Source organism: Lacticaseibacillus parakribbianus, assembly GCF_025490915.1.
In the GTDB taxonomy this organism is placed as follows: Bacteria; Bacillota; Bacilli; order Lactobacillales; family Lactobacillaceae; genus Lacticaseibacillus; species Lacticaseibacillus parakribbianus.
Genome location: NZ_JANQBA010000001.1, coordinates 1 through 114536 on the forward strand (window position 1 = coordinate 1; position 114536 = coordinate 114536).

Annotated in this window: 108 protein-coding genes, 2 CRISPR repeat arrays and 2 riboswitches (1 of these 112 running past the window's edge); of the genes, 82 read left to right on the forward strand and 26 right to left on the reverse strand. The window is 61.9% G+C overall.

Annotation, left to right across the window (positions count from 1 at the left end; translation table 11 throughout):
- Positions 1-765 (reverse strand): transposase (locus NUH19_RS00005; protein ID WP_262314507.1); only part of this gene is annotated, 765 nt, incomplete at its 3' end.
- A 268-nt stretch (positions 766-1033) separates the two neighbouring features.
- Here NUH19_RS00005 and NUH19_RS00010 point away from each other — a divergent pair.
- The gene (locus tag NUH19_RS00010) at positions 1034-1543 is read left to right on the forward strand and encodes a hypothetical protein (protein WP_262314508.1); all 510 of its coding nucleotides are present in this window, start codon (positions 1034-1036) and stop codon (positions 1541-1543) included.
- Between the two features lie 47 nt (positions 1544-1590).
- Here the strand turns inward: NUH19_RS00010 and NUH19_RS00015 are convergent, their stop codons facing one another.
- The 6 genes from NUH19_RS00015 to NUH19_RS00040 all read right to left on the reverse strand — a co-directional run bounded on the left by NUH19_RS00015 (position 1591) and on the right by NUH19_RS00040 (position 4022).
- Complete coding sequence (locus tag NUH19_RS00015; protein WP_262314509.1) at positions 1591-1860, reverse strand: type II toxin-antitoxin system HicB family antitoxin; 270 nt, start codon at positions 1858-1860, stop codon at positions 1591-1593.
- Positions 1861-2452: 592 nt separating this feature from the next.
- Positions 2453-2599: a hypothetical protein gene (locus tag NUH19_RS00020; protein ID WP_262314510.1), complete on the reverse strand. Its 147-nt coding sequence runs from the start codon at positions 2597-2599 to the stop codon at positions 2453-2455.
- Positions 2592-2912, reverse strand: coding sequence for a hypothetical protein (locus NUH19_RS00025; protein WP_262314511.1), 321 nt, complete (start codon positions 2910-2912; stop codon positions 2592-2594). The genes NUH19_RS00020 and NUH19_RS00025 overlap by 8 nt, the downstream gene beginning before the upstream one ends.
- 2 nt (positions 2913-2914) lie before the next feature.
- Positions 2915-3253 (reverse strand): hypothetical protein, encoded by a 339-nt coding sequence (locus NUH19_RS00030; protein WP_262314512.1) that lies wholly within the window; start codon positions 3251-3253, stop codon positions 2915-2917.
- A gap of 1 nt (position 3254) precedes the next feature.
- A complete protein-coding gene (locus NUH19_RS00035) occupies positions 3255-3638 on the reverse strand; it encodes a hypothetical protein (RefSeq protein WP_262314513.1) in 384 nt (127 codons plus the stop codon).
- 93 nt (positions 3639-3731) lie between these two features.
- Positions 3732-4022: a helix-turn-helix domain-containing protein gene (locus tag NUH19_RS00040; RefSeq protein WP_262314514.1), complete on the reverse strand. Its 291-nt coding sequence runs from the start codon at positions 4020-4022 to the stop codon at positions 3732-3734.
- A gap of 156 nt (positions 4023-4178) precedes the next feature.
- On the opposite strand from NUH19_RS00040, the gene NUH19_RS00045 reads away from it, so the two are divergent.
- From NUH19_RS00045 to NUH19_RS00055, 3 genes are read left to right on the forward strand one after another with little or no spacing between them, the layout of a single operon-like run.
- Positions 4179-4772, forward strand: a complete 594-nt coding sequence (locus tag NUH19_RS00045; protein ID WP_262314515.1) for a helix-turn-helix domain-containing protein — start codon at positions 4179-4181, stop codon at positions 4770-4772.
- Between the two features lie 60 nt (positions 4773-4832).
- Complete coding sequence (locus tag NUH19_RS00050) at positions 4833-5387, forward strand: Arm DNA-binding domain-containing protein (protein WP_262314516.1); 555 nt, start codon at positions 4833-4835, stop codon at positions 5385-5387.
- Positions 5388-5419: 32 nt separating this feature from the next.
- Complete coding sequence (locus NUH19_RS00055) at positions 5420-6046, forward strand: tyrosine-type recombinase/integrase (protein WP_262314517.1); 627 nt, start codon at positions 5420-5422, stop codon at positions 6044-6046.
- 145 nt (positions 6047-6191) lie between these two features.
- On the opposite strand, the gene rnjA is transcribed toward NUH19_RS00055, so the two are convergent.
- Both rnjA and NUH19_RS00065 read right to left on the reverse strand, forming a co-directional pair.
- Complete coding sequence (gene rnjA / locus NUH19_RS00060) at positions 6192-7874, reverse strand: ribonuclease J1 (RefSeq protein WP_262314518.1); 1683 nt, start codon at positions 7872-7874, stop codon at positions 6192-6194.
- 5 nt (positions 7875-7879) lie between these two features.
- Positions 7880-8092, reverse strand: coding sequence for an RNA polymerase epsilon subunit (locus NUH19_RS00065; protein ID WP_262314519.1), 213 nt, complete (start codon positions 8090-8092; stop codon positions 7880-7882).
- A gap of 197 nt (positions 8093-8289) precedes the next feature.
- On the opposite strand from NUH19_RS00065, the gene NUH19_RS00070 reads away from it, so the two are divergent.
- A complete protein-coding gene (locus NUH19_RS00070) occupies positions 8290-8733 on the forward strand; it encodes a hypothetical protein (RefSeq protein WP_262314520.1) in 444 nt (147 codons plus the stop codon).
- Between the two features lie 47 nt (positions 8734-8780).
- On the opposite strand, the gene def is transcribed toward NUH19_RS00070, so the two are convergent.
- Positions 8781-9335: a peptide deformylase gene (def, locus tag NUH19_RS00075; protein ID WP_262314891.1), complete on the reverse strand. Its 555-nt coding sequence runs from the start codon at positions 9333-9335 to the stop codon at positions 8781-8783.
- 128 nt (positions 9336-9463) lie between these two features.
- Positions 9464-9625, forward strand: a riboswitch (M-box (ykoK) riboswitch).
- Between the two features lie 203 nt (positions 9626-9828).
- On the opposite strand from def, the gene NUH19_RS00080 reads away from it, so the two are divergent.
- The 23 genes from NUH19_RS00080 to uvrC all read left to right on the forward strand — a co-directional run bounded on the left by NUH19_RS00080 (position 9829) and on the right by uvrC (position 36165).
- Entirely contained in the window at positions 9829-10635 is an 807-nt protein-coding gene (locus tag NUH19_RS00080) for a hypothetical protein (protein WP_262314521.1), read from the forward strand.
- A 126-nt stretch (positions 10636-10761) separates the two neighbouring features.
- Positions 10762-11634, forward strand: coding sequence for a Rossmann-fold NAD(P)-binding domain-containing protein (locus NUH19_RS00085; RefSeq protein ID WP_262314522.1), 873 nt, complete (start codon positions 10762-10764; stop codon positions 11632-11634).
- A 33-nt stretch (positions 11635-11667) separates the two neighbouring features.
- Positions 11668-11949 (forward strand): UPF0223 family protein, encoded by a 282-nt coding sequence (locus NUH19_RS00090; protein WP_262314523.1) that lies wholly within the window; start codon positions 11668-11670, stop codon positions 11947-11949.
- The gene (locus NUH19_RS00095) at positions 11949-12722 is read left to right on the forward strand and encodes an inositol monophosphatase family protein (protein ID WP_262314524.1); all 774 of its coding nucleotides are present in this window, start codon (positions 11949-11951) and stop codon (positions 12720-12722) included. Before NUH19_RS00090 ends, NUH19_RS00095 begins: the two co-directional genes overlap by 1 nt.
- Before the next feature lie 136 nt (positions 12723-12858).
- The gene (gene typA / locus NUH19_RS00100) at positions 12859-14703 is read left to right on the forward strand and encodes a translational GTPase TypA (RefSeq protein WP_262314525.1); all 1845 of its coding nucleotides are present in this window, start codon (positions 12859-12861) and stop codon (positions 14701-14703) included.
- 625 nt (positions 14704-15328) lie between these two features.
- Positions 15329-16522: an FtsW/RodA/SpoVE family cell cycle protein gene (locus tag NUH19_RS00105; protein ID WP_262314526.1), complete on the forward strand. Its 1194-nt coding sequence runs from the start codon at positions 15329-15331 to the stop codon at positions 16520-16522.
- Positions 16515-19949, forward strand: coding sequence for a pyruvate carboxylase (locus NUH19_RS00110; protein ID WP_262314527.1), 3435 nt, complete (start codon positions 16515-16517; stop codon positions 19947-19949). The genes NUH19_RS00105 and NUH19_RS00110 overlap by 8 nt, the downstream gene beginning before the upstream one ends.
- Positions 19950-19979: 30 nt before the next feature.
- Complete coding sequence (locus NUH19_RS00115) at positions 19980-20288, forward strand: YlbG family protein (RefSeq protein ID WP_338085503.1); 309 nt, start codon at positions 19980-19982, stop codon at positions 20286-20288.
- Positions 20275-20829, forward strand: a complete 555-nt coding sequence (gene rsmD, locus NUH19_RS00120; RefSeq protein ID WP_262314528.1) for a 16S rRNA (guanine(966)-N(2))-methyltransferase RsmD — start codon at positions 20275-20277, stop codon at positions 20827-20829. The genes NUH19_RS00115 and rsmD overlap by 14 nt, the downstream gene beginning before the upstream one ends.
- A 6-nt stretch (positions 20830-20835) precedes the next feature.
- Positions 20836-21333 carry a pantetheine-phosphate adenylyltransferase gene (gene coaD, locus NUH19_RS00125; protein WP_262314529.1) on the forward strand — a complete coding sequence of 166 codons (498 nt, stop codon included), beginning with the start codon at positions 20836-20838 and terminating at the stop codon, positions 21331-21333.
- Complete coding sequence (locus NUH19_RS00130) at positions 21326-22369, forward strand: SepM family pheromone-processing serine protease (RefSeq protein ID WP_262314530.1); 1044 nt, start codon at positions 21326-21328, stop codon at positions 22367-22369. The genes coaD and NUH19_RS00130 overlap by 8 nt, the downstream gene beginning before the upstream one ends.
- 104 nt (positions 22370-22473) lie before the next feature.
- Complete coding sequence (locus NUH19_RS00135) at positions 22474-23118, forward strand: helix-hairpin-helix domain-containing protein (protein WP_262314531.1); 645 nt, start codon at positions 22474-22476, stop codon at positions 23116-23118.
- Positions 23115-25280: a ComEC/Rec2 family competence protein gene (locus tag NUH19_RS00140; protein WP_262314532.1), complete on the forward strand. Its 2166-nt coding sequence runs from the start codon at positions 23115-23117 to the stop codon at positions 25278-25280. The genes NUH19_RS00135 and NUH19_RS00140 overlap by 4 nt, the downstream gene beginning before the upstream one ends.
- On the forward strand, positions 25267-26295 hold the full coding sequence (holA, locus tag NUH19_RS00145) for a DNA polymerase III subunit delta (protein WP_262314533.1): 1029 nt from the start codon (positions 25267-25269) through the stop codon (positions 26293-26295). The genes NUH19_RS00140 and holA overlap by 14 nt, the downstream gene beginning before the upstream one ends.
- Before the next feature lie 10 nt (positions 26296-26305).
- A complete protein-coding gene (locus tag NUH19_RS00150; protein ID WP_262314534.1) occupies positions 26306-27196 on the forward strand; it encodes a histidine phosphatase family protein in 891 nt (296 codons plus the stop codon).
- Between the two features lie 77 nt (positions 27197-27273).
- Complete coding sequence (gene rpsT / locus NUH19_RS00155) at positions 27274-27528, forward strand: 30S ribosomal protein S20 (protein WP_262314535.1); 255 nt, start codon at positions 27274-27276, stop codon at positions 27526-27528.
- A 148-nt stretch (positions 27529-27676) separates the two neighbouring features.
- Positions 27677-27946, forward strand: a complete 270-nt coding sequence (gene rpsO, locus NUH19_RS00160; RefSeq protein ID WP_262314536.1) for a 30S ribosomal protein S15 — start codon at positions 27677-27679, stop codon at positions 27944-27946.
- Positions 27947-28096: 150 nt separating this feature from the next.
- Positions 28097-28906 (forward strand): endonuclease/exonuclease/phosphatase family protein, encoded by an 810-nt coding sequence (locus NUH19_RS00165; protein WP_262314537.1) that lies wholly within the window; start codon positions 28097-28099, stop codon positions 28904-28906.
- Entirely contained in the window at positions 28896-29579 is a 684-nt protein-coding gene (locus NUH19_RS00170) for an SGNH/GDSL hydrolase family protein (protein ID WP_262314538.1), read from the forward strand. The genes NUH19_RS00165 and NUH19_RS00170 overlap by 11 nt, the downstream gene beginning before the upstream one ends.
- Before the next feature lie 174 nt (positions 29580-29753).
- Positions 29754-31433 (forward strand): ribonuclease J, encoded by a 1680-nt coding sequence (locus NUH19_RS00175; protein ID WP_262314539.1) that lies wholly within the window; start codon positions 29754-29756, stop codon positions 31431-31433.
- Positions 31434-31484: 51 nt separating this feature from the next.
- Positions 31485-32402, forward strand: coding sequence for a hypothetical protein (locus NUH19_RS00180; protein ID WP_262314540.1), 918 nt, complete (start codon positions 31485-31487; stop codon positions 32400-32402).
- 201 nt (positions 32403-32603) lie between these two features.
- On the forward strand, positions 32604-33794 hold the full coding sequence (tuf, locus tag NUH19_RS00185) for an elongation factor Tu (RefSeq protein WP_262314541.1): 1191 nt from the start codon (positions 32604-32606) through the stop codon (positions 33792-33794).
- Positions 33795-34377: 583 nt separating this feature from the next.
- A complete protein-coding gene (gene uvrC, locus NUH19_RS00190) occupies positions 34378-36165 on the forward strand; it encodes an excinuclease ABC subunit UvrC (RefSeq protein ID WP_262314542.1) in 1788 nt (595 codons plus the stop codon).
- Positions 36166-36226: 61 nt separating this feature from the next.
- Here uvrC and NUH19_RS00195 read toward each other — a convergent pair whose 3' ends face one another.
- From NUH19_RS00195 to NUH19_RS00220, 6 genes are all read right to left on the reverse strand, one after another.
- On the reverse strand, positions 36227-36745 hold the full coding sequence (locus NUH19_RS00195; RefSeq protein ID WP_262314543.1) for a GNAT family N-acetyltransferase: 519 nt from the start codon (positions 36743-36745) through the stop codon (positions 36227-36229).
- Between the two features lie 175 nt (positions 36746-36920).
- Complete coding sequence (locus NUH19_RS00200) at positions 36921-38861, reverse strand: PTS fructose transporter subunit IIABC (RefSeq protein WP_262314544.1); 1941 nt, start codon at positions 38859-38861, stop codon at positions 36921-36923.
- Positions 38862-38863: 2 nt separating this feature from the next.
- Positions 38864-39781, reverse strand: coding sequence for a 1-phosphofructokinase (gene pfkB, locus NUH19_RS00205; RefSeq protein WP_262314545.1), 918 nt, complete (start codon positions 39779-39781; stop codon positions 38864-38866).
- Positions 39778-40527: a DeoR/GlpR family DNA-binding transcription regulator gene (locus NUH19_RS00210; protein WP_262314546.1), complete on the reverse strand. Its 750-nt coding sequence runs from the start codon at positions 40525-40527 to the stop codon at positions 39778-39780. The genes pfkB and NUH19_RS00210 overlap by 4 nt, the downstream gene beginning before the upstream one ends.
- Before the next feature lie 175 nt (positions 40528-40702).
- The gene (locus NUH19_RS00215) at positions 40703-42631 is read right to left on the reverse strand and encodes an acyltransferase family protein (RefSeq protein ID WP_262314547.1); all 1929 of its coding nucleotides are present in this window, start codon (positions 42629-42631) and stop codon (positions 40703-40705) included.
- Positions 42594-42986 (reverse strand): MORN repeat-containing protein, encoded by a 393-nt coding sequence (locus NUH19_RS00220; protein WP_262314548.1) that lies wholly within the window; start codon positions 42984-42986, stop codon positions 42594-42596. Before NUH19_RS00220 ends, NUH19_RS00215 begins: the two co-directional genes overlap by 38 nt.
- 243 nt (positions 42987-43229) lie before the next feature.
- Here NUH19_RS00220 and obgE point away from each other — a divergent pair, with 243 nt between their 5' ends.
- The 10 genes from obgE to NUH19_RS00270 all read left to right on the forward strand — a co-directional run bounded on the left by obgE (position 43230) and on the right by NUH19_RS00270 (position 55275).
- Positions 43230-44519, forward strand: coding sequence for a GTPase ObgE (obgE, locus tag NUH19_RS00225; protein WP_262314549.1), 1290 nt, complete (start codon positions 43230-43232; stop codon positions 44517-44519).
- A gap of 27 nt (positions 44520-44546) precedes the next feature.
- Complete coding sequence (locus NUH19_RS00230) at positions 44547-46544, forward strand: acyltransferase family protein (protein WP_262314550.1); 1998 nt, start codon at positions 44547-44549, stop codon at positions 46542-46544.
- A gap of 118 nt (positions 46545-46662) precedes the next feature.
- Positions 46663-47598 (forward strand): ribonuclease Z, encoded by a 936-nt coding sequence (gene rnz, locus NUH19_RS00235; RefSeq protein ID WP_262314551.1) that lies wholly within the window; start codon positions 46663-46665, stop codon positions 47596-47598.
- 1 nt (position 47599) lies between these two features.
- Positions 47600-48388 carry an SDR family NAD(P)-dependent oxidoreductase gene (locus NUH19_RS00240; protein WP_262314552.1) on the forward strand — a complete coding sequence of 263 codons (789 nt, stop codon included), beginning with the start codon at positions 47600-47602 and terminating at the stop codon, positions 48386-48388.
- A gap of 9 nt (positions 48389-48397) precedes the next feature.
- Positions 48398-48775, forward strand: a complete 378-nt coding sequence (locus NUH19_RS00245) for a LapA family protein (RefSeq protein ID WP_262314553.1) — start codon at positions 48398-48400, stop codon at positions 48773-48775.
- A 340-nt stretch (positions 48776-49115) separates the two neighbouring features.
- Positions 49116-51713, forward strand: coding sequence for an ATP-dependent chaperone ClpB (gene clpB / locus NUH19_RS00250; protein ID WP_262314554.1), 2598 nt, complete (start codon positions 49116-49118; stop codon positions 51711-51713).
- 218 nt (positions 51714-51931) lie between these two features.
- A complete protein-coding gene (rpmF, locus tag NUH19_RS00255) occupies positions 51932-52120 on the forward strand; it encodes a 50S ribosomal protein L32 (protein WP_225047309.1) in 189 nt (62 codons plus the stop codon).
- Positions 52121-52235: 115 nt separating this feature from the next.
- Positions 52236-52787, forward strand: coding sequence for a DUF1836 domain-containing protein (locus NUH19_RS00260; protein WP_262314555.1), 552 nt, complete (start codon positions 52236-52238; stop codon positions 52785-52787).
- 1 nt (position 52788) lies between these two features.
- Entirely contained in the window at positions 52789-54336 is a 1548-nt protein-coding gene (locus NUH19_RS00265) for a bifunctional metallophosphatase/5'-nucleotidase (protein ID WP_262314556.1), read from the forward strand.
- An 84-nt stretch (positions 54337-54420) separates the two neighbouring features.
- Positions 54421-55275: a hypothetical protein gene (locus NUH19_RS00270; protein WP_262314557.1), complete on the forward strand. Its 855-nt coding sequence runs from the start codon at positions 54421-54423 to the stop codon at positions 55273-55275.
- Between the two features lie 79 nt (positions 55276-55354).
- Here the strand turns inward: NUH19_RS00270 and NUH19_RS00275 are convergent, their stop codons facing one another.
- A complete protein-coding gene (locus NUH19_RS00275) occupies positions 55355-55552 on the reverse strand; it encodes a YjzD family protein (protein WP_262314558.1) in 198 nt (65 codons plus the stop codon).
- Positions 55553-55671: 119 nt separating this feature from the next.
- Here NUH19_RS00275 and NUH19_RS00280 point away from each other — a divergent pair, with 119 nt between their 5' ends.
- From NUH19_RS00280 to NUH19_RS00345, 14 genes are all read left to right on the forward strand, one after another.
- Positions 55672-58965: a DNA polymerase III subunit alpha gene (locus tag NUH19_RS00280; protein WP_262314559.1), complete on the forward strand. Its 3294-nt coding sequence runs from the start codon at positions 55672-55674 to the stop codon at positions 58963-58965.
- Positions 58966-59078: 113 nt separating this feature from the next.
- A complete protein-coding gene (gene pfkA, locus NUH19_RS00285; protein ID WP_262314892.1) occupies positions 59079-60038 on the forward strand; it encodes a 6-phosphofructokinase in 960 nt (319 codons plus the stop codon).
- Positions 60039-60097: 59 nt separating this feature from the next.
- The gene (gene pyk, locus NUH19_RS00290; RefSeq protein ID WP_262314560.1) at positions 60098-61864 is read left to right on the forward strand and encodes a pyruvate kinase; all 1767 of its coding nucleotides are present in this window, start codon (positions 60098-60100) and stop codon (positions 61862-61864) included.
- Between the two features lie 122 nt (positions 61865-61986).
- On the forward strand, positions 61987-62148 hold the full coding sequence (locus NUH19_RS00295) for a hypothetical protein (protein WP_262314561.1): 162 nt from the start codon (positions 61987-61989) through the stop codon (positions 62146-62148).
- Positions 62149-62352: 204 nt separating this feature from the next.
- Positions 62353-63339 carry a GGDEF domain-containing protein gene (locus NUH19_RS13095; protein ID WP_262314562.1) on the forward strand — a complete coding sequence of 329 codons (987 nt, stop codon included), beginning with the start codon at positions 62353-62355 and terminating at the stop codon, positions 63337-63339.
- A gap of 10 nt (positions 63340-63349) precedes the next feature.
- On the forward strand, positions 63350-64093 hold the full coding sequence (locus NUH19_RS00305; protein WP_262314563.1) for an EAL domain-containing protein: 744 nt from the start codon (positions 63350-63352) through the stop codon (positions 64091-64093).
- Positions 64094-64218: 125 nt separating this feature from the next.
- Positions 64219-64680: a DUF441 domain-containing protein gene (locus tag NUH19_RS00310; protein WP_262314564.1), complete on the forward strand. Its 462-nt coding sequence runs from the start codon at positions 64219-64221 to the stop codon at positions 64678-64680.
- 45 nt (positions 64681-64725) lie between these two features.
- Positions 64726-65577, forward strand: a complete 852-nt coding sequence (locus NUH19_RS00315) for a CvfB family protein (protein WP_262314565.1) — start codon at positions 64726-64728, stop codon at positions 65575-65577.
- Positions 65578-65586: 9 nt separating this feature from the next.
- Positions 65587-66471, forward strand: coding sequence for a site-specific tyrosine recombinase XerD (xerD, locus tag NUH19_RS00320; protein WP_262314566.1), 885 nt, complete (start codon positions 65587-65589; stop codon positions 66469-66471).
- A gap of 114 nt (positions 66472-66585) precedes the next feature.
- Positions 66586-66978 carry an N-acetyltransferase gene (locus NUH19_RS00325; protein WP_262314567.1) on the forward strand — a complete coding sequence of 131 codons (393 nt, stop codon included), beginning with the start codon at positions 66586-66588 and terminating at the stop codon, positions 66976-66978.
- Entirely contained in the window at positions 66953-67678 is a 726-nt protein-coding gene (locus tag NUH19_RS00330) for a segregation and condensation protein A (protein WP_262314568.1), read from the forward strand. The genes NUH19_RS00325 and NUH19_RS00330 overlap by 26 nt, the downstream gene beginning before the upstream one ends.
- The gene (scpB, locus tag NUH19_RS00335; RefSeq protein WP_338085505.1) at positions 67678-68259 is read left to right on the forward strand and encodes an SMC-Scp complex subunit ScpB; all 582 of its coding nucleotides are present in this window, start codon (positions 67678-67680) and stop codon (positions 68257-68259) included. Before NUH19_RS00330 ends, scpB begins: the two co-directional genes overlap by 1 nt.
- Entirely contained in the window at positions 68252-69082 is an 831-nt protein-coding gene (locus NUH19_RS00340; protein WP_262314569.1) for a pseudouridine synthase, read from the forward strand. The genes scpB and NUH19_RS00340 overlap by 8 nt, the downstream gene beginning before the upstream one ends.
- 50 nt (positions 69083-69132) lie before the next feature.
- A riboswitch (FMN riboswitch) is annotated at positions 69133-69253 on the forward strand.
- A gap of 94 nt (positions 69254-69347) precedes the next feature.
- Positions 69348-69938, forward strand: a complete 591-nt coding sequence (locus tag NUH19_RS00345) for an ECF transporter S component (RefSeq protein ID WP_262314570.1) — start codon at positions 69348-69350, stop codon at positions 69936-69938.
- A 64-nt stretch (positions 69939-70002) separates the two neighbouring features.
- On the opposite strand, the gene NUH19_RS00350 is transcribed toward NUH19_RS00345, so the two are convergent.
- Positions 70003-70239 carry a ferredoxin gene (locus NUH19_RS00350; protein WP_262314571.1) on the reverse strand — a complete coding sequence of 79 codons (237 nt, stop codon included), beginning with the start codon at positions 70237-70239 and terminating at the stop codon, positions 70003-70005.
- 30 nt (positions 70240-70269) lie between these two features.
- On the opposite strand from NUH19_RS00350, the gene NUH19_RS00355 reads away from it, so the two are divergent.
- From NUH19_RS00355 to NUH19_RS00390, 8 genes are all read left to right on the forward strand, one after another.
- A complete protein-coding gene (locus tag NUH19_RS00355) occupies positions 70270-71253 on the forward strand; it encodes a YpbB family protein (RefSeq protein WP_262314572.1) in 984 nt (327 codons plus the stop codon).
- Positions 71246-72661 (forward strand): RecQ family ATP-dependent DNA helicase, encoded by a 1416-nt coding sequence (locus tag NUH19_RS00360; RefSeq protein ID WP_262314573.1) that lies wholly within the window; start codon positions 71246-71248, stop codon positions 72659-72661. Before NUH19_RS00355 ends, NUH19_RS00360 begins: the two co-directional genes overlap by 8 nt.
- Positions 72662-72713: 52 nt before the next feature.
- Positions 72714-73328: a LysM peptidoglycan-binding domain-containing protein gene (locus NUH19_RS00365; protein WP_262314574.1), complete on the forward strand. Its 615-nt coding sequence runs from the start codon at positions 72714-72716 to the stop codon at positions 73326-73328.
- Between the two features lie 62 nt (positions 73329-73390).
- Positions 73391-74065 carry a (d)CMP kinase gene (gene cmk, locus NUH19_RS00370; RefSeq protein WP_262314575.1) on the forward strand — a complete coding sequence of 225 codons (675 nt, stop codon included), beginning with the start codon at positions 73391-73393 and terminating at the stop codon, positions 74063-74065.
- Positions 74066-74135: 70 nt separating this feature from the next.
- Positions 74136-75413 (forward strand): 30S ribosomal protein S1, encoded by a 1278-nt coding sequence (rpsA, locus tag NUH19_RS00375; protein WP_262314576.1) that lies wholly within the window; start codon positions 74136-74138, stop codon positions 75411-75413.
- A gap of 154 nt (positions 75414-75567) precedes the next feature.
- The gene (gene der, locus NUH19_RS00380) at positions 75568-76878 is read left to right on the forward strand and encodes a ribosome biogenesis GTPase Der (protein ID WP_262314577.1); all 1311 of its coding nucleotides are present in this window, start codon (positions 75568-75570) and stop codon (positions 76876-76878) included.
- A gap of 224 nt (positions 76879-77102) precedes the next feature.
- The gene (locus NUH19_RS00385; RefSeq protein ID WP_225047286.1) at positions 77103-77378 is read left to right on the forward strand and encodes an HU family DNA-binding protein; all 276 of its coding nucleotides are present in this window, start codon (positions 77103-77105) and stop codon (positions 77376-77378) included.
- 87 nt (positions 77379-77465) lie between these two features.
- On the forward strand, positions 77466-78731 hold the full coding sequence (locus tag NUH19_RS00390; RefSeq protein WP_262314578.1) for a tetratricopeptide repeat protein: 1266 nt from the start codon (positions 77466-77468) through the stop codon (positions 78729-78731).
- Positions 78732-78863: 132 nt separating this feature from the next.
- Here the strand turns inward: NUH19_RS00390 and NUH19_RS00395 are convergent, their stop codons facing one another.
- Complete coding sequence (locus tag NUH19_RS00395) at positions 78864-80042, reverse strand: CCA tRNA nucleotidyltransferase (protein WP_262314579.1); 1179 nt, start codon at positions 80040-80042, stop codon at positions 78864-78866.
- Positions 80043-80125: 83 nt separating this feature from the next.
- On the opposite strand from NUH19_RS00395, the gene NUH19_RS00400 reads away from it, so the two are divergent.
- The 4 genes from NUH19_RS00400 (at position 80126) to NUH19_RS00415 (ending at position 84453) form a co-directional block, all read left to right on the forward strand.
- Positions 80126-81004, forward strand: a complete 879-nt coding sequence (locus NUH19_RS00400; RefSeq protein ID WP_262314580.1) for a YitT family protein — start codon at positions 80126-80128, stop codon at positions 81002-81004.
- A 91-nt stretch (positions 81005-81095) separates the two neighbouring features.
- Positions 81096-82988 carry an ABC-F family ATP-binding cassette domain-containing protein gene (locus tag NUH19_RS00405; RefSeq protein ID WP_262314581.1) on the forward strand — a complete coding sequence of 631 codons (1893 nt, stop codon included), beginning with the start codon at positions 81096-81098 and terminating at the stop codon, positions 82986-82988.
- 5 nt (positions 82989-82993) lie between these two features.
- The gene (locus tag NUH19_RS00410; RefSeq protein ID WP_262314582.1) at positions 82994-83944 is read left to right on the forward strand and encodes a thymidylate synthase; all 951 of its coding nucleotides are present in this window, start codon (positions 82994-82996) and stop codon (positions 83942-83944) included.
- Between the two features lie 14 nt (positions 83945-83958).
- On the forward strand, positions 83959-84453 hold the full coding sequence (locus NUH19_RS00415) for a dihydrofolate reductase (protein ID WP_262314583.1): 495 nt from the start codon (positions 83959-83961) through the stop codon (positions 84451-84453).
- Positions 84454-84532: 79 nt separating this feature from the next.
- Here the strand turns inward: NUH19_RS00415 and trhA are convergent, their stop codons facing one another.
- The gene (trhA, locus tag NUH19_RS00420; protein WP_262314584.1) at positions 84533-85174 is read right to left on the reverse strand and encodes a PAQR family membrane homeostasis protein TrhA; all 642 of its coding nucleotides are present in this window, start codon (positions 85172-85174) and stop codon (positions 84533-84535) included.
- 160 nt (positions 85175-85334) lie between these two features.
- Between trhA and NUH19_RS00425 the strand changes: the two genes are divergently transcribed.
- From NUH19_RS00425 to NUH19_RS00450, 6 genes are all read left to right on the forward strand, one after another.
- Entirely contained in the window at positions 85335-86177 is an 843-nt protein-coding gene (locus NUH19_RS00425; RefSeq protein ID WP_262314585.1) for a DegV family protein, read from the forward strand.
- 103 nt (positions 86178-86280) lie between these two features.
- The gene (locus NUH19_RS00430) at positions 86281-87123 is read left to right on the forward strand and encodes an SGNH/GDSL hydrolase family protein (RefSeq protein WP_262314586.1); all 843 of its coding nucleotides are present in this window, start codon (positions 86281-86283) and stop codon (positions 87121-87123) included.
- Positions 87123-87785, forward strand: coding sequence for a YpmS family protein (locus NUH19_RS00435; RefSeq protein WP_262314587.1), 663 nt, complete (start codon positions 87123-87125; stop codon positions 87783-87785). The genes NUH19_RS00430 and NUH19_RS00435 overlap by 1 nt, the downstream gene beginning before the upstream one ends.
- A gap of 419 nt (positions 87786-88204) precedes the next feature.
- A complete protein-coding gene (msrA, locus tag NUH19_RS00440; RefSeq protein ID WP_262314588.1) occupies positions 88205-88723 on the forward strand; it encodes a peptide-methionine (S)-S-oxide reductase MsrA in 519 nt (172 codons plus the stop codon).
- A gap of 8 nt (positions 88724-88731) precedes the next feature.
- Positions 88732-88977, forward strand: a complete 246-nt coding sequence (locus NUH19_RS00445; RefSeq protein ID WP_262314589.1) for a YozE family protein — start codon at positions 88732-88734, stop codon at positions 88975-88977.
- Positions 88964-90385, forward strand: coding sequence for a S41 family peptidase (locus tag NUH19_RS00450; protein ID WP_262314590.1), 1422 nt, complete (start codon positions 88964-88966; stop codon positions 90383-90385). Before NUH19_RS00445 ends, NUH19_RS00450 begins: the two co-directional genes overlap by 14 nt.
- 191 nt (positions 90386-90576) lie before the next feature.
- Here NUH19_RS00450 and NUH19_RS00455 read toward each other — a convergent pair whose 3' ends face one another.
- Complete coding sequence (locus NUH19_RS00455) at positions 90577-92223, reverse strand: hypothetical protein (RefSeq protein ID WP_262314591.1); 1647 nt, start codon at positions 92221-92223, stop codon at positions 90577-90579.
- 732 nt (positions 92224-92955) lie between these two features.
- On the opposite strand from NUH19_RS00455, the gene NUH19_RS00460 reads away from it, so the two are divergent.
- From NUH19_RS00460 to NUH19_RS00515, 12 genes are all read left to right on the forward strand, one after another.
- A complete protein-coding gene (locus NUH19_RS00460; protein WP_262314592.1) occupies positions 92956-93318 on the forward strand; it encodes a PadR family transcriptional regulator in 363 nt (120 codons plus the stop codon).
- Positions 93296-94081 carry a DUF1129 domain-containing protein gene (locus tag NUH19_RS00465; protein WP_262314593.1) on the forward strand — a complete coding sequence of 262 codons (786 nt, stop codon included), beginning with the start codon at positions 93296-93298 and terminating at the stop codon, positions 94079-94081. The genes NUH19_RS00460 and NUH19_RS00465 overlap by 23 nt, the downstream gene beginning before the upstream one ends.
- An 80-nt stretch (positions 94082-94161) precedes the next feature.
- Positions 94162-97338: a DEAD/DEAH box helicase gene (locus tag NUH19_RS00470; RefSeq protein WP_262314594.1), complete on the forward strand. Its 3177-nt coding sequence runs from the start codon at positions 94162-94164 to the stop codon at positions 97336-97338.
- A gap of 173 nt (positions 97339-97511) precedes the next feature.
- Positions 97512-98206: a CRISPR direct-repeat array (repeat unit 24 nt; unit sequence TCCCCGCGTATGCGGGGGTGATCC).
- 169 nt (positions 98207-98375) lie between these two features.
- Positions 98376-101135 carry a CRISPR-associated helicase Cas3' gene (cas3, locus tag NUH19_RS00475; protein WP_262314595.1) on the forward strand — a complete coding sequence of 920 codons (2760 nt, stop codon included), beginning with the start codon at positions 98376-98378 and terminating at the stop codon, positions 101133-101135.
- Positions 101136-101139: 4 nt separating this feature from the next.
- Positions 101140-102843 carry a type I-E CRISPR-associated protein Cse1/CasA gene (locus NUH19_RS00480; protein ID WP_262314596.1) on the forward strand — a complete coding sequence of 568 codons (1704 nt, stop codon included), beginning with the start codon at positions 101140-101142 and terminating at the stop codon, positions 102841-102843.
- On the forward strand, positions 102836-103447 hold the full coding sequence (gene casB / locus NUH19_RS00485; RefSeq protein WP_262314597.1) for a type I-E CRISPR-associated protein Cse2/CasB: 612 nt from the start codon (positions 102836-102838) through the stop codon (positions 103445-103447). The genes NUH19_RS00480 and casB overlap by 8 nt, the downstream gene beginning before the upstream one ends.
- 2 nt (positions 103448-103449) lie before the next feature.
- Positions 103450-104526: a type I-E CRISPR-associated protein Cas7/Cse4/CasC gene (gene cas7e, locus NUH19_RS00490; RefSeq protein ID WP_262314598.1), complete on the forward strand. Its 1077-nt coding sequence runs from the start codon at positions 103450-103452 to the stop codon at positions 104524-104526.
- A complete protein-coding gene (gene cas5e / locus NUH19_RS00495) occupies positions 104507-105214 on the forward strand; it encodes a type I-E CRISPR-associated protein Cas5/CasD (RefSeq protein ID WP_262314599.1) in 708 nt (235 codons plus the stop codon). Before cas7e ends, cas5e begins: the two co-directional genes overlap by 20 nt.
- A 1-nt stretch (position 105215) precedes the next feature.
- Positions 105216-105875 carry a type I-E CRISPR-associated protein Cas6/Cse3/CasE gene (gene cas6e, locus NUH19_RS00500; RefSeq protein WP_262314600.1) on the forward strand — a complete coding sequence of 220 codons (660 nt, stop codon included), beginning with the start codon at positions 105216-105218 and terminating at the stop codon, positions 105873-105875.
- Positions 105872-106834 carry a type I-E CRISPR-associated endonuclease Cas1e gene (cas1e, locus tag NUH19_RS00505; protein WP_262314601.1) on the forward strand — a complete coding sequence of 321 codons (963 nt, stop codon included), beginning with the start codon at positions 105872-105874 and terminating at the stop codon, positions 106832-106834. Before cas6e ends, cas1e begins: the two co-directional genes overlap by 4 nt.
- Positions 106831-107727 carry a type I-E CRISPR-associated endoribonuclease Cas2e gene (cas2e, locus tag NUH19_RS00510; RefSeq protein ID WP_262314602.1) on the forward strand — a complete coding sequence of 299 codons (897 nt, stop codon included), beginning with the start codon at positions 106831-106833 and terminating at the stop codon, positions 107725-107727. Before cas1e ends, cas2e begins: the two co-directional genes overlap by 4 nt.
- 485 nt (positions 107728-108212) lie before the next feature.
- Positions 108213-108545: direct repeats of the CRISPR family, unit length 28 nt; unit sequence GTGGTCCCCGCGCATGCGGGGGTGATCC.
- Between the two features lie 569 nt (positions 108546-109114).
- A complete protein-coding gene (locus tag NUH19_RS00515) occupies positions 109115-111448 on the forward strand; it encodes a KxYKxGKxW signal peptide domain-containing protein (protein ID WP_262314603.1) in 2334 nt (777 codons plus the stop codon).
- 269 nt (positions 111449-111717) lie between these two features.
- On the opposite strand, the gene NUH19_RS00520 is transcribed toward NUH19_RS00515, so the two are convergent.
- The 5 genes from NUH19_RS00520 to NUH19_RS00540 form a co-directional block, all read right to left on the reverse strand.
- A complete protein-coding gene (locus NUH19_RS00520; RefSeq protein ID WP_262314604.1) occupies positions 111718-112437 on the reverse strand; it encodes a class I SAM-dependent methyltransferase in 720 nt (239 codons plus the stop codon).
- A gap of 246 nt (positions 112438-112683) precedes the next feature.
- The gene (locus tag NUH19_RS00525; protein WP_262314605.1) at positions 112684-113097 is read right to left on the reverse strand and encodes a pyridoxamine 5'-phosphate oxidase family protein; all 414 of its coding nucleotides are present in this window, start codon (positions 113095-113097) and stop codon (positions 112684-112686) included.
- A 129-nt stretch (positions 113098-113226) separates the two neighbouring features.
- Positions 113227-113364, reverse strand: coding sequence for a hypothetical protein (locus tag NUH19_RS00530; RefSeq protein WP_262314606.1), 138 nt, complete (start codon positions 113362-113364; stop codon positions 113227-113229).
- A gap of 194 nt (positions 113365-113558) precedes the next feature.
- Positions 113559-114233: a hypothetical protein gene (locus tag NUH19_RS00535; RefSeq protein ID WP_262314607.1), complete on the reverse strand. Its 675-nt coding sequence runs from the start codon at positions 114231-114233 to the stop codon at positions 113559-113561.
- Positions 114234-114262: 29 nt separating this feature from the next.
- Positions 114263-114536, reverse strand: partial view of a nuclease-related domain-containing protein gene (locus tag NUH19_RS00540; protein ID WP_262314608.1) — the 3' end only. The gene runs 401 nt beyond the window's last position; 274 of the gene's 675 nt are visible here — the last part of the coding sequence; its start codon lies off the right edge, out of view; the stop codon is at positions 114263-114265.

The window sequence follows — 114536 nt, forward strand, 5'->3', positions numbered from 1 at the left end:
CATATTAAGTGCCGTTGAGACCATCTGAACGATGTGGAATCGATCCACAACGACTTTCGCGTTAGGAAAAAGTCGCGGAACTAGGTTGATGTATCCAGCGTTTAAGTCCAGCGAAACAGTCTTGACCTGCTTACGTACTTTGAGGGGAAACTGTTCGAAGTATCTGGTTAGCTGGTATGAAGTGCGGGAAGGCAAGATGGCCCCAATTTCACCTTGATCACTGTCTGCCCAGATGAAACTCATTTGGTTGGTTGCCTTGAATTCGTCAAAGGCTAAGTGATCTGGTAGCCAAGTTGTTTGTTTAAAGTTGTGAAGGGCGATTTCGTCATCTAAAACGCGCTGGACGGTCTTGTCTGCCACGTGGTAACGGCGTGCGATATCACTTAAGGAATGATTGGTCAGCGCCTCATAGAGAATCATCTGCCGAACTGGCGTGGTAATCACACAGTTGGGCTGAACGTAGTTCGTTTGGCTCTGAAAAACAGATGCACAAAGCTGGCAGCGGAATCGCTGGCAGCTAAGTTTCAGGTACGTTGGTCGGTAGCTAAACCCTGGAACCACGAGGCACACTTGATTGAAACCATACCGCACCATCTGCCCACAAAAGCCGCATTGTGGGCAGCGCGCTGGTTGAGTGATTAACCTAGCATAATAGAGCAAGGCATCCGCGTCATGAACCTTTTCAATTTGGGCATCTTTGTAAAAGATGATGTTTGGGTCTGTAATTTCAAGGGCAAGTCGGATAGACTGACTAGTAAGGGACATCACACAAACTCCATTTCTGAATTCTTTGGTCGGGACGATGAACAGGAAACCTTGTGGTGTCCTGTTTTTGTGCTGGAAACTAAATGGTATAGAAAAAGGAGTTGGCAGGCAAGTAGCCTATCAACTCCAAATATCGTAGCGCCAAATAAGTACACTGGCCTGTGGTGTGGTCAATGATTGGACCGTCGTTCACATGAGAGGCGGTTTTTTTGTCTATTCTCCAAAAATTTATGCTATTATAAGCTATGAAACAAAGGAGGAGTTAGAGATGGAAGAAGATATACGCGCACGAGAGGGCCGAAATGCTGGTAAACAGCTGCACCATCATGAGTCAGTTGAACAAGTACAAACAACTGTAGACAATGATTCGAAACCGGTAGAGCCAGTGCCAGAACCACCATCGTCTGACTCAGCAGAGCAACAATCCACAGCATCAGATCCGAAGGCACAACGGACTCGTCCTACCTCTACTAATGCTAAATTTTCGTTTGATACGGCGGAATACATCATCAGTGCAAACTCTATCCCCGACGGCTTTGTGTTTCTGAAGCCTGCCTATTATGCCTACTCAGCAACCATGACTTTCGGTTCAATCTTCGGAAACGCTGGCAATGGGTATGCCAAGGCGTATAGTGCTGTACTGTCAAGCATCCAGGATGAAATAGACAAGGGTGAGTACGATGCCCTGTTCAACATGCGGGTTATCACCAAAGACACCTCTGATTCTACTGAGTACGACTGTGTCATCTATGGAGACGCTTGCATAGTGGCGGAGTAGGGCAAAATAACAGACCTCAACTTAGGCTGAGGTCTGTTTTTGTCTGCTCACTTTGCTGACACTGTGACGGACACCATCTGCACTATTAGCCCTGGGTTGGCGGCCTTTGTCTCTTCAAAGCTAGAAGGTGTTGGGTACTCTGCATAGTCTGGTAGAACAACCGCCAAAGCGTTGGGGGCTGCTCTAACAGCGTCTTCTAGCGATGCGCCCTGAGTAACTGTATCGGGAACATCTGGGAAGGTTACCGTGTAGAATCCGTCGTTGTCGATGTTGTCGAAAACAGCCGGGTACGTAAGTGTCACTTTCTCATCGGTCATTGTTTAACACCTCATTCTGTATAGGCACACTATACGTCATATAGTCCTCAGCTACAACGCCCAGGGGCTGTGAGGTTCCTGTCAGTTACCCCCTGCCAAGAAGGCAAGCTGTAAGACGGCTTTTCGCCGTCGTTCCATTACAGCCCCGGCTCACGTGCATGTCACCACGTCGCGCTTACCAGACATCCATTCTCAGCCCCAGTTCTGCCCAGGACACCATCGATGCGAGCTTGAGGTTGATTCGTCTGTTAGACGTGCGGTCTAGCTCATGTGAACACCGCGATTACATCGATTGGCCGGACGTACCCCCGTGCATCTCTGCACGCAGAACGATCCACCCCTACCGTTTACCATTTTAAGTCTGGAAGGCCGTAGACGCCCATGAATGACGATGGGGGAGCTGACTGGACTTCACCACCGGCTGGATTCTATTGCGACGGCTCTAGCTGACCACCTGACTTTGATTCGACCTCGCGCAGGGCATGAGCGAGAACAGAGCTCACGTGGTACAATGAACCTGTATCGGGCAGATACAAAGGTTCTAACCTATTGGCGTAGGTTGTGAGCTTCAACTATTCAATTAGTTGGGCCGTTAAACGTTGGCGCGCTTGGCGGCTTTTTTCGTGTCTTGCATGATGTGTTCCCAGGCGGCTCCAATAACGAAGGCGATGCTCAGGGCGGCAATGGTGAGGACGTGCGAGGTGATCCAAAGGTAGAGAGCCAGGATGAGGTTAAGCATTGTTGACCGCCTCCAAGTCCAAGCAGAGGGCGCCTCTCAACGTGCAGTAGAGTTCGTTCATGCACCGACTCAGGGCTGTAGCAATCTCATGGGGTGTCATGCCGGATGAGATGACCACCCAGGCGAATAACTGGGCGGTGTGATAGTCGATTTCGCAGAATGATGCGAATTCATGGTAGTGTTCAGCCACCCAGGGAGCGGCGAACCCGACTGGGATAACGGTGTCGCCATTGTCACGCTCCTCGACCATCGCAAGTTCACCAAGTGTGATGTCATAGGCCGATTCGGCCAGGATCTCGAGAGTTATCTTCATAGCTAGTCCTCCAAGTCAGGCACAAACTCAGAGAGCATCGTGAGCGTGGTGACGGCGTTTCTCATGGACAGAAGCAGGGAGCGGTCAACGACGCACACATCGTCGCGGCATTCAGCCTGTTCATCGTCGTCCCACTTCAGGGGACTGTCGTCCTGGTAGTCCCAGGTGAAGCCAATAGCCGCCTTGAGGTCAGTGATTGCCTGACCCAGGATTTCGGCCACCGGTTGGCCGGCTGAGGTCCGCAGGTTAGGTGGAATGACGATGGTGGCGAATTCCAGGTTATAGATCACGTCGGACAAGGCGTCGTAGTTGACGACGTTGATGGTTGGTTGAGTTGACATGTTAGAAGCCCTCCTGTGATGATGTGATTTTGGCAGCCTTGGTTGGACGTTCGAGTTTGTAGTCCGTTTCGATGGGGTGGTAGTCCCAGACTTGCTCACGATTGCCCTTGTAGCCCTTTTCGTACTTGGCGACGCGAGCCATGAATTGAACTTGATCGCCCTCATGGAGGTCCAGATTGGACCAAGTCTTGCCGCAGGTGAACCAAAGGTGGTCGGTGACCATATTGCCGTTCTGCTCAACGTTGCTAAATAAAACCGTGGTTTCATCACCCACCCATCCAGACCGCTTTCCAAAGCGCTCGAAGGTGGTCGTGAATTGAAAACGTGCATTAGTGCCTAACTTTCTGAGGGCTTCCCGCCCGTATTTGCTGCGTTTTTTTGACATGGTAAAATTCTCCTTTTATAAGTTGTAATTTCTGGTCTTAGGTCGCCCGCCGGGACGATTTCAGTGCGATGTTACTTCAATTTTATGCAGATTTCAGATGGTATTTGATTTCAGTGTGGCGTCCAATTCTGAACGCTTAATCCGCCTAGTCGTGCCCACGAACGTGACACGGATGTCGCCTTGACGGACGTACTTCATTAGAGTGTTGCGGCAAACGTTGAGGTATTTGGCCGCTTCACCAAGGGTGAAGAATTCGGGTTCCGGTTGCTGTGGATCGATGTTGAACGCCAGCTTGGCGACACGCTCATCCACGAGGCGAGTGACTAGGTCTTCGAGACCGGGGAACTGAATGCTGATGCTTGGTTGTTGTGAAATTGCTTGCATTGCAATTTTTCCTTTCCTTTGCACGATATTTTGAATCTATGATGATTTCAATGTGCATCTGACAAGAACATGATACGTCGTGCGAGACGATGTGTCAACCACATTTGATAATTTTAATGTGCATGTGTATAATGGAATCGGAAAGAGGTGATTATAGTGCTCGCAAATCGTCTAGGAATTTTGTTGACTGAACGTAATCTAACCATTAAGCAGGTGACCGAAGACACTGGACTGTCTCGTAACACCGTATCGAACTTGGTCAATAAGCCAATGGGAAACATCTCCGTCGATACAACTGACCTGTTATGCAACTACTTACGCGTGACGCCAAAGGAGTTTTTCGAATACTCGCCATATCGAATAGAGGCTGAGACGTCTTCTGAAGTTTTTAGTAATGCTGTTGATGGAAAAGCTCCGTACGAAATCGCGGTGACCTTTGAAGGGGAACGGCGAATCTACTATTTTGATTTTTCATTCGAGAAGAATGAGACAGATTTGGACTCACGACTTCAAAGCGACTATCATGCTGAGCTGACATCAATTAACGACTTCGGTTCAAAAGTGTACGAAATTCTTAGTGTGAGACTTCAAACATTGTTGAACGATCGGCTAACTGAAATATTAGCTGCGCTTTCGTTCCAACGAGCTCAGAATGAGACTGAGTCGGACGAAATTCGGGTGAAACTCGCGTTGATTATTTCAGATCGAAAGCAAATAGATCTTGGCTCACAGATACTTGTGCTTAAGTAGCTCTATCGCCATATTTCCGATTTTGGGTCGCCCGCCGGGACATCAAAAAAGGAGAAAATTATGGCATCAATAACAAAGTACGACACGCAAAAGGGAACCCGTTGGAAAATCCAGGTTTATGCTGGCGTTAACCATCTGACTGGGAAGAAACTCTACCGCACCCGCCAGGGTTTCAGGTCGCAATATGAAGCCCGATTGGCGGCAACTAAACTGGAATTCACCATTCAGAACGGTGACCAGCTGACCAAAAATAAGTCGAGAACAATCGAGCAAGTTATCAATGAGTACCTTGAGGCGTGGGCGCCAACAGTTCGACCAAGCACTGCAAGGGCAGCCGCTGGCCGAGTAAAAATTAACGTCGTCGACGTCATTGGCGATTGGCAGATTGAGAAGGCCGATCTTCAACGATACTTGAATAGCACGACAGACACGTTACCCAGCTCCTTCAAAGGAAATTGGGGTTTTGTCCGTCGTGTGTTTAGGTTCACTCTTGACAACGCTTACATTCGTGTGGACCCAACAATCGGCGTCAAACTCCCACGACAGGAAAAGGCGCCGATTGAAGATGATTCTCAATATTGGACGCGTGAACAGATCGACCACTTTCCAGTCTAATCGACGTGCGCAAGCATCCAGACGAAATGCTTATGTTTAAGATTCTGTTTTTGGCAGGGCTCCGGGTAGGGGAACTGACCACATTGAAGTTCTCAGACGTCGAGGTGGTCAGCGACAAGCAACTGAATGTGTCAGTTCGACGCACTCAGTCGATGGTTGACATCAACCTGCCCAAGTCGCAGGCAGGTTTTCGAATGATTCCGATTGTGGACGCGGTGGCAGTTGCCCCATTTAACATTTGGAAGACAAAGCTACTCAACAAACTGCACAACAAGCGAATCATCGTTGACCTGGACAAACAGTGGTTGTTCCCAAATCCTCGCGGCAACGACAAACCGTGTGACGTCAAGAAACCAGCTTGCCGTCTTGCATCACTCATCAAGGCAAACAATCTTACGCCACGAATCTCTGCTCACAAGGCGCGACACAGCTTCATCTCGAATCTATTGATCGCTGGCGTGGACATCTCGACGGTTCAACGGCTCGCCGGTCACTCGAAACCAACCATGACTCTCGCTGTCTACGCGCACATCTCAAACGAGCAACGTGAGGCCGCCGCTGTGAAGCTGGCAGACTACCTTGGGGCCGTCGAGACAGTAGACAGTGGGAATGACAGTGGGACCAATTCTGAATCAACGGACTGCCCCAACAAACGTTGATTTACCGGCCTTTCACAGGGGTGGCGACTGTCTTCACTCATTTTTGGATAAGACAACCAAATCCCTGCGGCCCCGTGCGATTTCGCGCGGGTGAATACTGCATAAAAACCAAAAACCGAGGCGCGAGTCGCGTCTCGGTTCACAATCACAGCGTGATCAGCATCGGTAAAATAACAGGGTGGCGTTCCGTCTTGTCGAACAGGAACTCCTGCAGGTTGGCGATGATCGCGTCCTTGAGCATGCCCTCGGTGACCTTCTCGTTTTGCTTGAAGGTGGTCTTGATGGTGCGGTAGACGCGGCGCTGGGCGGAGTTGATCAGCTCGCCGGACTCGCGCATGTAGATGAAACCGCGCGACAGGAGGTCCGGGCCGGCCAGCACGGCCTGCTTTTGCATGTTGATGGTGGCGACCACCACGACCAGGCCTTCCTCGGACAACAGGCGCCGGTCGCGAATCACCGCGTTGCCGATGTCACCGATGCCGGAGCCGTCGATGTAGACGTCGGCGGCCGGGAAGTGCCCGGCCCGGCGAGCGGAATCCTTGCCCAGGGCCAGCACATCGCCGTTGTCCATGATGAAGCAGTGGTCTTCGGGGATGTGGCACTCCTGCGCCAGCTCGGTGTGAATCTTCAGCATCCGGTACTCACCGTGAATCGGCATGAAGAACTTCGGCTTCATCAGGCGCAGCATCAGCTTTTGCTCCTCCTGACCGCCGTGGCCGGAGGTGTGGATGTTGTTGACCTTACCGTGGATGACGGTCGCACCGGCCTCTTCCAGCTCGTTGATCACGTGGTTCACGCTGACCGTGTTGCCCGGAATCGGGTTGGACGAGAAGATCACGGTGTCGCCGGGCTGAATCGAGATCTGGCGGTGGGTGCCGTTGGCGATGCGCGACAGCGCCGCCATCGGTTCGCCTTGCGAGCCGGTGCAAAGAATCATGACCTCACCGGCCGGAATCTTGTTGAGCTCGTGGCTGTCGATCAGCACGTCGTCTGGAATGTCTAGGTAACCGAGCTCGCGGCCGTTGACCATCGCGGTTTCCATCGAGCGGCCGAACACCGCGATCTTGCGCCCGTGGTCCATCGCCGCCTGGGCGGCCTGGGCGATGCGCGAGATGTTGGAGGCGAAGGTGGCAAAAATGATGCGGCCTTCGATGCCGTCGAACAGGTGGCGAATCGAGTGGCCGACGAAGCGCTCGGACTTGGTGAAGTTCGGGATCTCCGCGTTGGTCGAGTCGGACATCAGCAGCAAGACGCCTTCCTCGCCCAGCCGGGCCATTTTCTGCAGGTTCGGCGCCGGCTGGTCGCCAACCGGGGTCAGGTCGAACTTGTAGTCCCCGGTTTCGACGATCACCCCTTGAGGCGTGTGAACGGCGACGCCCAGGGTGTCCGGAATACTGTGGGTGGTGCGGAAGAAGTCGACGGTGATTTTGCGGAACTTAAGCACCGCGTCTTCCTTGAGTTCGTGCAGCTCGGTGGTCCGCAGTAGCCCGTGCTCCTCCAGCTTCCCGCGAATCAAGGCCGCGGCCAGCGGTGGGGCGTAAACCGGGACGTTCGGCACCTGCTTGAGGAAGTAGGGAATGCCGCCGATGTGGTCTTCGTGCCCGTGGGTGATGACCAGCGCCTGAATCTTATCTTGGTTCTGCACTAGGTAGGAGTAATCGGAGATCACGTAATCAATTCCGAGCAGGTCGTCTTCCGGGAACTTGATCCCGGCGTCGATGACGATGATTTCGTCTTGGAATTGAACCCCGTACATGTTCTTGCCGATTTCACCTAGGCCGCCGATTGCAAAAACGGCGGTTTCGTTGTTTTTGACGTTAAGTTTCATTGAGGCTAAAACTCCGTCAGCTCAAAGCCGGGTTCTTGCTGCTCAAAGGCCAAGAACTTGCCGGAAAGCTCCTGCACGAATTCGATGTTGTAAGGCGTGTGGGCCTCCACCAACGCACGTGCGGCCGCGGCCGAATCCGCTTCGAGGTAAAGCGTTTCGGTGGTTTCCCGCTTGGGGTTGCGGACCATATCCTTTTGGTACAATACTTTGTAAATCATGGTAGACTCCTTTCGTGTACGCCAAAAAACTCCGCAAAGCATGCGGCGTCTCTTGCGATTTACCGGTCAAATGTTGAAGGGGCTTCAACAGTTACGACTATCTTATCATAATTGCGGCACCGACGCCACGCCCGAAACGCCGCCAGCTAGTGTCGGCGGCGGCCACTGCGGTATACTAAAGAAAAGGGGGGCTTAACATGTGGTGGTTGATTGCGGCGGTGGGTGTCGTGCTCCTTTTGGCCTTGTTAATCTGGTACCGCGCCGCTCGCAAGCGCCGGGCCTTGCGGTTGTTCTTGACGCGCAGCCAGCAGGCCTGCGACGCGGCGGTGACGGCGGCGCTGGCCGCGCTGGGCTGGCCGCACGAGCCCCTGGTGGCCAGCACCCCGGTGGCCGACGTGTGGGGCCACGGCATCGCGGCCTTCGAGTACGTCATGATCGCCGCTGATTCGACCCCGACCCGCCAGGCGCTGTCACAGGCGCTGGCACAGGCGGGGACGACGGCGGGGTTGCAGGCCGCGACCCGCGGACCGGCGCTTGTGGTGACCGATTTTTGGCTGCGGGACGGGCTGTTGCACGTCGATGTTGCCTACCTGGTCAACCAGGCGACGGCCGAGTACGTCGAAGACGTACTGCGGGTGTGATGGCACGAAAAAAGGCGAGCCGGTGCGGCTCGCCTTTTTGGTGTCGGTTAATCGATCAGGATGCCCTCGGGTTTCATGTGGAAGGGCTGTTTCTTATCGATGTGATCGTAGAACAAGATGCCGTTGAGGTGGTCGATTTCGTGCTGGCACACGATGGCCGGGTAGTTCTTGAGCCGCACCTTCTTGGTCTCACCGGCGAGGTTTTGGTAGCGAATGGTGATGCGATCGTGCCGTACCACGTAGCCTGGGACGTCCTTGTCCACGCTCAAGCAACCTTCGCCTTCCGACAGCGCCGCTTCCTGGACGCTGTGGCTGATGATCACGGGGTTGATCAGCACTTCCTTAAATAAGATCTCGTCGTCAGGCCCCGGCACCAGCACCGCAGCCATCGCCTTGCCCACCCCGACTTGAGGGGCGGCCAGACCGACGCCCGGGCGCAGCTTGTACTTTTCGTTTTCCTTCTCGTCTTGGCTGATGACCAGGTAGTCCATCATGTCTTTGGCGAGTTTTTTGTCCTCATCCGATAGCGGGAAGGCCACCGGCTGCGCGTGCTCGCGCAGCACCGGGGCCCCGTCGCGGGTGATGTCTTTCATGAGATACACGATCAAGACCTCCAATTCGTTATTCTTCATTACCTTACCACACCGCGCCGCAACAAAAAAGAGATTCTGCAAGGCCGGGCCTTGACACCGTGCCGCCAGTTGCGTATGATTAGTAAGTAGTTAAATCCGGTGCTTTCCGTTAGGTGAGGCTCCTATACGAACAATGCTGCTGCTCAGAAACATCCAGAGATGCCAATGAGTCAACTGCGCTTGTCTACAAAGGCTTGCGCTAACGTAGCTGAACTTTGTTCTAGGCGTATAGTGCTAAAACTAAACGATTGGGATGCAAATCGCGCGCATACCCAATTGGTGTGCGCTTTTTTGCGCGCAACGGACGGTGAATGAAAGGTGGTGGGTACATGAAACAAACAGCGATCGATGGTGGTAATCCCGACAATGCAGATCCCGGAAGGTTTGACATTGTGCCGCCACATCAATTAAATAATAGATAAACGCGGCATCCAAACCTCCGATCGAAGAGAGGAGATTGACGATGTTGATGCAAGTACAAAGCGGCTTGACCCGGCTTGAGGTCAAGCAAAAGCAAGTGTTGCAGCACGGCGGCCGCATTCAGGCGCCGGCATTCGCACTTCGCCCGCTCGTGTTGCTCGGGCTGGGGCTGGGTCTGCTTTTGGCGGCCTTGGCCCACGGGCTGATCGGGTTGGCGCTGGCCGGTCTGATCGCCGGTTTGGCCGGCCTCGGCCACCTGGGCCTCACCCGTTGGCTGGCCGCGCTCGACGCGCCGCGGCAGGTGCTGGTGGTCCGCGACGGGCTGGTTCGGCCTATCGCCGCCAGCGACTTGGTGGTCGGCGACGTGGTGCAGGTTCAGGCTGGCACCCGGCTGACCGTCGATGTCAGCGGGGCAATCAGCGCCCAGCCAGCATTGTGGCTGCGCCTACTGTTGACGATCACCGCCCAGCCGGTGGCCTTCGGGGTTGCCCCGGCCGGCAGCCGTGCGGTGGCCAGCGCGCAGGCTCGGGTGCTGGCGGTCGGCGCTGACCGCCTGGTGGCCCGGCTGGTTCAAGGCGACGCGGCTGCCGGTCAGCTCGCAACGCTTAGCGGCTGGCTGCTGGCTGCTGCCTTGGCCTTCGGCTGTGCGATTCGCGCGGCGCTTGGCGGCTTAGCGGTTCTGCCGCAGGCGCTGATGGCGCGGCAGGCGGCGCTGTTGACCCGCCGGCCGCAACCCGCCCGGCTCGCGGCGTTCGGTCGCGAAATCACCCTGGTTGGTACCACGCGCCACGACGCCCAAGAGGCGGCGTTCCGCTACAACCAGGACCCGGTCTCGTGGCGCTTCGCCTAATTCAATGACCCTTTGGCGTCGGCTCACACCGGCGCTTTTTTTGTGGCTGCGGCTGGCCATTTGCGCCAAAAAGCGGTATCCTTCGGTTATCACAGGCGGCTCTGGCTGGGCCGGTAGGGGGCAAACATGCAAAAAGTGGTGGTGTGCGGGCAAAGCACCGCGACGATTCGAGTGTGCGAGCGGCTGATTCAAAGCCCACTGGCGCTGACGCTTTCGCTTGAGGCGACCGATGCGGCCGCGCTGGAGTGGCCAAGGCTTGTGGCGCTTGCCGCCATCGGCCCCAACGCCTTTGGCAAGGCAACCAGCAAGAGCCTGGCCGCGGCGGACGTGCTGATTTTCACCGATTACCAAGCCGCTGCCAAGGGCGAGCTACGGCTTGAAAACATCGCGCGGATGCGGCGCGTCTTGAACACCGCCATGGCGGCGGGGTTCGGCGGGGTGGTGCTGGTCGCCACCGGCGAGGCGGCGGTCGGCACCTATTTTGCCCAGCGCATTTCCGGGCTGCCGAAGACGGACGTCTTTGGCATCGGCACCTTGGCGTTGACCGCCTGCTTCGAGCGCTTCTTGGCCACGCGCTTCACCGTGCCGCGCGAGTCCGTCACCGCCTATGCGGTGGGGACGCAGCAGGACTACGCGCTGCTGTGGAGCCGCGCGTTCATCGGCACCACGCCGGTGCTCAGTCTGATGAAGGACCTTGATGCCGGTGCCATCATGCGCGAGGCCATGGGGGTGTGCGACGCCTTTGCCGCAGTGGCCGACGCCTCGGTGTGGGCGGCCGCCGTGGAGCGGCTTTTGGCCGCCTTGACCGGCCAGGCGCTATTGGCCCCGGTGACCACGCTGATCGAGCGGCCGGAGGGGCCGGTGGCGCTGGCGCAGCCGATGCTGGTCGATGCGCGCGGCGTAACGCTATTGGCCCCAGTCACCGGCGACAACGCCGAGCAAGAGGCGCTGGTCGCCATCGAGGCGGCGGTGCGGGCGAAGCTGGCCACCATCGAGTGAGCTGATTAGTGAGCTGATTAAAGGAGAACAATCTTGAAACCTAACTACCAATACCCGCTTGACCTTGACTGGACCACAGACGAAATGGTCCGGGTCACCACCTTCTACTCACTTGTGGAAGACGCCTACGAAAAGGGCGCCGACCGCGCCAACCTGCTGGCCGCTTACTCTGGCTTCAAGCAGGTGGTGCCGGATAAGGGCACCGAGCGCCAGCTGGGGCGAGAGTTCGAGGCCAACTCCGGCTACTCGATTTACCTGGTGATGAGGGCGGCCCGCGACACGGCGGCCAAGCGCGTCAAGCTGAGGGTCGACTGATGGACGTCGCCGCGCTTCACCAGCAGGTGGTCGGCTGGCTCGACCAAAGCCGCAAGCGAATTCTCGCCGCGATGGCGGCCCCGCTCACCGTGGCGACCAAGTCCAACCGCAACGACCTGGTGACCAACGTCGACCGCGCCAACCAGGCGTTTTTGGTGGCACAATTGCAGGCCGCCTACCCGCAGGCGGCCATCGTCGGCGAGGAGAGCCACCTGGCGCGGCCGCAGACGCTGGCCGGGCTGGTGTTCTTCCTGGATCCCATCGATGGCACCATGAATTTCGTCAAGCAACGGGCCAACTTCGCGGTGATGCTCGGGGCCTACGTCGACGGCGTGGCGGTGTACGGCGCCATTCTCGATGTGATGGCAGACCGGCTGATCACCGGCGGCCCGGCCTGGCCGGTTGCGGTTAACGGGGTGCCACAGCCGGCACCGCGCGACCTGCCGCTTGCGGCCGGCCTGCTCGGCGTCAACTCGCGCATGGCGATTCACAACCAGTCGCACCTGGGCGAGCTGGCGTTGGCCAGCGCCGGGGCGCGGATGATCGGCAGCGCCGGCATGACCTTTGCGGCCATCACCATGGGCCAGCAGGTCGGCTACGTCTCGTACTTGCAACCTTGGGACGTCGCGGCCGGCGCCGCGATCGGCGCGGGGTTCGGCCTGCGGGTCACCCGGCCTGACGGGGCGGCGCTTGACCTGTTGCAGCCCGGCCTGGTGGTCGCGGCGATGCCGCAGGCCCACGCCGCGATTGTGGCCGCAATGGCGCGGCCGTAGCGGTCGCCAAAAAGTTTTCAGAAAACCGTCACAGGCGCTTTGACCTGTGCTATAATGTTTTATCGAAGACTGTGTCGACTCGACACGTTTTTTTATGCCGTAATCAAACAGGCACGCTGAAAGGAAGTTAATACACGTGAAGACACGCGACGACATTCGGAACATTGCGATCATTGCCCACGTCGACCATGGTAAGACCACGCTGGTCAACGAGATGCTGAAGCAATCCGACACCCTGCCAGAGCACATGACCATCGGGGACCGCGCTTTGGATTCGAACGCTATTGAAAAGGAACGCGGGATCACCATCCTGTCCAAAAACACCGCCGTCAAGTACGGCGACACCACGATCAACATCGTGGACACCCCAGGGCACGCGGACTTCGGGGGCGAAGTGGAACGGATCATGAAGATGGTCGATGGGGTGTTACTCATCGTCGACGCCTTTGAAGGCACCATGCCTCAGACGCGCTTCGTCTTGAAGAAGGCCTTGGAGCAGCACCTGACGCCGATCGTGGTGATCAACAAGATCGACCGCCCAGGCGCCCGGCCGGAAGAGGTTGTGGATGAAGTGCTGGAACTGTTCATCGACCTTGGGGCCGACGAGAGCCAGCTTGAGTTCCCGATTGTCTACGCCAGTGCCCTGAACGGGACGTCCAGCTACTCCGACGACCCGGCCGACCAGGAGCACACGATGCAGCCGCTGTTCGACACCATCGTGAAGACCATTCCGGCGCCAGTCGACAACACCGACGAGCCGCTGCAGTTCCAGGTTTCCATGCTGGATTACAACGACTACGTGGGCCGCATCGGGATCGGCCGCGTGTTCCGCGGCACGATTTCCGTCGGCGACAACGTGTCCGTGCTCAAGCTTGACGGCACCAAGAAGAACTTCCGGGTCACCAAGCTGTTCGGGTTCTTCGGGCTCAAGCGCGTCGAGGTCCAAACCGCCAAGGCCGGCGACCTGATCGCCGTGTCCGGGATGGACGACATCTACGTCGGTGAAACCGTCGCCGATGCCGCGACCCCTGAGGCCCTGCCGGTGCTGCGGATCGATCCGCCGACACTGCAGATGATGTTCCTGCAAAACGACAGCCCGTTCGCCGGCCGCGAAGGGGACAAGGTCACCGCTCGCAAGCTGGAAGACTACCTGCGCTCCAAGCTGCAAACCGACGTGTCGCTGCGCGTCGACGACACCGATCAGGCCGGCGCCTGGATGGTGTCCGGTCGTGGCGAGCTGCACCTGTCGATTCTGGTCGAGGAAATGCGCCGCGCCGGCTTCGAGCTTCAGCTCGGCCGGCCGGAAGTGATTTACCGCGACATCGACGGCGTCACCTGCGAGCCGTTCGAAGAGGTGCAGATCGACACGCCTGAGCAGTACACCGGGACCATCATCGACGCCATGTCCAAGCGCAAGGGCGAGATGCAAAACATGGAGAACGAAGGCAACGGCCAGACCCGCATGACCTTCCTCGCGCCGTCTCGTGGCCTGATCGGCTACTCGACCGAGTTCCTGTCCAGCACCGGTGGTTACGGCATCATGAACCACACCTTCGAAAAGTACCTGCCGGTCGTTAAGAACTGGGAGCCAGGCCGTACCACCGGCGCCTTGGTCTCGATCAACGCAGGGCAGGCGACCACCTACTCGCTGCAAAGCATCGAAGACCGTGGCCAGCTCTTCATCGATGCCGGCGTCGAGGTTTACGAAGGCATGATCGTCGGTGAAAACAGCCGCGACAACGACATCGCCGTCAACGCCACCAAGGGGAAGAACCTGACCAACACCCGTGCCGCTGGTAAGGACCACGCCGCGGCCATCAAGACCCCAAAGAACCTCAGCCTCGAGGAATCCATCGAGTTCCTGAACGAAGACGAGCTGTGCGAAGTCACCCCGACCTCCGTTCGCCTGCGCAAGAAGATTCTGAACACCGGCGAGCGCCAAAAGGCCGACAAGCGCCGCAAGATGTCCAAGGACCTGTAATCGCGTTTACCAGAAGTCTCCCGCGGGAGGCTTTTTTTGTGGCCGCTCGCCGCGGCGCGGGGCAGCGGCACTGTGAGCTTTAAAGTTGACGGCGGCAAGGCCTGGGCTTACGATAAACTCAGATGATTATCTTAGGACGGGGCGGCGGCTTTGATCACAGCCGCAGCACGACCACCGTCTATGGGGAACGGTCCGGGACATAAGCATTCCCAGTACCCCACTCATGCCATGCCGAACCAGGCAACAACGCCGACGTTTTCGCGCAACGGTCTCCTCCGTTTGAGACCGACCACCAGGGTGTGGACCACCACCCCCCGATTGCTTAGTGTTCCGCCTACTCGCGCTGCGAGGTAGCTGCGGCGGGGCATTGACCGGGGGCCTGTTTCAAGGGGGTCGCGACTTGACCAGCCGCGGCCTCGCGACCACCTGAGGCTTGCAACCAACCAGCACAAGGCCCAGGCCACCGGACGTTCAGCCGCCCGGTGGCTTCGGCGCGGCCGCCGTAGCGTTTTGGCTACGGCGGCTTTTTGGTGGTCGAGTCAAGGCCACCGCGGCAAGCCCGGCCGCACGGCGGCGCAATCTGTGGTAGAATTATGGTACATTTTGCCGCGAAAGGGCGAGTGCTGTGCTTAAGAAGCTTCATTACCTGGATTACTACATCTTAGTGCCATACCTGCTCTTGTGTGCGACCGGGCTGGTGATGGTGTATTCCGCCAGCGCCTATTACATCCAGACCCACTACGGTCAGGCGCAAAACGCGGTGATGATCAAGCAGCTGGTGTTTGTGCTCATCGGCCTGGTGTTGGTCGGGCTGTTTTATTACCTCAAGCTGAGTGTGCTGCGCTGGCCTTCGTTTCAGTGGTTGGCCAACGTCGCGCTGTTCGGCAGCCTGGTGTACCTGATTGTGCATGGTCTGCTGCACCCGGCTTCGGCCATCAACGGGGCCAGTGCCTGGATTCCGGTGGGCGGCTTCCACATTCAGCCGACCGAGTTTGCCAAGCTGATCATGATCATCTACCTGGCCCACATGTTCACCATGCGCCAAGACCAGATGCGCCGTATCGACTTTCAGGTGCGGGAGCTGCGCAAACCCTTGCTGTTCGTTTTCGTCTTGATCGTCTTAGTGCTGGTCGAGCCGGACACCGGCGGTGCGATGATCCTGGCGGTGATCGCCGCGGTCATGCTGTTTGCCAGCGGCATCTCGCTGCGCTACGGGGTCGGGATCAGCGGCCTGGCGGGGGCATTGGCCGCCGGCGCCTACTTCGCGGCCAGTCGCATCACCTTTCCTGCTAAGCTGTTGCGCGAGCACTACCAGCTGCGGCGCGTGGTTGCGGCCTTACACCCGTTCCAAATGGCGAAGACCGATGGCAATCAGGTGGTCAACTCGCTTTTGGCAATCGACCACGGCGGCCTGTTCGGGGTGGGGCTGGGCATGAGCAGCCAAAAACTCGGCTTCTTGCCCGAGCCGTACACGGACTTCATCCTCGCCGTGGTCGCCGAGGAGCTCGGGCTGATCGGCGCCGCCTTGGTGCTGCTCGGGATTTTCTTTTTGATCATGCGCTTTTACCTGGTCGGCATCCGCAGCAAGACCAACTTCCACGCGCTGATCGCGTACGGGATCGCGACCATGATGCTGATTCAGACCGTTTTCAACGTCGGGGCGGTGACCGGTCTGTTGCCGGTGACCGGCGTCACGCTGCCCTTCATCTCTTACGGGGGCTCGTCGATGCTGGTGTTGTCCGCCTCGGTCGGTATCATGTTGAACATCAGTGCCAGTGAGCACAAAGCCAAAGAGAAAGCAGGGGCCTTGCATGCATAAAGTATTGGTTGCCAACCGCGGCGAAATCGCCGTTCGCATTTTCCGCGCCGCCGAGGAGCTCGGGCTCGCCACAGTCGGCATTTTTGCCAAGGAAGACGAGCTGGCGATTCATCGCTTCAAGGCCCAAGAGAGCTACCAGGTCGGCGCGGGCAAGGCGCCGATCGCCGCTTACCTCGACGCCGATGACATCATTCGCATCGCCAAGCAAAGCGGGGCGGATGCGATTCACCCGGGCTACGGCCTGCTGTCCGAAAACGCGGCGTTCGCGCGGAAGGTGATTGCCGCCGGGCTGACCTTCGTCGGGCCGCGGCCGGAGCTGCTCGACACGTTCGGTGACAAGGTCGCGGCCAAAAAGGCGGCCCAGGCCGCGGGGCTTGCCACGATTCCCGGCACCCCGGAGCCGACCGAGGACTACCAGGAGATTCTGGCCTTCACCCGCCAGCACGGCTTCCCGGTGATGCTCAAGGCGGCCAGCGGCGGCGGCGGCAAGGGCATGCGCATCGTGCGTTCGGAGGCCGAGCTCGCGGCCGTGTACCAAAACGCGGTCAACGAGGCGGTCGCAAGCTTCGGTGACGACCGCATGTACGTGGAGAAATACATCCAAAGCGCCAAGCACATCGAGGTCCAAGTGCTGGGGGACTGGCACGACCACCTGTTGCACCTGTTCGAGCGCGATTGCTCGGTGCAGCGGCGCAACCAAAAGGTGATCGAAATTGCCCCGGCGGTCGGCCTGGCCCCGGCGCTGCGCCAGCGCATCTGTGACGCCGCCGTCGCCTTGATGACCAGTGTCCACTACGAGAACGCCGGCACCGTCGAGTTTTTGGTCGAAGGCGATCAGTTCTACTTCATCGAGGTCAACCCGCGCATCCAGGTGGAGCACACCATCACCGAGCTGATCACGGATGTCGACTTGGTCCAAAGCCAGCTGCGAGTGGCGGCCGGCGCCGACCTTTTTGCGGATCTGAAGCTGCCCGAGCAAGCCGACCTGTCGGCTCGCGGGGCGGCGATTCAGTGCCGCATCACCACCGAGGACCCTGCCAACCACTTCATGCCGGACACCGGTACCATCAAGACCTACCGCAGCCCAGGGGGCTACGGGGTGCGGCTGGACGTCGGCAACGCTTACGCCGGGGCCGTGGTCAGCCCGTACTACGACTCGCTGTTGGTCAAGACCTCGGTGCATTCGGCAACCTTCGCCGGCGCCGTGGCCAAGATGCAACGCGCCTTGCGCGAGTTTCGCATCAGCGGCGTCAAGACCAACCTGCCGTTTTTGGTCAATGTGCTGGCCGCCCCGGTGTTCCAGCAGGGCTTGGCCGAAACCACCTTCATCGACAACACGCCGGCGCTGTTCAAGCTCAAGCCTCAGGCAGCCAAAACCGACCAGCTGATCGCCTATGTCGGCGAGATCACGGTCAACGGCTTCCCCGGGCTTGAGCGCCACGCCCAAAAGTACTACCCGGACTGGCAGTACCGCCTCCAGTTTCCAAAGGCCGCCCCTCAGACCAACCTGGTGCGGCTGCTGGCCGCAGGCGGGCCGCAGGCGGTCACGACCTGGCTGCGCGATCAACCGCGGGTGCTGTTGACCGACACGACCTTCCGCGACGCGCATCAAAGCCTGTTTGCCACGCGGATGCGAACCCGCGACATGCTGCGGGTGGCGCCGGACATGCAAAACGCGCTGCCCGACCTGTTTTCAGTCGAGGCGTGGGGCGGGGCGACCTTCGATGTCGCCTACCGCTTCTTGAACGAGGACCCGTGGCGGCGGCTGCAGGCGCTGCGCCAGGCGTTACCCAACACGCTGTTGCAGATGCTGTTTCGCGGCAGTAACGCGGTGGGCTACAAGAACTACCCGGACAACGTGATTCGGCGCTTCATCGCAGTCGCGGCCAAAAACGGCATCGACGTGTTCCGCATCTTTGATTCGCTGAACTGGGTGCCGCAGCTCACGCACTCGATCGACGCCGTCAAGGCTACCGGCAAGTTGGCGGAGGCCACCATGTGCTACACCGGGGACATCTTGAGCAGCGCCCACCCCAAGTACGACCTGGCCTATTACGTCAACTTGGCCCAGGAGCTGGTCGCGGCCGGGGCCGACATGCTGGCGATCAAGGACATGGCGGGGTTGCTCAAGCCCCAGGCGGCCTACGCCTTGGTGGCGGCGCTCAAAGACGCCGTCGACGTGCCGCTGCACCTGCACACCCACGACACCACCGGCAACGGCGTGGCCACCTACGTGCAGGCCGTTGCCGCCGGCGTCGACGTGGTCGACGTCGCGCAGTCGGCGATGTCTGGCACCACCAGCCAACCGTCACTGCAAAGCCTGTACTACGCGCTGGCCGGCACCCCGCGCCAGCCGGCGGTGGACATCGCGCGCGCCGAGCATTTGAACCAGTACTTCCAGGCGATTCGGCCTTACTACGCCGATTTTGCCAGCAACGTGACCGGGCCCTTGACCGACATCTACGCCGTGCAGATGCCGGGCGGTCAGTACTCCAACCTGCAGCAGCAGGCCAAGAGCATGGGGTTGTTGGACTTTGAGGCGGTCAAGCGCATGTACCAGCAGGTCAACGACCTGTTCGGCGACATCATCAAGGTGACCCCGTCGTCCAAGGTGGTCGGCGACATGGCCCTCTACCTGCTGCAAAACGAGCTGACGCCAGCGGATGTGCTCAAGCGCGGTGAGACCCTCGATTTTCCGGAATCGGTGGTGGCCTTTTTCAAGGGCGACCTCGGCCAACCGGTCGGCGGCTTTCCCCAGGCGCTTCAGGCCAAAATCCTCAAGGGTCAAGCCCCGCTGACGGTGCGGCCGGGCAGCCTGGCGTCACCCGTCGACTTCGCCGCGGTGCGTGAGGACCTTAAGCTTGGCGGTCTGGCGCATCCAACCGAAGAGCAGGTGCTGTCGGCGATTTTGTACCCCGACGTCTTCAAGCAGTACCTGAAGAATCAGGCGGTGTACGGGCCGGTGACCATGCTGGACAGCCCGACCTACTTTCAGGGCATGCGCATCGGCGAGCGCATCCGCGTCGCCGTGGCGCCTGGCATCATGTACATCATGCAGCTGGACGCGATTGGCGAGCCCGACGCCGCCGGTCTGCGAACCCTGTACTTTACGGTCAACGGGCAAAAGCGCGAGGTGCAGGTCAAGGATGCCAGCGCCAAGCAAAGCACCGGTGGCCACCAGCTGGCCGAGCCGACGGACGCCAACCAGATTCCGGCCCCGATGGGTGGCCGCATCCTCAGCGTCGCGGTGGCGGTGGGTCAGCAGGTTGAGGCCGGCGACGCCATGTTTGTCACCGAGGCGATGAAGATGGAAACCACGGTGCATGCGCCGTTCGCCGGCACCGTCACCCACCTGTACGTGGCGGCCGGCGACCTGGTTCAAAGCCAGGAGTTGTTGGCGACTTTGAAGCCAACCAGCCAGGGGTAGCCCGGCACGATTAACGAAAGGAGCTCAGTCATGCTTGATGTGACGGCGCGGCAGGGCCTGGTGGTTTGGGTTTACTCACTCAAGCAGATCAAGGCACTGCGGCACTACGGCACGGTTTTGTACGTTTCCAAGCGCATGAAATACGTGTATTTGTACCTCGATGAAGACAAGATGGCAGACACCATCGCCAAGGTGGAGAAGCTGCGCTTTGTCAAAAGCGCGGTGCCATCGCCTCAGGCCGCGCTGCGAACCGAATACGCCGGCGATTCCAGCTTCGCGGCGGGGGAAGACGACGAAGACGACGACGCACCGAAGGGGGAAGCCCATGCGCATCATTAGTGGCGAGTTTCGCGGTCGGCGGCTGAACGCCGTCCCCGGCGACAAGACCCGGCCGACCGCCGACAAGGTCAAGGAATCCATGTTCAACATGCTGGGCCAGCAGTTCTTTGGCGGTTCTGCCTTGGACCTATACGCTGGCACCGGGGCCTTGGGCATCGAGGCGGTGTCTCGCGGCATGGCGCATGCGACGCTGGTTGACAAGCAGTTCGCGGCGATCAAAACGATTCGCGAAAACGTCGCGCTGACCCACGCGCCGGAGCGGTTCACCGTCCTCAAGGCCCCGGTCGACCGCGCGTTGGCGCAGTTCGGCGCGGCCGAGGCGCGGTTTGACCTGATCTTGGCCGACCCGCCGTATGCCCAACAAGAGGTGCTGGCCCAGCTGGCCACCATCCAGGAGCTGGGCCTGCTCGCCCCAGGCGGCCGGGTGCTGCTTGAAACCGGGCTTGATGTGACGTACCCGGCGACCATCCCGGGCTACGCGCAGCTGCGCCTGCAAAAGTACGGCGTGGCACAGGTTTTGATTCTAAAGCGAAGCGAGTGAGGCAAAATGGCAAGAATCGCATTGTTCCCGGGCAGCTTTGATCCGTTCACCAACGGCCACCTCGACACGGTGCAACGGGCGAGCCGCCTGTTCGACCGCGTGGTGATTGCGGCAATGACCAACACTAGCAAGCGGCCGCTGTTTTCGGCGGCCGAGAAGCTCGCGCTGATTGAGGCCGCGACCGCGGCGCTGCCCAACGTCCAGGTGGTGGCCCAACCGGCGATGCTGACCGTCGCCTATGCGCAGTCGATCGGCGCCACCGCCTTGATCCGCGGGGTTCGCAACACGGCCGATTACAACTACGAAAGCGGCATCGCCGACATGAACGCCAACCTGGCGCCGGACATCGAAACGGTGCTGCTGTTCGGCGACAAACGCTACCGCTTCATTTCGTCCAGCCTGATCAAGGAGGTCGCGGCCTTTGGCGGCGACGTCTCCGCGCTGGTGCCGGCGAATGTCGACGCGGCCTTGAAGGCGAAGTTTGGAAGTGAGCCACATGCGTAAGCGAACCAGGCGGTTTTGGGCGTTCGGCCTCGCCGCGTTGGCGGTCTTGGCCTTCCTGTTCGTGCCGACCGGCCAGTACGTCGAGGTGCCGGGCTCGGCCGAGTCGCTCAAGCCCTACGTCAACGTACAGGGCATCAAGGACCAAGAGGCCGGTAGCTACATGCTGACCACCGTTGGCATCATCGGCCCGGCCACGCCGGCGGTGTTAGTCTGGAGCAAGTTCCAGCCGTATTCGGAGATTCTGTCCAAAACCGAGCTGATGGGGGCCGACTCAAGCGCCGAATACGAGCTGCTGCAGCGCTACGACATCCAAAGCGCGGCCAACAACGCGATTCAGGCGGCCTTCAAGCAGGCCAAGCGCAAGGTGGTGGTCAACCACCTCGGCATCTACGTGATGTCTTTGCTCAAGGACTCGCCGTTTCGCAACCAGCTGAAGCTGGGCGACACCATCACCGCCCTGGACGGCAAGCACTACCAGACGGCCGCCGATTACGTCGCCGCAATCAAAAAGCGCAAGGTCGGCGCCAAGCTGACGCTGACCTACCTGCGCGACGGCCGCTCGCACCAGGCGACGGCCAAGCTGATGCAGCTGCCCAACACCAAGCAGGCCGGCATCGGTATCACGCTGACTGAGCACACCACGGTCAGCTCGACGCCCAAGGTGACCATCGACGCCGGCGCGATCGGCGGTCCCAGCGCCGGGCTGATGTTCGCCCTTGAAACCTACACGCTGATCACGCACCAAAAGCTGCGTCAGGGTCAAAACGTGGCCGGCACCGGTACCATCGAAGCCGATGGTACGGTCGGGCAGATCGGCGGCATCGACAAGAAGGTCGTGATCGCCAACAAGGAAGGGGCCAAGGTCTTTTTCGCCCCGGATCAACCGGCGACCAAGGCGATTCTCAAGGCCGACCCGACCTACCAAAACAACTACGCGGTCGCCAAGAAGGCGGCCAAGGCGATCGGCAGCCACATGGTGGTGGTGCCGGTGAAGCACCTGCAAGACGCGGTCGATTACCTGACCAGCCGCGACTAAATCGTGATCAGTCCCAAAGCTTCCCCCCAGCGGTGGAAGCTTTTTTTGCTGGCGCGGGTCAGCGGCCGCCTTGCGCGTAATCTCTTGAACAGGAGGTGAGCGCGATGATGCAAGTCAAGCAATGGGCCAAGGATTACTGGTACCTGCCGCTGTTGGTGCTGGCCGGCGCGGCGTTTTGGTGGTGGCAAAACCGCCAGCCGCAACCGGCCCCGGAAGCGGCGCCGGCGGTCAGCGCAAGCGTGGCGAGCAGCAGTCAGCCGGCCACCGCGGCCGCAAGCGCCAGCAGCCAGCCTGGCCCCGGGTTCGTCTACCTCAAAGGTGCGGTGGTTCACCCCGGCCTGTACCCAATCACTGGCACCACGCGCTGGGACGCGGTGGTCAAGGCGGCCGGCGGGTTGACGGCCAAGGCCGACGTGACACAGGTCAACCTGGCCAAGATTGCGGTGGATGAGGAGAGCCTCTACATTCCGACGGTGGGTGAGACGCCGCCGGTTGCCGTGGAACAAGGCCCCACTCCAGGCGCCACCACGGCGGCTTCCAGCAGCGGCCAGGGCCTGGTCAACCTGAACACCGCGACGGCAGCCGAGCTTGAGACGCTCAGCGGCATCGGCCCCAAGAAGGCGGCCGACATCATCGCCTACCGCGAAAGTAGCGGCGGCTTCAAGACCATCGAAGACATCAAGAACGTCAGCGGCATCGGTGACAAGACCTTCGAGGCGCTGGCGCCGTCGATCACCGTCGGCCCATGAACCGGCAGGGGGTGTTTTGGCTGGCGGCCTTTCTCGGTGGCCTGCTCGTGTTCCTGCAGCCCTGGTGGCTGGGGCTTTTGCTGATCGGCTGGGCGGGGCTTAAGGCCTGGCGCTTTGCGAACGGTGCCTTGGTGGTGTTGGCGGGGCTAGGGCTTGTGCTTGGCGCCTGGCAGCGGCAGCAGACGCTGGCCCCACCGGTGCCGGCGGGGGCGGTGCGGGTGCTGCCGACCGGCTGGACGCTTCAGGGGGGTACCGCGCGGTATGTGGGAACGGCGCAAAACGGGGTGCCGATGAGCGGCCTGGTCACGGTGACGCCGGTGCAGGCAGCGGCGCTTGAGGCGCTGACCACGCCGGCGCTTGTGACTTGGACCAAGGCGCCGGTGCGGCTGAGCGGGGCCCGTAATCAATACGAGTTCGACTACGCGCAATTCGCCTGGCGCCAGTCGGCCTTGGCCTACCAAAGCGAGACGCAGCCGCTTGTGTGGCGGCCACTGCCGGTTGACACGGTGGTGGATTGGTTGGCCGGGCTGCAGGCGAAGTTCGTGCAGCGGCTCAACCGGCTGCCAGACCGGGTCGCGGCCTACGCCAAGGGGCTGCTTTTGGGCCAGCTCGACGCGGATTTCGCCGCCCAGCGGCAGACCTTCTCGGATCTGGGGATTTTCCACCTTTTTTCGGTGTCCGGGCTGCACCTGTTCGTCCTGATCGGGGCCTTGTATGCGCTGAGCGACCGCCTGCGCCTCCCCAAGGAAGGCGTCGACTGGGCCCTGATCGGCCTGCTGCCGAGCCTGTTGATCCTGATTCCACCTGGCGCCGGCATCACCCGGGCGGTCGGGCTGCGGGTGGTGGCGCTGCTCAACGCCAGGTTGCACTGGCGGCTGACGCAGCTGGATTGCTTCAGCCTGGTGCTGATGCTGAACCTGCTGTGGCGGCCCTGGGTGCTTCACACCTTCGGCGGTCAGCTGACCTACCTGCTGTGCGGGGTGCTGCTTTTGACCGCCGGTGGGCGGCTGGCGACCGCCTGGCACATGGCGCTGGCCGCAACGCCGGTGGTGATCGCGCAGACCTTTCGCCTGCACCTGTTGACGGTCGGGTTCAACTGGCTACTGATGCCCGTGTTTGAGCTGGGGCTGATGCCGGCCCTGGTGCTGGTGGCCATCTGGCCGCAGCCGCAGCTGACCGCCCTGTTGGAGCGGGTGATTGAGGCCGGCGAGGCGGCCCTGATGCAGGTCGGCACGCTGCCGGGTCAGGTAATTTTTGGCGCCGTGCCGGCCGGGCTGACCGTGCTCGGCGTGGCGGCGGTCTTGGTCGGGCTGGGGCGGAGGCGGTGGGGGCCCCTGGTGGTGTGGGTGGTCATGGCCTGGCTGGTCGCCAACGTTCATCCGGCCTGGCGGGTGACCGTGTTTGACGTCGGCCAGGGCGACGCGATTTTGATCGAGGCGCCGTTCAAGGGCGGCACCGTCCTGATCGACACCGGGGGCCGCGGCTTTGGTACCAGCAGCAACCCGCCGGCCCAACGCGCCATCGTCAACTACCTGCACGCTCGCGGGGTGGCGCGGCTCGACGCCTTAATCCTGACCCACCCGGACGCCGATCACGTCGGGGATGCGCCGCTACTGGCCAGCCTGATTCCGGTGACCACGCTTTACACCACCCCGGCGGCGCTGGCCGACGCCACGATTCAGGCGGTGGCCGGTGAGGTGAGCCAGACCAAGCAGGTGCTGGCGGGGGCAACGCTTGCGGTGGGGGCGATTCACCTGCGGGTGGTGTCGCCGCAGACCTCCAGCCTGACGGACAAAAACGCCGACTCGCTGGTGATCTATGGTAGGATAGATAACGAGAATTGGCTGTTGACCGGCGACGCCGACGAAACCGTCGAACGCACCGTGCTGATGCCCCAAAAACTGGCCGTCGATTTTTTGAAGGCCGGCCACCACGGCTCCAAGACCTCGACCAGCGCCGAGTTTCTGGCCCAGATTCAGCCACAGGCGGCCCTAATCTCCGCCGGGGTCGCGAACCGTTACGGCCACCCGGCGCCCGAAACCCTGGCCCGGCTGACGGCCGCTCACGTCCCCTGGCTCAGCACCGCGGAGTCGGGCATGATCTGGCGCGAGAACCACCGCTTCTACACATTTTTGGAAGGACCAAGCCATGCAAGTCGATGAACTGATTCAACAACTCAAAACCGGGCCGCGACCGCCACTGGTGCTGGTGCTCGGCACCGAGCAGGCGTTACGCGACCGCACGCTGCAGGCACTGCGGCAGCTGGTGCCACCGGATCAGCAGACCATGAACTACGCGGCCTACGACATGCGCCAGACCCCGGTGGCCGTGGCGCTGGACGACGCGACGTCGCAGCCGTTTTTCGGCGACTTTCGCGAGGTGGTGATCACCGACCCGTACTTTTTGACCGGTGAGTCGGCCAAGGGCGGTCCGGTCCACGACCTCGACGGCCTGACCGCTTACTGCCAAAAGCCGGTTGCGTCCACCACCATGGTGCTGGTGGCGCCTTACCCGAAGCTGGATGAGCGCAAGCGCCTGGTCAAGGCAATCAAGAAGCAGGCGCTGGTGGTCGACGCGGCGCCTTTGAACCAGCGCGAGGCGCAGGCCGCGATCCAACGCGCCTTGCGCAGCCAACACATCACCATCACCCCGGAGGCCTCCCAGGCGCTGGTGCAGCGAGCCGGCGGGGACTACTCGGCGATGGTACGGGAGCTCCCTAAGCTGGCGGTGTTTGCGGCCGGGGGCAAGCCACTGGACGCGGCGGCCATCGACGCGCTGGTACCCAAGCAGCTGACGGATCGCGTCTTTGACCTGGTGTCTGCGGTGGTGGCGCGTAACGCGACGCAGGCGATTGCGCTGTACCGCGACCTGCTGCTGCAAAAAGAGGAACCGATTCGCCTCAACAGCCTGCTGGTCGGGCAGTTTCGGCTGCTGGTGCAAGTCGCCATTCTGGCGCAAAAAGGCTACAGCCAAGGCAGCCTGGCCAGCACCCTGAAGGTTCACCCGTACCGCGTCAAGCTGGCGCTGCAGGCGGTGCAACACACCGGCCTCGCCGCGCTGCAACGCGCCTACAGCGGCCTGGTCGACACGGAGGCGGCGATGAAAACCGGCCGCATGGACAAGGCCTTGGCCTTCGAGCTGTTCGTGCTGCGCTACTGCGGCCAGGCACGGCGTTAGGGGGCGGGTGATGGCCCGAATTGACTTCATTCGCCACGGCCAGCCCGCTGTGCATGAGCATGACGACGCCAGGCGGCCGCTGACACCGCTTGGGGTGGCGCAGGCCGAACACCTGGCCACGGTGCTTGCGGCGACGCCTTACACGGCCGTCTACGCCAGCCCGTTGCGACGCGCGGTGCAGACCGTTACCCCCTTGGCGGCGCAGCTTGGCTTACCGGTGAGCCAGGACTCGCGGCTGAGCGAGCGACGGATGCCGGGTTGGCTGGCGGACTTTCAAGGCTACGCCCAGCGGCAATGGGCCGACTTTGACTTTGCCGCTCCCGGTGGGGAAACGCTGCGGGAGACCCAGGCGCGGTACCGCGCCTTTGCGGCGGCGCTTGCGCCTTCGGCCGTGGTCGCGGCCGGGGCCCACGGCACGGCGATGGCGACGCTACTTGAGGCGGCTTGGCCCGGCCACGGCGCCGCGTTTTGGGCGGCGCTGCCCGACGCTGCGATGCTGCGGGTGGTGACCCAGGGCCAGCGACTGGTGGCCGCGGTGTTGCCCCAGGCGCTTGGCCCGTTGGGGCGGCGCGTCAGCGTGTCGGTGGACCGGCCGCTGGGTAGCACCCATCCGCGCTGGCCGGCCCTGCGCTACCCGGTGAATTACGGCTACGTCGCCGGCACCCTGGGCGGCGATGGCCAGCCGCAAGACGCCTATGTGCTGGGGCCAAAGCGGCCGCTTGAGCGCTACTGCGGCCGGGTGCAAGCCGTGATCTGCCGGCACGATGATCGCGAGGCGAAGTGGGTGGTGGCGGCCCGGCCGCTGACGCCGGCCGCGGTGATCGCGGCCGTGGCCTTTCAGGAGCGGTACTTCGACACGACCGTCATCTGCTATCAAGGGTCTGACCTTGACAACTTTTAGTTGCAATGGCGGGGGGGCTTCGCTATAATATCTTCTGTGTTGTGTAAACAACCGATCAATCCCCGGAGGTGACATCTATGCCACAAATCAAATCTGCGATCAAGCGCGTCAAGACGCAGGCCGCAAACCGCGAACGTAACGCGGCTCAGGTCAGCGCATTGCGCACGACGGTCAAGAAGTTCAAGGTTGCTGCTGCGGCAGGTGCTGACAACAAGCAGGACCTGTACAAGGAAGCAGCTCGTGCGATCGATATGGCCACTAGCAAGGGCCTGATCCACAAGAACAAGGCCGGCCGTGATAAGAGCCGCCTGTCTGCACTTTTGACCAAGTAATCACCCGGGGTCGTGATTTTTGTTGCGACCTCGGATGACCAGGCTTTGCGCCTGGGACGTGGTCAAGTTTTGAACCCGCTACTTCGCTGACGGTTCACCGTCGTCTGCCGCAGTTTCGGGCAATTTAAGGAAAGGTGGAAATAAGCTCATGGCTGTTTCTCAAACTGAAAAGAACGAAATCATCGCAAAGTTTGCGCGTCACGAAGGCGACACTGGCTCACCTGAGGTCCAAATCGCCGTTTTGACCGCCGACATCAAGAACCTGAACGCTCACTTGGGCGTTCACAAGAAGGACCACCACTCATACGTTGGTCTGATGAAGAAGATCGGTCAGCGTCGTAACTTGCTTCGCTACCTGCGTAACAAGGACATCACGCGTTACCGCGACCTGATCAAGGCTCTTGGCCTGCGTCGTTAAAAACCAGCAACCGCCGCTGCAATTCTTGCAGCGGCGGTTTTTTGCGTGTATGGGAAATTGACCGGGCCAACCGGGTGGTCAAGTCTGCGGTGAAAGCGTATCCTAGACGGTGACCGCAACGCGGTGAGTAAGGTGAAACGAGGGACAGACATGAGATTCATGACGTACAACATTCGTTACGACAACCCAGAGGACGAAGGCGGCCAGTGGCGCTGGGCCCAGCGCCGACCGCACATCATTGCAAACATCAAGGCCCAGGCGCCGGCCGTCTTGGCGGTGCAGGAGGTGCTGGCCGAGCCGCTGGCGGCCCTGAAGCAGGCGCTGGCCGCCTACCGCTTCGTCGGCGTCGCCCGCGACGACGGGATTGCCGCCGGCGAGTTCAACGGGCTGTTTTACTTGCCCGAGAAGTTCGCGCTGATCGCCCAGGGCCACCAGTGGCTGGGGGCGACGCCGGATCGGCCGACCAAGTTCCCAGGGGCCGGCAGCATCCGGCTGTTTCAGTGGGCCCGGCTGCGGGAACGCGCGACTAACCGGGTGTTCACCGCGGTGGTGACGCACCTGGACGATCAGTCGCAGCCGGCGCGTGAGGCCGGCATGGCGCAGCTTCTGGCCTACTTCAAGCCGCAGCTGGCGGCCGGGGAGGCGCTGCTTGTGGCCGGTGACTTCAACGCCGAGCCCGTGGATCTGGCGTACCAAAAGGCCGTGGCGGTGCTTGAGGACGCGCAGCTGGTGGCCAAGCACCGGGACATGCCGTACCCCGGCACCTTCCAGGACAACGGGCAGTTCCGGGCGCGACCGGATCTGGTGACCAAGCGCATCGACTACTGGTTCGTCACCCAGGCGGTGCGTGTCGACCGCTACGCCATCGACGCGACGGCGACGGCCGATGGCCATTACGCCTCGGATCACTTCCCGGTGGTGATCGACGTCACCCTCAAGGAGGCGCCCCATGTTGCTTGAAGGCGCAACACTGTACGGGTTTGGTGACTCGCTGATTCGCGGTCACGAGCTGGATTACGGGCTGCTCGACGACCTGGCGGCCAAGCACCACATGCACTACACCAAGTTTGCCGAAAACGGCGCGACCGTGGTGCCGACGCGGCCGACGGATCACACCTGGCCCAGCGACAACGACGTGGCCGACGTCGCCCGGCAGCTGCGAGCGGCGCCGGCGTTGGCCCCGGACCTGATCGTATTTGACGGGTTGACCAACGACGGGGCCAGCTACGTGCCAACGCTTCGGCAGGTGGGGACGCTGGCGGCCGGCTTTGACCCCGCCGCCTTCGATGCCAACACTTACCTAGGCGCCTTTCAGTTGGTGCTTTGGACCCTGCGCGACAAGTACCCGGACACGCCGGCCTTTTTCGTCGCCCCGCACCGGATGCCGACGGTCGATGCCCAGGTCCAAGAGCAGCTGCACCAGGCGGCCCGGGCGGCCTGTGCCAAGTGGGCGATTCCGGTGGTCGATGTCTACCGCGAGGGGCAGATCAACACGTGCCTGAAGGCGCAGGCCAAGCGCTACTCGTACAATAGCGCCAAGACCCCGCACGACGGCGACGGCACCCACCTGAATCAGGCGGGGTACCAGCGCTTTTACACGCCGCTTCTGGAATGGAAGCTGGCTCAGGCTTGATTGGCAGTTGAACGCCAGCCACCGCGGCCGGTGCGAGCCCCAGGTTGGGGGTTGCACCGGCCGTTGGCAACCGCAGCCTGGGTGCAAGACCGGGCGGGGTGTGGTACACTGGTAAAAGGATTTATTCGTGCCAAGACTTGGCGAAAAACCTAAATATCAACCAGAGGTGAACCCATGAGTAAAATCAAGGTGGTCGCCCTCGGTGGTGTACGTGAGAACGGCAAGAACATGTACGCAATCGAAGTGGACGACCGAATTTTTGTATGTGATTTCGGGCTGAAGTATCCCGACAACGAGCTGCTGGGCATCGACATTGTGATTCCCGATCTGACCTACTTGGAGGAGAACGCGGATCGCATCGAGGGGATTTTCCTGTCGCACGGCCACGCCGACGCGGTGGGGGCCCTGCCGTACTTCCTCGTCGACCACCCGGTGCCGGTTTTTGGCTCCGAGCTGACCATCGCCTTGGCCAAGCTCAACATGACCACGCCGGCCGCCAAGAAGTTCAAGGACTTCCACGAGGTGACGGCCAAGTCCGTCGTCCAGTTCGGCAAAATCAAGGTGTCGTTCTTCCCGACGACCCACAGCATTCCCGGCGCCTTGGGCATCGTGATCGAAACGCCGAGCGGGGCGATTGTCTACACCGGCGACTTCAAGTTCGACCAAAGCGCGGCACCGCAGTACGCATCCGATTTGTCGCGCCTGGCCAAGATTGGCGATCGCAAGGTGCTGGCGCTTTTGTCCGACTCCGCCAACGCGGAATCGCCGTACCAAAACGCCAGTGAACACGAGATTTACAACTACATTCAAGAGGCCTTCAAGTACCACACCGGCCGCATCGTGGTGGCCAGCGTGGCTTCCAACATCGAGCGCATCCAGCAGGTGCTGAACGCCGCGGCCGCTACTAACCGGCGCGTGGTTTTGACCGGCCGCGAGGTGGAGCGCGTGGTCAAAACGGCGATTCGCCTGAACGACATCGCGCTGCCGAACCCGGACATTCTGGCGACCACCAAGGAACTACGGACTCTGGATGACAGCCAGGTGGTGATTCTCGAAACCGGCCGCATGGGCGAACCGCTGAAGTCGCTGCAGCGCATGGCCACCAACAAGCACCGCCTGGTTCACATTCACGAAGGCGACTTGGTGTTCATCACCACCTCGATTTCCCACGCGATGGAAACCATGGCGGCCAAGACCCGCGACATGATCTACCGCGCAGGCGGCGAGGTCAAGGCGGTGTCCGACGACCTGCACGCCTCGGGCCACGCCAACAAGGCGGATCTGCAGCTGATGCTGAACCTGCTGCGGCCGCGCTTCGTGATTCCGGTGCAAGGCGAGTACCGCCTGCTGGCCGCTCACGCCGAAATCGCGCAGGAAACCGGGATTCCTAGCGAGAACATCCTGATTCCCAACATCGGCGACATTTTGAGCTACGAGAAGGGCAAGATGCACAACGCCGGGCACGTCGACGCCGGCAACACCATGATCGATGGCATCGGGGTCGGTGACATCGGCAACATCGTCTTGCGCGACCGCAAGATGTTGGCCGAGGACGGCATTTTCATCGCGGTGGTCACCATCGACCGCAAGAAAAAGCGCATCGTGGCCAAGCCGAAGATTCAAAGCCGCGGCTTCGTCTACATGAAGACCGCCAAGGACCTGATGACCGAATCCGCCGACCTGGTGGCCGGCACGGTCCAAAAGAGCCTGGACAACAAGGAATTCGACTGGAGCACCCTCAAGCAAAGCGTCAGAGACGATCTGAGTCGCTTCCTGTTCGAGCAGACCAAGCGGCGGCCGGTGATTCTGCCGGTGATCATGGAAGTCAATCAAAACAGCGCCAAGCGGCAATAATCGCCCACAACGACACCGCAGGGTGCCGTTTTTTGGGTCTCACTGGAGGACATGATGGGAAAAGTAGTCACAATGCCAAATAACAGCGATCGCCACCTCACCCTGGGCCTGACCGCACTGAAGAAGCAAAACTTCGCAAGCGCCGTGCCACACCTGGAAAAGGCGTTCAAGAAAACCCCGGTGTTCGAGGTGGCCAAGCCCCTGACCCAGGCGCTTTTGGGCCTGGGGGATGCCAAGGGGGCGGTGCCTTACGCCAGCCAGTTCATGGAGGATTTTCTGGCCACGGCTACGGACACGGACCTGTTGTACGACATTTTGCTGGCCCTGCCGGATTACCGCTTCGCCTGGGCGGTGTTGCACCACGTCGCAGCCGGCCAAGACGCCCTCAAACTGCGCATCGAGGCCGCCGAGCAGGCCGACTTGGCGCAAAACGGCCCGGTCATCGACACGCTGGCCAAGAAGCTGCGCCACCTCGGCGGGTTCGCCCCGCACGAGCAGGAGCTGGCCATCGCCGACCTCGGCCGGCTGCCGCGTTCGGTGATGATTGAGGCCGCCCAGCCTAACTTGACCGACCCCGATGTTCACCCGGCGATTCGCATCAGCCTGCTCGACGCGCTGACGGCGGTGGGGGATGAGACGCCGGTGACCGTCACCGGCTATCAGACCCAAGGTACGGTGGTGCCAAGCCGGCTGCCCGGCGTGCTGAACGACCAGACGCTGCTGCAGGTGCTCAATCACATTCAACTTGAGATCGGGCTGAACGATCCGGAGCTGATGCGGGCGACCGTGGAGGTGCTGCGGTTTGAGCTGGGGTACTTGTACCCGTTCGTCGACCGGGCGATTCCCGATCCCAAGCACTTTGCCCAAAGCTACCTGAACAAGTCGGGGGCGGCGGTGACCGAGGCGGAGCATGCGTTATTCAACTGGCTGCAGGCACAGACCGCAGAACTCGTGAATATGGCGAAATGACGGGATTTTGGTGTAAAGGGAAAAAAGTTGACGTTCCAGGTTTACAAAGCCCGGGATTCTCGATATAATCATTTTCGGAATTCATTTCCAGCCAAAATATTCCTTTGGTATTTCGGCTTAAATGTAGTACACTAGAACGTAAAGGATTGCAGGGTTTAGACTTTGCGTCTTTACGAAAATATACAGGAGGTTCGTTTTTTCATGGCTGAAAAAGAACACTATGAACGCACTAAGCCCCACGTAAACATTGGTACGATCGGGCACGTTGACCACGGTAAGACCACTCTGACCGCGGCTATCACCAAGGTACTTTCCGAAAAGGGCCTTGCCAAGGCGCAAGACTACGCATCCATCGATGCTGCCCCTGAAGAAAAGGAACGTGGTATCACCATCAACACCGCCCACGTTGAATACGAGACCGAAAAGCGCCACTACGCTCACATCGATGCGCCAGGGCACGCGGACTACGTTAAGAACATGATCACCGGTGCGGCTCAGATGGATGGTGCGATCTTGGTTGTTGCGGCCACTGATGGCCCAATGCCACAGACCCGCGAACACATCCTCTTGGCTCGCCAGGTTGGTGTTGACTACCTGATCGTCTTCCTCAACAAGACCGACCTGGTTGACGACGAAGAACTGACCGACCTCGTGGAGATGGAAGTTCGTGAACTGCTGTCCGAATACGATTTCCCTGGTGACGACATTCCTGTTATCCGCGGTTCTGCCCTCAAGGCCCTTGAAGGCGACCCAGAACAGGAAAAGGTTATCATGGAACTCATGGACACGGTTGATGAATACATCCCAACCCCAGTTCGTGACACCGACAAGCCTTTCTTGATGCCTGTTGAAGACGTCTTCACCATCACCGGTCGTGGGACCGTTGCTTCCGGTCGTATCGATCGTGGGACGGTTAAGATCGGCGACGAAGTTTCCATCGTTGGTCTGAAGGAAGAAGTTATCAAGTCCACCGTTACCGGCCTTGAAATGTTCCGCAAGACCCTTGACCTGGGCGAAGCCGGCGATAACGTCGGTGTCCTGCTTCGTGGCGTTGGCCGCGACCAGGTTGAGCGTGGGCAAGTCCTGGCTAAGCCGGGTTCGATCCAGACCCACTCCAAGTTCAAGGGCGAAGTTTATGTCCTGAGCAAGGAAGAAGGCGGCCGTCACACGCCGTTCTTCTCCAACTACCGTCCTCAGTTCTACTTCCACACGACGGACGTTACCGGCGTTATCGAATTGCCAGAAGGCGTAGAAATGGTTATGCCTGGCGATAACGTGACCTTCGAAGTCGACATGATCAGCCCTGTCGCGATCGAAAAGGGTACCAAGTTCACCGTTCGTGAAGGTGGCCGTACCGTCGGCGCCGGCGTTGTTTCCGAAATCCTCGACTAATAACGCAGTGCCACAAGAACACTCCCACACGGGGGTGTTTTTTTGCGTGAGCGTCAAAGTTGACGGCTCACGTGGTAGGGCTTACACTAGGCTCAGATGATTGTCAACGGGCAGAGAAAGCGCCGCGGCCGCAGCGCTTGCAACTCTTCTGCTTAGGGGGAAGGTCCGGGACATAAGCATTCCCAGTACCCCCACCCATGCCATGCCGAACCAGGCAACAACGTCGACGTTTTCGCGCAACGGTCCCCTCCGATTGGGACCGACCACCAGGGTGTGGACCACCACCCACCGGCCGCAATTATGGCCCGCCTACTCGCAACGCGAGGTAGCTGCGGCGGGCCACTGACCAGTGGCTTGCACCGGGCTGCTTCGAGCAGTCGCGGCGGCCGTCAACCGGCCACCGCGCCGGCGCAATCTAGCAAAACAAGGCCGCAGCCACCGCGCAATTGCTTCGCGGTGGCTTCGGCGCGGCCGTCGCGGGCGATGCGGCGGCTTTTTGATTAGGCCCGGCGGCGTCGCTTGCGTTTGGTCAGCACCCTTTGTACAATAGTAAGCGAACGTTTGTTTCGAGAGGAGGGGCATTGTGGCCTCAGAACACATTGAACACAAGCTGGCACTGTTGCCCGACCTGCCCGGCTGCTACCAGATGAAGGACGTGATGGGCAAGATCATCTACGTCGGCAAGGCCAAGAACCTGAAGAACCGGGTGCGGTCTTACTTCAAGTCCAGCCACGACGGCAAAACCGCCCGGCTGGTGGCGGAAATTGCCGATTTTGATTACATCGTCACGAGTTCCGACAAGGAGGCCTTCCTCCTTGAAATCACGCTGATTCAAAAGTGGCAGCCCTACTACAACATCAAGCTGAAGAAGGGCACCGGCTACCCGTACATCAAGATCACCAACGAGCGCGACCCCAAGCTCGAGATCACCGGCGACATCAAGAAGGACGGGGCCTACTACTTCGGCCCTTACCCCAATGTCTACGCCGCCCAAGAGACCATGCACTTCCTGGAGAAGGTGTACCCGCTGCGCCGCTGCAACGGCTTTCAGGGCCGGCCGTGCCTGTACTACCACATGGGCCAGTGCCTCGGGGCCTGCTGGCGAACGGTCCCCGAGGCGGAATACGCCGCGCAGATCACCAAGATCAAGAGCTTCTTGGATGGCAACACTGGCAAGGTCACGCAGCACCTGACCCAGGCGATGAACAAGGCCGCCGCCGGGCTGGAGTTCGAACGGGCCGCCGAGCTGCGCGACCAGCTGCACTATATCGACGTGACGGTCGAGAAGCAAAAAATCATCTCGACGGACAAGACCCAGCGCGACATCTTCAATTTCTACATGGACAAGGGTTGGATTTCGATTCAAATCTTCTTCATCCGCCAGGCCCGGCTGATGAAGCGCGAGTCGCGGCTGTTTCCCATCGTCAACTCCGCCGAAGAGGAGTTTGAGTCCTTCATCCTGCAGTTTTACGACCGCAAGAACAACGTGCGGCCCAAGGAGGTGCTGGTGCCGGCCGGTGTGAACAACGCGGTGCTGGAGTCGGTGATCGAGGTGCCGGTGCGAACCCCGCAGCGCGGCGAAAAACGGTCTTTGATGGCGCTGGCCCACAAGAACGCACGCATCAAGCTGGACGAGAAGTTCCGGCTGATGGAGCTGGACAACCGCACGACCGTCGGCGCCCAGCGCGAGATTTTTGAGGCGCTGGGGCTGCCGTTCGGCCACGTGATGGAGGCCTTCGATCACAGCCACATCCAAGGCGCGGAGCCGGTGTCGGCGATGGTGCAGTTCGTCAACGGCCAGGCGGAAAAAACCAACTACCGCAAGTACAAGCTGGCCCAAGACCAAGGCGACCACTCCGCCAACGAGGATCAAAACACCCGCGAGGTGATTCGCCGCCGCTACACCCGCTTGCTGAAGGAACACGCGCCGCTGCCGGATCTGATCCTGATGGACGGCGGGGCGATCGAGATGAACGCGGCCAAGGACGTGCTGGAAAACGAGCTGAACCTGGATATTCCGGTCGCCGGCATGGTCAAAAACAACAAGCACAAGACGGCGGCGCTGCTGTTTGGCGACCGCGACGAGCCGCTGGACCTCGATCCGCAGTCGCAGGGCTTCTACCTGCTCGAGCGCATTCAAGAGGAGGTTCACCGCTTCGCCATCACCTTCCACCGCCAGCTGCGCAACAAGAACTCACTGGCCAGCCGTCTGGAGACGATCAAGGGCGTGGGGCCGCGAACCCGCACCAAGTTGTTGCGCGAGTTCAAGACGGTCAACCACATCAAGGACGCATCGGTCGAAGACATTCAGGCGCTGGGCATCGCCAAGCCGGTGGCCCAGGCGATCAAGGTGTCGCTGCAGGCGCAGTGACCATTTGCACTCAAAAAGCACCGTCTGGCCCAAGGTCGGACGGTGCTTTTTGGGCTGTGCATCAGTTTTCGGGCTGGGCCGGAGCCTCCGTTCGCGGCAGCACCAAGCGCTTGGCCATCAGCACCTCGTCGTGCAGCGGGATGTCGTTGCTGCCGAGGCTTGGAATCTCGGGCTTGCGCTGCCGGGCGATGTCGACGGACCCGCGCAGGATCTTGTTGAGGCGGTAGCCCTGGCGCTGGAAGAACCCCAGAGCCTGCAGGTTGTCGTTCATGACGGAGACGTCCATCACGGTCAGCCCCAGCATCTTGGCGCGGTTTTCGGCCATGTGGAGCAGGTGCTTGCCGACGCCGCGGCCGTTTCTGACGCTGTTGAGGCTGACAATCGCCATCGCGTTGCCGTGAACGGCGTAGGTGATCAGCCCGACGACGGTTTCGCCTTCCAGGGCGATCAGGCCGTTCAGGTCGTCGAAGTGGTAATCGCCGGCCGAGACGATCAGGGTGTCTGACAGCCAGTGTTCAATGAAGTACTTGCGGCCGGCCTCGGTGTGGTCGGCCAGCTTTTCGTAACGAATCGGATCCAAGAGGCGATGCTCCCTTCAGTGAGTTTCCATACCAGTATACCCGCTTTGCGGGGAATGTGAACAGTAAAATGGCTCGCGGTCGCGCCGGGGCGGTCGGCCGCTCGCGGTGACCCGGCCGGCAAGGGCAGCGGTGCCACCAAAAAATCCCGGCGAGCCGCCGGGATTGTCAGTTGGTTCAGTCTTCCTTGGCAACCGGACGCCAGAGGCCGAGGATCACCCCGGCGATGACGGCGCCGACCACCAGGCTGATGATGAAGCCAAGCTTCTGGTCGGTCAGGGCCAGGGCAACGATGCCGCCGTGCGGGGCCGGGACGTTGACCTTGAACAGCTGAGTCAGGCCGCCGGCGATCGCCGAGCCGATGACGGAGCTGCCGATGACGTGCAGGGGATCGGTGGCGGCGAATGGAATCGCGCCTTCCGTGATGAAGGTCAGACCCAGCACGTAGTTAGACAGGCCGGAGTTGCGCTCGGTCTTGGTGAACTTTTGCGGGAAGAAGGTCGAGGCCAACGCGATGGCCAAAGGCGGAATCATGCCGCCGATCATGACCGCGGCCATCCAGCGGCCGTCGGTGAAGTTGCTGGCCTGGTAAATGCCGATGGCGAAGGTGTAGGCCGCCTTGTTGAAGGGGCCGCCCATGTCGATGCTCATCATGGCCGCCAGAATCACGCCGACCAAGACGGCGTTGCCGGTGCCCATGTTCTCCAGGAAGCTGATCAAGGCGCCGTTGATCGCGGCGAAGATTGGGTTGACGACGAAGAACATGATCAACCCCATCAGCGCCAGGCCGATCACCGGGTAAACCAGGATGGTCTTGAGCCCGTCCAGCGAGTGCGGCATGCCGGCAAACAGGCGCTTGAGCCCGACGATCAGCCAGCCGGCGATGAAGCCGGCGGCCAACCCGCCGATGAAGCCGGCCGGGTTTTGGGCGTGAACCACCGACGCGCTGGCGATGGTGGCCATGTAGCCGGCGACGAAGCCGGGCATCAGGGCCGGGCGGTCACCGATGGACACCGCGATGTAGGCGGCCAGGACCGGCACCAGGAAGCTGAAGGCGTAATTGCCCAGGTTGTTGGTGAAGGTGAAGGCCATCGACTTGGCGCCGAACACGTTCTCGAAAATGAACGACAGCGCCATGATGATCCCACCGCCGACCACGAAGGGCAGCATGTTGGACACGCCGTTCATCAGGTCTTGGTAGATCCGGCTCCAGAGGCTCTTTTGGTCCGCTTCTTCGGCGGCCGGGGCGGAGCTGGCCGCGGCGTGGTAAATCGGCGCGTCGGCCGCCACGGCCTTTGAAATCAGCTCCTCTGGCTTCTTGATGCCGTCGATCACCGGGCGGTTCAAAAGCGGCTTACCGTCAAAGCGCGGCATGTCGACCTTCTTGTCGGCGGCGATGATGACGCCCGCGGCCTGGGCGATGTCTTGGGCGGTCAGCTTGTGCTTGACGCCTTCCGAGCCGTTGGTTTCGACCTTGATGTCGACGCCCATCTTCTCGGCCTGCTCCTTCAGGGCCGCCTCGGCCATGTAGGTGTGGGCGATGCCGGTGGGGCAGGCGGTGACGGCGACGACGAACGGCCGGGCCGCCGGGGTGGCCGCGGCGTTGCGAGCGGCTTCCTTGGCGGCTGCCGCGGCTTCGTCCGCTTGGTCCTTGGCCTCCTTGGCCGCCTGGGCATCCCCGAACAGCCGCAAGACGTCATCCGGCGTCTTCGCCCCCTTCAAGGCGGTGACGAGCTGCGGGTCGATCAACAGCGAGGACAGGGCGGCTAGGGCCGCCAGGTGCGTGTTGTTGGCGCCTTGTGGGGCGGCGATCATGAAGAACAGGTTGACCGGCTGACCGTCCAAGGAGGCGAAGTCGACACCGGCCGCGCTTTTGGCGAACAGCACGGTGGCCCGGGTCACGGCGCTGTCTTTGGCGTGGGGCATCGCGATGCCTTCGCCGATGCCGGTGGTGGATTCCGCCTCGCGCTTGAGAATATCGCCGCGGTACAAGTCGGCGTCGGTGATGATGCCTTCCTTGGCGTACTTGGCGACCATTTCATCGATCGCCGCTTCCTTGGTCGTGGCCTTGAGGTCCATGATCATGACGTTTTTGAGCAGTAGGTCCTTGATGTCCATGCTTAGACTTCCTCCATTTCAATCGTGTGGTAAACCTGATCGATGGTCGCCCGGTCGGCCAGGTCCTTGGAAAAGGCGGTGGCGCTGCCGCAGGCGAGGCCCCACTTGAAGGCCTCAAGGGCGTCGCCGCCGGAGGCCAGCGTCCCGGTGAAACCGGCCAGCATCGAGTCGCCGGCGCCGACCGAGTTGACCACGGGGGCCTTGGCGACGTTGCCGTGGTAGGCCTTCGTCGGGGTGATCATCAGCGCCCCCTTGCCGGCCATGGACACCAGCACGTGCTGGGCCCCGAGGTCTAGCAGTCGGCGGCCGGCGGTGACGATGTCTTGCAGGCTGGTGTACTCGGCGTCGCCGAACAGCGCGGCCAGCTCGTGGTGGTTGGGCTTGACCACCAGCGGGTGATCCGCCAGCGTGTCCAAAAGCGCCTGGCCGGTGGTGTCGATGACGAACTCGGCTTTGGCGGCCTGAATCATGGGAATCAGGTCGCGGTAGAAGGTCTCGGGCAGGCCATTGGGGAGGCTGCCGGCCATCACTACCACGTCGCCTGGCTTCAGGTTGGCCTGCAGGTTGGCGCGAAAGGCCGCGACTTCAGCGGGGGCAATCGTCGGCCCGGGGGCGTTGAGCTCGGTTTCCTGCTGGGCCTTGAGCTTCACGTTGATGCGGGTGTCCGCCGCGATTGTGGTGAAGGCGCAGGCCAGCTCGCGGTGCTTGAGCTGGGCCTGAATGAACTGACCGGTGAAGCCGCCGACAAAACCCAGCGCCGTGGTCGGCTGGTTCAGTTCCTTGAGGATGCGGCTGACGTTGATGCCTTTGCCGCCGGGCAGCTTGGTAGCCGAGCTCAGCCGGTTCACCAGGCCGAGGTCAAGCGCATCGAGCGTGACGACATAGTCGATAGAGGGATTCAAAGTGATCGTGTAGATCAAAGGGGGACCTCCTTAATGTTGGGGTAATCTGCGTAATAAGGGGCAAGGGCCGATAGCCGCGTGGTCAGGATGCGATTGTCGCTCAGCTTCGCGAACTTGGCGAAGCTGACCTGACCGAACTTGGCGGGGTCGGCCAAGATGATGGTGCTTTTGGCCTGGGCGATGGCGGTTTGCTTGACCTGCGCCTCCTCGGCGTCCGGGGTGGTGAGCCCGTACTTGGGGTGAACGCCGTTGGTGCCGAGAAAGGCGAGGTCGAAGTGCATGTCGGCCAATGCGGCCACGGTACCGGCGCCGACGGTGGCCTTGGTGGCCGCCTTGATGCGGCCGCCGGGCATCAGGGCCGAGACCCCGAAGTCGGCCAGCTGACTGGCGTTGTCGACGCCCGAGGTGACCACGGTCACCTCCAGTGGCGGCAGCAAGGGAATCAGCTGCGCCGTGGTGGTGCCGGCGTCCAGGAAAATGGTGCTGTGCGGCGCAATCAGCGCGACCGCGGCCTGGGCGATCAGGCGCTTTTCAATCAGCGCCTGGCCGGCCTTCTCCTGGACAGTGGCCTCCGTCACGTTTTCGGCCAGCCGCTCGGCGCCACCGTGAATCCGGCGCAAGGCGCCGGCGGCCTCGAGCTCCGCTAGGTCGCGGCGAATGGTTGATTCGGAGGCCTGGAGCGCGGTCATCAGTTCCTTGGATTTGACCACCGCCTGCTGCGTCAGGCAGTCTTTGATGAAGCGTTGCCGCTCTTCTGTAAGCATTTCCATCACCTCGCAAAGCTCATTATACGCCACAACCCGTCACGTGCAAGCAAAATCGTTCAAAAACGTTCAAAAAGATTGCGTGGCTGGTCACAACCCGTCATCGCTGCGTCAGTCGACCGACCGCGGCGCGACCACGCAAAAAGGCAGCCCCGGGGGCTACCTTGACCGTGCGTTAGGGTTTGGCCGGCTGCTTGGCCGCCTGAATCAGGGTGGTGTTCACCAGCTGGGCGTAAAGGATGTCGCCTTGGCGCCGCCCGGCGAAGTGAACGCCATCGGTGCCGGCGAACAACTCTGGGTGCTTTCCGGCGACCTGCTCCCAGTCGGCGACCGTGATCCAATCGTACTTGGCCGGTAGCTTGCGCTCGAGCTCGCCGACCTTGGTGGAATTCCAGGTCGGCCCGGCCTCACGGTTGTACGGTGTCATGAAGATCAGCTTGTGCCCCGGGGCGAGGTCCTTGATCACCTTGGCAATCTGGGTGGCGTAATCGTCCAGCGCGTTGGTGCCGATGCAGATCACGACGAACTCGCGCAGCGCGTTGGCCTTTTGCTGCGCCATCATCACCGCGTAGGCCAGGTTCATCGTGCGATCGCCGGCCGCATCGATGCTGGAACCTGCGACATGGGACCCGAGGTACTCGCGGGTCCCCAGCGTCACCGAGTCACCGATGATCGAGACGCCTGCCGGGATGTTGTTTTTGGCGGCCTGACTGTGGTGGTTGTAGGCGCGGTAGTCGGTGACGGTCGGCTTGACCGGCGCCGCCGGGGCCGCCTTGGGCTTGGGGGCGTTGACGGCCAGAATCTGGGCCTTGGCGTCGGCCAGCTGATCGCGGTCCTGGTACAGACTCCCCACCCACAGGCTTTGCTCAAGCTGGGAGCGAGCCGGCGCCAACCGCACGGTGGTCACGGCCACCACGGCCAGCGCCAGGGCCAACGCCCCGATCGGCAGGCCCAAGTAGCGACCGGATAGTCGCAGGGCGCCGAGCCTGGCCGGGCGGCCGGCGAGCACCGGCTCGATGACGTAATAGGACAGGCTGGAAAACACCAGCCCCAAGACGACGGTCAAAAGCGCTGCCTGCCAGGTCGGCAACAGGCGGGAGAAGACCACGAAGAGCGGCCAGTGGTAGAGGTACATGCTGTACGAGGTGTCAGCCAAAAACGTGACCAGCCAAGGCTCGCGGTGGCCGGCGAGTGCCTCGTGCAAGAGCCTGGCCCCGACGATCATCAAGACCGCCAGCCCGGCGGCCAAGAGCATGCCGTACTGGTAGGTGCCAAGCGCGTCAAAGCGCAGCCAAAGCCCAAGCACAAGCAGGCCCGAGGCGCCGACCAGCATCATGAAGGCGGCCGGCACGGCGTGAATGCGCCGCCCCCAGGCCTCGAACCAGTAGGGGCGGTTGGCGATGCCGGTCAGGGTGGCGAGCAAGGCCCCGACGAAGAACGGGAAGGCGTGGGTCAGGCTTGAGAAGTAGACCGGCGAGTACTCGCTCAGCCCCTGGGCCCGCAGGTTCATCAACACCGCACTGGCGCCGCCGAAGGCCAGGGCAAACAGCGCCAGGCCCATGCGCAGCGACACGGTCATCGCGCTGGGGCGGCCGCCGACGCGGCGAATGAAGCGGGTGAGCAAGAAGACGAAGGCGCCCCACACCAGGTAAAAATGCATCTCGACGGCCAAAGACCAGGTGTGGATGAACAGGTGGGGAATGAACTTGGTCTCGTAGCTGCCGCCGGTTGCGATTTCAAAGTAATTGGTGACAAAACCCAGGGCGGCGGCCACCTGCCGGCCCAGGCCCGTGATGACGTCCGGGCTGACCAAGGCGGTGAAGGGAATCACCACCAGCACCGCCAGCACTAGGGGCGGCACAATTCGGTAGAAGCGGCGCCGGTAAAAGCCCAGCAGGTCGAAAGTCTGGCTGCTGGCGAATTCGTCGATCATCAGGCTGGTGATCAGAAAACCCGAGAAGGTGAAGAACACGTCGACGCCAATGAAGCCGCCGGCCAGGGCGTGGGGGAAGAAGTGGTAGGTGAGCACCAGCAGCAGCCCGGTGATGCGAACCAGGCTGAACCAGTTAATCCGAAGGTGCTTGTGTGCGTGTGAATTGACCATTCTTGAACGTCCCCCGATAGGTGTGTTGTGCGGTTGTCAGACTGCCGGTGCCGGTCACCTGTCCGGCCTTGAAGTGGCCGACGTAGCGCCAGCCGGCGTGTGAGGTGAAGCGGCCGCGACCGTTGAAGCGCCCCGCCTTGAAGCGGCCGACGTAGCGGTCGCCGTTTTGAAAACGCAGGGTGCCTTGGCCCGAGAACTGGCCCTTGAAGGCGCGACCGTCGTAGGTGATTCGCCCGGCATCGAGGCGGTAATGGGCGGTCGTTGCGGTTTGCGGCGCAAGCGCCAGCCAAGCAAAGGCGCAGATGGTTAGCATGGTGATGATTTCCAAAAAGTAGCGCAGGTGGTGATTGCTCATGGTGTCTCCTTCGGTGGCTCAAACAAAGCGTCATGCTAAATCATAAGCTAATCCCGCGGCGAGCAAAAGGGCAAAATGGCGTTGCATCGGATTAAAACGCTTTCTCGACCGAACGCCGAGACCAGAGCCAATTCCACGGCACGGCCGGGCAAAAATTGTTATAATGAGAGCGGCGTTTGCATTGCGGTTTTCAGCGCGAATCAATATAATAGGTAGATTACGTTACGAAGGCAGGAGGACATTATGTTTGTCGATCAAGTCACAGTAGAGGTGCAAGCCGGCAAGGGCGGCGACGGAATGGTCGCGTTCCGGCATGAAAAATTCGTTCCGTTCGGCGGCCCGGCCGGTGGCGACGGCGGCAAGGGGGGCTCCATCATTTTTTACGTCGACCCGGGGCTTCGGACCCTGATGGACTTCCGCTACCAGCGCCACTTCAAGGCCAAGGCCGGCGGCAACGGGCAGGGCAAGCAGATGTACGGCCGCGGGGCCGAAGACGTGCGGCTGGCGGTGCCGGCCGGGACCACCGTGTTCGACGCCGACACCCACGAGCAGGTCGGCGACCTGACCGAACCCGGCGCCACCCTGGTGGTGGCCCGCGGCGGCCGCGGCGGTCGCGGCAACATGCACTTCGTCTCACCGAAAAACACCGCGCCCGAAATCGCTGAGAACGGCGAGCCGGGCCAGCACCGCTTCGTCACGCTGGAGCTCAAGGTGCTGGCCGACGTCGGTCTGGTCGGCTTCCCGTCGGTCGGCAAGTCGACGCTGTTGTCAGTGGTCACCAAGGCCAAGCCCAAAATTGCGGCCTATCAGTTCACCACCCTGGTGCCCAACCTCGGCATGGTGCAGCTGCCGGACGGCTCGGACTTTGTCATGGCGGATCTACCCGGGCTGATTGAGGGCGCCAGCACCGGCGTAGGGTTAGGGTTCCAGTTCCTGCGCCACGTCGAACGCACCCGCGTGATTTTGCACCTGGTGGAAATGGATCCGGATAACGGCCGCGAGCCGCTGACCGACTACCACCAGATCAGACGCGAGCTTGAAACCTACGACGACACCATTTTGAGCCGGCCGCAGCTGGTGGTCGCCACCAAGATGGACGTGCCCGGCGCCGCGGAACGCTTCGCCGCATTCAAGGCGGCGCTGATTGAAGAAGGGGTGCAGCCGGCGCAGATCTACGCGATTTCAAGCATCACCCACGACGGTGTGGCCGCCTTGATGCAAGACACCGCGGCGGCCTTGGCCACCGCCCCGGTCTTCACCCCGAAGTCCCGGGCCCTGGCCAACGCGACTTACCAGTTCGCCCCGAAGTCAACCGAGCTTGAGGTCACCCGCGACGCGGATGGCACCTTCATCCTCAGCGGCGAGAAGGTCGAGCGGCTGTTCAAGATGGCCAACCTGGACCACGACGACGGCGCGATTCGCTTCGCCCGTCAGCTGCGCAGCATCGGCGTCGACGACGCGCTGCGGGAGGCCGGCGCCCAAACCGGCGACCTGGTGGCCATCGACGACTTCACCTTCGAGTTCGTCGAATAGTTGGCACAAGGAGTGGGAGGCGACCACATGGCGAAGGCAAAACATCGCTACATTGGGGGATTCGACGGGATGCGGACGATCGGCGTGATCGGCGTCATCTTGTATCACCTGCGGCCCGAGCTGTTTCGCGGTGGGTACCTGGGGGTGCTCATCTTTCTGGCAATTTCTGGTTACCTGATCACCGACGGCTTCATTCGCCACAACGACGCCGGTGAGGGGCTGGCGCTGCCGAGCTTTTGGGCCCGTCGCGCCAAGCGGCTGTACCCGGCGCTGGTCGCGGTGCTGTTCGGCACCGGGGCGTGGATGGTGCTGTTTTCCCGGGATCTGCTGCTGAATTTTCACAAAATCGTGCTGGCCAACCTGACCTTCACCTACAACTGGTGGCAGATTTTCAACGGCCAGTCGTACTTCGCGCGGTTCGCCAACAATGAGTCGCCGTTCACGCACCTGTGGACCTTGTCGATCGAGGGCCAGTTCTACCTGCTGTGGCCGCTGGCGTTCCTACTTTTGATCAAGTTGGTCAAAAAGCCCGAGCGGCGCTTCCAGATCACGCTGGGCATCGCGGCCTTGAGTGGGGTGTGGATGGCCATTCTGGCGCTGCTGCACCCGACCGGCGATCCCAGCCGGCTGTACTACGGCTCCGACACCCGGCTGTTCGGCCTGATGCTCGGTGCGGCCTTGGCCTTCGTCTGGCCCTCGACCCGCCTGGCGCGGCACCTCAACCGCCGCGCCGCGCTGGCGCTTGATCTGATCGGGACCGCGGCGGCGGCCGTGATGGTTTGGGGGATGCTCAGCCTGGACGCGGATGGCCGCACGCTTTACCTCGGCGGGATGTTCGGCTTCACCCTGGCGACGGTGCTGCTGATCGCGGTGGTCGCCTCGCCGGCCACCTTGTGGGGGCGGCTGTTGAGCAACCCGGTGTTTCACTGGGTCGGCTCGCGCAGCTACGGCATCTACTTGTACCAGTTCCCCGTGATGATTTTTTGGGAAAACGGCTTTAAGAACATCGCCGACCACCCGGTGCTGTACCCGGTGCTTGAGGTGCTGTTGATTCTGGCCATTTCGGAGCTCTCGTACCGCTTCATCGAGCAGTCACTGGCGCATCTGGACTACCGCCACCTGTGGGGCAGCCTCAAGGCGCTGGTCAACCCCAAGCTGGCGCTGCGCCGCACCCGCATCGTCTGCGGCGTTGCCGCGCTGATTCTGGCGCTTGGGACCGTCGGGATGATCATGGCGCCTGGGGTCAAGGACACGGCCAACGATTCGGCGGTGGCCAAGAAGCTGCGGGCCAACGAGACCGACAAGGCCCAGCAGCAAAAGGAGCTGGCCGCAGCCCGCAAACGCGTTGCTGCCGCGAAAAAAGCGGCCAGCGAAAAAAAGGCCTCGAGCAGCAGCAAGGCCTCCAGCAGCAGTCAGGCCACGAGCAGCAAAGCCTCAAGCAGTAGCAAGGCCTCAAGCAGCCAGGCGCCGGCCAAGCCCGGGGTCAACGGCGACTTCGTCAAGTACGGTATCAGCCAAGATGCGTTGACCAAGGCGCAGGGCGTCACGCTGACGGCGGTTGGCGACTCGGTGATGCTTGACGCCAAGCCGACGCTGCAAAAGCTGATGCCCAAGTCCTTCATCGACGCCAGCGTGTCCCGCCAGCTGTACAAGAGCGTGGACATCGTCAAGCGCTACGCCCAAACCGGGGCGTTGGCCAGCACGGTGGTGATCGGCCTTGGCACCAACGGCCCGTTCACCACCGCCCAGATGGGGGAGATGATGGCGGCAATCGGCAGCCAGCGCCAGGTGTTTTGGATCAACGTTCACGTGCCGACCAGGCCGTGGCAAAACACGGTCAACGCGACCCTGCAGGCCGCGACCAAGCGCTACGCGAACCTGACCGTCATCGACTGGCAAAGCTACTGCAAGGACCACCGCAGCTGGTTTTACAACGACCTCGTTCACCCGAACCCCGAAGGCGCCAAGTACTACGTCGCCTTTGTGACCAAGGAAATCATGGCGCATCTGAAAACCAGCAACTAAGCTTGGAAGCGAGGCGCGACAGCGCCTCGCTTCTTTGCGCAGGGCCGCGCAATCCCCCGGTTGTTTGTGGTAAACTAATGAGTAGTTCGCACCGCGGTGCATAGATAGGAAGAAGTCAATGGAACTATTATTCTTAGGAACCGGGGCGGGTTCGCCCTCCAAGACCCGCAACGTGTCGAGCCTGGCCTTGAAGCTTTTGGACGAGCGCAACGAGGTCTGGCTGTTCGACTGCGGGGAGGGAACCCAGCACCAGATTCTGAAAACCAACATCCGGCCGCGCAAGGTGACCAAGATTTTCATCACCCACCTGCACGGCGACCACATTTTCGGCCTGCCAGGCTTTTTGGCCAGCCGTGCCAACCAAGGCGGCGAGGAACCGCTGACCATCTACGGCCCCGCCGGCATCGAGCGGTTCGTTCGAACCAGCCTGCAGGTCACCCAGACCAGACTGCCGTACAAGCTGAACTTCGTGCTGCTGGAAACGCCGGGGCCAATTCTTGAGGACGCGACCTTCCGGGTCAGCTTCGCCGCCCTCAGCCACCGGGTGGCGAGCTTCGGCTTTCGGGTCGAGGAGCTGCCGCATCCCGGCGAGCTGCTGATCGACAAGGTGCGAGCGGCCGGCATTCCCAACGGGCCGCTGTACGGCAAGCTCAAGGCGGGGCAGACCGTCACGCTACCGGACGGCCGCAGCTTTTCCGGTACCGACTTCATCGGCGCCGCCCAGCCTGGCCGCACCGTCGCGATTTTCGGCGACACGCGCATGACCCAGGCGACGGTGGCGCTGGCCAAGGGCGCCACCGTGATGGTTCACGAGGCGACCTTTGGCCCGGATGAGAGCCAGCTGGCGCGGCAGTACTACCACACCACCAACCTGCAGGCCGCCAAAATGGCCAAGGAGGCCGGTGTCGGGCGGCTGCTTTTGAACCACATCTCCGCCAGGTACGTCGGCCAGGCCGCCCTGCAGCTTCAAAAATCCGCTCAGCGCGTCTTTCCGCAGACCCACGTCGTTCGCGACCTGGAGACCATCGACATCCCCTTTGAAAAGGAGTCTTGACATGTTCAGCTTGTTGAATCAGATCGTCGTCGTCACCGGCGGCTCCAGCGGCCTGGGTCGCGCCATCGGGCTCGCCGCCGCTAAGCGCGGCGCCACCGTGGTGTTCCTCGCCCGGCGCCGCGACCGACTGGTGGCGGCCCAGGCCCAGGCCACTGCGCTGTCCGGCCAGCCGGCCTACGCCTACGTCTGCGACGTGGCCGACCCGGTTAGCATCGAGGCCGTGGTCAACCGTATCGCCCGGGAGGTGGGGCCGGTTGACGTGCTGGTGAACGCCGCAGGGTTCGGTCACTTCGAGGACGCCTTGGCGACGGACATGGGGCTGGTCGAGCACATGATGCGCGTCAACGTGCTTGGCACGATGTACATGACGCAGCTGATCGGGCGGGGGATGATCGAACGCCACCGCGGCCACATCGTCAACATCGCCAGCATGGCCGGCAAAATGGCGACGCCAAAGTCCGCGGTGTACTCCGCCACGAAGTTCGCGGTGGTTGGCTACTCCAACGGGCTGCGCCTGGAGTTGCGGCCGTTCGGCGTTCGGGTGACCACCGTCTGCCCGGGGCCGATCGACACCGCGTTTTTCGACGTCGCCCAGGCCAACGCCTACCTGGCGAAGGTCAACTGGATCGTGCTGGATCCCGACCGGCTGGCCGCGCGAATCGTGCGGGCCTTCAACCACCCGGTTCGCGAGATCAACGCGCCGGCGGTGATGAGCCTGGCCGCCGACTTCTACACGCTTGCCCCGCACGTCGGCGATTGGCTGGCCGGCGGCTTATTCAACCGAAAGTAGGCGAATCGAATGAAAAATCAACAGCGCTTAATCGTCGGGCTGGTGATCGCCTTGATCGTGATCATCTTCGCCCTGCTGAATGGCCAGCCGGTGGCCGTCAACTTCTTCGGCGCCGCCTTCAAGTGGCCGCTGATCGTCGTGATCGTCGTGTCGCTGCTGCTCGGCGCCTTGGTCACGCTTCTGGTGTCGACCGCCAGCCTCGCCAAGACCAAAAAAGAAATGGCCGCCCTGACCAAGACCAATCAGGCGCTGGAGGCCGACGTGAAGACCCAGGTGGCCGCAGCCACCAAGGCCAAGGACGCGGAGATCGAAGACCTGCGACGCCAGCTGGCCGCAAGTCATGCCGCGCCGGACAACGCCAACCGACCGGCCCCAGGCACCAAGTAAGCAAGTCTAGCTTGCCGTGAGAAAGCCCCGCATCGCGGGGCTTTTTTGGTCCCGCGACCGCGGTGGTGGCGCCAAGGCGGCGAGGCCAAGCGCTGACGGATGGCGCCGGAAGCGTTTGGCGAAGCCGTCCGCTTGGCGCCGGTGTCGCGTCGTCAAGCCGGCCGCCGGCTCCGCCCTGCGACCGATTTTTGCGCCCAGGCTCGTTTTGACCTTTACTGACCAATGCCTTCTTGGTAAGATGTCCCTGTAGCGGCGACGCCCTTCAACCGCGTATCATGAAGGGGTAGCCCAGACGATCGGCGGCCACTGGCCGCGGTTGCGATGCCAAAGGAGGATGAACATGAATCCAGATAACTTAACCCAGGCCGTCAGTGAGGCGCTGGCCTCGGCCCAGCAAATTGCCGCGGTGCGGCACCACCAGGAAATCGACGTGGCCCACCTGATGAAGGCGCTGGTGCAGCCCAACGCCTTTGCCAGCACCTTGTTCAAGGACGCCGGGGTCAACCTCGACGGGTTGAACGCGGCGATCGACAAGGCCCTGGACGACCTGCCGGTGGTGGAAGGGGCGACCAGCTACGGCCAATCGCTCAGCACGACTTTGTACCAGCTGTTGCAAGACGCCGGCAAGGTCCAAGAGAAGCTGGGCGACACTTACATCGCCACGGAGGCAGTGTTGCTCGCGCTTTTTGACCAGCAGTACCTGCCGATCACCCAGTACCTGACGCAATCCGGGCTGACCGCCAAGAAGCTGACTGACGCGGTGACCAAGGTTCGCGGCGGCGCGAAGGTCACCAGCAAAACCGCGGAGAACAATTACCAAAGCCTCAAAAAATACGGCTCCGACTTGGTCAAAGAGGCGCGAACCGGCAAGATGGACCCGATCATCGGCCGCGACGAGGAGATTCGCAACGTCATTCGCATTCTGTCGCGCAAGACCAAGAACAACCCGGTGTTGATCGGTGAGCCTGGCGTCGGCAAAACGGCGATCGTCGAGGGGCTGGCCCAGCGCATCGTGCGTCAGGACGTGCCGGACAACCTGAAGAACAAGACCATCATCAGCCTGGACATGGGCAGTCTCTTGGCCGGCGCCAAGTACCGCGGTGAGTTTGAGGAGCGGCTCAAGGCCGTGCTCAAGGAGGTCAAGGCGTCTGAGGGGCAGATCATCTTGTTCATCGACGAGATTCACACCATCGTCGGCGCCGGTAAGGCCGAAGGCGCGATGGGCGCCGGTAACCTGCTCAAGCCGATGCTGGCGCGAGGCGAACTGCATCTGATCGGCGCCACCACGCTGGACGAGTACCGCGAAAACATCGAGAAAGACAAGGCGCTGGAGCGGCGCTTCCAGCGGGTGCTGGTCCAGGAGCCGACGGTGGCAGACACCATCTCGATCCTACGCGGTTTGAAGGAACGCTTCGAGATTTTCCACGGCGTTCGCATCCACGATTCGGCCCTGGTCGCCGCGGCGACCTTGTCCAACCGCTACATCACCGACCGTTTCCTGCCGGACAAGGCGATCGACTTGGTCGATGAGGCCAGTGCCAACATCAACGTGGAGATGAACTCCCGCCCAACGGAGCTGGACGTGGCCGAAAGACGCCAGATGCAGCTTGAAATCGAGGCCCAGGCCCTGAGCAAGGAAAGCGACGCGGCGTCTCAAAAGCGGTTGACCCAGCTGCAGGCGGAGTTGGCCGACCTCAAGGAGGAGACCAACAAGCTCAAGGCGCAATGGGCGGCGGAAAAGGCCGACATCAGCGCCGTCAACGACAAGAAGGCGGAGATTGACAAGGCCAAGCACGAGCTGGAAGAAGCCCAGGCCAAATACGACCTGGAGGCGGCCGCCCGGCTTCAGCACGGCACCATTCCGGCGCTTGAAAAGGAGCTCAAGGACATGGAGCAGGCCGACCGCCCCGACGAGTGGCTGGTTCAGGAATCCGTGACCGAAAACGAAATCGCCGCCGTGATCTCGCGGCAAACCGGCATTCCGGTGGCCAAGCTGGTCGAAGGCGACCGCGAGAAGCTTTTGCACCTGGCCGAGCACCTGCACCAGCGCGTGATCGGCCAAGACACCGCGGTGGCGGCGGTCGCCGACGCGGTGCTGCGCTCTCGTGCCGGGCTACAGGACCCCAGCCGACCGCTGGGCAGCTTCATGTTCCTCGGCCCAACCGGGGTGGGGAAGACCGAGTTGGCCAAGGCGCTGGCCGACGCCTTGTTCGACTCGGAAAAGCACATGGTTCGCATCGACATGTCCGAGTACATGGACAAAATCTCGGTGTCGCGCCTGGTCGGCGCGGCGCCGGGCTACGTCGGCTACGAGGAAGGCGGCCAGCTGACCGAGGCGGTGCGGCGCAACCCCTACACCATCGTGCTGCTGGACGAAATTGAAAAGGCCCACCCGGATGTCTTCAACATCTTGCTGCAGGTGCTGGACGACGGTCGCCTGACCGACAGCCAGGGCCGCACGGTGGACTTCAAGAACACCATCATCATCATGACCTCCAACCTCGGCTCCGAGCTGATGCTCGACGGCGCGGCCGATGCCGGCCACATCGAACCCGCGGTTCGCGACCAGGTGATGCAGCTGATTCGCGGCCACTTCAAGCCGGAATTCCTCAACCGCGTCGACGACATCGTGATGTTCGACCCGCTGACGCTGGCCGACGTCGAAAAAATTGCGGTCAAGGACCTCGCCCAGCTGGGCAGCCGCCTGGCGGCTCAAGACATCACGCTGACCGTCACGCCGGCGGCCCAGGAGTGGCTGGCACACAAGGGCTACCAGCCGGCTTACGGGGCCCGGCCGCTGCAGCGGCTGATCACCACGGCGGTGGAAACGCCGCTGGCCCGGGAATTGATCGCCGGCAAGGTGCTGCCGCAAAGCACGGTGACCGTCGGCGTCAAGGACGGGGGTTTGACCTTCACCAGCGCCAAGGCCAGCGAGTAGCTGCCGGATTGGCCGGCGGTGACACCGAAGCAATCCCGTCAAACCGCGTCACGGCGAAAATTTGCTGTTAAGGTCTTGCCTTGACGGCCACTTTCTAGTAAGATAGGTGGTGCTGTGGTAGTCCGCTACCCAAGGCATCGGACAGGGATTTTGCCTTGCATTTTCTCAGATGTCCGGTATAGTAGAAAAGAAATCTAATACAAAGGGGTTTTCCGCTCATGGCAGTTCCAGCACGCAGAACTTCAAAAACCAAGAAGCGTATGCGCCGCGGTCACATCAAGTTGAATGTGCCTAACCTGCAATTCGACGCAACGACCGGCGAATACCGCGTTTCTCACCATGTTTCACCAAAGGGCTTCTACAAAGGCGCCCAAGTGGTCAACAAGAAGTCAGACGCTAACGCGTAACCCAGATGGCTCTGTGCATGCACAGAGCTATTTGTTTGCGCCGAACACGCGGCACATCGTTTTCACAACCAGCTCTCGTGGTATACTGAAGGTATCAGGGCTCAAGGAGGTCACTATGCCAGAAGAGAAAAATTTTGCCGCGTACCTGAACCGGCTGCGCCAGGCCAGCCTGCCGCGCTGGGCCGATCTGCCGCAGTTCGACCTGTACATGGACCAGGTGGTGCAGTACGTCAACGACATCGTCACGCCGCTGGGGCTGGACGAGCTGACCGCGACGATGGTGAACAACTACGTCAAAAAAGGGGTGATCACCAGCCCCTTGAAGAAGAAGTACCACCGCGGCCAGCTGGCCAACATCCTAGTGATTGCGATGCTCAAGCCGGTGTTTGCGCTGGACACCATCGCCGCGGGCATCGACTACCAGCTGCAGGGGCGCGAGAAGCAGCAGGCCTTTGACGCCTTCATCCTCGCGTTCATCGGCGCTGTGCAGCAGGTGAACTCCGATTTCACCGGCGAGGTGTTGATCAACAAGGTCAACCGCCAAGATACTACCAACGTCCAAAGCGCGATGGTCTACCTGGCCATCAACGCCGTGCTGCAAAAAATGCTGGTCGAGGCGATGACCGCGATGGTGACCCCGGCCCAACCCACAAAAAAGAAGGACTAACATGCAACTGACCATACTTTCAACCAGCGACACCCACGGCTTCATCACCCCGACCAACTACGTCCAGCGCGACCTCGACCTGCCGTTCTCGCTGAGCAAGGCCAAGACCGTGATTGACCGGCTCAAGGCCCAGGCCCAAGGCCCCGTGTTGACCATCGAAAACGGCGACTTCGTCCAGGGGTCGCCCTTGGCCTACTACGCCGCGCGGGTGAAGGCGCAACCGGCACTTGAAACGGCGGCTTACAACACGGTGGGGTACGACGCCGGGGTACTGGGCAACCACGAGTTCAATTACGGCCGCGACTACCTGGCTCAGGCGGTGGCGACGCTTGATTACCCGATTCTTTGCGCCAACATTTTGGACCACGGCGAGCCGGCGTTCGGGCGGCCTTACCAGCTGTTTGACAAGGCCGGCGTCAAGGTCGCGGTGCTTGGGCTCACTACCAGCTACATTCCACACTGGGAAGGGGCCGCCAACATTCACGACCTGGAATTCCAAGACGCGGTGAGCGTGGCCAAGGCCTGGGTGCCAAGGCTGCGGGCGCTAGCGGATGTCGTGGTAATCGCCTATCACGGCGGATTCGAGCGCGATTTGGAAACCGGCGAGCCGACCGAGCCCTTGACCGGTGAGAACGTCGGCTACGCGCTGACCCAGGTGCCGGGCGTCGACGCCTTGGTCACCGGCCACCAGCACCGTGAGTTAGCTGGGGTGGTCAACGGGGTGGCGACGACCCAGCCCGGCTACCGCGGGGCGGATGTCGGCGTGATCACGCTGACGCTTTCGCCGAAGGCCGAGGGCGGGTTTGAAGTCACCGACGGTCAGGCCAGTCTGGCGGCGACGGCTGAGGCTGCGGCGAACCCGGCGGTGCTGGACAGCGTCGCGGCCACCAGCGCGGCGGTTGAGGACTGGCTGGACGCGCCGCTTGGGCAAGTCAGGGGCGACATGACCATCACCGATCCCTTCGCCGCGCGGGTCCACGAACACCCGTACATCGAGCTGATCAACCGGGTGCAGATGGCCGCCACCGGCACCGACATCGCCGGCACCGCCTTGTTCAACAACGAGGGCCGCGGCTTTGGCAGCCAGATCACCATGCGCGATGTGGTCACCAACTACATCTACCCGAATACCTTGGCGGTCGTGGCGCTGAGCGGCGCCGACCTCAAGGCGGCGCTTGAGCAAGACGCCGAGTACTTCAGCCTGGTCGACGGCCGTCTGGTGGTCACCGAGCGCTTCGCCTCACCCAAGCCTCAACACTACAACTACGACATGTACCACGGCATCGACTACACGCTGGACATCACCAAGCCGGTCGGCAGTCGGGTCACCGAGCTGGCCTACCACGGCCGGCCGGTCGGGCCGACGCAGGTGCTTGAGGTGACGGTCAATCAGTACCGGGCGGCCGGCGGCGGGGATTTTGCGATGTTAGACGCCAGCAAGGTCGTGCGGGAGAACCAAAAGGACATGACCGAGCTGATCGCCGATTACCTGCGCGACCACCCGGTGATTGACGCGGTGGCCGATGGGAACTTCCGCGTGATCGGCTGATGTGACAGCCAGTCACTTTTTGGTTGTGTTTTGGGCCGCGACTTGTTACGGTTAGGACAACTCAATACCAAAGGATGGATCTCGATGACACATTTTTCCAAACTCGCAGTGCTCGGGGCCGCGGCGATGGCAACGCTTGTGCTGGCCGGCTGCGGCAAGACGCTGACCACCACCAAAACTAGCTACAAGCAAAGCGGCATGGTCGCGGTAATCAAAGGTGAGGCCAAGGGGGCCAAAACCGTCCGTTACACCGGCGCGGTCAAGCCTGGCACGGTCAAGGTCAACAGTGACGCCTTCGTGATCACCGTGCCGATGACGGCAAGTGAGCAAACCGTGACGCTGAAGGCCGGTGACCTGACCCACAAGGTGACGGTCCACGCCGCCAAGGTGCTGGGCGACTACCAGAAGATTCAAAAGGCCTACAACCAAGCGGTGATCGCCACCGCTCTGCCCAAGGACATTCAAAAACAGCTGAAGGCCGCCACCGACGCCAAGAAGACGGATGTGACCAAGCTCACGCCGACCCAGCAGGCGGCGGTGGAGACCCAGCGGCAAAACGTGGCGGCCGCGATGGCCCGCGCCAAGGTCGCGACCAAAGACGAGCAGCTGCCGGCAAGCGTTGAGGGCTTAAAGCAGGTCCTCAAGGGCAACGGTGGCACGGTTCGCATGAACGTTCAAGACGGTCAGGTGCTGGGCATCACCGACATCGTGCCGCTCAAGGCGCTGAAGGACAAGGCGGCCCAAACCGCGTTTGGCACTCAGTTTGCGCTTTTGGCCAGTGCCACCGGGGCCGAGGCCAAGACGGTTTTGAGCAAGTTCAACCAGGCGACCAAGGACGCCGATGGCAGCGCGACGACCATCGCGACGATCACCTCCAACGGCGTCAAGTTCAACGTCGGCTTTTCGACCAGTGACCTGTACGTTTACATCACCAAGTGACGCCAAACACGGCGGTTGCCCAATGAAGGCAGCCGCCGTGTTTGGTTTTTGGCCGCATGAAAAAGGCGCAACCGCTGGGTTACGCCTTTTTGCTTTTGCTGGTTTCCGGATCGAAGTACGCCATGGTCGGTGGCAGCAGGAAAAGCAGGACTGCAAAGACCAAACCGACGATCAGGCTTGTCTTGGGATCAAAGGTGTTGCCGGCCAGCGCACTGACCAGGAAGCCGACGACCTCGCCGAGCAGGGCACCCCAGACGATGGTAACAAAATAGCGCATAGTCATCCCTCTTTTCTAAGTTATCTTAACACGTCGCGGCCAAAAAGCAACCGTCGCCGGCACAAACCCCTGTTCGCGTTGCGCGGGTCGTTCGGGTATAATGGGCTTGAGGTGGCGAAATGATGTTCACGCACATACAAGTCCAAAGCAGCTTCACGCTGCTCAACGGGCCGCTCACGGTCAAGGAAATCGTGGCGACGGCCCAAGAACGTGGCTTCTCCGCCGTTGCGCTGACCGATGTCAACGTGATGTACGGGGTGGTCGATTTTTACCGGCAGGCCCAGGCGGCCAAGCTCAAGCCGCTGCTGGGGATGCGGCTTGAGCTGCCGGATGCCCAGGCGGTGCTGATTGCCGAAACCACGGCGGGGTACCATCAGCTGCTGCGGCTGTCCAGTGCCATCAAGCTGGCGCAGACGCCGCCGAATCTGGCCGCGCTGCCTGAGTTGACCGGCATCGCCGCCATCGTGCCCGGCAGCTACCTGCAAAGTGAGGCCTTTCAGGCGCTGAAGCAACCGGCCACAGCGGTGTTTGACGCGCTTTTGACCAAGCGGCCGGCCAGCCTGTACCTGGGGCTTGAGCCCAACCAGCTTGACTCCGAGCTGCCGGCCTTCGCCCAGGCCCATGATCTGCAACCGCTGGCGCTCAGCCGCGTCTGTTACAAAGACCCGACCGACGCGTTCACCCAAAAGGTGATGCAGGCGATCGGCGCCGGCACCCAGCTGAACTTTCGCGACCCGACCCTGCAAGACGCCGGGGGCGACTGGCTGATGCCACCGGCCATGGCGGCGGCACCGTTCGAGGCGGCCGGACAACAGCAGGCTCTGGCCAACCTGGCGGCGCTGGTCGACCGCGCCGACGCGACGATTGCCTTTCGCGAGCCGCAGCTGCCGCACTACCCGGTGCCGGGGGGGCAGCCTGCCGCGGCCTACCTCAGGCGCTTGGCCACCGCGGGGCTGGCCAAGCGCTTCGCGACCGCGGTGCCCGACGACTACCGCAAGCGCCTGGATTACGAGCTAGGCGTGATTTCGGAAATGGGTTTTGATGACTACTTCCTAGTGGTGTGGGACGTGATGAACCACGCGCATGAGGTCGGTATCATGACCGGCCCGGGGCGGGGATCGGCGGCCGGGGCCCTGGTGGCTTACGCTTTGGCGATCACCGAGGTCGACCCAATCGAATACAACCTGCTGTTCGAGCGCTTCTTGAATCCGGCTCGGGCCAACATGCCGGACATTGACTTGGACATTCCGGATAACCGGCGCGGCGAGCTGATTCGCTACGTGCATGATCGCTACGGGCAAGACCACATGGCGCAGATCATCACCTTCGGCACCTTTGGGGCCAAGCAGGCGCTGCGCGACGTCGCCCGGGTCTTTGGCCTCAGCCAGTTTGACGCCAACAAGTGGAGTGCGGCGATTCCCAACCAGTTTCACATCGATCTGAAGGCGGCCTACCAGCAGTCGCTGCCGCTGCGCAACTTGGTGGCCGATGCCGACCAAAATCGGCTGCTGTTCACCACCGCGTTGGCGCTTGAGGGGCTGCCGCGCCACGACTCGACCCACGCCGCTGGGATCGTGCTGGCCGAAGAGCCCTTGACCGACACGGTCGCGTTGCAAGACGGCGGCGACGGCATCGCCCAGACGCAGGTGCCGATGGGGGACGTCGAGGCCCTGGGACTGCTCAAAATGGACTTTTTGGGCCTGCGCAACCTGACGCTGTTGGCCAACGCCACCAAGACCATTCAGCAGCTGACCGGCAAGCCCTTTGACCCCAAGGCCATCCCGCTGGACGACCAAGAGACGCTGCGCTTATTCGCACGTGGGGACACCTCGGGGGTGTTTCAGTTCGAGTCCAACGGCATTCGCGCGGTGCTACGGCGGATGCGGCCGAGCCGTTTTGAGGACGTGATTGCGACCAACGCCTTGTACCGACCGGGGCCGATGGAGCAGATCGATACCTACATCGCCAGGAAAAACGGGCAGCAGCCGATCACCTACCCGGCGGCCGCCTTGGCGCCAATTCTGGCGCCGACCTACGGGGTTTTGGTCTACCAGGAGCAGGTGATGCAGGTGGCCAGCGTCATGGGCGGCCTGTCGCTTGGCGAAGCCGACCTGCTGCGCCGGGCGATGTCCAAGAAAAAGCAGGCTGTGATTGAGGCCGAACGGGTGAAGTTCATGGCCGGCGCTCGGCAAAAGGGCTACGAAGAAATGGTCGCCCAAACGGTTTACGCCTACATCGAGCGGTTCGCGCAGTACGGGTTCAACCGCTCGCACTCGGTCGCCTACTCCAAAATCGCTTTTTGGCTGGCCTACATCAAGGTGCATTACCCGACGGCCTTTTACGCCGCCTTGATGAACGCCAACCTCGCCAACACCGGCAAGCTGCGCCAGTACGTGCAGGAGCTCAAGTCGCGCAAGGTGCCGGTCCTGGGCCCGGACATCAACCGCTCCGGTCGCGTGTTCCGGCTGGAGGGCCATGGGCTGCGCTTCGGGCTGCTGTCGCTTCAAGGGGTGCGGCGCGATCTGGTCGATGCAATCCTTGAGGCCCGTGGGGCCAAGCCCTTTGCCGACCTGCGCGATCTGATGCAGCGGCTGGATTCCAAATGGCTGCGGCCGGAGACCTTCACGCCGTTCGTCCAGGCCGGGGCCTTTGACGGCTTCGACGCCAACCGGGCCCAGGTTCAGGCCAATCTGGGTGAGCTGATCGATTCGGTTCGCCTGGCCGGCAACGACGTCGGGCTGTTCGCGGCGCTGGCACCCAAGCTCGTGCGGGTGCCGGAGATGCCGGCGACCGAGCGGCTGGACCAGGAGGCCGCGGTGCTCGGCGTTTACCTGTCCGGCCACCCGGTGGATCGCTACGTCCAGGCACTGGCGCCGTTCGTCGCGCTCACCCCGGCGGCGGCCCTCGAAGCGGAGCAAAGCGTGGCGGTGGTGCTGGTGGTGCGGCGCATCAAGCGCATTCGCACCAAGAAGGGGCAAGAGATGGCCTTCATCGATGGGCAAGACGGTAGTGGGACGCTGTCCGTCACGGTGTTTCCAAAGCTGTACCCGACCATTGCGACGCTTGAGGCCAACACGGTGGTGCTTGTCAGGGGCCGCACCGAGGCGCGTGACGGCATCGCACTGTTGGCCAGCGCCATCGAGCCGGCCGCCGCGGCAGTGGCGGCGACGCCGCGTCAGCGGTTGTTTTTGCGGTTGGCTCCGACGCTTGACCAAGACGCCAAGCAAGCTTTGCTGAAAATGCTTACATCCAGCCGCGGCCAGGTGCCGGTGATCACGGTGTCGGCCGCAACCCGCGACAGCGTGATGCTCGATCGTCGCTACTGGGTGACGCCGGATGCCGACCTGCTGGCGGGGGTCGAGGGGCTGATTGGCGCCGGCAACGCGGTGCTTCAAGACGTTAAACGTCACTAGGAAAAAACGAAATTCTCGGGGTGAAGACGGGACTTTCTTTCTGAAAAGTGATATGCTTAACGAGTATTTGGGGGCCGTTATGGTCCTTAAAAGAAAACGCATGAGGTGAAATGATGAAACGCATTGGGATTATGACCAGTGGCGGCGACGCACCGGGCATGAACGCCGCAGTTCGTGCCGTTGCGCGCAAGGCGATTACTGAAGGCCTCGAAGTCTACGGGATCAATTACGGTTTCGCAGGGCTGGTTGCCGGCGACATCTTCAAGATGGAAGCCGCAACGGTCAGCGACATGATTTCCCGTGGTGGCACGATGCTCTTCTCCGCGCGTTACCCTGAATTCGCGCAGGAAGAGACCCAGCTCAAGGGCATCGAACAGCTGAACAAGTTCGGCATCGATGCGCTGGTTGTCATCGGCGGCGACGGCTCCTACCACGGGGCACTGCGCCTGACCGAGCATGGTTACAATGCGATCGGCCTGCCGGGCACGATCGACAACGACATTCCGTACACCGACTTCACGATCGGCTTCGACACCGCGGTCAACACCGCGCTTGACGCCATCGACAAGCTGTCCGACACCGCCGCCTCCCACGAACGCACCTTCGTGGTCGAGGTCATGGGTCGTGGCGCCGGTGACATCGCACTGTGGGCCGGCGTTGCCGGTGGTGCCGCCGATGTCATCATTCCGGAACACGACTTCGACGTCGAGGCCGTGGCCGCCAAGCTGAAGTCCAGCCGCGAACGCGGCCAAAAGCACGCGATCATCGTGCTGGCCGAAGGCGTGATGCACGCCGACGAGTTCGCCGCCAAGCTTAACCAGTATGGCGACTTCCAAACCCGGGCCACGGTGCTGGGCCACGTCCAGCGCGGCGGCAGCCCGACGGCCAAGGATCGCGTCTTGGCCTCCAAGATGGGCGCCTACGCCGTTGAACTGCTGATGCAGGGTAAGGGTGGTCTGGCCATCGGCATCCAGAACAACCAGTTGGTCAACCACGCGATGACCGACCTGTTCAACTCGAAGCACGAGACAGAGGTTTCCCTCTACAAGTTGGCGGAAGACCTGTCCTACTAATCTGTTAATTCTGACGTTAAAGTCGGTTTTAAAAAATTGTCAAAGGAGCGATTTCATACATGAAAAAGACCAAGATCGTTAGCACGCTTGGACCTGCAAGTAACACCACGGACATTATCGTAAAGCTGATCGAAGCGGGGGCTAACGTTTTCCGGTTCAACTTCTCCCACGGTGACCACGCCGAGCACCTTGAGCGCATGGGCATGGTTCACGAGGCGGAAAAGATCACCGGCAAGACCGTCGGCATCATGCTGGACACCAAGGGTGCGGAAATCCGCACCACGGTTCAGGCAACGCCAAACGGCAAGTTCGAAATGCACACCGGCGATGTGGTTCGCATCTCCATGGACGCCAGCCTTGAAGGCACGCCCGAGAAGATTGCGGTCACCTACCCAGGCCTGTACGACGACACGCACGTCGGTGGTCACGTTCTGTTTGACGACGGTCTGATCGATGTTTTGATCACCGAAAAGGACGAAGCTAACCGCGAACTGGTCACCACCGTTCAAAACGATGGCGTTCTGGGCTCCCGCAAAGGGGTCAACGCACCAGGCGTTGCCATCAACCTGCCAGGGATCACCGAAAAGGATGCCGATGACATTCGCTTCGGCCTGGACAACGGCATCAACTTCATCGCCGCTTCCTTCGTTCGTAAGCCGCAAGACGTCTTGGATATTCGTGAACTGCTCGAAGAAAAGGATGCCCTGAACGTCCAAATCTTCCCAAAGATTGAATCCCAAGAAGGTATCGACAACTTCGACGACATCATCAAGGTCTCCGATGGCCTGATGGTTGCCCGTGGCGACATGGGTGTCGAGATTCCGTTCGAACACGTGCCGCTGGTTCAAAAAGCCCTGATCAAGAAGTGCAACGCGCTGGGCAAGCCGGTTATCACGGCCACTCAGATGCTGGACTCCATGCAGGAGAACCCACGCCCGACCCGTACCGAAGTGAACGACGTGGCCAACGCCGTCTTCGATGGCACCGATGCGACGATGCTGTCCGGCGAATCCGCCAACGGCGAGTACCCAGTTGAATCCGTTGCCGCAATGGCTCGGATCGACGAGTACACCGAAAAGGCGATGCAGGACCAGGATGCTTTCGCACTGAAGGCTTACTCCAACGCCAACATCACCGAGTCCGTCGGCCAGGCTGTGGCCCACACGGCCCGCAACCTTGGCGTCAAGACCATCGTCGCGGCGACCAAGTCCGGCTTCACGGCTCGCATGATCTCCAAGTACCGGCCAAAGGCTGACATCTTGGCCATCACCTTCGATGAAAAGACGCAGCGCGGTCTGATGATCAACTGGGGCGTTTACCCAATCATCGCCGAGGCGCCTCAATCCACCGATGACATGTTCGACCTGGCGACCAAGAAGGCCCAGGAGTTGGGCTTCGCCGAGGAAGGCGATCTGATCCTGATCACCGCCGGCGTCCCGGTTGGCGAAACCGGCACGACCAACGTCATGAAGGTTCAGCTGATCGGCTCCAAGCTGGTCGAAGGCTCCGGTGTCGGTGACGACTCCACCGTTGGTAAGGCGGTCATCGCCACCAACGCGCAGGAAGCCATCGCCAAGACCCAAAAGGGTGACATCTTGGTTGTGAAGACCACCGACAAGGACTACCTGCCGGCCATCGAAAAGGCCGCAGCGCTGGTTGTTGAAAACGGCGGCTTGACCAGTCACGCCGCGGTTGTCGGCATCGCCATGGGGATTCCTGTGGTGGTCGGCGCCAAGGGTGCCCTGGACGCCATCACCGACGGCCAGGTCATCACCGTGGATTCCCGTCGTGGGATCATCTACAAGGGTGCGACCAACGCGCTTTAAGCTTGATTGCAACACCCGCTTTGCTTCGGCAAGGCGGGTGTTTTTGTGTGATTGAGCCGGGCGTTGAAAACGCTGACTGGCGGATGGTATGATTGAGTCAAAGCGACCGAAAGGAGTGGCAAATGAAAAACTTACAGGCGGGTGGCTTCCTCTTTGTCGGCGGGGCCATCATCATGACCACCACGAGGTTCGGCCAGGTGGTGCCATACATCGGCGCCGGCTGTGCGGTGCTGGGCGTGGGCATGCTAATTTATTACCTGTTCAGCGACGACGGCAAGTACTGATGCCGTGCGAAAACGCGGTTGCCAAGGCATGACCTTGGCAACCGCGTTTTTGGTGCCGCCGGGTGATCGGGCCACTGCGAATCGGTCAGGCCAATCGAGGAAAATCTCGTTGCGCGGCGGTGCGGCTCTGCTATAATGATTGGGTTAAGGTGGCGAAGTAATGAGCCATTCCTCACTTTAATCCAATTCGCGGAGGTCGGATTCGTGTCAGGCACCATGATTGCATTGTCTTTTGGCATCACATTCTTGTTAAGCGTTTTTCTCGCCGTCGGCATCACGTCTTTGATTTACTGGGTCAATGACCGTGCGATTTCACCGTTCATCGTGTCGCACCGGCGCGGGTTGGTTCGCGCGATCAGCCTGAGCTTCCTCGCGGTGCTTTACGTGATTCAGGGCCTGCAGTTTCAGGTCGACCCGGTCATGTCGGTGTTTGGCTACCACTGGGCCTTCCTGAACCTGATGCTGGTCTGTCTGTACGTCATCGTGGTGCAGGTCGGGGACCTGGTCACGCTCGCCGTGCAGGCCGTGGCCGCCGGTATGTACGTCTGGCGCTTCGCCGCCCCGCTGTCCGGTTGGGTGGTCGGCGCGTATTTGGTGTGGCTAGCGTTGCTGATGGGGTGTTACTGGCAGCGTCGGCGGCTGCATGAGTCGCGGCTTTTGGATCACCTGGCGATTCTGGCGGTCGGCGTCTGGGGCATCGGCACGATTTATTTGACGCAGCCGCGCAGCTGGGACGGTTGGTGGTGGGGGCGCGAGCTTCTGGCCTACGCGCTGTTGTCTGTCATCATCTGCGAGGCCAACCGGCTAATGCTGGCCACCGACGTGAAAACCGCCGACCTTCAGCGCGTCGCGGCTTACGAGCGGCTGACCGGCGACGCCGCGTTCACTCGCGATCAGGCCGAGCTGGCCCGGCTGTTGGTTCGCGCCCAAGACCTTGGCTTGAGCCTGACGGTGGTGGCGCTTGATGTCGATCGCTTCGGTGATTACAGTCGCAGCGTCGGGTTCTTGAGTGGCAACGTCGCCTTGGTCAAGTTCGCAGACGTCTTGCACGACGTGGTCGCGACGACCCCTAACGGCCGCTTCTTTCGCTCGGGCGGCGACGAGTTTACGCTGGCGCTGCTGGACGCCACCCCGCAGGCAACGGTGGCGCTGGTCGGCCGGCATCGCGGTGGCCGGCGTTCAGGACGATAGCATCAATGCGGTGCTCAAACGGGCGGATGATTTCCTGCGGGTGAGCAAGAAGCAGGGTCGCGACCGCATGTGCGGTGACGGGGTGGCGACGAGCGATCAGACACCGCGCCTCGCCTTTTTCGCCCAGGGCATTCAGGCCGCGGCGGCAGAGAAGGCTACGGCCTGGGGGGCGGAGCTGTTGCTTCGCGAGTACGATCAGGCGGCGGCGCGGTGGCTGTTGCCTAAGCGCTTCGACATCAGCGTTGAGCAGCAGATTGCGCTGATTGCGGCGGCCCTGAAACACACGCCGGTGCCGCGGGTGACCCTCAACTTGACGTTGGGACAGTTCTCCGATCCCGCCACCGCCGACGCCTTGGCCGGGTTCGCCACCGCCCCTTACGGCCCCGGCGAGCTGATTGTCGAGATCACGACCGTACCGGACCTCAACACCATCCGCCGAGTGACGGCGCGGTACCGCGACGCAGGCATTCGCGTGTTCATCGATGACGTCGGCTCGGACAACAGCTACGAGCTGGTGCAGCGGATCCTGCCATACATCGACGGGGTGAAGTTCGCGATGCAAAACCTCAGGCGCCATGAGTCATTGGGCCGCATTCGCGAGCGGGTCGCCTTTTGGGCGGCCGTCGCCCAAAAGGCCGCGATCACCTTCGTGCTGGAAGGGGTCGAAACCGCGGCCGATGTGCAATACGGTCAGCAGCTCGGCGTCGCGTACTTTCAGGGGTACTTCTTCGGCAAGCCGGCGCTGCCGGCGTGAGCCGAGGGCAAGCGTCGTCAAAGTGGTCGCCGTGGGCGGCCACTTTTTGTGTGGTGGCACCGCGGTGGTTGCTTTTTTATGTTAACTCCGCTACACTGTTACAAGACTAAACACGGAGGTCGAACATGGAGAGTTGGTTGTTTCTGCTGGCGGTGCTCGCCATAGCGGCGCTGGCCAAGAACCAGGCGCTTTTGATCGGGGTCGGGTTTGTGCTGGTGCTGAAGCTGGTCCCGGCCTTTCATCCGTTCCTGAAGCTGCTGCAGGCTCAGGGCATCAATTGGGGGGTCACGGTGATTTCCGCGGCCATCATGGTGCCGATTGCTACCGGCGACATCGGGGTCAAGGAGCTGATGCGCGTGATGAAAAGCCCCGCCGGCTGGATTGCCATCGCGATGGGGGTGCTGGTCGCGGTGCTTTCGGCCAAGGGGGTCGGCCTGCTGGCGCAAAGCCCCGAGATGACCGTCGCCCTGGTGTTCGGCACGATTCTCGGCGTGGTGCTGCTGCGCGGCATCGCAGCCGGGCCGGTGATTGCCAGCGGCATGACCTACGTGATTTTGACGGTGTTCAACCTGATTCCAGGTAAGTAACACACCATATATGGAAGCAATGTGCATGGCACAAAAGGAGCAAACATGAACTTTAACGGGCAAATCGTCGCCGCCGCGGTGACGGACAGCAATGACACACAGGTCTTCGCCCAGTACGACGGGGTGACCATGGCAATCGACCGCACCGAGTTTGAGGCAGCGCCGGCCGTCGGCACCGCCGTGTCCGGTTTTGCCTACGAGAACACGCACGGCGTCGCCCGGTTGACCACCAAGCTGCCCAAGGTCGGCCACGACCATTACGCCTTCGGGACGGTGGTTGAGGTGCGGCGCGACCTCGGGGTGTTCGTCAACATCGGCCTGCCGGACAAGGACATCGTCGTGTCCTTGGACCAGCTGCCGGAGCTGACCCGCCTGTGGCCCAACCGCGGCGACCGGCTGATGGTGCAGCTGATGATCGACAAGAAACACCGGCTGTGGGGGAGCCTGGCGGATGAGTCGATCATCCGGGCGGTGGCCAACCGCGCCAAGCCGGAGCTGATGAATCAGGACGTGACGGCGACGGTGTACCGCCTCAAGATGGCCGGCACCCACGTGTTGACCGATGATTTTTACCTGGGCTTCATTCACCCGGCGGAACGCGACGTGGAGCCGCGGCTGGGCGAGGTCGTGCATGCCCGGGTGATTGGCGTGAAGGACGGCGAGCTGAACCTGTCGCTCAAGCCGCGCGCCTTTGAGGCGATCGACGACGATGCCGGCATGGTGCTGGCGGTCTTAGAGCACAGCCAGGACCACCGGATACCGTTCACGGATAAAAGCGATCCGGAGGCGATCAAGCAGGCGTTCGGCATCAGCAAGGCCGCGTTCAAACGTGCGTTGGGCCACCTGATGAAGGCAAAGAAAATTCGCCAGCACGACGGTGTCACCGAACTGTTGTAGGAGGTTACCTTGGACGAGCTGATTGCGGATTTCATTCATTACCTGGACGTCGAGCGGGGGCTGGCCAAGACGACGCAGGTCAGCTACCGCCAGGACCTGCGGGAGTTTCAGGCGTGGCTTGAGCAAAGCGCCCAGCTGGACGCGTTTCCCAGCGAGCTGACGGTGATTCAGGCCTTCTTAGGGGACCAAAACGCACAAAAGGCGCCGAGCTCGCTGAGCCGCATGATCTCCGCGATGCGCCGCTTTTACCGCTACCTGCTCAAGGAGGCGGTGGTGGCGGCCGACCCAATGGTTCTGATCGACTCGCCCAAGCCGGCCCAGCACCTGCCGGCGACGCTGTCGAACACCGAAATCGACCGGCTGATGGCCGCCCCGGACCTGAGCAAGCCGCTTGGCCTACGCGATCGCGCGATTTTTGAGCTGATGTACGCCACTGGGCTGCGGGTGTCCGAGGTGGTCAACCTCCGGCTGGACCAGCTGCACCTGAGCATGAACCTGATTCAGGTGACCGGGAAGGGCGACAAGGAGCGCATTGTGCCGATCAGCTCCCAGGCCGCCGGCTGGGTGCAGCGTTACCTGCAAGACGCCAGACCGAGTCTGACGGTCAAGACCCGGCCGGCGACGGTGTTCGTGAACTTCCACGGCCGGCCGCTGACGCGCCAGGGCATCTGGAAGAACCTCAAGGCCTACATCGCGGCGCTTGGCATCAAGAAGAACGTGACGCCACACACGCTGCGCCACAGCTTTGCCACGCACCTGCTGGAGAACGGCGCGGATCTGCGCGTGGTCCAGGAGCTTTTGGGCCACAGCGACATCAGCACCACGCAGATATACACCCACCTCAGCAACCATAAAATCGTCGCGGTGTACCACGAGACCCACCCGCGGGGCTGATGGGGCGTGGTTTAGTCGGGACAGCGAATTTGCCCGGGACCGGCGCCTGTGGTATCTTATCCAAGAAAGACGCCCGGTTCAATGGGCGACGGTAGACATCGTGTGGAGGGTACAATGCTGACGAAATACAAGAATGATTATTCCAAAATTGCGATGGGCTTCCTGTCCTTTGAGCCGGATCTGAAGGACATGGGTCACCTCAAGACGGAGCTTAAGCTTTACACCGAGGACAACGCGCATGTGCTGTACCTCTACCGCGAGGCGGCCGGAGGCGATTTTGAAGGCGTGGTCGGCGTCGAGCTTGGCACCGACTTCGCTTTGGTCCGCCACCTGTCGCTGTCACCGGCCGTGCGGGATACGGCCACCCAGTACGCGGTGCTGGATGACCTGGCCGCCTTGTACCCGGAGCGCCGGCTGATGGGGACGCTTGAAAACGCGCCTTTGGTCGCCGGGTTCAACCAGCAGAGAAAAGAGGCCGGCCATGCCGCTGACACTGGTCTTAGATGATTTTTCCGGGCCACTGGACCTGCTGTGGCACCTGATTCGCACCAACGAGGTCGACATTTACGATATTCCAATCGCCGCCATCACCAGCCAGTACCTGGACTACCTGCGCCACATGCAGGAGCTCAGGCTTGATGTGGCCGGCGATTATTTCGTGATGGCCGCCAGCTTGATGGCGCTCAAAAGCCAGATGCTGTTGCCGCAACCGGAGGCGCAAGACGAGCTGGCCGATGATTACGTCGACCCCCGCGCGGATCTGGTGTCGCAGCTGTTGACCTACCAGGTTTACCAAGAGGCCGCCGCCGGCTTCAAGGCGCTGGAACGCGCCCGGGCGAAGTCTTACGCCAAGGCCGAAACGCTGCCTGACGCCGATTTTCAAGTGCCGATGGCCCCCGGGGCGGTCAAGCTGCGCGACCTCACCCAGGCGATGGCCGCGGTGGTGGCCCGGCAGCTGGCGACGGCTCAGACCATCGCCCACATCGAGGCCGAGCCGGTGTCCGTCACCGAACGGCTCGGTGAGGTGATGCAAGACCTCGCCAAGTGGCACACTTGCCGCTTCGAGCGGCTGCTGCAAAGGCGGACGGTCGAAGGGGTGGTGACGACCTTCATGGCCATTTTGGAACTGATGAAAAACGCGCAGATTGTCTGCGAGCAGGCCGAGCCGTTCGCCCCAATCATTGTCACCTTGAAGGAGGCCGCCTGATGCAACCGGCGCTTGAAGCCATTTTGTACACCGCCGGTTCGGCCGGCGTCGCCTTGGACCAGTTCGCCCAGCTGCTGAACATCAGCCCGGCCGCGGCCCGCCAGCAGCTCGCCAACCTGGCCCAAAGCCTAGAGGAAGACCCCAACCGCGGGCTAATGCTGCAGCAGGCCGATGACCGCTTCTTCCTGCTGACCAAGCCGGCGTTCGGCGACCTGCTGCACGCCTACTTCGCCGGACCGCCGGCGCAGGGGCTGTCGCAGGCGGCGCTTGAGGTGCTGGCGATCATCGCCTACCAGCAGCCAATCACCCGCATTGACATCGATGAGGTCCGCGGGGTCCAAAGCAGCGGGGCGCTGACCACGCTGGCGGCGCGGCGGCTGATTCAGGAGGCGGGGCGCAAGGAGGCACCGGGGCGGCCGATTCTTTACGCCACCACGCCTTTTTTCCTCGATTACTTCGGGCTGACCACGCTGGACGACCTGCCGGCGCTTGAGGCGGCCCAGGCGCCGCAGGAGGTGGACCTGTTCGCCGATTTTGACGCGGTGCTGCCGGCAACTGACAAAGGAGAAACGGATGACTGAACTGAGTGCTGAACGACTGCAAAAAGTGATTGCCAACGCCGGCGTGGCGTCACGGCGCCACGCCGAGGAACTGATCGCCACCGGCCACGTGATGGTCAACGGTGAGGTGGTCACCACCATGGGCGTGAAGGTCACGCCTAAAGACGAGATTCAAGTCGACGGGGTACCGCTGAACAAGGAGAAGAAGCGCTACTTCCTGTTCTACAAACCCCGCGGCGTGATCACCGCCGTGACCGACGATAAAAAACGCGCGGTGGTCACCGACTACTTCGCCGATGTGCGTGAGCACGTCTACCCGGTGGGGCGGCTGGACTACGACACGTCGGGGCTGCTGATCATGACCAATGACGGCGAGTTCGCCAACATGCTGATGCACCCGAGCTTCAAGGTCGACAAGAAGTACGTCGCCAAGGTCCAAGGCATCCCGACTCGCGCCCAGATGATGCCGCTGCGCGACGGGCTGGTGGTCGACCACAAGAAGCTGGCGCCGGCTCGCTTCAACATCATGTCAAGCGACAAGGACAAGCAGACCGCGATTGTGTCGTTGACCATTCACCAAGGCATCAACCACCAGGTCAAGAAGATGTTTCAGACGCTGGGCTTTCCGGTGATGAAGCTGTCTCGCACCGAGTACGGCCCCTTGAACCTCGAGGGGCTGGTCTCAGGTGAGCACCGGCCGTTGCGCCAGGCGGAGCTGACCGCCCTGCGTGATATGGCGGCGGCCGCAAGCCCCGAGGCGACGGCGGCGCGGCGCAAGAAGCCGGTGAGTCGCGAGGGCTGGGCACAGGCCAAGCGCAAGCGTGAAACCGCTCGCAAAAAGTAGTTGACACGACCGGGCGGTTTGGTTACAATTAGTACGTAATTAAATAACTGGTTCGTCTTCAGGGGCAGGGTGCAATTCCCGACCGGTGGTGAAAGTCCACGACCCGCGGCAACGCGGCCGATTCGGTGTGATTCCGGAACCGATAGTATAGTCTAGATAAAGAAGATGGGGCTTATTTTGAATGCTGAAATTCAAGAGAAGACTCATTATCCCCGGGGGTAGTGGGTCTTTTTGCTCCTCTGAAGCAACCATTGGAGGAATTCTTATGTCCAGTTCCAAGTTGCACCGGTTGGTTGGCGTTGCGTTGTTGGCCGCGGTTGGGTTCGTGCTCCAGATGTTTTTGGAGTTCCCGATTCTGCCGGCCTTTCCGTTCCTTAAGCTCGACTTGTCGGATCTGACTGTGCTGCTGGGTGGCCTGCTGTACGGGCCGGTCGGCGGCGTGATGACCGCCTTTGTTCGCAGCTTGCTGCACTATGTGCTGACCGGCGGCGGGGTGATCAACCTGGTCGGCGACGGCGCGTCCTTCATCGCCAGCGTCGGCTTCATGTGGCCAGTGGTCGCGATGATGAAAAACAAGAACTCGCTCGGCCGTCAGATTGGGGGCCTGGTTGCCGGCACCCTGAGCCTGACCGTCATCATGAGCGTCCTGAACTGGCTGGTCATCATGCCGATGTACCTGGCGGTGATGAACTTCAGTTTGGGGATGTCGACGCTCAAGTACGTGCTGATCGGCGTGGTGCCGTTCAACCTGATCAAGGGCGTGGTGGTTTCGGCCGTCTTCTTCGCCTTGGCCAAGGCGCTGATGCCGTGGCTTGAAAAGCAGCGCCGCGCCAGCCAGACGCCGCACTTGTCCTAAACCGCAGACATGACAAACGCCGCGCAGAATTGCGCGGCGTTTTTGCGTCAGTTGGGCGAAATGTTCAGTCGTGCGGCCAAGGCGTGTTGGCTCGCTTGATGGCGCCGGTCGGGCAGCCGCGGTAGGCCAGCTTGAAGGCAATCTGCTCGCTGGCCGTCAGCTCATGGGTGCCGGCGTTGTGGTCCGGAATCAAGCTGGCGATGCCCTCCGCGTCATAGCTAAACAGCCTGGGGGCCAGCAGCTGGCAGCGGCCGCAGGCGATGCAGGCGCTTTGATCCACTTTTCCGTAGTATAATGTCATCTTGAAGTCTCACTTTCTCGGGAGGTCGCCATGCTAGACGCGCTCATCATTCAATTCTTCTCGGCCACGCCGCGGCGGCCGACCGCGGTTTACCTGCTGCTAATCGGGAAGAAAACCATCTCGGTGCTGTTTGCGGCGCTGCAGCACGACCAGCTGCAGTGGCTTCAGCTCTACCCTACGCTGGCCCGGACCGATTTTCAAGCCGCGGTCGCCCGGCTGCTGGCCCAAGGTGCCTTGCAAAAGACCGATTCGGGGCTGGTGCTGGCGCGACCGGCAGTGCAGACGGCGGCCCAGCGCGAGCTGCCGCTGCCGGCGCATTACCGCGCCGACTGGGACCTTGAGGGCTTCGGGCGGCGGCTGGTGCTGGCGGTGCAGGCGGTGTCCGAGGCCCGGTTTGGCAACCGGCGCTACCGTCCGGCAGCCGATGACTGGGCCACGCAGCAGGCGGTGCGGCGCTGGTTTCAGGATTGGCACGGCGACTGGGACAGCGTGATTGGCGAGCTGACCGCGGCCTTTGCCGCGCTGCCTCAGGCGACCGCCGATCGGTTGGCCAACCACCTGATCGGCCACGGCTTCGTCGGCGGGGCCACCGTGGTGGGGCTTCAGGCGAGCCTGGAGTGGTGCGAGGCCCTCGGTCAACTGGCGGCCGCGCTTGCGTCGCACCCCGAATGGCCGGCGCTTCAAGCGCTTTGGGGCGGGTCGCACAGCCTGCTGAGCGCCAGCAATCAGGCGGCCTGCGAGCTGGCCGCCGCCGGGGTGGCGCGGCCCGAGATCCAGGCGCGGCTGCGGCTGCGCGAAAGCACGGTCAACGAGCACCTGCTCGGCGCGACTATTCTGGGCTGGCGGCCGCCGGCGAGCCTCTTTGAACCGGCGCTTGCCGCGGCCTTTGACGCCTTGGCTCAGCCGCACGAGCAGGATTACCGAAGGCTTTTGGCGACGGTTGACGGCGCCGATTTCTTCCACGTTCGCTTGTTTCAGATTCTACAGCTGCAAGGGAGGTGGTCCCATGCGTGAGTTGCGAGAGGTGCTTCAAGAGACTTTTGGCTATCCGGACTTTCGCCCCGGCCAGCAGGCGGTGGTTGAGGCGGCCCTGGCGCATCGCGATGTGCTGGGGGTGCTCCCGACCGGCAGCGGCAAGACGCTGTGCTACCAGCTACCCAGCCGGCTGAACCCGGGGCTGGTCGTGGTGGTGTCACCGCTGTTGGCGCTGATGGCCGATCAGGTGGCGCGGCTGCAGGCCGCCGGCGACAAGCGCGTGGTTGCCCTGTCCAGCCGGCTGAGCCCCCAAGATCACGCCTGGGTGCTGGCCCACTTAGGGGAGTACCACGTGGTGTTCATGGCGCCGGAGACGCTTTTGAAACCGGCGGTGCTGGCGAAGGTGGCGGCGCTTGGCGTTGCGCTGTTCGTGGTCGATGAGGCCCACTGCATCTCGGCGTGGGGTCCGGATTTTCGCCCGGCTTACCTCAAGCTCGGTGGGGCCATCGCCCGGATTCGCCCGGCCAGCACCATGGCGCTGACCGCAACGGCGCCGCGGCGCGTTCAGCAAGACATTGTGCAGGGGCTTGGGCTGCGCGACCCGGTCTTGGCCGTCGCGTCGGTCGATCGGCCCAACGTTTTTTTGGGCGTCGAGCAGGTGGCTGACCCCACCGCCAAGCGCCGGCGGCTGCTGGCGCTGGTGGCGGCCGTCGCCGGGCCGACCATTGTGTATTTTGACAGCAAGGCCCAGGCCGAGGCGACAAGCGCCGCCTTGGTGGCGGCCGGGGTCAAGGCCGCGTACTACCACGCGGGGCTTAACCCGGAGCAGCGTGACTTGATTCAACACCAGTTCATGGGCGATCGCATGCGCGTGATCTGCGCCACCAGCGCCTTTGGCATGGGTATCGACAAGAACGACGTGCGGCTGGTGGTGTACACGCACGTGCCGGAGTCGCTTGAGGCGTACTCACAAGGCATCGGTCGCGCCGGCCGCGACGGGGGCCTGGCGGTCAGCGTCGTGCTGGTGGCGCCGGGGGATCTGGCCCGGGCCGCCCAGTTCGCCGGCAGTCTGCCGGAGGCCGGGGTGATTCACACCGTCTTCAAGCACCCGGATGCCTACCAGGATTTCGACGATCCGCAGGTCAGCCTGATTCTGGCCTACATCAAGGCCGGCTTCGACGAGGCGGCGGTGACGCAGCGCTTGGCGGCGCGGCTGACCGAACGGGGCCAGGCGAGTGCGGCGATGGCCGCGTTTTTGACCACCACCGGCTGCCACCGCGCGGCGCTGGTCGCGCATTTTGACGCCCCGGCCGTGGCCCATCACGCCCTTTGCTGCGGCCCCGTGACGCCTGCGGTGCTGCAGCAGGTGGCGCCGAGCGCATCGCCTTTGCCACAGCCGAGTGCCTGGCGGGAAATATTTGCCAATATCTTTAGAATCAAGCCTTAGTCACCGGGGCCTTCTATGTTACAATGGTGAAAGCTGAGTAAGGAGGATCGTTATGCCCAAAAAACAAGAAGACCCACAATCTAACGACCCAACCAAACCGTGGGCTAAGAAGTTCGAAGACGACCGCGACGACGACGGCAACCTGTCGCGTGTCGCCACGCGCCAAAAGCACCACGGCACCACGGTATTGACCTACGTGGTTTGGATCTTGATCGCCGCCTTCGTGATCGTACCGATCACGATTTCCGCGATTTCACAGAATTCATCGGGCTCGGGCAACGACTCGATGCACATCACCGTGGAAAGCTCGTCCAAGGCGACCACGTCAAGCAAGCAGAAGACTAAGAAAAAGGCCAGCTCGAGCAAAAGCGCCAGCAGCAAGCCGGCAAGCACCAGCAGCAGCAAGCCGGCCAGCTCGAGTAGCAGTGTTGCCGCAAGCTCAAGCCAAAGCGCCAGCAGCGTCGCCGAAAGCTCTAGCTCGGCCGCAAGCACCAGCACCAGCAGTGCGACCAGCTCGAGCTCAACCACCGCTTCCGGGAGCTACACGGTGCAGGCGGGGGACAACCCTTACCGCATCGCCAAGAACCACGGCATGACGCTGGCTGAGTTCTACGCGCTCAACGGCCAGGGAACGCTGGTCCCGGGCCAGTCGGTCAAAGTTAAGTGAGCCAAAAGTTGAGCCGGGAACGGCTCAATTTTTGTGCCAAGCACGAAAGGGAGAATTGTGAGATGCAAATTGCAATCGACGGGCCTGCGGGTTCCGGGAAAAGCACCATCGCCAAGCTGGTCGCCTCAAAGCTGGGCTTCATCTACTGTGACACCGGCGCGATGTACCGCACGGCCACGGTGATGGCCACGCGCCTGGGGCTTGATTACGGCGACGAGGCCGCGATCATGGCCCACCTCAAGGACCTGACCATCACCTTCAAGCCGACGCCGGACGGCCAGCTGGTTTTCATGGACGGAGAGGACGTGACGCTGGCAATTCGCGAGCCGATCACGACCAACAACGTCAGCCAGGTGTCAGCGCTGCCGCAGGTTCGCACCGAAATGGTGGCGCGGCAGCGAGCGATCGCCGAGTCCGAAGACATCGTGATGGATGGCCGCGACATCGGGACCACGGTGTTGCCACACGCCGAACTCAAGATTTTCATGGTGGCCAGCGTGGCGGAACGCGCCAAGCGCCGCCACAAGGAAAACGTTGAAAAAGGCATCGACACGCCGCTTGACGTGCTGGAACGCGAAATTCAAGAGCGCGACCGCAAGGACTCCACGCGGGCCATCAGCCCGTTGCGCGAGGCCGCAGACGCGGTGCGAATCGACTCCAGCGCGATGACCATCGACGAAGAGGTGGCGGAGATCCTGAAACTCGCCGCAGAAAAACGTCGCGAGCAACGCAAATAAAGTTGGTAATTTCCGGCTGTGTTAGGTACAATAGACTTTGTATGACAGTCGTATAGGAGGATTTTTTGGCATGAGTGAAAACACTGCAGCAAACGAGAACGCCCAAACGATGGCGGACGCCTTGAAAGAGGTCGAAACCGTCCACATTGGGGACACCGTAAAAGGTGAAGTATTAGCCGTTGAGGACAAGCAACTGATCGTTGGGATCGAGGGCACCGGGGTTGAAGGTGTCGTTCCTCTGAAAGAATTATCTGCTCAGCCAGTCGATGACATTCGGGCAGTTGCTAAAGTCGGCGACGAGATCGACCTGGTCGTGATTTCCACGATCGGCAAGGACAAGGAGAACGGGCAGTACCTGCTTTCCAAGAAGCGCCTTGAAGCACAAAAGATCTGGAAGGACATCCAGGCCAAGCAGGAAGCCGGCGAGACCATCACCGCGCCAGTTTCCTCCGTCGTTAAGGGCGGCCTGGTTGTCAGCGCCGGGGTGCGTGGCTTCGTGCCTGCCTCCATGGTGGCCGACCACTTCGTCGAAGACCTGTCCCAGTACAAGGGCCAGACGCTGGAATTCAAGATTGTTGAAGTTGAGCCTAACGACAACCGTCTGATTCTTTCCCACCGTGCCATTGTTGAAGCCAACAAGAAGGAAGCCCGTCAGGAAATCTTCGCGAAGATTCAGCCTGGCGACGTGGTCGAGGGCAAGGTTGCCCGTCTGACCAACTTCGGTGCCTTCGTTGACCTCGGCGGCGTTGACGGTCTGGTTCACGTGTCCGAAATCGCCTTTGACCACGTTGACAAGCCAAGCGACGTGCTCAAGGTCGGCCAAGACGTCAAGGTCAAAGTCCTTGCCGTTGACCCGGATCGCGACCGCATCTCCCTGTCCATCAAGGCAACCCTGCCACAGCCTTGGGATGACATCGAAGACCGTGTCCCAGAAGGCGCCGTTCTCACCGGGACCGTGCGTCGTCTGACGTCCTTCGGTGCGTTCGTCGAAGTGTTCCCTGGCGTTGAAGGCCTGGTTCACATCTCCCAGATTTCCCACGAACACATCGGCACGCCGAACGAAGTGCTCAAGGAAGGCCAATCTGTTGACGTCAAGGTTCTGTCCGTCGACCCAGAGCAGCACCGTCTGGCCCTGTCGATCAAGGCACTGCAGGAGCGTCCGGAAGGCATGAGCGAAGAGCGTCCTAGCCGTGGTAACAACAACCGCGGCAACGGCGATCGTCCTCGTCGCAACAACCGTCGTGAAGAACACACCGCCATCCCGGCTGAATACCAGCAGGATGATTCCGGCTTCTCCATGAGCGATCTGCTTGGCGACGCCCTCAAGGACTTCAACAACAAAGACTAAGCTTTGACCTCTGGCGGGGGCGTGACGGCGGTCACGCCCTCGTTGTTGTGTCTTGGCAGTTTTTTCAAAACGCGTTCCCGATCGCTGCGTGCAGTGGGAGACGCAAGCCTTGGCTCGTTCAACGAGCCCTGCACGCATGAAAGGAAGTGACGCAATGGTACTGCCAACATTAGCCATCGTCGGCCGTCCGAACGTCGGCAAGTCGACCATCTTCAACCGGATTCTCGGCGAACGGGTGTCGATTGTCGAAGACACTCCGGGGGTCACCCGCGACCGGATTTACGGCAAGGCGGAATGGCTGGGCAAGGAGTTCGCCTTGATCGATACCGGTGGGATCGACATGGGCGATCAGCCGTTTTTGACCCAGATCACCCAGCAGGCCGAAGTCGCCATCGACGAGGCCGACGTGATTCTGTTTTTGACCAGCGTCGAGGCCGGGGTCACCGAGGCCGACGAGAAGGTTGCCCAGATCCTGTATCGTGCGGACAAGCCGGTGGTGCTGGCCGTCAACAAGGTCGACAACCCGGAACGCCGCAACGACATCTACGACTTCTACTCGCTGGGGTTCGGCGAGCCGTACCCGCTGTCCGGGACCCATGGCATCGGCCTGGGTGATGCGCTGGACGCGGTGTTCGCCGCGTTCCCGGACGAAGGGACGGACGTCGAGGACGACAGCATCAAGTTCTCGTTCATCGGCCGGCCCAACGTCGGCAAGTCCAGCCTAGTCAACGCGATTCTCGGCACCGAGCGGGTGATCGTGTCCGACATCGAAGGCACCACGCGCGATGCGATCGACACCAAGTTCGAACACGGTGGCCAGGAGTTCACGATGATCGACACCGCCGGCATTCGCAAGCGCGGCAAGGTCTACGAAAGCACGGAGAAGTACGCCGTGATGCGGGCCCTTCGCGCGATCGACCGCTCGGATGTCGTCTTGGTCGTGCTCAACGCTGAGGAAGGCATTCGCGAGCAGGACAAAAAGGTCGCAGGCTACGCCCACGAGGCCGGCCGCGGCGTGATCATCGTGGTCAACAAGTGGGACACGCTCAAGGAAAAGGATAACCACACCCTTCAGGAGTTCGAGGCCCACATTCGCGCCGAATTCCAGTACCTGGACTACGCGCCGATCGTGTTCGTCTCGGCCAAGACCAAGCAGCGCCTTCGCAACCTGCCAGCGATGATCGAGACAGTTTCTGAAAACCAGAACCGGCGCATCCAAAGCGCGGTGCTCAACGACGTGTTGATGGACGCCTTGGCGGTCACGCCGACGCCGACGATAAATGGCAAGCGCTTGAGAATCTACTACATGACCCAAGTGGCAGTAAAACCGCCTACCTTCGTGGTTTTCGTGAACGATCCGGACCTGCTGCACTTCTCTTATGAGCGTTTTCTCATCAATCAGCTCCGCAAGACCTTCGACTTCGAGGGGACGCCGATTCACTTGCTGGCTCGCAGTCGCAAATAGGCGTCGCGCCGGGGTTTGGCCGCGGTCGCAACTTTTCAATCGAATTTTTCAACGGGTTGCGATTCAACGCTAAATTTTAGCCAAAAAGGTTGATACGGCGGGGTTTGTGTGATAAATTTAGGATTGAAATAGTGATACGGGTTTATCATTGTTTCCTCATTCTTGGGGAATCCCCGAATGGGTCGTTTGGGCTTCGGCCTAAATAAATACGGAGGTGAAAGATCATGGCAAACAAAGCAGAATTGATCGAAAGCGTTTCTGGTACGACTGGCTTGACCAAGAAGGATGCGACTGCCGCTGTTGATGCAGTGTTCAGTTCCATTCAAGACGCTCTGGCAAAGGGCGACAAGGTTCAACTGATCGGCTTTGGTAACTTCGAAGTTCGCGAACGCGCTGCTCGCAAGGGCCGCAACCCGCAAACTGGTGCAGAAATTGAGATCCCAGCATCGAAAGTTCCTGCATTCAAGCCAGGTAAGGCACTCAAGGACGCTGTCAAGTAGTCTCTTGAACCTACTGGGGCATAAGGGGCCGAGTTTTTACTCGGCCTTTTTTTGTTGCCGGACGCACACGCTCTCATGGAGGATTCGATGACATATTCGCAACAAATGCTAGACGCGCTGGAGGCCGGCGACATCGCAAAGAGTCGCGAGCTGTTCCAGCAGGTGCTCAAACACGACGACGACGAGCAAAAATACAACCTCGCCGGTGAGCTTTACGCCCTGGGTTTCACGGGCCAGGCCCAGCGGCTGTACGAGGAGCTGATGGGCAAGTACCCGGACCTCGGCGACGTCAAAACGGCCCTGGCCGACATCGCCGTGGCCAACGGCGAGCCAGACCGCGCGATCAGCCTGCTCAGCCAGATCGACCCGGCCAGCGACGACTATCCGCAGGCGCTTTTGGCCCTGGCCGATGTGTACCAGACCCAGGGCCTGTACGAGGTCAGCGAGCAAAAGCTTCTGGCCGCCGCCCGGCTGGTGCCGGATGAACCGGTGGTGACCTTCGCGTTGGGGGAGCTGTACTTCGCCTGGGGCAAGGACGCGCTGGCCAGCGCGGCCTACGCGCAGCTGTTGAGCCAAGGCGTGGATGAGCTGGCCGGCGTCAGCATCCAGACCCGCTACGCCGCCACCTTGGCCAACCTCGGCCAGTACGAGGAGGCGGTCGCGGCCTTTGAGGAGGTCGAGGCCAGCGCCTTGGATCCCAACAGCGCCTTTCAGCTCGGCACCCTGTACCTGGAGCTCAAGGCCCCGCAACGCGCCATCGACACGCTGTCGCGGCTGATCGACGCGGATGCCAGCTTCGCCAACGCCTACTTGCCGCTGGCCCAGGCCCAGACGCAAGCCAACCAGCTGGACGCGGCGCTGGACACGGTGCAACGCGGTCTGTTGGTCGACGACACCAATCCCGATCTATACTTGACCGGAGCCCGGCTGGCGCTGCGCGAGTCGGCGCTGGCGCTAGCCGAGCAGTACCTGACCCGGGCCCGGGCGCTTGATCCGGAGAACCAAACGGTGATGCTCGAGTGGAGCAACCTGCTGCTGGCTAAAGGGGACGATCAAGCCAACATCGATTTTTTGGAGGCCATCGACGCCACCGACGAGGTCGACCCGCAGATCTACTGGAACCTGGCCAAGAGCTACGACCGGCTCGACAACGTGGCCAAGGCCCGGGAGAACTTCCTGTTGGCCTTCCGCAACTTCCAGGACTCGCCCGACTTTTTGCGCGAGCTGATTGACTTCTTCCAGTCGACCGGCGCCTTGCCGGAGCTCAAGGCCGCCCTGACGCGCTACCTGGCCCTGGTGCCGGACGACGACGCGATGCAGGCGCGACTCGACGAGCTGGCCGACCGCGACTAAGCAACTCAAAGCGCTGCGGCGGCCGGCCGCAGGCACGATGAACAGCCCTTCACGCCACCACTTAGGTCGCGCGAAGGGCTGTTCTTGTTCATGCGTTCGTTGTAAGACTAATGTTCATAAGAGCTCAAATGACTACTTTTGCGCGGCCGTCATCAATGCCTCTGAGGTGTTGGCGAGCTCGCCGGCCACCACGGCCTGCTCCAGCGCGTGAAGCACCCGGCCCAGGCGCGGTCCCGGGGTGAAGCCGGCGGCCATCAGGTCGGCGCCGGTGACGGCCAGCTCGTCTTTGGCGTGAATTGGCAAGGCGGCGTAGGCCTGAGTCGGCGATTCGGCCGTCTCGGCGGGGTTGAGCATGGCCCATGCGGTAGCGGCCACCGGCACGGCGTCGGCCCCGGCGGCGTAAAGCTGCCAAGGCGTCGGGTTCGGCAGCGCCGCCAAAAGATCGGCGGCCCGGGCCACCTGGTCGGCCAGCGCGTTGGCCTGCTTCCAGGCTTTCATCAGGCGCCGCACCGGCAGCTGCAGCAGGTGGGCGATTAGGGTCCAGGCCACCGCCGGGTCGACCAGCGGCGTGGTGGGCAAGGCGGCGAGTTGTTCGAGGCCCCGGCGCTGGTCGGCCAACAGCGGTGTGTGGGCGAAGAGCCCGGTGGCGATGAAGTTGGTCAGCCCGGCCTGGCGATCCAGGCCCAGCATCAGGCGGGTGAACTCGCTTGCGATGCGTTCGACGGAGACATGCGCCAAGAGCGGGGCGTTGTCGGTGATCGCGGCCAGGGTCGCCGGTTCGATCGCAAACCCCAGCTGGCTTTGAAACCGCACGGCCCGCATCATGCGCAGCGCGTCTTCGTGAAAGCGTTCGTGCGGGTTACCGACGGCTCGCAGGACGTGGTCGTGCAGATCGGTCAGCCCATCGAATAGGTCGACCACCGTGCCGTCGTGGCGAACCGCCAGCGCGTTGACCGTGAAGTCGCGTCGGCGCAGGTCTTCTTCAAGCGACCGCACGAAGGTGACGTGATCCGGACGGCGGAAGTCCTGGTAGCCGGACTCGGTGCGAAAGGTCGTGACCTCGTAGCCCTTGCCGTGCGACAGCACCATCACCGTGCCGTGCTGAATGCCGGTGTCCACCGTTTTGGGAAAAATCTGCTTGATCTCCGCGGGGTAGGCGGAGCTTGCGATGTCCACGTCGTGTGGCGGCAGCCCGAGCATCGCGTCGCGAACCGCGCCGCCGACGAAGTAGGCCTCGTAGCCTGCGGCCTCGATCCGCTGCATCAAGGGAATCGCGGCCTGAAACTCGGGGTGGGTCAAATCGATCTGCATGCAATCACCTTTTCCATTAGTCTGACATTATTCTACCACAGTCTGAAAATCTGGTAAGATAAGGGGAGACTCGGAGGTGCGAGATGACTAAAACAACGCGACGGATACTGTTGGATCTGGTTTTGATCGGCCTGGGCTGCGCCTTGTACGCGTTCGGCCTGGTGACGGTGAACATCGAAAATCACCTGGCGGAGGGCGGCATCACCGGCATCACGCTGCTGATTCGCTACTGGTGGCACCTGGATCCGGCGTATTCCACCATCATCTTGAACATTCCACTGATCTTCATCGGTTACAAGTACCTGGGCAAACGCGCCTTGGCCTACACGATTTACGGCACCGGCATGCTGTCGGGGTGGCTGTGGATCTGGCAGCGGTTGCCGGTCGGCCTGAACATCCACCACGACCTGTTCATCGCCGGGGTCTTGGCCGGGCTGTTTGGCGGCATCGGTTCTGGCTTGATTTACCGCGTCGGCGGCACCACCGGCGGCTCGGATGTGATCGCCCGGATTTTGGAGAAGCAAACCGGCATTCCGATGGGCAAAACGCTTTTGGCCTTCGACGTGCTGGTGCTGACCTTGTCGTTGACCTACCTGAACCTGGAGCTGATGATGTACACGCTGCTTGCCAGCTACGTCTTCTCGCGCATCGTCGACTTCACGCTGGAAGGCGCGTATGCGGCCAAGGGGGTCTTGGTCGTGTCCGACCAAGCCGAGCCGATCGCCGCGGCGATTATGGACCAGCTGGAGCGCGGCGTGACCTACCTGAACGCGGAAGGCGGCTTTGCCAGAGACCCCAAGCGCGTGGTCTACGCGGTGGTGGCCCCGACGGAAATCGCGGCGGTCAAGCGCATCATCGAGGGGCTTGACGCCAAGGCTTTCGTCACGATTTTGGACGTTCACGAGGCGCTGGGCGAGGGCTTCACCTACAAAAAGAAGCCGCGGCGGCTGTTTTTGAGCTGAGCGAGCAGGCGGTGAGGCGACTCGCCGCCTGTTTTTCGCCGCGGCGGGAATTCCATGTTATGATGGAAGCAATAAGAAGATTGGGGATACTATGCAAACTCTGACTGCAGACGCCATCAGCAAGGCGTACGGCGACAAGCAATTGTTTCGCCACTTGGATTTTTTGATCAATGAAGGCGACCGCATCGGCCTGATCGGCGTCAACGGCACCGGCAAGACCACGCTGCTCAACGGCCTGGCCGGCGTCGACCCGTTCGATTCGGGTGACGTGGTGACGCCCAAGACCTACCACATCAGCTACCTGGCCCAGGTGCCGGCGCTGGATCCCACCAAAAAAATCATGGACGCGGTTTACGGCGGTAGCTCACCGGTTTTCGACGCCTTGCGCCAGTACAACCGGGCCTTGGCCGCCTACACCAAGCAACCGCTGGATGAGGCGACGCAGGTGGCCTACACCAAGGCCGACGCCCGGATGACCCAGCTGGACGCCTGGAACACCGACACCGACATCAAGACCATTTTGAGCCAGCTGCACATCACGGACCTCGACCAGGTGATCGGCAGCCTCTCGGGCGGCCAGCAAAAGCGCGTCGGCCTGGCGCAGGTTTTGATCGAGTCGCCGGACCTCTTGATTCTCGACGAGCCGACCAACCACCTGGACTTTGACTCCATCGACTGGCTGGAGTCCTACCTCAGTCGCTACAAGGGCGCCTTGCTGGTCGTGACCCACGATCGCTACTTCCTGGATCGCGTCGCCAACAGCATCTGGGAGCTGGACGCAGGCCAGCTTTACAAGTACACCGGCAACTACGAGGCCTACGTCGGTCAAAAGGCCGAGCAAACCGTCAAGGACACCGCCGCGGCCCACAAGCAACAGCAGCTGTACCGCCAGGAGCTGGCGTGGATGCACGCCGGCGCCCAGGCGCGGTCGACCAAGCAGCAGGCGCGAATCAACCGCTTCAACGACCTCAAAGACGACATGCAGGGCCGCCCGGCGAGTGCGGGCACCGTGGCGATGAAGGTCGCAAGTACCCGGCTTGGCAAAAAGGTCATCGAGATGCACGACGCCAGCCTGGTGCTCGGCGATCACCGGATTCTCTCGCACTTCGACTGGCTAGTGCAGCCGGGCCAGCGCATCGGCATCACCGGGCTCAACGGCGCCGGCAAGTCCAGCCTGCTGAACGTGATTGCCGGCAAGCTCCCGCTGGACTCGGGCGTGTGCGAGCTCGGCGAAACCGTCCGCTTGGGCTACTACACGCAGCTGAGCGTGGAGCTGGACGGCAGCTTGCGGGTGCTCGAGTACCTGCAAGAGGCCGGTGAGGAGCTGGTCACCGACAACGGCGAGCGCATCGCCGTCGCCCAGCTGCTCGAGCAGTTCCTGTTTCCCCGCAGCATGCATGGCAATCTGATCTCGCGCCTGTCCGGCGGGGAGAAACGGCGCCTGTACCTGCTCAAAATCCTGATGCAACAGCCCAACGTGCTGCTCTTGGACGAGCCGACCAACGACTTGGACGTCGCGACCTTGACGGTGCTTGAGGACTACCTCGACCAGTTCCCGGGCACCGTGATCACGGTGTCGCACGACCGCTACTTCCTGGACAAGGTGGCCGACCACCTTTTGATTTTCCAGGGGCAGGGCCAGATCGACCGCCACGTCGGGCTGTTCACCGACTACCTGAAGGCCGCCGGCAAGAAGGCCGCCGCACCCACCGCCAAGAAGGCCGCGCCGGCGCCGGTCGCACCCGCGGCGCCGAAGGTCAAGACCAAGCTGACCTACGCCGAGCAGATCGAGCACAAGCAGCTGCAGGCCAAGATGGACGCGACCGACGACCAAATCTCGGCCTTGAAGGCCGAGATGGCCCAGGTCCCCGGGGATGACTACCTGAAGCTGGGTGACTTGCAGCAAAAAATTGACGACCTGAACACTAAGCTCGACCAGATGTTTGACCGCTTCGCGGAACTTGACGACTACGTGGAGGATTGATCGCCATGCTCGAAACGCCGTACCTCAACTTGCTTGACCATGTTTTGACCCACGGCCACTACAAGGAAGACCGCACCGGCACCGGGACCTACAGCGTCTTTGGGGCCCAGCTGCGGTTCGACCTCAGTGCGGGCTTTCCGCTTGTGACCACCAAGCGCGTGCCCTTTGGCTTGATCAAAAGCGAGCTGCTGTGGTTCTTGCACGGCGACACCAACATCGCCTACCTGCTGGCCCACCACAACCACATCTGGGACGAGTGGGCCTTCGCGCGGTTCGTGCAGAGCCCGGACTACCGCGGCGCGGATATGACCGACTTCGGCCGACGCCGGCTATTGGATGCCGATTTTGCCGCGCAGTACCAGGCGGAGATGGCGGCCTTCACCGCGCGGATTTTGGCGGATGCCGATTTTGCCGCCAAGTACGGTGAGCTCGGCCCGGTGTACGGGCGGCAGTGGCGAGCCTGGCAGACCAGCACCGGCGAAACGCTGGACCAGCTGGCCCAGGTGGTGGAGGCGATTCGCACCACGCCGGATTCCCGCCGGCTAATTGTCTCGGCCTGGAACCCGGAGGACGTGCCGCACATGGCGCTGCCGCCGTGCCACACGCTGTACCAGTTCTACGTCAACGACGGCAAGCTGTCGCTGCAGCTGTACCAGCGCTCCGGCGATCTGTTTCTCGGGGTGCCGTTCAACATCGCCAGCTACGCGCTGCTTTTGGCGATGGTGGCGGCCGTCACCGGGCTTGTTCCCGGCGAGTTCGTCCACACCTTCGGCGACGCGCATATCTACGCGAATCACGTCGAACAGGTTCGCACCCAGCTGACCCGGACCCCGCACCCGGAGCCGACGCTGACGTTGACCGGCGGCCGCACCGCGCTTGAGGACTTTGAGCTGGCCGACATTCACCTTGACGGCTACGACCCGCACCCGGCGATCAAGGCGCCGGTGGCGGTGTGACAGGAGGAGACGACATGATTGCATTCCTTTGGGCCCAGGCGGCCAACGGCGTGATCGGCCGAGACGGGCGGCTGCCGTGGCATTTGCCCGACGACTTGGCCTTTTTCAAAGCCCAGACGCTGGGCCAGCTGACCGTGATGGGGCGCAGCACCTGGGAGGCGCTGCCCAAGCGGCCGCTGCCCGGCCGCACCAATGTGGTGATGACCCGCCAAAAAGGCTTCCAGGCAACCGGCGCCGTGGTCTGCCAAGACGTCGCCGCCGTGCTGGCGCTGGCCAAGGCGAACCCGGCGCAAAACCTGGTGGTGACCGGTGGCGCCCAGGTGTTCGCCGCCTTCGCTGGCGTGGTCGACACGCTATGGGTGACGCGGCTGGCCGGCGATTTCCTGGGCGACGTGGTGATGCCGCCGCTTGACTGGGACGCCTTCACCCGCGTCGCCGCCCGGACGGTGGTTGACGCCGATCCGGCCTTGACCCACACCTTCGAGACCTGGGTGCGGCAGGCGCGGTGACGGCAATGTAGCTGGTCCCAATCAAAAATGGTCCGAGCCACAATTGTGGGTCGGACCATTTTTGAGTTGGTCAGCGTTGTCAGACGAACAGGTAAATCGAGGCATACATCAAGGCGCTACCGAGGATCACGAACAGGTGCCAGATGACGTGGATGTAGGGAATCTGCTTTTGCGAGTAGAGCACCGCGCCGAACGTGTAGGCGACGCCGCCGGCCACCAGCAGCCAGAAACCGACCGGGCCGAGGTGTTGCCACAAAGGCGCCATGCCGATCAGGCACAGCCAGCCGAGCACCACGTAGATGGCGGTTTCGGCCCACTTCAGCTTGCCCAGCCAAAAGACCTTGTACAAAATGCCGCCGAGGCACAGGGCCCAGATGGCAAGCAACAGGCCGATGCCCAGGCCGCCGCCGATCGCCACCAGGCAGTAGGGCAGGTACGACCCGGCGATCAGGATGAAGACGCCGGAGTGGTCGATCACCTGCAGGACCTTGCGTGCCTTGGTGAAGTACAGGCCGTGAAACATCGTCGAGGCGGTGTACAGCACGATCAGCGCCAGGCCGAAACCCAAAAACGTGGCGAGGCGCAGCGGCGTCGTGGCGCGAAAGGCCAAGGCGACGGTACCGACCACCGAAAGTCCCAGCGCGAAGGCGTGGGTGACGGCACTCATCATCTCATTGTTGAATGTGTAGTAGCGCGAGCGGGGCTTGGCGTTGAGTTGCATCTGACAGACTCCCTTCCTTAACAAGTTTATGATACCACGGGGAAACACGATACACAATGACATCTAGTTTTTAAAACCAAGTCAACTGTTACTGACAAGCAAGCCTGGTTTTGTTATACTGGTGGAGTCAAGAACCCTATTAAGAAAGCGTGGCAGAGACATGTCCAAAATCAAACTGGTTACCGATTCCTCGATTCAACTGACGCCCGAAGAAGTCAAGCAGTACGACATCACCGTCATCCCCTTGACCATCATGATCGACTCGACCGTCTACATCGACGGCGAGACCATCACCCGGGCTGAATTCATGGATAAGATGGCGGCGGCGCAGGCTCTGCCCAAGACCTCGCAGCCGGCGATCGGCACGTTTTTAGACGTCTTCGACAAGCTGACCGCCGATGGCTCCGAGGTGCTGGCCGTTCACATGCTCGAGGCGATCTCCGGCACGGTCAACTCCGCGCGGCAGGCCGCCGAGCTCTGCCACGGCAAGGTGACGGTGGTGGATTGTGACTTCACCGACCGCGCGATGGCCTTTCAGGTGATCGCCGCGGCCAAGATGATTGAGGCCGGCCAATCGGTTGCCGACATCGTCTCGCGGATGGCCGAGGTGCGCGATCACACCAAGCTGATGATGGGCGTGTCCAACCTCGACAACCTGGTCAAGGGCGGCCGGCTCAGCCGGGTGTCCGGCATGCTGTCGACGCTTTTGAACATCAAGGTGATCCTTGAGGTGACCGGCGGCGAGCTGGTCGCGCGGCAAAAAGGCCGGGGGATGAAGACCATCCACCGCTTCGTCGACGACTTCGTGGACAAGCTGCGGACGATTCCCAACATCAAGGAGGTCGGCATCTCCTACGCCGGCGGCCTGGAGCTGGCCCAAGACATCGCGGCCAAAATCGAGGCGGCGCTGCCGAACGTCCCGCTGCTGCTGCGGCCGACCGACCCGGTGATCGCCACCCACACCGGCGCCGGCGCCTTTGCCATCATGTATTACGTGGACTGAGCCGGGTGCTTGCCTAGGCAAAATCGGTTTCGTGGATTAGAATAGAAGCATTGGGGCAGGGGTGACCCTGCCTTTTACTATTGACTGAGAAAGGACGATCGCCGTGAATTGGAAGAACCTCGGCAAAAATCTGCTGTTCGTCGCCGCCGTGGCGGTGCTGGCCTTCGGTGGCTGGCAGCTGTTCGGGCCGCGGCCGCACAAGGTGACGCTGGCCGGCCAGACCACCGCCGTCAAGAAGCTTGAGCTGACGGCGGTCGGGGATTCGCTGACCCACGGGGTCGGCGACGAAACCGACGCGGGGGGCTACGTCGCGCTGATCAAAACCGACCTGCAGGCGACCGGCGATTACGCCGTCACCACCCAAAACTACGGCGTGACCGGCGACACCTCCAGCCAGATTCAGGCGCGTATCGACAAGCAGCCCAAGCTGCAGCAGGCGATCAAGGCCGCCGATGTGTTGACGGTCACCGTCGGCGGCAACGACCTGATGCACGTGCTGCAGGCGCATTTTCTGGACATGAGCGCCAAAGACGTCGCCCAGGGCAACGCGGCCTTTCAAAAGCGCCTGAAGAAGCTGGTCACCACGATGCGCGGCCTGAACGACACGGCGCCGATTTACGTCTTTGGCATCTACAACCCGTTTTACGTCTACTTCCCCAAGCTGACGGCGATGACCGATTCCGTCACCACTTGGAACAAGGCGACCCAACAGACGCTAGCGGCGCTTGACGGCGCGTATTACGTCGACATCGACAGCGTCTTGAGCAAGGGTGGCACCACGGCGACCAAGGCGGCCAAAAGCAGCCTGAAGCAGGCCCTGAGCGGCAGCGCCAACCCGCTGATTTTCACCCAGGATCACTTCCACCCCAACAACGCGGGTTACGCGAAGATGACGTCGCAGTTGTGGGCGAAGATGCAGGCAACAAAGAAATGGTGGGCTAATTAATGGAAACAAAAACACGCAGTCAACGCAGCAAAAAGCCGTTGCAGCCGAAGGTCAAGGCACCCCGGGCACCCAAGGCCCCGCGCGGCAAGTTCAACTGGTGGCAGCTGGTCGCCTTGACCTTAATCGGCCTGATCGTCGGCTCCGGCATCTGGTTTGCCGTCAAGGTCGCGACGCCTTACGAGACGCCGGCCAGCAAGGTGACCCCGCTCAAGGCGACGGACCCGGCGCTGACGGTCAGCCTGACCAAGCGTCAGGTCAACAAAATCGTCAGCTACTACCTGAATGATTTTCAAAAAGGCAGCCCGGTCAAATACAGCCTGACCGTCGCCGACCAGGCGGTGCTGGCCGGCACGTTCAAGTTCTTCGGCCAAAAAATCAAGTTCTCGCTGCTGTTCGACCCGCTGGTGCAGGCCAACGGCAACGTCGAGCTCAAGGCCAGAAGCCTGAACGTCGGCAGTCTGCCGGTGCCGATTAGCTACGTGATGGGCTACGCCGGCCGCGCGTTCAAGCTCCCCAAGTGGGTCAGCCTGAATAGCAAGAAGGAGACCATTGTGTTAGAATTGAACAAATTCAGCATGGAAAACGGGATGCAAATTCGCGCGACCAAGCTGGATCTGCCCAACGACGAGCTGGATTTGGCGGTGTACCTGCCGACCAAGTGAGGCAGGCGACGGGGATGGGGCGGTGCCAGCCGCTAAACGGGTGACCGCCGCGCAACGCGGGAGCGGCCAGCTACGCCGCGTCACCCGGGGCCAAGTGTAGGCCCCACGCGCCACAGCTAGGCTACCCGTCCCGCTAAGTTCGCGCGGTTCCACCCTCTAAATGGGTTACCTGCGGCAACGCGGGAGCGGCTAGCTTGCACCGGCGCTCGAAGCATAACCCGCTTCAAGCGCCGGCGCCACGCTACCCGTCCCGCGCATCCGCCGCATTCCACCCTCTAAACGGGTTACGCCGCGCAACGCGGGAGCGGCTAGCTACGCCGCGTCACCCGGGGCCAAGTGCCGGCCCCACGCGCCACGGCTAGGCTAGCCGTCCCGCTAAGTTCGCGCGGTTCCACCCTCTTCAGAAAGGACCTGATTTTATGTCTCTTGAAACTGCAATTTTTGCCGGTGGCTGCTTTTGGTGCATGGTGCAACCCTTCGAGGCGCAGCCGGGTATTGAAAACGTGGTCTCCGGCTACACCGGTGGCACCGTCGCCAACCCGAGCTACGAGCAGGTGAAAAGCCACCAAACCGGCCACACCGAGGCGGTCCAAATCACATTCGATCCGAGCGTGATCAGCTACGCCCAGCTGGTCGACATCTACTGGCAGCAAACCGACCCGACCGACGCGATGGGGCAGTTCCAAGACCGCGGCGACAATTACCGGCCGGTGATTTACGTCGCTGACGCCGAACAACGCGCCATCGCCACGGCGTCCAAGGCGGCGCTTGCGGCCAGCGGCCGGTTCAGCGACCCCATCGTCACGACGATCGAAGACGCCGGACCGTTTTACGCCGCGGAGCCCGAACACCAGCAGTTTTACGCGCGTAACCCGCGGCGCTACGCTGCCGAACACGCCCAACGCGCGGCCTTCACCAAGGCCCACTGGCAGGAATAGGAGAGCGCATGCGACAATCTTTTTACCAGTACCTGATGACGCTGAGAAATCCCAACGACCACGGCGAAATCGCCAACTTCGCGCAAAACGCCTTTCTCGATCAGGCCTTCCCAAAGCAGGAGGACGACTTCGAGGCACTGTCCAACTACCTGGAGCTCAACGGCAACTATCTGCCGGCGATGAGCGTCTTCGACGACGCTTACGCGATGTACCAGACGCACGAACACGTAGGAGGCAAGCATGGCAAAAATTAAAGTGCCGGTATGGCTGATGGCGGTGGGGATGAGCGTGACCCTGGTCGGCGGCGCCGCCGTGGGTTACGCGACCCGCGGCACCGTCGACTCGGCCAACCCGACCCAGGCGACCCTGCCGGCCGGCTTCAACAAGGTGCTCGCGACCTACGCGACGGTTCAAAACAACTACTACCAAGACGTCAGCGCGACCAAGCTGGCCAACGGCGCGATCAACGGCATGCTGTCAAGCCTCGATGACCCGTACTCGGTTTACCTGCAAAACAGCGACAAAACCGACCTCGACAGCACGATTTCCGCCAGCTTCGGCGGCATCGGCGCGACCGTTCAGCAAGGCGATAACAAGCTGACCATCGAAAGCATCCTGGCCGACACCCCGGCCAAAAAGGCGGGGCTGAAGGTCGGCGACCAGCTGATCTCGGTCAACGGCAAGTCGGTCGAAAAGCTCGACGTCACCCAGGCCGTCGCGAAGATTCGCGGCAAGATCGGCACCAAGGTCAAGGTCGTGGTCCGGCGCGACGGCAAGGATTTGACCTTCACGATGACCCGCGCGAAAATCACCACCGACACGGTGACCTACGCTTTGGCCAAGACCAACAAGCAAGTCGGCGTGATCACGATGGCGACCTTCTCGGAGCCGACCGCCGCCCAGTTCAAAAAGGCGGTGAAGGCGCTGCGCAAGGAAGGCGCGACCCGCTTTGTCCTGGACCTGCGCGAAAATCCCGGGGGCATGCTGGATGCGGCGCTTCAGATTGCCTCCATGTGCCTGAAGGACGGTCAGACCATCGTTCAGGTCAAGCCTCGCACCGGCAAAACCGAGGTCTACAAGGCCAACAAGGCTTACGACAAGGGCTTCAAGGTGACCGAGCCGCTGGCCGTCGTGATCGACGGCAACTCCGCCTCCGCCAGCGAAATCTTGGCCGCGGCCCTGAACCAAAACAACCGCGGGCCCTTGGTCGGCGTCAAGAGCTTCGGCAAGGGGACGGTCCAAAACGTGGCGCAGATGAGCAGCAGCGCCGAGCTCAAGCTGACCATCGCCAAGTGGCTGACCCCCAATGGCAGCTGGATTCACCACAAGGGCCTGAAGCCGACGATCAAGGTCGATTACCCGGCCTACGCTAAGATCAGCATGATCTCGGCCACCAAGCTGCAGGTCGGCGACCAAAAGGGTGACGTCAAGTCCCTGCAGCAGATCTTGAAGACCCTAGGTTTTGACCCCAAGAGTCAAAACGGCTACTACGGCCCGACCACGGCGGCCGCGGTCAAGGCCTTCCAGACGGCCAACAAGCTGGCCGTCACCGGCACCGCCGACACCAAGACGATTTCGGCCATGATGACCAAGCTCGCCACCAAGTACCAAGGCGAAGACCCGATGCTGGACACGGCGATCAAGGCCGCCGGCAAGGAGTAACGCCAAAGAAGGTTCGCGGCCAACGCTGCGAACCTTTTTGGTGTCCGGCCAGGCGTTTGGGGTCGGGAAAGTCGGCACCACCGCACCTGGGTCGCCGGTCGCGGACCCTGGCCGGTGCCGCGTCTTCGGTCGGCGACTTCGCCGGAACCCGGCCGCCTCGTGCCAATCGCCGGCTGCGGCGCGGCCGGGCCTCACGCGTGGGGCCGCCGCCGTTGGCTCAGCCGCCGCGCCTCCGCCTGCCACTGGCGGAATAATTCGGCGCGGTACTGGGGGTCCGCGAGGCGGGTGCGGTCGATTGGGCGGCCGGGGACCATGAACACGCTGTCGCTCACCGCGGCTTCGGTCAGGTCTCGCAAGACGAGTACCCGGCTGGTCGCCGCCAGTCGCGCGGCCTGCCAGTCGTGCCAAAGCTGTCGCTCGGCCGCCTCGCAGGTGGCAAACCCGGCGGCCTCAGGCGGTGCAACCAGCCGCGCCTGCTGGCGAAAGAAGGCGTCGGCGGTCAGCCGCCCGGCTTGCAGCCGGGCGATCAAGGCGGCAAAACGTGCCCAATCCCCGCGGCGGGTCGTATCGTGCCAGGCCTTCAGGGTGGCGGCAAGCGCCGCCAAGACGCGCTTGCGCCGCCGCTCAAGCGTCGAGGCTGCGGCGGCATCCAGGTTTTGCGCCTGGTCAAGCGAGCCGGTGACGGTCAAGGTGTCTCGGTAGTGGGCAGTCAGGCCGGCGAACCCGGCGTCAAACCGCAGGGCAACGGCCGCACCGCGGGTGAGAAAGCTGACGGTGGCGCCGCCGTCGGCCTCCGCAGCGTCTTCGATCACCCACGCGACTCGCGCCATCACCACTGGGGTGAGCCGTACCGTGCCGTCGGCCGCCAAAAGCGGCAGCTGTCGCGGCAATCCCAGCGTCAGCTCCAGCGTGGGGTGCAGCACCGCGGCCTCGGGGTCGGTGGGCGTAAGCGTCGCGGCCTTGGTGGGAAGCGGCGCCCGGGTGGCGATCGCCGGGCCGCCACTGGTTGCCGCGGGGCTAAGCCCAAGGCGTCGGGCAACCGGTTCGCGGCGGCCGGCCCCGGCAGTCGGGGGCTTTGGCCACCTGGTCACCGGCAGCTGCAAAACCGGCAACCGCCTGGCGTCCTGAAGCGCCGTGGCCGTGGCCAAAAATTCGGCAAACAGCCGGTGCTGCACCGCCGGGTCGGTCAGCGTCGTGCGGTCAAGTACCCGACCGAAGGCGACTGGCCCGTCGTGCAGGATGTCCACCCGGGTTGCGCGGATCAGCTGCGGCATTACGACGCAAGGCGTCAGGAGGCGGTCGGCGGCGCTGGCCGCGTCGCGCAGGATTTTGGTCGTCTGGGCGATCAGCCGACTCAAGGCCGGGGTGTGGCCCCGCGCTGCGGCGGCGAGCCTGGCCGGCAGCTGCGCCAGGGCCAGCGTGTCGCGTTGCAGGTCGGCGCTCAACTTGCTCAGTGCCGGCCTGAGCGGCGCATGCGGCGCGAGGTGGCGGATGGTTGAGTCGATTCTTTGGACAATCAGCCGAGCGGCCTTGCGGTTGAGCTGGGCCACCTGGGGCAAGGCGCCTGGCGTCGGCAGCGACCACCGGGCGATGCGTCCGGTGATGGTCACGCGATCACCCGCCCCCCACATCAACCCGGCCGGCGCCTTGGCCAGGCTGAACGCGACGTAGAGCGGTTCCGGGGGAAAGGTCACGCGGCTTTGATCGCGCAGTATCAGCGCGTCGATGTTCAGCAGCAGCCAATCGCCTCGGCGCGGTGTCAGGTCCGGTTGCAAGAGCGCTCCCTGGTAGCCGTGGATCAGCTGCCCCTCAAGTGTCAGCAAGGGTGGTTCTGTCATGTTGGTCACCTCCTGAGTCTCAGTTTACCGGCTGATGCCCAATCTGTAACTAAATCTGCTCGGCCGAGCATAATAATTGACGGTCAAATTGGCAGCTGTTACGATAGCCTCAGATGGACATCAGGTCCGTGGTTCGGCAAACGCGTTGTCGATGCAATCCGCGGACTTCGGCAGACGATCCGGTGGCAAGCGCCACGTCGCCTCACCCAGACCAGGCTTCACCAGCCCTTCCATTGATGGAATTAGCGGAACCCGCCGAGTCGCCGACGGGAATCATTAAGGGTAGCGGATTCTCGACCCGGTCGCCGCACGCCTTGCGTCCTACTCCTCGGAGCCAGCTGCGGACGCAAGAGACGGCCGGCACGCGCACCGGCCAGCACGCTCACACCGCAAGTCGCCCGGCGGTTCCGGGTGGTGTGTGCTGGCAACAGGCCGCGTCCTTGCACCACCGGCAGTATCCGGTCAGTTGTGGTTGACCCGACCGCCCGCCTGTACCGCAAGCCTGGCGTTTCGCCCACCGTGGGCCGACGCCCGGCAGGCGGCGCAGGCCGCGGTCCGGCCGCCGGCGATTGGCCGGCGGCACCACCCAACGCATCAGGTCCGGTACGGGCTTCCCCGCGCCGGATTTGGTGCGTTTTTTTGCGGGTTGGTGCCGATGATGGCCGCATACTTTGCTTTACAAAGTACCAAGCTGCGGGTATACTTTGCCTTGCAAGGTAAAGGGGGATCGCCATGGTTAAGATTTCAAGCCAGCTGCTCAAGGGAACGCTGGAAAACGCGATCCTGATGATCATCGCGCAGGGTGAGACGTACGGCTACGCGCTGCTCGAGCAGCTGACGGACGCGGGGTTCGGCAAGATTCCCGAGGGGACCGTTTACCCGCTGCTCCTGAAGCTGCAGCGCAACGGCCTGATTCACGCGGTGCGGCACGCCTCGACGACGGGGCCGGACCGCAAGTACTATCAACTGACGCCGCACGGGGCGGCCCAGCTGCGTGCCTTTTTGCCGCAGTGGCGCCAGCTGAAGACGGCGATGGGCAAGTTGGTGGCGACGCACGACAAGGAGGGGCATGATGACACAATTTCGGGCCAATGATCAGCGGCTGCAGCAACTGCACGGACTCAACCGCATGTACGCGGAGACGCTGTTGAACTACCTGCGCAGTCGCTGGACCAAAGACAGCGCGGCAATCGAGGACACCGCGGCCGACCTGCTGGCCGACATGCAGGAGGCGGAGGCGGCCGGCATCAGCGCCAAGGACCACTTCAGCGCCGATCCACAGGCCGCGGCCGACGCGATTTTGGCCGAGCTGCCGGCGGCGCCGCCGGTGCAGTGGCTGCTGCGGCTGTGGCCTTTGGTCAACGCGTTGGGGCTGTTGGTGCTGGCCTCGGCGCTGCTGGGTCGCGCGTTGGGGTCGCGCCTCGACCTGCGGGACACGGTTCAGCTGCTGGTGCTGCCGGTGGTGTTCATCACGGTGGCCGGGCTGTTTCGCGGCCTGGGCTTCAACCACCTGCGCCGCGCGACCCAGTGGCGCGTGTGCGGTGGGGTGCTGCTGTACCTGGGCGCCATCGCGGCCCTGGTGCTGGTGCCGCTGCCAAGTCTCAGCTTTGCCAGCGTGCGGTGGGCGGTTCTCGGCTTCGCCCTGGTGATGTTCTTGGCCAACGCCGTGATCGCCAGGTTTTGGCCAAGGCTTGGCGGCGCGTGGCTTGGCCTCTGGCTGGTCGCCGGCCCGGCGACCTGGTGGCTGTTGGGCCAGGCGCTGCCTTGGTGGGGTGCGCTGGTCGCGCTGGTGGTTCTGGGCGGCTTGGGCGTGGCGATAATCGTCGCCCAGCAGGGCAGGGTTTACGCTGATAAGTAGCGCGGCGCCTAGGCGACGCGCTTTTTTCGTGGCGGGCAAAATGTGCTACACTTAGGCCAGACTGAACTGAGGAGCAAACTATGGAGAATCGCTATATGCCAAGCGGGGTGTGGGCGGCCGGGCGCAAACTGGCGGCCGACCACCGCGTCGCGCTGAACGGGGTGGTCGGCGAAGGCGCCCAGGATTCGGGGCTGGTCATGGCCACGGTCGATGACGGCCAGGTTCACGAGGTCAGCGTCGGCGTCGATCCTTACTTTGACGACTGCGACTGCGCCGATTTTGAGGCGCATGGCTACTGCGCCCACATCGCCGCGGTCGTGCAGGTGCTCAAAAACGCCGGCCTGAGCATCGCGGCCGCCGTGGCTGACGGCCTCGCCGACTTGATGCCGCGACCGGCCGGCGAAACGCCGACGCCGGGCTGGCGCAGCAAGCGCTCAAGCGGCGGTGCCTTCTTGGACGCGCTGGGCGTGACGCCGCACCGCTACTTCAAGGGGTTGCGTGACCCGGACGCGGTCAGCGTCAACCAGCTGGCGCTTGAGGTCACGGTGGCGCTGATGAACCGCCGCACCCGCGATTGGACGCGGGAGCCGCGCATTTTCGTGCGGCTGCGGATTCAAGACGTCGCCGTCGGCCGGTTCAACCTAGTGCCCAACCTGCAGGACTTTTTGGCCACCTACAACCGCCAAGGCACTTACTACATCAACACCAACGCCTTTGCGTTGAGCCCGGCGGCCTTCAACGAAGACGAGCAGGCGCTGTTGGCCGAGCTCGCCGCCGCCACGCCGGTGGACCGCGACATGCTGGAGTACAACGACAACTACCACCGCTACGTGATGCTGGCGCCCGGCGCCTTTGCGCGGCTTGAGCCGCTGTTGCGCCGCATCGGCTACGACTACCACCCGAACACGGGTAACGCGGCCAGCTACCCCGGTGCCGACCTGCAGCCGCTGACGCCTGAGGCCGGGGTGCTGGTGGCGACGGTGAGCCAGACCAAGGCCGGCTTTGAGCTGCTGCTCACGCTGGATTACCAGGCGATGCTGGCCGCCGATCACCTGCTGGTGCGGGGGCAGCACCTGTACCAGATGACCGCGGCGCAGCTGGCGCCTTTCAACCGCCTGGTAACCCAAGTGTTGCAAAACGATCCGCAGGCCGACAGCTGCACCTTGGAGTTTGGCCGCAGCGAGGTGGCCTTGCTGCGCGATTTTTTGACGATGCTCGCGCCGCTTGCGACCATTTCGGCGCCGAGTTCGCTGATGGCCGCGGCCCCGACGTCGGCCTTTTCGCTGGATTACGCGAAGGGGACCGTGCTGTTGACCCTGACGCTGCCTGGTGCGACGGCTGAAGTCGAGCGCCAGGCCCACGACTACCTGCGCGAGCTCGGCTTCAGCTTTCGCCAGGGCCTGTGGCGCAAGCGCTTTGCAGACGCCGAGGCGACCTACCGCTTCTTTGTGGCCGAGCTGCCCAACCTCAGGGACAACGGCACGGTGACCACCACGCCGGCGGTCGACGCGCTGCTGCAAGACGGTGCGGCGCTGGCGCCGGCCGTGGCGGTCGAATCGCGCGACGGGTTGCTGTCGATCAACTTCTCGCTGAAGGGCGTCAGCCCCCAGGCGGTGGATGCGATGCTGGCCCAGCTGGATGTCTCCCGGCCATACCTGACGCGACCGGATGGGGGGCTAGTGCTGGTCGACGGGCCGCTCAAGGCGACCGTCGCCGCGTTGGCCAAGGTTCGCCAGGCCGCCAAGTGGCAGGACGGCAAGCTCGCGGTGCCGGCGTCTCAGGCGCTGGCCGTGCAGGCGGCCTTGGGGGACAAGGCCGCCTTTGACGCCCGGTTTGCCACGCTGGTTCAAGACCTCACCCACCCGGAGGCCTTCGCACCGGCCGCGCCGACCCGGCCGGTCCAGGCGACGCTTCGGCCGTACCAGGTGACCGGGGTCAAGTGGCTGGAGATGCTCTATCACCACGGCTTCGGCGGTATTTTGGCCGACGAGATGGGCCTGGGCAAAACGCTTCAGATGATCAGCTTGGTCAACGCGCATGTCGAGGCCGGCCGGCCGTCTTTGGTGGTTGCCCCGGCGTCGCTTTTGTACAACTGGGAGGCGGAGTTCGCCAAGTTCGCGCCGTGGCTGAAAGTCGCCGTGGTCGACGGCACCAAGGCCCAGCGCAAGGCGACCGTGACCGCCGGCACCGCTGACGTCTTGATCGCCAGCTACAACAGTGTGCGGCTGGACATCGCCGAGTACCAGGGCCTGCGACTGCAGCTTTTGGTGCTCGACGAGGCGCAGTTCGTCAAGAACGCCAGCGCCAAAACCAGCCAGGCCCTGCGCCGGCTCCACCCGCAAAACACGTTCGGCCTCTCCGGCACCCCGATTGAAAACCGCCCCGAGGAGCTGTGGGCGCTGTTCACGCTGATTTTGCCCGGCCTGCTGCCGAGCCTGCAGGCGTTCAAGAAGCTGACCCCAGAAGAGGTCGCCATCCGCGTCAAGCCATTCATCTTGCGCCGCGAGAAGGCGACGGTGCTCAAGGACCTGCCACCGTTGAGCGAGACCAACCTGACCAACGAAATGACCGGACCGCAAAAGGCGGTGTACCTGGCCCAGCTGCAGCAGATGCAAGTCCAGGTGCGAGGGCTGGGCAACCAGGCGCTGGTTCACAACAAGCTGGCGATCCTGGCGGGGCTGACCCGGTTGCGCCAGTTGTGCAACACCCCGGCGCTGTTCGTGCCGGGCTACACCGGCGGCTCGGGCAAGCTCGAGCAGCTGGCGGAGCTGGTCAAAGAGGCCGCAGACAGCGGTCGGCACGTGCTGATTTTCTCCCAGTTCACCCAGATGCTGGCGCAGGTTCAAGGCATCCTGGACGCCGCGCATCTGCCGACCTTCGTGCTGACTGGCGACACGCCGGCCGCCAAGCGGCTGACGATGGTCGATGCCTTCAACGCCGGCAAGCGCAACTTCTTCCTGGTGTCGCTGAAGGCCGGCGGCACCGGCCTCAACCTGACCGGCGCCGACATGGTCATCTTGGTCGACCTCTGGTGGAACCCGGCGGTCGAGGATCAGGCGATTGCCCGGGCCCACCGCATCGGCCAGACCCGCTCCGTCGACGTCTACCGCCTGATCACCAAGGGCACCATCGAGGAGCAGATCGTCAAGCTCCAGGCCAAAAAGCGCGACCTAGTCGACCAGATCCTGAGCGGCACGGAGAACAAGGCCAGCTTGACGCCGGAGGAGATCCGGCTGATTCTTGGGGTCGAGGAATAATCATTAGAGTCAACGCAAAGAGGGCTTCGCCGCTGGTAGGTGGCGAGGCCCTCTTTGCGTTTCGTTGACGGCTAATCGACCGGTCTGGTATATTTTGGAAGAATGACGAGTTGATGTAAAATGAGCCGTTGCGAATATAGAAATCCCGGTCTGGCGGGATTTGTTTAGTGTGCTCCCCGCGTATGCGGGGGTGATCCCGGCACCAGCGACCAGGACGGCAACACCTATCAGTGCTCCCCGCGTATGCGGGGGTGATCCTTTTTCAAGCGGGCCTGGAACGCGGCGCAGCCGGTGCTCCCCGCGTATGCGGGGGTGATCCTCCACAGAATGATTATTTGTGCCGAAATCAGAGGTGCTCCCCGCGTATGCGGGGGTGATCCTCCATCACAGTCGGGGCCTGGAATGCGGTGTCTGTGCTCCCCGCGTATGCGGGGGTGATCCTCCAGCGCGGGAGTTGGACGGTAAAGCTCGCCGGTGTTCCCCGCGTATGCGGGGGTGATCCCTCGGCGGGGTCCAGCGGCAGGGCAAAGATGTGGTGTTCCCCGCGTATGCGGGGGTGATCCTCTCGTTGTACTGTAACCACTGAATGATGGCGTGTGTTCCCCGCGTATGCGGGGGTGATCCTGATTGTTCGTACCAAAAGCGGAAAGTTTGACAGTGCTCCCCGCGTATGCGGGGGTGATCCCGAGTACGAGGCCTGGGCTGAGGAAAACAATGAGTGCTCCCCCCGTATGCGGGGGTGATCCCGTGTCGGCGCTGAGCCCGATTGAGCTGACGAAGTGCTCCCCGCGTATGCGGGGGTGATCCTCGCCGGGACCGTTGGTTGATGTGCTTTTGGTGGTGCTCCCCGCGCATGCGGGGGTGATCCTCGTCCTTTTTAGCGGCATTCTAGGCATTCTAGGTGCTCCCTGCGTATGCGGACATTTATAGGCTTTCTTGACACTCGAAAAAATATTGGCACCGCTTGCGCTTAAAATTTGTGCCCTCCTGATTCATCGACGTATGATAAAAATATACGATAATCGAGGAGGCTCAACATGATTTCAGAAGTGACAACCTACACACCTCAGGAGCAGGCGCTCTGGGCCAAGAAGCGGACGGAAGACGGGCGGCAGGCTTGGCTGCCGCTTTTGGCCCACCTCGAAGACACCGAGCGCGTGATCAACTGGCTTTACCAGCACTGGCTGTCGGACAGCCAGCGCGCATTTATCGCGGCGGATCTTGGCGAGGACGTCGGTCCCCAGCTTGCCAAGTTTTTGGGCTTCACCCATGATCTCGGCAAGGCGACCCCGGTGTTTCAGACTAAGCGTTCTTACGATTGTAATCAGTCGCTGGACGGTGAGCTCATCGAGCGCCTGCTGCGGGTCGGGTTCCACGATTTGAACGGGCTTGAATGCGAGTTGACCGCCGCGAATGCCTCACCGCATGCCTTGGCCGGTGAGGCGCTGCTTGAACGCGCCGGTGTTCCCGATGCCGTCGCAGCGATTGTCGGAGGTCACCATGGCCGACCGGCCAACCGAACGCCTTGGGATCAGATCCGCAAGTACACCAAAAACTACTGGCAGGCCGACCAAGACGTCGCCACCCAACAGACCTGGCAGAACGTTCAAAAACATCTCATCGCCTGTGCCCTGCAGCGAGCCGGTTACGCCAGCGTGACGGACGTGCCACAGGTGGCGCAGCCCCAGGCCGTCCTGTTGGAGGGCCTTTTAATCATGGCCGACTGGCTGGCCTCCAGTGAATCGCTGGGGGATGCCGACCAGACGCCGCTGTTTCCGCTGATTGGCTTGGACCAAGGCTTCGACGATTTGGACATGCAAGGGCGCTTCGAGGCGGCGATGACGCACTGGTACCTAGGCGAGGACTTCAGGCCGGAACCCGTGACGCTGGCTGAAGACCCGTACCGGAAGCGGTGGGGCTTCACGCCGCGGCCGGTGCAACGCGCTGTCACCGAGGCGATTGCCGCGGCGGCGGCGCCTGGTTTGGTGATTCTCGAGGCGCCGATGGGGGTTGGCAAAACCGAGACGGCCCTGCTGGCGGCCGAACAGCTGGCCTATCAGTGCGGGCAAACCGGACTGTTTTTTGGCTTGCCCACGCAGGCGACGGCCAATGCGATGTTCGACCGCGTGGCCGATTGGCTGGGGCAGCTGCCCGGAGGCGTTGAAGCGGTGCGATCGCTTGAACTGATGCACGGCAAGGCCGCGTTCAATCCGCGGTTTCGCGCCTTACCCGCCGCGGCTAACGTGGAAGGCGCCGGCGCGGTAAGCGTCAATGAATGGTTTTCCGGCAAAAAGCGCATACTCGATGCCTACACCGTCGGCACCATCGATAACTTGCTGGTGATGGCGCTGAAGCAAAAGCACCTGGCCCTCAAGCACCTCGGGCTGAGCAAGAAGGTCGTCGTGCTCGACGAGGTACACGCCTACGACGCTTACATGGGCCAATACCTCTACCGGGCGGTCGAGTGGCTGGGGACGTACCGAGTGCCCGTGGTGATTCTGTCTGCCACGCTGCCTAAGGCGCGGCGCAACGCGCTGTTGGCCGCTTACTACCGCGGCCGCTTCGGCAAGCGGCTTGAGCGCCATGCCGATCTCAGCGAACTGCCGGCGGATTGGTCAAACACCGCCGCCTACCCACTGCTGACGCTGCTCGATGGTCGCACGGTGCGACAGGTCACCCAGTTCGGCGGGACCTCGGATCAGGCGCCGTTGACCGTGTCCGTGCGGCGCCTAGCCGAGCCGGCCGATGAGCCGGCGGCGATGCAAGACGTCGCGGCGGCCATCGCAGGTGGTGGGGTGGCCGGCGTCATCGTCAACACGGTGCGTCGCGCCCAGGCGCTGGCCGCCGCCGCGCCGAGTGACGTGCCGGTGGTGGTGTTGCACTCGGCCTTTTTGGCCCCCGACCGGGCGCGGCTTGAGGCCAAGCTCCAGCAGCTCATCGGCAAAAACGCCACCCGACCAGCCCGGCTGATCGTGATTGGGACCCAGGTGCTGGAGCAGTCGCTGGACATCGACTTTGATATTTTGTACACCGACATCGCGCCCATGGACCTGCTGCTGCAGCGCATCGGTCGGCTGCACCGCCACGCCATCGCCCGGCCCAAGCCGCTTGTCCGGCCGCAGGTGGTGGTGATGGGCATCCAGGGGCTGGGCGACTACGGTGACGCCAACGCGACCATCTACAGCCAGTACCTGCTGATGCGAACCGACGCGGCGCTCGAGGCGGCGATTCAGCTGCTGCATCAGATTTCGCAGCTGGTTCAAGAGGTGTACGATCCGCTGCGCGACCCCGCCATTGCCGGTCTGGCGGCGGCCCGGGCCGAGTTTGAGACCAGGCGCGAGCAGGCCGAGGCCAAGGCCCGGGTCTTTCGACTCGAGGCGGCGGACCCAACCGCGACGCTGCACGGCTGGCTGGCCGATTCGCAGCAAAACGTTGACCGCGATGTGCGCCAGGCGGAAGCCGCGGTTCGCGACATTCAAGAGACACTGGAGGTGATTTTGTTGCGCCGCGGCACCGCCGGCCTTCAGTTGCTCGACGGGCGCCCGCTTGAAGGGTGTCCGTCGGCGACCGTTGCGACGCAGCTGATTCGGCTGCCGCACGCCGTCACGCCGAATGTTGGCGCGGCCATCACCGCGCTGGAGGAGGCTACGCGCGAAGCCGTGCCAGACTGGCAAGCCGACAAGTGGCTGCGCGGCGCGTTGGCGCTGGTGCTCGATGGGCAAGGGGCCGCGACGCTTGGGGACTGGCGGCTGCAGTACGATGCGGCGCTGGGCTTGAGTTATCAAAAAAAGGAGTGAGTCAATGGCACATCTTGCCTTTAATTTGCGGCGTGATCCTTGGATTCAGGTGCTGACGAAGGCGACCGGCACGGTGCAGACGGTCAGCCTGGCGACGCTGTTGGACCGACCGCAGGATTACGATCGGCTGGCCGGCGACACGGCGGCGCAGGACCTCGCCGTCTTGCGGCTGCTATTGGCGTTGCTGCACACGGTTTACTCACGGGTGGATGCCACCGGGCAGCCATACGACTGGCTGGACCTAGACCCGACGACCGGTGCGGTGAACGACATTGATCCAGACGCCTCCGGCTGGGCGGCCGACCTGCTGGCGACCTGGCAGACCCTGCACCAAACAGGCCAGTTCGGCGCGGCGCTAGATTACCTGACGCAGCACGAGGCCCAGTTCGACTTCTTCGGCGCCACCCCGTTTTACCAGGTGACCGCCGCGCAGTACGACGCCTTGGTCCCGGCCAAAAAGCAGATCCACACCGGCACCGGCACCGTGGCCCTGAAGCAGATCAACCGGCTGGTGTCCGAAAGCGCGAACTCGCCGGCCCTTTTTGCACCCAAAAGTGGGGCGGGGAAGGATTCACTGACCTTGCCCGAGCTGGTTCGCTGGGTGATCACCTACCAGAACTTCACCGGCGTAACCGACAAATCAAAGATTGAGACCCCGGAGAAGTTCGCCGCCCCGGCCGGCTGGCTGTACCGGCTGAACCCGGTGTTCGCCAAGGGCCAGGACCTGGTCGAAACGCTGCTGTTGAACCTGGTGCTGACCGACGGGAAGGTCTATCACAGCGAGCAGCCGGTGTGGGAGCAGCCCCTTGACGCTTACGTCGCGCAACGCATCAAGCAAGTCCTGCCGGATAACGTCGCGGCGCTTTACACCGCCTGGAGTCGGCTTTTGCACATCGAGTGGGACACGGCAGGGCGACCGACGATTTTTGCGGCGGGGTTGCCGATGTACGCCAGCGACAACGCGTTCATCGAGCCAATGACCACTTGGCGCCGCGACGACAAGGCGGCGGTTGAGACTTACCGCCCGGCCACGCGCGGTCAGCGCAACATGGCGTATGCGATGTGGCGCAACTTCGGGCAGTACGTGCGAACCAGCTCGGCGGTGGCGATGCACGAACCCGGTGTGGTGCAGTGGCTGGGGCGGCTTCAAGAGCAACAGTTGTTGGCCCGGGAGCGCCACTTGACGCTGGCCGCAGTGGCCTTGATCAGCGACGGCAACGCGACCTCACAGTCGCCGGTGGCCGAGATGGTAGACGACATGACGCTCGCTGCGGCCGTTTTGTTCGATCGCACCGATGGGGATTTTTGGCCGGGCCGAATCGAGGACACGATTGCCGCCACCCAGCAGATCGGCCGCGATTACTGGGCCTTTCTCAGCAACGTCGCGACCATCCGCAACCTGGACCGCACGGCCTTTGGCACCAAGCACTCGGCGGCGTTTTACGCCCGGCTCAACGGGCCGTTCAAGGACTGGTTGGCCAGCCTGACCAACCAAGACGACCGGGAGGCGCGAATTCGAGAGTGGTACCAGACCCTGCAGCGGCTGGTGTTGACCACCGCCGATGCGTTCGTGCAGCAGGCGACCCCGCGTGATCTGAGCGGCATCGAAACCGAGCGCGGCGTGATGAACATATTCGTTGCCCGCAACATTTTGGCCGCCACCGTGCGGCGCGACCTGAACATAGAAAAGAGGAACGCGAATGGGTGATTCGACACAACAAGCGGCCACGGCCATCTTGTCGCAGCTGGCGGCCGGCGGCTCCAGCAGCAGGGCCATTTTGGCCAGTTTGCGCGGGGCGAGCTCGCTGGCTAGCCCGCGGGCTCAGGCGGTGTGGCCGCTGATGCTCAGTGCGATGCCGGCGGCGCTTTTGAGCCGGACCGGTGAGCCGACCAGCAGCGAGGCCGCGATTTTCACCGCGCTGCGCCTGTTTGCCTTGGTGCAGCAGGGCCGTGTGACCGGCGGCTTCGCGCCGCTCGGCCGCGGCGCAGACCCGACCGCTGCTACCGAGTCGGTCGGCGTGTCGCTGTTTGCGGCGCTTGGCGCCGCTCGGCCCACCGTTGGCTCCCCGGAAGCGCTGGACCGGCGCGTTCGGGCGGTGCTTGGGGCCAGCAACTTCGCCAGTGTGGTTGATGGCTTGACCCACCTAGTGGCGATTCTCAAGGGCACCAAGGTCATTCCGGCCATCGACTACGCTCAGCTGGCCGGCGACCTCGCGAGCTACCAGATCAGCTTCGAGCAGGCCAGCCGGGTCAAGCTGCGCTGGGGTCAGGCCTACTATCACACGGCAGAACAAGTCAAAGGAGCGAACTAATCATGACGCAAGCGAACCTGTACCTCGATATTCATGTCCTACAAACCGTGCCGTCTTCCAACCTGAACCGCGACGACACCGGTGCCCCCAAAACCGCGCAGTACGGCGGCGTCACCCGAGCTCGCGTGTCCTCACAGGCGTGGAAGCACGCGATGCGCGAGGATTTCAAGGCGCTGCCGGCCGCCCTTCAGGGGACCCGCACCAAGGATGCGGCGCGGCTTTTGGCCGAGGCCATCCAGGCGCAGGCCGAGACGTTTGGAGAAGACGAGGCCAAGGACCTGGCGGCGGCCGTGTTCGCGGCGGCTGGGGTGAAGCTGGACAAGAATTTGCAGACTGGGGCGCTGCTTTTGATCAGCCGCGGCCAGCTTGTTAAGCTGGCGACTTACGCCCTGACCCACGACACGCTGGACAAAAAGGAACTCAAGGTGGTGCTCAAGGGCGATCAGTCGCTGGACCTCGCGCTGTTCGGCCGCATGGTGGCCGATAATCCCGAGCTCAACGTCGAAGGCTCGGCCCAGGTCGCGCATGCGCTGTCGACGCACGAAATCATCCCCGAGTTCGACTACTTCACCGCCATGGACGACGAGCAGCCCGAAGACAACGCCGGTGCGGCGATGCTTGGCACCGTCGAGTTCAATTCGGCCACGCTGTATCGCTACGCCAACCTGAACTACCGCGAGCTGGTCGCCAACCTCGGCGCGGCGACTGCCACAAAGGGCGCCTTGGCCTTCATCAAGGCCTTCCTGCTGTCCATGCCCAGTGGCAAGCAGAACAGCTTCGCCAACAAAACCCTGCCAAGCTACGTCTCGGTGACGCTGCGCCAAGACACCCCGGTCAACCTGGTAGCGGCCTTTGAGCAGCCAATCACCACCCGTGACGGGTACGTCGAAAAGTCCGTGGTGGCGCTTGAAAAGGCGTACCAGGACGCGCAGCAGTTCGTTGAAGCCCCCCTGGCCACCTTCGTGCTCGCCACCACGGACACGACCGTTGGCACCCGCGTGGCCAACCTCGATGCGCTGTTGACCCAGGTGTCGGAAGGACTTTCACAGGTGACCGCTGATGAAGACCCTAACGCTTGAGCTGACCGCACCGCTTCAGTCGTACGGCAATGAGGCCGCGTTTTTGCGCCGCACGACATTTGATCACCCGACCAAAAGCGCGGTGGTGGGGATGCTGGCCGCGGCGCTGGGCTACACCCGCAGTGATCCGCGATTGATCGCGCTGAACCAGCTTCTGTTGGCGGTGCGAGTCGATCAACCCGGCGTTCTCACCACCGATTACCAAACCGTGGAATGGAAAGCGAACACGCGCAAGGTGACGTACCGCGATTACCTGCAAGACGCCGTGTTTGTGGCGGCAGTGGGGAGCGAGGACAATGAGTTGATTGATGCGCTTCAACTGGCGCTGACGCGGCCTCGGTTTCAGCTTTACCTCGGGCGACGCGCGGATCCGCCGGCGGGGCCGCTGCGGGTCGCAGTCCATGCTGACGCGGATCCGGTGACGGTTTTGCAGCAGCTGCCATGGCAGGCGGCGCCGTGGTTTCGGCGGCGACACCGCCAGGGCATCGTGGCCGAGCTGTTCGCGGATGCCGCGCTGGTGCCGGCCGGCCGGACGCGGCAGGTGAAGGACGTCTTGACCTCTGCCGCCCAAGTCGATCGGCGCTTCACCTTCCGGGGCGAGGTGACGTTGCGGGTGCCATTGCGCGATCCGATTGCGCCGGGGCAAGAGACGGCGCATGACGCCTTGGCCGCACTGAAGGAGGAGTGAGATGTTCTTATCATGCGTAGAAGTTGACTGGCGAGACCGCCAGCGTCTGCAGACGCTGACGCACCTCGGCGCTTTTCACGATTGGGTTGAACAAAGCTTCCCGGCGGCGGTGGCGGCCGGAACGCGCCCGCGCCACTTGTGGCGCCTGGACGAGCTGGCAGGGCATGAGTACCTGCTTGTGTTGAGCGCCGAGCGGCCCGACCCGGTCGGCTTGGCTCGCTACGGCGTTGCCGGTAGCCTCGAGGTTAAAAATTACGCACCATTCCTGGCCCAGTTGCAGCAAGGCCAGCAGTTGCGCTTTCGCCTGACCGCCAATCCAGCGCATGCAGTCAAAGACGGCACCGACCCCCAGGCGCGTGGCAAAGTGTACCCGCACGTCACCGTCGCGCAGCAGCGGCAGTGGTTGATGGACCGGGCCGGGGCGGCTGGCTTTGCCCTTTTGGCGGGGACGAATGGGCCGCAGTTTGACATCGTCGGCCGTGACCACCCCGTCATGCGCCACAAGCGCCGTCACGCGGTGCGAATCAGCCGGGTGACATTCGAAGGCCGGCTTGAAATCACCGACCTCGAGCAGTTCAAAACGACCCTGACGACCGGCCTTGGTCGCGAGAAGGCTTACGGAATGGGCCTGATGACGGTGATTCCGGAGGTCACTGAATGAGCCACAAAATTGCTGGTGCGAAGAATGCCGACCTGACCGAGCTTGGACGGGTACGCGATCGCATCAGCTTTTTGTACCTTGAACACGCCGCGCTCAACCGCCAAGACAGCGCCATTACCGTGACGGATCGGCGCGGTGTGGTGGCTGTTCCCGCCGCGATGCTGGCTGTTTTGCTCCTCGGTCCCGGTGTCGAAGTCACGCACCGGGCGATGGAGCTGATTGGGGATTCCGGCGCCAGCGTTGTCTGGGTCGGCGAACGCGGCGTCAGACAGTATGCACATGGTCGGGCGTTGAATCACAGTGCCGCCTTGCTGGCGGCACAGGCGCGACTGGTTTCCAATCAGCGCTCGCGCTTGGCGGTGGCGCGGCGCATGTACCAGATGCGTTTTCCCGACACGGATGTCAGCAAGCTCAGCATGGCGGCGTTGCGCGGCAAGGAAGGGGCGCGGGTGCGGCAGGTGTATCGCGACGCGTCGGCCAAAACAGGCGTGGCGTGGGCCGGTCGCACTTACGATCCGGATGATTTTGAGGCGGGGACACCGATCAATCAGGCTCTGACCGCCGCCCATGCCGCGCTTTATGGCCTGGCCTACAGCGTCATCGTGGCCCTGGGCGCCTCACCTGGGCTCGGTTTCGTTCATACGGGCCATGACCTCTCTTTCGTGTACGACTTCGCCGACCTCTACAAGGCCGACGTGACCATTCCCATTGCTTTTTCGGTGGTGGCGACGCTTGTCCCGGGGGACGATATCGGCCGCAAAACACGCCTGGCCGTCCGGGACGCTTTTGTCGATGGTAAGCTGATGCTGCGCATGGTGGCCGACCTCAAGCGCGTGTTGGGCCAAACCGACGCGGAGCGTGAAGGCGACATCGTCAACTTGTGGGATGATAAACTGGGCTTGCAGAAGTTTGGGGTCTCGTACCGCGAGTTCGAGGACGAACGGGGGAATCGCCAATGATTGTAGTGACCCTCTCCAAAGTACCGCCCGCGCTGCGTGGTGTGTTGACCCGCTGGTATCAGGAGGTTCAAACCGGTGTGTACGTCGGCAGCGTCAGTGCTCGCGTTCGCGATCAGCTGTGGGTTCGAATCACCCGCGACATCGGCAGCGGCGAAGCGACCATGGTGTACAGCGCCCGCAACGAGCTGGGCTATCAGTTCGTGACCACTCGCCGCGACCGTCAGTTGGTTGACTACGATGGTGTGCCCTTGATGATGCGGCTGGCGGCGCCTGAGGCACCCGTCGTCAAGCCCGGCTTTAGCGACGCGGCGCATTTTCATCAGGCCAAAATGCTTGGGGCGCGAAATCGCCGCGTCGCGGATAGCGCGGCGAAGGCTGGGCCCTTCGTGACGCTGGACCTCGAAACCTCCGGGCTGGTGCCGGGGGAAGACCAAATCATTGCCATTGGCGCGGTTCGCCTGGGTGCTGATGGCACAACGACCGCTTTTTCCCGGTTGATTGCGGCGGATACCCCGCTGTCCCCAATGATCCGCCAGTTGACCGGACTGACGGAATCCAAGCTGAAAGCAAAAGGCGTCGGCCTTGGCGCTGCCTTAGCGGACCTGCGCGATTTCATCGGGGTGAATCCCATTGTGGGGTACAACCTGCCATTCGACGACAAGTTCCTCGCGGCCGCATGCCGAATGCTGGGCATCCCGCCGTTTGACGGCCGGCGCGTTGATTTGACCCCGGTGGTCAAACGCCACGATAAATTTCTTGATAACTACAAACTCGGCACAGTCCTTGCAAAATACGGCATTGAAAACGCGCATCCACATGATGCCCTAGCGGATGCTGAGGCAACCATGGCCTTAGCCAAGAAATTGATTGAGACCGGGCGTTTAAAATTGTAAAAACGGAGAACGTTTGAGATAGTTAATTCTGAAGTTAGCTGCCGCCCCCCGCGCATGCGGGGTGATCCGGTGTTTGGTTTCGCGTGTTTTATTCCCCCCATACGCGGGGGTGACGTCAAGGCACGGTTGGCAAAAAACGAGCGATGAATTCACCTCTTAGTTGAAAATCTGCAAGCGGTGTGGGAGCTGGATCGCGATTGCCGTTGGATGGCCGGAGCACAAGCAGTCGTCTAGCGCCAGCGTGTTGTGGGACAGGTTTGTCTGTGCTTGCTCGAGGCCGTTCGGATGCCACGGAACGGCTTATTGCTTTGGCCTGATACAATTGTCTTAGTGACCGAGTAATTCCGCTCAAGCGATGAGGCGGTTTGCGGGGACAAATAACAGCGCGGATGAACATAGTTCATGCCCATGCTTTGGTCAATGAAGTTGATGAAATTAGTCAAGTGCAAGAATTGGCAAAGCCGATTTGGCGGGTTTGGTTTAGTGTGGTCCCCGCGCATGCGGGGGTGATCCTAGGTGACTTCCACCGCGTCCTCGCCTTGCATGGTGGTCCCCGCGCATGCGGGGGTGATCCCTGGCGCGCCGACTGGGACACAGCAGACTGGATGTGGTCCCCGCGCATGCGGGGGTGATCCCGGAACACGCTTTGGCGGTAGCTGTATTCCTCGGTGGTCCCCGCGCATGCGGGGGTGATCCTTGGCCCAGCATCTCGACGCCGTTGCCAAAGGAGTGGTCCCCGCGCATGCGGGGGTGATCCTCATGATGGGTCCAGACGACCGGCGCGCGACACGTGGTCCCCGCGCATGCGGGGGTGATCCCCTTTAGCTTCTTGACGCCCGTGCTGTCGATGGGTGGTCCCCGGTTGGTTTTGTCACATTTTCGCGGGGGTGTGTTGTCTGAGCAAAAATTGTGGTGAAGTATCCGGTTTTCGACATCCAACAGCTAGCAGGTCAAATCTGATTTGCCGGTACTTTCCAAGAGGCTGGCGTCGTCTTAAAGAAGCATTAGTATTTTCTTTCCCGAATATAAAATTTATTTTGACGTTTCTGAATGTTAGCCATATAATCCTTGTTAGACGTGATGGTTTGCTTCGCTGACCATCTTTAACGCAACGCGACTCGGGAGGATTCATTCATCAGCATAACCCGTGCGTCGAAGCGCCGGCAACTAGTGACACAGGCAACCTTTGGGGGGATTGGCTGCGTCCGGTTGTCGCAGGCATACGCCAAGTGGCGCGTTCGACCACCCAGATCGATACTCTGACCATACCCTCAGCAACGCCATTTTCACACAGCGTTCTTGAGACCGATTTTTCCAGACAACTGCCTGACCAAATCTGATCGATTTGTTCGGGCTTTTTATTTTCTTCACGAAAGGGAGTATTTGAATGAAAATGCACAATGGCGCCAAGAAATTATACAAGGCTCACAAAATGTGGTTGGCGGCCGGCTTGGCTGCGGTCACGCTGTTCGGTGTTCAGGCGCTGGGCCAGGGCACCGGTGTTCAGGCCGCTACCGTGACTACGGCCGCTACGGTTGATCCGACGGCAGATCTTCAGGCTGGTTTGGATGCCGGGCAAGCCGATGCTGAAGCAGGTTTACCTGAAAAAGATTTGTCCAACGATAAGAGCTTGAGTGCCTCGTATGTACGTGGTTACATGCTGGGGTATGAGACCACCGCAGCAAGTAATGCATCGGCAAATCAACCTGCAGGAACGGACCCGACACCCGCAGAAACGACACCTACCGACACGACGCCGGCTGAGACGACCACGCCGAGTGTCACAGACACCACGTCACTGGAAGCCGGCGCGGCGGCAGGTGAAGCTGATGCGAACGCAGGTAAGCCTTCGCTTGTCTTTACTACCAGTGATGTGTACGGTCCGCAGTTTGAGTACGGGTACACCGCAGCGTACGAGTTGATTAGCAATGGCGTTAATGGTAATGGTAGTGCCGCGGCGACCACCACGACCACTGAGACGACAGGTGACGACACGACGGCACCTGTCGACACGACCAGCACGACCCCAACGGGCTATAGCACGACGCCTGTTGACCCTAGTGCGGATACAACCAGCCTGGAGGCCGGTGCGGCCGCGGGTGAGGCTGATGCTAAGGCGGGCAAGCCAGCTTTGACCTTCACCACCGGTGACGCGTACGGTCAGGATTTTGAAAATGGCTACAAGACCGCTTACGAAATGATTAGCAGCAACGTCAACGGCAGTGCCGAAACCACCGACCCGTCGACGGATACCACGCCGGCTAATACAACCGCTCCTACCGAGACTACAACACCAACCGACACAACTAATCCTGCTGAGACGACAACGCCGACTGATACCGCGACGCCAACGGATACGACAACGCCGGCCAGTGCAGACAAGACCTCCGCTGAGGCTGGGCAAGCCGCCGGTGTCGCCGATAAGACTGCCGGCAAGGCTGAGCAGACCTTCACCGATGGCGATGGCTACAGTGCTATCTACAAGCAGTCCTACATGTTCGGCTATGAATTCACCAAGGGTCCAGAAGCGACGAGCGGCGAAACGGATACTAACACCACTGCGCCAACCGACACCACCCCGACCGATGCTGACACGACCTCCGAAGAGGCGGGTATTGCAGCTGGCCAGGCAGACGCGGCGGCAGGTAAAGCGGCAAAGGCTTTCACGACCTCAGACGCGTACAGCGCAGTATACGAGGCCGGCTACAAGTTTGGCTTCACGTTTGCCGGTGGGCACGAGGCGGCGGATGCTGACGCCGGGGCTTCTACCGGCACAACGACCGGCAGCGACACGACCGAGCCGACGACGGGTACACGCGATGAGCCCGCCGTTCCGACCTATACTGGCGATCCTGCCACCAAGATCAAGGGTCACACCTTTGCGGAATGGGCAGCGCAACTGCTGAGCTTTGAAAAAGACATCGCGACGATGCACAACACGATGTCCATCGACTTGACGCAGTCACAAATTGATTCAATTGCGGCAATTTTGAACCAGTTCGTCAGCGGTTCGGCCACTTCTACTGGCACGACGACTTCGCCGACCACGACCAAGCCAACGACGGACACGACCAAGCCGACGACCGGCACCACGACGACCAAGCCGGCTGCGGTAGCCGACGCCACGATTCAGGCGCTGATTGACACCTACAACCGTTACAAGGACGACACGTTCGGTCCTCAGGCTGCGCAGTCCCGAGCGGCAGCAGCAAAGCTGAAGGAATTAGGTTACAACGTCGATGGCACCAAGATTGATGGGGCCACGACGCCGGTAACCGGCACGACGACCACAACACCGACAACGACGACTAAGCCGACAGACACCACCAAGCCGGCCACCTCGACCACGAAGCCTGCGACAGTTTCTGACGCGACGATTCAAGGGTTGGTTGAGACCTACAACCGCTACAAGAACGACACGTTCGGCCCTCAGGCTGCGCAGTCTCGCGCGGCTGCGGCCAAGTTGAAGGAATTGGGCTACAACGTTGATGGCACCAAGATTGATGGCACCTCGACAGCGACCACCACAACGTCGACGACTGACACCAGCACGACCAAGCCGACAACCACCACCACAACCGCGGATCCTGCCTACGTCCAGAAACTGGTCGCAAGCTACAAGCAGTTCAAGGGCACGATGTTCGGCGACGCCATGGCAGCCGAATATGCGGCTAAGCTGGCGGCACTTGGTTTGGATGTCGATGGCACCCCGCTAGACTAATTGATCTGCCCGCATCGCAGAGCCTCTCGAATTCAATCGAGGGGCTTTTTGATGTGCCCAAAATATAGAATTGGTTGCGCCAAACTAACGGTTTGATGATGCGCGAATCGGCGGTTTTGAGCATCAAAGGGAATCGTAATGTGGTGGTGTCTTCGGATAGTCAGAGACTTCACCTCGGCCAATGCGGCACGTTGCGGCGAAGTCAAAGGCGGCGAATGCGGGCCACACAAACAGGCCGAGTAACGATCTGCTCAGCCTTTTGCACGCAATCAGCGCTTGTCGGCGCGGATAATCAGCATCATCGGTGCCCGGGTCCAAGGCGCGTGGTCGCGCTGATCGGCCTTGCTGCCCTGCGGCTCCACTAAGTCTCTCAACGTCAGGCCGGCGCTCAATACGCTGCCGACGATTGTCTGGAGCGTGTGGTGGTACTTGGGCACCGGCTGACCTAGGAACGTGGTGGTGCGAAGCCCTTCGTCGAAGTAGCGGTCGACCGGCCAAACCGCGTCGCCGGCCATGGTCTGAACCCATTGCTCGTGGCCCTCGGCGGTGAACAGGGGATGTTCGATGGTGAACAAAACGGTGCCACCAGGGGCAAGCATCGCCGCAATCCGCGCCATCAGCCCGGTCAGGTCGGCGACGTAATGTAGCGCAAGCGAGCTAATCACCAAGTCAAAGCTAGCGGCCGGGTGGTCAAAGGTTGCCAGGTCTGCCTGCACATAGGTGATGCTTGCGTCATCGGTTTGGCTTCGGGCCTTGGCCAGCATGCGTTTTGAGCTATCGACGCCAATCACGCTGGCGGCGCCGTTCTCCGCCACGTAGCGGCAGTGCCAGCCGTAGCCGCAGCCCAGGTCCAAGACGCGCTTGCCGACCAAGGACGGCAGCAGCCGCTTGAAGTCGGGCCACTCACCGGCGCCTTTGAGCCCGTCTTGGCTGCGACTCATTTTGGCGTACTCGGCGAAAAACGCGGGGTCATCATAGGAATTGCTCATGGTTGCCTCCTTGTGTGGTGTTGACACACTGAGGCTAGCATAGCATTCACGTCACCGATTTGAAAGCGCTTGTGACCGGTCGTGACGGCGGCTAGCAGCCGGGAGGCGAGAATTCGCCTAGTCTGCGCTGCCCGGGCTGCGGTCAACGTGGCACGTCCCGCCGGTTGCGGCCTTCGCGACCGGGGCCGCTCGCCGCGCAAACAAAAGCCGGCGTCGTTGGTGCCGGCGTCGGCTTTTGCGGTCGTATCAGAATGTCAGGGTTGTGTTCCCGCGGAAGAACACATCGGCTTCGGGGTAAGTCAGGGCGTAGGCAAACATGTTGTCGCGAGCGGCCTGATCGAACATCTTGAAGCTGGCGTACTTCTTGTCCATCGCGGCCAAAAGCGCCGGCTTGCGGTCATTGACCAGCGTGGCCGTTGCGGTTTTGACTCGCACCGTGCCGACCGCAGTCGGGGTGGTGGTGAAGGCGACGGTCGGGTGCGTTGCGAGCTCCTGGACCTTTTGCGCGTGACGGTCGGTGCAGACGTACACGGTATTGCTTGACGGGTCGAAGAGGAAGTTGACCATACGGACGGATGGCTTGCCGTCTGCGGTTAGGGTCGCCAGCGCGAGCTGCTCGGCCTGCTGGAGAATCTGATGGTACGTGTCTTGAGTGGTCATGTGAAGGCTCCTTTCTTAGTCGCCTCCATTGTACGCCTTTCGCCACGCCAATTGCACCGCTGCGGTTTGGCTTTCAGCCGTCGCGGCGACGCGAGGCATACGGTGAACCCGGCCAAGGCCGCGCGGTGGCTACCGCGGCTTGGACGATTTGACGAAATGGCCGTGTGCGAGGACCTGCTGCAGGGCCACGCGCGTCTTGGCGGTGGCCCGGCGCTGTTCTTGCTTCTTGCGGTTCGCGTTGGATTGGTGTTTGCTTTTCTTGACCAACTCCGGCCACCTCCCTTCGCGACCAATCATACCATACGCAGGGCGCAAGCGGCGAGACGTCCGAAGGGATGCCGGGCAACAGCAAAGACCCCACCACTGACATGATGAGGCCTTGCACAATGGAATTCAATGCTGAAGTGTCGGGTCAAGCGGGTCGATGTACGATTCGACTGGACGTTACAGGCAACTGGAGACTAACCGCGAATGAAGCCTTGATCCTGCAGCGTGATGCCTTCGTCGGCTTTGAACGTGAAGCTCTCAAGATAGTGCCGGTTCTCGATTGCCTCGTAGAAGTGGAAGGCGAGCGGCTTGGACAGGTCCTGGATGACGTGACCGAGCCCCTTGCCGGCCACATACACCAGCACCTGTGCTTGGGGCATAACGACGACGCTGTTGCAAAATTCGGTCTGGAAGCTGCCGATGGGATACTTGCCCTTAGACTCCGGCGTTTGGTCGGACGCATCGGCCTCAAAGTCGGTGCGATAATTGATGACCACGCCGTCTGCAGGAGCCTGACTGCCCCGCGGTAGGTCGAGGATATGGAGCGTGTTCAACTGCTTGCTGAGTCCTGCCGATGCCTTCGATGAGAAGGGGAGGCTCAAAACGGCCGGGGCCTTGCCGTGGTTGACGGCGACGATGCGGTAACCGTCCTTTTTCCCGTTGTCACCGAGGTTGGCGGTGACGATGAATTTAAGTAGCGGCTTATTCTCGGCCTCAGCCAGCGCCTTGGTGATCTCGCCCTGATCGGCGGCGATGTTGGTCTGACGTTCCGCTGACTTGTTGGCCTGGGCCGCAAAAATGAAGGCGCCGATGGCCGCACCGGCTGTGGCTGCAACGTTCAGCCAGTCGGCGATAGAACCCATTTCCATGATGCAACACTCCTTTTGCTGTTGACGAGTTACGAAATAATCTGATTTTTGATACACGTGTTGATTGCCGTCAGCCGTTGGTATTGCATCACGCCTTCGGGCAGGTGGTCATAAAACGCTGCGAATGCGTCAACACTGGTGAAACCCTCTGGTTCCGCGGTATTCTGGTCGTCGGCGTCCAGGCGTTGGTTCAAATCGACGATGGTGTTGGCTGCACCACGTGGATAAGCGTAAACAACGAATCCATGTACGAACGGCGGCACTTTGAGATACCGACCGAGTACGCCTTGCAGCTGCGTCTTA

Bases quoted from the DNA above. Each gene is read 5' to 3' on its own strand.
- cmk (WP_262314575.1), top strand. From the start codon at position 73,391: ATGCAAATTGCAATCGACGGGCCTGCGGGTTCCGGGAAAAGCACCATC.
- NUH19_RS00325 (WP_262314567.1), top strand. From the start codon at position 66,586: ATGCTGACGAAATACAAGAATGATTATTCCAAAATTGCGATGGGCTTC.
- rsmD (WP_262314528.1), top strand. From the start codon at position 20,275: ATGCGCATCATTAGTGGCGAGTTTCGCGGTCGGCGGCTGAACGCCGTC.
- obgE (WP_262314549.1), top strand. From the start codon at position 43,230: ATGTTTGTCGATCAAGTCACAGTAGAGGTGCAAGCCGGCAAGGGCGGC.
- NUH19_RS00460 (WP_262314592.1), top strand. From the start codon at position 92,956: ATGGTTAAGATTTCAAGCCAGCTGCTCAAGGGAACGCTGGAAAACGCG.
- NUH19_RS00025 (WP_262314511.1), bottom strand. From the start codon at position 2,912: ATGAAGATAACTCTCGAGATCCTGGCCGAATCGGCCTATGACATCACA.
- NUH19_RS00175 (WP_262314539.1), top strand. From the start codon at position 29,754: ATGAGTAAAATCAAGGTGGTCGCCCTCGGTGGTGTACGTGAGAACGGC.
- msrA (WP_262314588.1), top strand. From the start codon at position 88,205: ATGTCTCTTGAAACTGCAATTTTTGCCGGTGGCTGCTTTTGGTGCATG.
- NUH19_RS00110 (WP_262314527.1), top strand. From the start codon at position 16,515: ATGCATAAAGTATTGGTTGCCAACCGCGGCGAAATCGCCGTTCGCATT.
- NUH19_RS00415 (WP_262314583.1), top strand. From the start codon at position 83,959: ATGATTGCATTCCTTTGGGCCCAGGCGGCCAACGGCGTGATCGGCCGA.
- NUH19_RS00315 (WP_262314565.1), top strand. From the start codon at position 64,726: ATGAACTTTAACGGGCAAATCGTCGCCGCCGCGGTGACGGACAGCAAT.
- NUH19_RS00470 (WP_262314594.1), top strand. From the start codon at position 94,162: ATGGAGAATCGCTATATGCCAAGCGGGGTGTGGGCGGCCGGGCGCAAA.
- rpmF (WP_225047309.1), top strand. From the start codon at position 51,932: ATGGCAGTTCCAGCACGCAGAACTTCAAAAACCAAGAAGCGTATGCGC.
- NUH19_RS00035 (WP_262314513.1), bottom strand. From the start codon at position 3,638: ATGTCAAAAAAACGCAGCAAATACGGGCGGGAAGCCCTCAGAAAGTTA.
- NUH19_RS00055 (WP_262314517.1), top strand. From the start codon at position 5,420: ATGTTTAAGATTCTGTTTTTGGCAGGGCTCCGGGTAGGGGAACTGACC.
- cas5e (WP_262314599.1), top strand. From the start codon at position 104,507: ATGAAGACCCTAACGCTTGAGCTGACCGCACCGCTTCAGTCGTACGGC.
- NUH19_RS00385 (WP_225047286.1), top strand. From the start codon at position 77,103: ATGGCAAACAAAGCAGAATTGATCGAAAGCGTTTCTGGTACGACTGGC.
- cas3 (WP_262314595.1), top strand. From the start codon at position 98,376: ATGATTTCAGAAGTGACAACCTACACACCTCAGGAGCAGGCGCTCTGG.
- NUH19_RS00395 (WP_262314579.1), bottom strand. From the start codon at position 80,042: ATGCAGATCGATTTGACCCACCCCGAGTTTCAGGCCGCGATTCCCTTG.
- NUH19_RS00245 (WP_262314553.1), top strand. From the start codon at position 48,398: ATGAAAAATCAACAGCGCTTAATCGTCGGGCTGGTGATCGCCTTGATC.
- rpsT (WP_262314535.1), top strand. From the start codon at position 27,274: ATGCCACAAATCAAATCTGCGATCAAGCGCGTCAAGACGCAGGCCGCA.
- cas2e (WP_262314602.1), top strand. From the start codon at position 106,831: ATGATTGTAGTGACCCTCTCCAAAGTACCGCCCGCGCTGCGTGGTGTG.
- NUH19_RS00355 (WP_262314572.1), top strand. From the start codon at position 70,270: ATGCTAGACGCGCTCATCATTCAATTCTTCTCGGCCACGCCGCGGCGG.
- rpsA (WP_262314576.1), top strand. From the start codon at position 74,136: ATGAGTGAAAACACTGCAGCAAACGAGAACGCCCAAACGATGGCGGAC.
- rnz (WP_262314551.1), top strand. From the start codon at position 46,663: ATGGAACTATTATTCTTAGGAACCGGGGCGGGTTCGCCCTCCAAGACC.
- NUH19_RS00295 (WP_262314561.1), top strand. From the start codon at position 61,987: ATGAAAAACTTACAGGCGGGTGGCTTCCTCTTTGTCGGCGGGGCCATC.
- clpB (WP_262314554.1), top strand. From the start codon at position 49,116: ATGAATCCAGATAACTTAACCCAGGCCGTCAGTGAGGCGCTGGCCTCG.
- NUH19_RS00080 (WP_262314521.1), top strand. From the start codon at position 9,829: ATGTTGATGCAAGTACAAAGCGGCTTGACCCGGCTTGAGGTCAAGCAA.
- NUH19_RS00070 (WP_262314520.1), top strand. From the start codon at position 8,290: ATGTGGTGGTTGATTGCGGCGGTGGGTGTCGTGCTCCTTTTGGCCTTG.
- NUH19_RS00465 (WP_262314593.1), top strand. From the start codon at position 93,296: ATGACACAATTTCGGGCCAATGATCAGCGGCTGCAGCAACTGCACGGA.
- NUH19_RS00330 (WP_262314568.1), top strand. From the start codon at position 66,953: ATGCCGCTGACACTGGTCTTAGATGATTTTTCCGGGCCACTGGACCTG.
- scpB (WP_338085505.1), top strand. From the start codon at position 67,678: ATGCAACCGGCGCTTGAAGCCATTTTGTACACCGCCGGTTCGGCCGGC.
- NUH19_RS00180 (WP_262314540.1), top strand. From the start codon at position 31,485: ATGATGGGAAAAGTAGTCACAATGCCAAATAACAGCGATCGCCACCTC.
- NUH19_RS00130 (WP_262314530.1), top strand. From the start codon at position 21,326: ATGCGTAAGCGAACCAGGCGGTTTTGGGCGTTCGGCCTCGCCGCGTTG.
- cas6e (WP_262314600.1), top strand. From the start codon at position 105,216: ATGTTCTTATCATGCGTAGAAGTTGACTGGCGAGACCGCCAGCGTCTG.
- NUH19_RS00010 (WP_262314508.1), top strand. From the start codon at position 1,034: ATGGAAGAAGATATACGCGCACGAGAGGGCCGAAATGCTGGTAAACAG.
- pyk (WP_262314560.1), top strand. From the start codon at position 60,098: ATGAAAAAGACCAAGATCGTTAGCACGCTTGGACCTGCAAGTAACACC.
- NUH19_RS00525 (WP_262314605.1), bottom strand. From the start codon at position 113,097: ATGACCACTCAAGACACGTACCATCAGATTCTCCAGCAGGCCGAGCAG.
- NUH19_RS00040 (WP_262314514.1), bottom strand. From the start codon at position 4,022: ATGCAAGCAATTTCACAACAACCAAGCATCAGCATTCAGTTCCCCGGT.
- NUH19_RS00425 (WP_262314585.1), top strand. From the start codon at position 85,335: ATGTCCAAAATCAAACTGGTTACCGATTCCTCGATTCAACTGACGCCC.
- rpsO (WP_262314536.1), top strand. From the start codon at position 27,677: ATGGCTGTTTCTCAAACTGAAAAGAACGAAATCATCGCAAAGTTTGCG.
- NUH19_RS00345 (WP_262314570.1), top strand. From the start codon at position 69,348: ATGTCCAGTTCCAAGTTGCACCGGTTGGTTGGCGTTGCGTTGTTGGCC.
- NUH19_RS00450 (WP_262314590.1), top strand. From the start codon at position 88,964: ATGGCAAAAATTAAAGTGCCGGTATGGCTGATGGCGGTGGGGATGAGC.
- cas7e (WP_262314598.1), top strand. From the start codon at position 103,450: ATGACGCAAGCGAACCTGTACCTCGATATTCATGTCCTACAAACCGTG.
- NUH19_RS00275 (WP_262314558.1), bottom strand. From the start codon at position 55,552: ATGCGCTATTTTGTTACCATCGTCTGGGGTGCCCTGCTCGGCGAGGTC.
- NUH19_RS00390 (WP_262314578.1), top strand. From the start codon at position 77,466: ATGACATATTCGCAACAAATGCTAGACGCGCTGGAGGCCGGCGACATC.
- NUH19_RS00515 (WP_262314603.1), top strand. From the start codon at position 109,115: ATGAAAATGCACAATGGCGCCAAGAAATTATACAAGGCTCACAAAATG.
- NUH19_RS00520 (WP_262314604.1), bottom strand. From the start codon at position 112,437: ATGAGCAATTCCTATGATGACCCCGCGTTTTTCGCCGAGTACGCCAAA.
- NUH19_RS00445 (WP_262314589.1), top strand. From the start codon at position 88,732: ATGCGACAATCTTTTTACCAGTACCTGATGACGCTGAGAAATCCCAAC.
- NUH19_RS00535 (WP_262314607.1), bottom strand. From the start codon at position 114,233: ATGGAAATGGGTTCTATCGCCGACTGGCTGAACGTTGCAGCCACAGCC.
- rnjA (WP_262314518.1), bottom strand. From the start codon at position 7,874: ATGAAACTTAACGTCAAAAACAACGAAACCGCCGTTTTTGCAATCGGC.
- trhA (WP_262314584.1), bottom strand. From the start codon at position 85,174: ATGCAACTCAACGCCAAGCCCCGCTCGCGCTACTACACATTCAACAAT.
- NUH19_RS00400 (WP_262314580.1), top strand. From the start codon at position 80,126: ATGACTAAAACAACGCGACGGATACTGTTGGATCTGGTTTTGATCGGC.
- NUH19_RS00015 (WP_262314509.1), bottom strand. From the start codon at position 1,860: ATGACCGATGAGAAAGTGACACTTACGTACCCGGCTGTTTTCGACAAC.
- NUH19_RS00265 (WP_262314556.1), top strand. From the start codon at position 52,789: ATGCAACTGACCATACTTTCAACCAGCGACACCCACGGCTTCATCACC.
- NUH19_RS00410 (WP_262314582.1), top strand. From the start codon at position 82,994: ATGCTCGAAACGCCGTACCTCAACTTGCTTGACCATGTTTTGACCCAC.
- NUH19_RS00165 (WP_262314537.1), top strand. From the start codon at position 28,097: ATGAGATTCATGACGTACAACATTCGTTACGACAACCCAGAGGACGAA.
- NUH19_RS00455 (WP_262314591.1), bottom strand. From the start codon at position 92,223: ATGACAGAACCACCCTTGCTGACACTTGAGGGGCAGCTGATCCACGGC.
- NUH19_RS00350 (WP_262314571.1), bottom strand. From the start codon at position 70,239: ATGACATTATACTACGGAAAAGTGGATCAAAGCGCCTGCATCGCCTGC.
- NUH19_RS00050 (WP_262314516.1), top strand. From the start codon at position 4,833: ATGGCATCAATAACAAAGTACGACACGCAAAAGGGAACCCGTTGGAAA.
- NUH19_RS00095 (WP_262314524.1), top strand. From the start codon at position 11,949: ATGGACGTCGCCGCGCTTCACCAGCAGGTGGTCGGCTGGCTCGACCAA.
- holA (WP_262314533.1), top strand. From the start codon at position 25,267: ATGCAAGTCGATGAACTGATTCAACAACTCAAAACCGGGCCGCGACCG.
- NUH19_RS00405 (WP_262314581.1), top strand. From the start codon at position 81,096: ATGCAAACTCTGACTGCAGACGCCATCAGCAAGGCGTACGGCGACAAG.
- NUH19_RS00240 (WP_262314552.1), top strand. From the start codon at position 47,600: ATGTTCAGCTTGTTGAATCAGATCGTCGTCGTCACCGGCGGCTCCAGC.
- NUH19_RS00030 (WP_262314512.1), bottom strand. From the start codon at position 3,253: ATGTCAACTCAACCAACCATCAACGTCGTCAACTACGACGCCTTGTCC.
- NUH19_RS00115 (WP_338085503.1), top strand. From the start codon at position 19,980: ATGCTTGATGTGACGGCGCGGCAGGGCCTGGTGGTTTGGGTTTACTCA.
- NUH19_RS00150 (WP_262314534.1), top strand. From the start codon at position 26,306: ATGGCCCGAATTGACTTCATTCGCCACGGCCAGCCCGCTGTGCATGAG.
- NUH19_RS00170 (WP_262314538.1), top strand. From the start codon at position 28,896: ATGTTGCTTGAAGGCGCAACACTGTACGGGTTTGGTGACTCGCTGATT.
- NUH19_RS00365 (WP_262314574.1), top strand. From the start codon at position 72,714: ATGCCCAAAAAACAAGAAGACCCACAATCTAACGACCCAACCAAACCG.
- NUH19_RS00220 (WP_262314548.1), bottom strand. From the start codon at position 42,986: ATGAGCAATCACCACCTGCGCTACTTTTTGGAAATCATCACCATGCTA.
- NUH19_RS00270 (WP_262314557.1), top strand. From the start codon at position 54,421: ATGACACATTTTTCCAAACTCGCAGTGCTCGGGGCCGCGGCGATGGCA.
- NUH19_RS00260 (WP_262314555.1), top strand. From the start codon at position 52,236: ATGCCAGAAGAGAAAAATTTTGCCGCGTACCTGAACCGGCTGCGCCAG.
- NUH19_RS00085 (WP_262314522.1), top strand. From the start codon at position 10,762: ATGCAAAAAGTGGTGGTGTGCGGGCAAAGCACCGCGACGATTCGAGTG.
- NUH19_RS00210 (WP_262314546.1), bottom strand. From the start codon at position 40,527: ATGCTTACAGAAGAGCGGCAACGCTTCATCAAAGACTGCCTGACGCAG.
- NUH19_RS00230 (WP_262314550.1), top strand. From the start codon at position 44,547: ATGGCGAAGGCAAAACATCGCTACATTGGGGGATTCGACGGGATGCGG.
- NUH19_RS00340 (WP_262314569.1), top strand. From the start codon at position 68,252: ATGACTGAACTGAGTGCTGAACGACTGCAAAAAGTGATTGCCAACGCC.
- cas1e (WP_262314601.1), top strand. From the start codon at position 105,872: ATGAGCCACAAAATTGCTGGTGCGAAGAATGCCGACCTGACCGAGCTT.
- coaD (WP_262314529.1), top strand. From the start codon at position 20,836: ATGGCAAGAATCGCATTGTTCCCGGGCAGCTTTGATCCGTTCACCAAC.
- pfkA (WP_262314892.1), top strand. From the start codon at position 59,079: ATGAAACGCATTGGGATTATGACCAGTGGCGGCGACGCACCGGGCATG.
- tuf (WP_262314541.1), top strand. From the start codon at position 32,604: ATGGCTGAAAAAGAACACTATGAACGCACTAAGCCCCACGTAAACATT.
- NUH19_RS00435 (WP_262314587.1), top strand. From the start codon at position 87,123: ATGGAAACAAAAACACGCAGTCAACGCAGCAAAAAGCCGTTGCAGCCG.
- NUH19_RS00065 (WP_262314519.1), bottom strand. From the start codon at position 8,092: ATGATTTACAAAGTATTGTACCAAAAGGATATGGTCCGCAACCCCAAG.
- casB (WP_262314597.1), top strand. From the start codon at position 102,836: ATGGGTGATTCGACACAACAAGCGGCCACGGCCATCTTGTCGCAGCTG.
- NUH19_RS00020 (WP_262314510.1), bottom strand. From the start codon at position 2,599: ATGCTTAACCTCATCCTGGCTCTCTACCTTTGGATCACCTCGCACGTC.
- der (WP_262314577.1), top strand. From the start codon at position 75,568: ATGGTACTGCCAACATTAGCCATCGTCGGCCGTCCGAACGTCGGCAAG.
- NUH19_RS00480 (WP_262314596.1), top strand. From the start codon at position 101,140: ATGGCACATCTTGCCTTTAATTTGCGGCGTGATCCTTGGATTCAGGTG.
- NUH19_RS00310 (WP_262314564.1), top strand. From the start codon at position 64,219: ATGGAGAGTTGGTTGTTTCTGCTGGCGGTGCTCGCCATAGCGGCGCTG.
- NUH19_RS00200 (WP_262314544.1), bottom strand. From the start codon at position 38,861: ATGGACATCAAGGACCTACTGCTCAAAAACGTCATGATCATGGACCTC.
- NUH19_RS00215 (WP_262314547.1), bottom strand. From the start codon at position 42,631: ATGGTCAATTCACACGCACACAAGCACCTTCGGATTAACTGGTTCAGC.
- NUH19_RS00360 (WP_262314573.1), top strand. From the start codon at position 71,246: ATGCGTGAGTTGCGAGAGGTGCTTCAAGAGACTTTTGGCTATCCGGAC.
- NUH19_RS00280 (WP_262314559.1), top strand. From the start codon at position 55,672: ATGATGTTCACGCACATACAAGTCCAAAGCAGCTTCACGCTGCTCAAC.
- NUH19_RS00140 (WP_262314532.1), top strand. From the start codon at position 23,115: ATGAACCGGCAGGGGGTGTTTTGGCTGGCGGCCTTTCTCGGTGGCCTG.
- NUH19_RS00135 (WP_262314531.1), top strand. From the start codon at position 22,474: ATGATGCAAGTCAAGCAATGGGCCAAGGATTACTGGTACCTGCCGCTG.